The sequence below is a fragment of the Rhizobium sp. ERR 1071 genome, assembly GCF_007828675.1.
Lineage (GTDB): Bacteria > Pseudomonadota > Alphaproteobacteria > Rhizobiales > Rhizobiaceae > Rhizobium > Rhizobium dioscoreae.
In genome coordinates, this window is record NZ_VITM01000006.1 from 225,655 (window position 1) to 339,321 (window position 113,667).

Below are 113,667 nucleotides of genomic sequence, written 5' to 3' on the forward strand. Positions count from 1 at the left end.
CATCGTCCTGCGCGGGCTTTGCATCCGCAAGTACGATCGACCCGGCTGTGGTCGGCAGGCCGGCGATTGCAAACAAATCCTTCCATGCGACCGGAATACCATCCAGCAGCCCGCGCGAACGCCCCTGACGCAGCCGTCGGGACGAAGCCGCCGCCTCTTCCTTCGCGCGCGTTTCCAACAGCCGCGTGAAGATCGCCTGATCCTTGTAGGTCCGGATCGCATCGAGGGTCTCCTCGGCCAGCGCGATCGGATCGAGACTGCCGGACTGGATCAGGACCGAGAGTTGGGCGATCGATTTGCCGAGATGTGTCTGTGTCATAGTCCCTGCTCTCCTTCTCAGCCGACCAGCTGCATCCAGCGGCGCACGAGATAATTGTGCTCATCCATTGTCGTATTCCAGACGGCAATACAATTGGCGCGCTGCCAATAGGATCCGCCGCTGCGCACAGAACCCTTTCTGATCCGGATCTGCCCATCCGGGCCGGGCAAATCCTCGGCCGCAGCAGCGCCCTCGTACCAATAATCCCATTCCGCCTGGGTCATGAACTGCCGCGAGCGCTGCGGTGTCGAAATGTAATAGCCCTGCCGTGCAACCACGGCACCCGGCCATCCCGAGATCCACCAATTCAGATAGTCATAGGCGACATCGAGCAGGCGGCCGTTCAAGTGTTTCGAAAGGCAGAGGCCGCCATGCCAGGCGCGATAGCCTTCGGCGGGCACGGCCTGCTCGACCGGCACACCCTTCGAATTCAGGATGCCGATGCCAGGCGACCACATGCTCTGCACGCTGGTCTCACCAGCGATCATCAGCCGCGCCGCATCCTCGGCGGTCTTCCAGAAATCCCGGAAGAAGCCGGCTTTCTTGCGCTCCTCCAAGAGATCAATCAGCTGGTCGATCTCCTGAATGGACATATTACCGATATCGCCGAAGGACATGAGGCCGGCGGCCTGTGCTGCGAGCGCAGCGTCAAATATTCCGATGGCGGGCTCATCCACCAGCGCCACCCTGCCTGCCCAGCGCTCGTCAAAGAGCGCGCCCCAGGAATGCATGCCAACACCATTCGGCGCCAGATCCGTCCGATAGGCGAAGCTGTCGAAATTATGCGTCGTCGGCAGCATCGAGATGAAGCGCGACGGCGTATCGCCGAGAGCGAGGTTCGGCTGCACGAAGAGCTTTTTCGCCGGCACATCGCCAAGCCCCATTCGCGGGTTGGGGCCGATATGGCCGGTCTTCGTCAGATCGTTGACCTCATCCCAGAGCACGATGCGCTGCGTGTCCACAGGCTGGATCGCGCGCCAGTGCCAGACGATATCGAGATTGTGGAAGCACTGGTCGTAGATATCGTAGGTTTCCGGCTCGCGGGCCGCCTTGTACTGCGTTGTCAGGAAGTCGTTATTGTCGAATGTCACGTCGATGCCGAGATCCTCCTGCGCGCGCAGGCGCAGTTCCTCCAGCAGTGAAATCGCTGTGCCGAGTACGCGCAGGCGCGGCCGGCCCTTCAGATGCAGGGCGGGAGCAGACATGCTTTTGGCGACGGACTCATGCTTGTTCATGGAGATCCCAATTGTCTCATCGCGCCGCAGCGATCGGGTAAGACGCGGCGGGCACGCGCGCCAATGTGAAGGCTTCGAAGGAGCGTTTCAATAGCGCGCCGTCGAGCCCATCCAAGATGAAGACCAGCCGCGAGTTACGATCTTCCGAAGGCCAACCTTCCATGTGCATCGGTGTATGAACCAGATGCTGGACACCATGAACCGCAACCGGGCGCTCCTCACCGCTGAGATTGAGAATACCCTTCACACGCAGCACCCGTTCGCCATGCCGATTGAGCAGCATGGTCAGCCAGAGCCCGAAAGCGGTCCAATCGACAGGCCTGTCTATGACGAGCGAAATCGAAGAAATGGCGGCCTGATGCGGCGCGCCGCCCGATGAGACGAGCTGCATCGGCTCATCGCAGTAAAAGCCGCTTTGCGAAAGGCTGCTTGTTGAGGCGTTGCTCTGGACCGCGACAAGCGAGGAAAGATCGAGATGCGGATCAGCCGCGATGAGGATCGGGGCATCGGGATTGAGCGTTCGAAGGCGAGCTTGGAGGTCGTATTCGCTACGATCCGCCTCAAGATCCGTCTTGGTCACGATCAACCGGTCCGCGACCGCCGCCTGCCTGTTGGATTCGATATAGGTGTCGAGCTGACGCAGCCCGTTCACCGCATCGACCGTCGTAATCACGTTGCCGGCGCAGAAATGGTGCCTGAGCACCGGATCGGCCTTGATGGTCGAAAGCACGGGGAAAGGATCGGCAAGGCCGGTGCTTTCGATGATGACGCGCCGGAATGGTGGCACCAGCCCGCGCTCGCGGCGGGAGTAGAGTTCCTTGAGTGCTGTGGCAAGGTCGTCACGCACCGTGCAGCAGACGCAGCCGGAGCGCAGCAGCACCATCTCGCCCTCGACGCTTTCGACGAGATCATGGTCCAGCCCAATCTCGCCGAATTCGTTGATGAGCACGGCGGTATCGGCAAAGGCCGGATCCGCCAGGATGCGCTTGAGCAGTGTCGTCTTGCCGGAACCGAGAAAGCCTGTCAGCAGATTGATCGGCAGGAAGCCGCCCGCCTCAATCGACATGCCGAGCCTCCATCCTTGCGACGAAAGCAGGGTCGAGCGGGTCACAGGGCCGGCCGACGAGCCTTTCGGCCGCCGGCCAGAGATGACCGAGATCCTCGATGATCTCACTCCTGCCTGTTCGCGTCGACAGGACGAAGGAGGCGCCCTGCCAATCGGAGAGGACAAGACCGAAACCCGAAAGCATTTCGTTGGCGGCACGCACGCGCTCGACTCGCTCACGCCGCCGGTCGAAGCTTGCGTGATTGCGGGTGAAGACGCCTGGCCGTGCCGCGGCATCCGTCCAGTGCTCATTGCCGCCGAGCACGCCGCACAGTGAACACATGGCAATCGCCTCCAACCTGATGCTTCGATACTTCAGCCTAGCCGGCTATTTCTTGCGCGGAAAGCGGGCTGCGAAATCGTCGGCGATCTCGTTCATCGTGACAAATTTGACGCCGGGATGCTTGACCATATGCGCATAGAGCCGCTCCAGCATCATCAGCACCTGCGGCCGGCCGGCGACGTCGGGATGGATGGTGATCGGGAAGACGGCATAATCCATCTCGCGATAGACCCAGTCGAACTGATCGCGCCACATCTGCTCGATGTGATGCGGATTGACGAAGCCATGGCTGTTCGGCGATTTCTTGATGAACATCATCGGCGGCAGGTCATCGAGATACCAGGATGCCGGGATTTCGATCAGATCGGTCTCCTGGCCGCGTTTCAGCGGTACCATCCAGTCCGACGGCTTGCGGGAATAGTCGATCTTCGTCCAGCTATCACCGACGCGCACATAATAGGGCGTGAAGTCATTATGCATCAGCGAGTGATCATACTTGATGCCGCGCTCCAGAAGCAGCTCGTTCGTCACGTTGGAGAATTCCCACCAGGGGGCGACATAACCGGTCGGGCGCTTGCCGGAAAGTTTTGTCACCAGCTCGATGCACTTATCGAGGATTTCCGTCTCCTGCTCGCGTGTCATCGCAATCGGGTTTTCATGGCTGTAGCCATGGATGCCGATTTCATGGCCGGCATCGGCCACGGCCTGCATCTGCTCCGGGAAGGTCTCGATCGAGTGGCCGGGAATGAACCATGTGGTCTTGATGCCGAAGCGTTCGAAGAGCTTCACCAGACGCAGACTGCCGACTTCACCGGCAAAAAGGCCGCGCGAGATATCGTCAGGCGAATCCTCGCCGCCATAAGAGCCGAGCCAGCCGGCGACGGCATCGACGTCGACGCCAAAACTGCACAAGATTTCCTTTGCCATGGGATGACCTCCTTCAATTTAAGTTTCTGTAATCAGTGAGCCGGGATGACGGTCGCATCGGCCGGATCCCAGGTAAGCATGACCTCGGCGCCTGGGGGAAAGGCGCCGGGCCGGTATTTGTCGACATGCGCCTCCAGCGCCAGGCCTCGGCCATCAGGCAGGCTGATGCCGATCTGCGAGATATGGCCGACCACGTCGAAGCGCTCGACGCGTGCGCCAACCACATTGCCGCCGAAGGTCCGGGCGAGATTTTCGCGCGCCGAGCCGCCCGCTGCGTGAACCTCGATCGCTTCCGAGGGGATGACGATGTTGACCTTGCTAGAGAGGCCGCCATTGGCACAGCCCGACAGCGTGCCAAATGCGGTGGAGACAAAAGTGTTGTCGGCCTCGGTGCCGGCAACCTCACCTTCGAAGATGGTGTTGCGACCGATAAACTGTGCCACGAAAGGCGTGTTCGGGCGTGTGTAGAGCTGAGCGGGCGGACTGATCTGCTCCACCCTGCCCTGGTTCATGACGACGATGCGGTCGGACAGCGCCAGCGCCTCCGACTGGGCATGCGTGACAAAAACGAAGGTCACCCCGAGCTTCTTCTGCAGCAGCTTCAGCTCATTCTGGATGGCCTTGCGCAGATTGGCATCCAAAGCACCCAGCGGCTCGTCGAGAAGCAGCACATCCGGCTCGACGACAAGGCCGCGGGCAAGCGCGATGCGCTGGCGCTGGCCGCCGGAAAGCTTGTCCGGCTTGCGATCGGCAATATCCTCCAGCCCGAGAGTCGCGAGAATACGATCGACCCGGACATCTCGTTCGGCCTTCGCCATGCCCTTGACCTCAAGACCATATCCGACATTCCGCCGGACGGTCATATGCGGGAACAGCGCATAGTTCTGGAAGATCATCGATGTCGGCCGCCTCTGCGGTCTGACATCGTTCATACGCTCGCCCTTGATCATCATGTCGCCGGAGGAAATGCTTTCAAAGCCAGCGATCATACGGAGCGTCGTCGTCTTGCCGCAGCCCGACGGGCCGAGGAAGGCGATGAATTCGCCCTTTCTGATCGATAGATTGAAGTCGATGACGGCGGGCGTGCCATTGTCATAGACTTTGCCGACATCGATGAGTTCCAAGTCATATATCATGGGAGATCTCCGGGCGTGGAGGAGGAGGCGGACATCGCCTCCTCGCGCGGCATGGGATAGCTGGCAGCAGCCATCGGATCAGGCATTGAGGAATTCATCCCACTTCTGGACGAGATGGTCGTATTCATCCGGCCACTGGTGCCAGTAGGCAACGTTCTTGGCGCGTTCCGCCAGCGAGCCGCCGTCGCGCAGGTCGCCTTCCTTGATGCCGCGCTCGGCAGCACCGACCCAAGGCTTGCCCTCGTACCAGAAGGCATACTTATCCGGCGCCATGACCTTCTGGATATTGGTCGACGGCGAATAATAGCCCTGTTCCGAAACGGTGATGCCGGGCTCGCCCGAGAGCCAGTAATCGGCATAGGCGATCACGGCTTCCTTGTTCGGCGTGCCTGCGATCATCGACGGGCCGATCGCCCAGCCACGATAGCCTTCCTTCGGCACGGCATATTTGCATGCCTTGCCCTGGGCTTTGACCGCCATGACAGCCGGCTGCCAGGCGTCGCAGACGACCATCTCGCCCGATGCCATCAGATTGACCAGCTCGCCGAAGTCACCCCACAGAGCGCGGAACTGCCCGTCCTTCTTCTTCGAAACGAGGAACTTCGCCGCTTCGTCGATCTCGGCCGTGCTCGGATTGCCGGGATTCTTGACGTTCAGAAGGCCAAGCGTGTTCATGGCCATGATCGCCTGACCGAAGGCGATCAGCGGATCGGTATTGAGACCTGATTTGCCCTTCCACTTCGGATCGAAGATCGCCGACCATGTATTGGCTTCCTCGGCGGAGAGAACGTCCGGATTGTAGCCGATGGAATCGTAGTTGTAGACCGCAGGCACCATGTTCAGCGTGGTCTTGGCATCATCGGCCCAGATCTGGCCGACGATCTGTTGCTTCGGCTCCCACTTGTCGGAAGGCGTGGTGAAGGTATCGCGGATATTGGCCCAGTTCTTCAAGGAAGCGGCCGGAACCGGCTCGACATTGTTGGTCATGACGATCGAGGGCAAGCGCTCACCGATGATCTCCCAGCAATCGTAATCCTTGGAGCCGGACAGGATCTTGGTCTGCGCGTCCGGAAAGGTCGCCGCTGTACCCGAGGTCTGGCCGACGCCGCTCACCTTGCGGAATTCATCAAGGATACGCTCCTGGACCGTGACCGAGAGACCGATGGTGCGCAACTGTTCCTTGGCAAGGTTCGCAGCCTGGGCGTAGGCCGCTCGCGACGACAGGAAGGGCGTGCCGCCTCCAATCGCGAGCGCCATGACGCCGGCGGAGTGCTTCAACAGAGAGCGTCTGTTCATTTCCATCTTGGACATATCTGTTCTCCAGTGCTGATTGCTGTTCCCTTGTGCCCTTCGCGGGCCTGCTTCATTGCCGTATCGCCCTTGACCCAGTCGTTGCCGGGACGATGGCGATCAGTACCGCCCCACAAGGAGGCCGCCATCCACGACCAGAACCTGGCCGGTCATGTATCTCGCGCCCTTCGAGGCGAGGAATGCGATCACGTCGGCGATGTCTTCCGCTTCACCTAACCGGCCCATCGGAATGAACTCGGCTGCCTTCTCCGCGCCTGCTGGGCCGAGCGAATTTTCTTCCGAAAGAAGCTGGGCTGTGCGGATATAGCCCGGCGCAATGCCGTTGACCCTGATGCCGTCCTTCGCCAGCTCGACGGCGAGCCCGCGCACCAATCCCACGACCCCGGATTTCGCCGCCGAATAATGGACATGCTCGTCCCAGCCATAGGCGACGCCCATGATCGAGGAGAGCGCGACGATACTGCCCGATCCGCGGGCACGCATGCCGGGTACCGCGGCACGCACCAGCTTGAAGATGCCCTTCAGGTCGACATCCATGGTCAGGTCCCATTTGTCGTCGGTGAGCTTCTCAAGAGGTGTGCGATGGGCGATGCCGGCATTGGCGACGATGACATCGATCTTGCCGAAGCGTGCCTCGACATTGGCGACAAGCCGGTTGGCGGCCTCCGTCGAGCGGACGTCGTAGAGATGGAATTCGGCAGAGCCGCCGCTGGTGAGGATGTCGCGGACGGTCTCCTCACCTTCCTTTTCGAGGATATCGGTGACGACGACATGGTCACCGAGCGCTGCAAACGCCTTTGCTGTCGCTTGGCCGATACCGATGCCCGCGCCTGTGACGATGACGATCCGCTTTTCCAAACTATCCATCTGCTTGTCTCCTTCAGAGCATCACATCGCCGGAATTCGGCCCAAGGGTCTGGCCGACGAAAAGGCTCGCTGCCGGCGACGCCAGAAACGCCACGGTCGCCGCCACCTCTTCCGGTTCGCCGAAGCGGCCGAGCGGCAGTTCGCGCTTCTTACGTTCGCGCCATTCTTCGGAAAGACCCCGCACCAGCGGCGTGTTGATCGGCCCCGGCGCTACGGCGTTGACGCGCACTCCGCAGCTCGAAACCTCGCGGGCGAGTGCCTTGGTCATGCCGATGATCGCCGCCTTGGCGCCGGAATAGTGGACCAGCTCGACACCGCCGATCTGCCCGAGCTGGGAGGCGACGTTGACGATGACGCCCTCGCCTCGCGCCAGCATCGACGGCATGACGGCCTTGGTCATCAGGAAGGTGCCGCGCACATGCACCGCAAACATCCGGTCGAAATCCTCAAGCTCGAGGTTTTCGAATGCTGCCTGATGCGCAATACCGGCATTGTTGACGAGAAGGGCGACGTCGCCGTGCGAGGCCTTGGCAGCCGCATGGATAGTCGCCACATCCTCGGGCCGTGCTACGTCGCCGGCGATCGCGGTTGCCACACCGCCCGCCTTGGTGATTTCCGAGGCAGCAGTCTCGGCCCGGTCGCCCGAGAGGTCGTTGACCAGAACAGCATAGCCGTCGGTGGCCAGGCGAAGGGCGATAGCTCGACCAATACCCGAGCCGGCGCCGGTGACGATGGCAGAGATCGGAACGGAAACCTTCTCAGCCATCACGCGTCCTCCTGGATGCGGACGCGCTTGGCGCGCCTAACCGACAGACCCATCAGGATCGCGTAGGTGCCGAGAAGCGCGAAGGAAAACAGCGTGGTCAGCACCCCGAAAGCGAAAACGTTCGGATGCACCTCGACGGAGAAGGTGCCGTAGATGGCAAGCGGCAGCGTCAGCTCGCGGCCGGAAGCAAACAGGGTGCGCGAGAACTCATCATAGGAGAGCGTGAAGGCAAAGAGCATGGCCGAAAGCACGCCCGGGAAGATCAGCGGAAAAGTGACCTTGCGGAAGGTGCGTGCCGGCGTGACGCCGAGCGACCATGAGGCCTCCTCCATGCTCGGATCGAACCTGTTGAAGATGGCGAGCATGACGAGGAAAGCAAAGGGGAAGGTGTAGACGACGTGCAGGACGAAGGCCGTGCTCCACCAGTGACGATCGATGCCGAAGGCATTGGCGACAAGCGCCATGCCGAGGCCGACAAGCACGCCCGGCACCATCATGCCGAGAACGATCAGATAGAAGGCGACGCCCGAGCCGCGGAACTTGCGGCGAAAGGCCTGGGCGGACATGACGCCGAGCACGGTCGAGACGATCATGGTCATCAGCGCCAGAAAAAGCGAGCGGATCAGCGCCTGATCGATCGGCAACGGTGCGATGCGCGACGGCGGCGTGAGACCGAAGAGATGCCGATACCAGTAGGTCGACCATTCGATGATCGGAAATTGCGGACCGCCCTCTGGACCGGTCTGGAACGACAGGATCGCCAGGACCGCGAGCGGTCCGTAGAGGAAGATCAAAAAGAGGGTCGTATAGACACCCAGGCCAAGCTTGATGCCGCCGGCATTCATGATCAGAGCTCCTTTCTGAGGTCGACGACCTTGAGCAGCGCTGCGACGACAGCACCCATGATGATCGTCAGCACAACGCCGGCGACTGCGGCAAAGGCCCATTTCAGCGAGCCGACCTGGGTGACGATGATATTGCCGAGCAGATTGACCTTGCGGCCGGACAGGGCAGCGGACGTTGCGAATTCACCGAGAACCATGACGGAGACGAAGATCGCGCCGACCACCACGCCCGGCATGGACAACGGCAGGATGATGGTGCGGAAGATGCGCCAGAAGCCGGCACCGAGATCCTGCGCCGCCTCGATGACGGAGGCGTCGATGCGACCCATCATGAAGGCGATCGGCCCGACCATGAAGACGCAATAGATCTGTGTCATGCCGATGATCACGGACAGCTCCGAAAACAGCAGCACCTCTATCGGCTGCTGCACGATGCCGAGCTTCATCAGGATCATGTTGATGGCGCCCTCGGTGCCGAGCATCGGCCGCCAGGCAAGCACGCGGATCAGGAAGGACGTCCAGAACGGGATGACGCAGAGCACGAGCAACACCGTCTGCAGCGTCTTGTTCTTGATGAGAAGCCCGACGAAGAGCGCCGCCGGATAGCCGACGACAAGCGTCGATACCAGCACCAGCAACCAGATGCGGATCGTCGTCCAGAGCGCGCCGAGATAGGTGGGGCTCGTCAGGAAGGCGACCCAGCTCTGCAATGTTAGCGTCGGCTCGATCTTGAAGGTTGTCTGTGTCCAGAAGGAAACATAGACCATCATCAGCATCGGCAGGACGAGGAAGGCCACCATCCAGATCATGCCCGGCGCCAGAAGCAAGAGTGTCTTATTCGATTTCCGGCGCACGGTTGCGCCTTCCTGCACGGCTTCCTCTGATGTCGCGACCATGGTCATCTCTCGCTCTCCTTGGGGGGTCCGGCGGAAGGGTTGGAAAAAGTCACATCAGCCGAAGACAAGGGCATCCTCCTTCTTCCAGACGAGCGCATAGCGATCCTTTTCGACAAAGGCGGGCGGGCGGGCATGGCTCAGATGAGATTCGACCTCGAAGACGTGGCCGCCATCGAGCGCAAAGAAGGAGTTGACCGCCGCACCGGAATATTCGCTGGCGATGAAATCCGCCTCGATGCGCACTTCGCCATCCGAGAGCACCGCATCGCGGGAGCGGATCGAAACGCGGTCGTAGCGGATCGCATAAGCCGGCTGCGGCGCTTTTCGGCGCGATCCATTCAGAGGGAAGCGGCCGGCCGGTCCGACAAAAGCATCCTCGACGACATTGCCGGCAAAGAGATTGTAGCAATTGAGAAAGCGGGCGACCGAGGCCGTTGCCGGGCTGTTGTAGACCACATCCGAGGCGGCGGCCTGCGCGATGCGGCCGCGATCGAGCACGAGCACGAGATCTCCCATCGCCAAAGCTTCGCTCTCGCTGCCCGTAACATGCAGGAAGGTTACGCCGCAGCGCTCGCGGATGATCTTGAGCTCGCTGCGCATACGGCCGCGCAGATTGGCGTCAAGCGCACCGAGCGGTTCGTCCAGCAGCACCATCTTCGGCTCCGTCACCAGTGTACGTGCCAGGGCGACGCGCTGGCGCTGACCACCTGAAATCTGCGTCACGGCGCGGTCGTCAAATCCCTTGAGACCGACCAGCGACAGCATGTCCTGAACGCGCTTTGCCAGGATGCGCGCATCCGTCACCGGATCGACCCTGCGATTGCGCAGGCCGAAGGCAACGTTCTCGGCAACGGAAAGATGCGGAAACAGAGCGAAGTTCTGAAAGACGAAGCCGATGCCGCGATCATGCGGCTCGACGCCATCGAGCCGTTTGCCATGGAAGAGGATCGAGCCGGCATCCGGCTCCTCGAAGCCGGCAATGACGCGCAGCAGTGTCGTCTTGCCGGAGCCGCTGGGGCCTAGCAGCGAGATATACGCATTGTCGGGCAAAGAGAAATCTATCCTGTCCAGCGCGGGCGCCGCGCCATAGGACTTGGTGACTTGACTAAGCTGAAGAACGGTCGACACCGAATTCCCACCAGTTTCAAGGCAAGGACCATCCTTCGGGCAGAGCTCCGCCTTCGCCCGGATCACAAGTATCCGGACCTTCAGACGTCTGCCTGCGTTCGCGCATGATCACATGCGCGTCAAAGAGATGTTCCTTGGCGTTTCAAAGAGTTCCGCCTGCGGCGCTTCTGACGAGCACCTTGATGTTGAGAGCATTACATAAATGATTTTTGTATTCAATGGACTTTTTCGTGAAAATGCCGAACCCAGAAACACAAGTCAAACGAGGGCGACCGGCGGAAGGCCGCGACGCTGGCGAGCACCCTCGCCTCCGCGTAGAATTGGCATCAACGCAGCCGTTACGGGCGCCAAAGCGTGACGCGCCGCACCCGGATAACATTCGGAAAATAGCGCCAATCGCGGCGCTATGGGTCAGCAACCAGCGAAAAGAGATTCATCGCACTCGAGCGCAAAAACATATTTTGTATTCAATAGTCATTTATTTTTGCGCTATGTTAGAATTACAAAACGCGTAAGAGTGAGGTATCAGAACGACGTGAGTCCATTGCACCAGATGACCGAAAACCGTGCGCGCCCCAATGCGCAAAAGCGCTACGAGATCGCCGAGGATGTTCTGCGTGGCAATATCGAGGACAACACGCTGCCGCAGGGCGTGGTGCTGCTCGAAGGGCCGATCGCCGATATCCTGCAGATTTCGCGCGCGCCCGTGCAGAGGGCGCTGCAGACGCTGGAGAGCGAAGGTCTGGTGCATCGCTTCAACGGACGCGGCTATCTCGTCGGCCCCGCCGGACAAGGCATCGAGCCGAAGCGCACCGATATCAAGACCCTCGGCCTGACCATCCCGCGCCACGCAGACGAAGCCTTGCAGAGCCGCGCCTCCTGGGAACGCATCTACAATACCGTCGAGGCCGATGTCGCCGGCTGCGTCGTCTTCGGCCAGTACCGCATTATCGAGATCGAGCTCGCCGACCATTTCAACGTCAGCCGCACCGTCGTCCGCGATGTGCTGACGCGCCTGCGCGAGCGTGGCCTCGTGCGCAAGAACCAATCGTCCCACTGGATCGCCGGCCCGCTGACGGCGCAGATGATCAAGGATCATTACGGCCTGCGTGGTATGCTGGAACCGCAGGCGCTTGTCGCGGGAGCCAGCCGCGTCGACCGGGAGCGGTTGAACGATTTGTTTCTGCGCCTTTCCGATCTCGAACGGCACGAACCGGCGGATCATCTTGCGGCGCTGGAAGCTATCCATGCCGACTTCATCGACATCTGCATCCTTGCGACGCCGAACGAGCGGCTGAAGGAATCCATCCGCAATAACCTGCTGCCCGTCACGGCGACGGAGCGATTGCTGCGGCGCCTCGGGCTGCCCGGAGATCCTGCCATCATCACGGAGCTCCGCCTGATCGCGGAACTGCTTCTGCGGGGCGCCGTCAAGGCGGCGGCGGCGATGATGGAAAACCATCTCGAAGCCTCCGTCGACCGCACGATCGCACAGATGAAGATCGTCGCGATCGTCCCCGGTCCCGGCGTGACGGCTGCTTATCTCACCCGCGTTCTCGAGTGAGATGCAGGCACGCCCTAACCTATTCGATCTGTGTCGGAAACGCGGGATCGAAGGAGCAGCCATCCGCTTGATCCCTTACGCCAGAGCAGCACGAAGGCGCGCAAGCAATGCCTGCCGGTCCGCCCGGGCCGCCAGCGCCTGATCCATGGTGACCTCCACGAATTGCGTCGGCGTATGCGGCTGCAGTTGCGCGATCAGATCCATGTCGGCGGAGATCACCGTTCCCAGCATGAAATAGCCGCCGCCGGAGACGGCATCGCGATGCAGGATGATCGGCTCCGTTCCGCCCGGCACCTGGATCGAGCCATATGGATAGCAGCTGTCAACGATATTCGACGGATCCGAGCCTGCACCGAAAGGCTGCTTGCGCTCGACGAATTCGAGCTTGCGACCGCCGCGGAAGCGATACCCCATGCGATCGGCCTCCGGCGCAACCTTCCATTGGTCGGCAAAGAAGTTGCTCTTCGTTTGCTCTGTCAACCGATCCCAATAGAGCCCCGGCAGAACCCGGAGCTCCGCCGGGGTACCGGGCTTGCGGCGCAGCTCCTCGGCAATGGATAGCCCCTCGTTCTTCATGGAACCGGAGCCAACGGGAAGCTCATCTCCGGCAGCGATAGCCTTACCATTCAGGCCGCCGAGGGCGCCGATCACATAGGTCGACCGGCTGCCCAGCGCTTCGGGAACATCGATGCCGCCCGACACCGCAATGCAGATCCGCGCCCCGGACCTCAGAAAGTCGAAGCTTACGGTCTGCCCTGCCCTGACCTTGAGTGCCGTCCATCCCGGCTGCAGCTCGTCATCGATCCTGACGGGCATGTCGGCGCCGGTAACCGCAATCAGGGCATCGTCGAGAAATTCGAGCTTAGGCCCCATGAAGACGGCTTCGAGCCCGGCCGCACCCTCATCATTGCCGACGAGAAGATTTGCCGCCCGCATGGCGTAACGGTCCATGGCGCCGCCCACGGGAATGCCGAGATGGAAATAGCCGGGCCGTCCGAGATCCTGAATCGTGGTGGAAAGGCCGTGATGAAGAACCTTAATGGCCATGCAGCGCGCCCTCCAACCTGGCGTTGTAGCCGTCGATATCGGCCTGGTATTGCCTGAGATCGAATTTGACCTCGCGGATCGGCGGAGCGAAGCGGCCCTTGTCGACATCCTCGACCGCCTGGTCGTATCCGTCGCGCTCGATCGGCCGGAACTTCACGATGTCGCCCGGACGGAAGAACACCATGAAATCGCGGAGATAGCTCGTCGTTTGCTTGGGGTCGAAGATCGGCATCGGCGTGATGCCGAACATCTGATAGCCGCCGGCCCCGCGCACCGAATAGATGCAGCCGAAGCAGCCGCCGTGTCCCACCGTCAACCGTGGCGTGTCGGTTCGCGGGCGCAGATATTTCGGCACCTCGATCTGCCGCTGCCGCTCCACCATCTGATACATGAACGGCAGGCCGGCAACGAAGCCGACCATCGAAACGAACCAGGGCGAGCCGGCATGAGCCGAAATGAAGTCCTCGACCGCATCATAGCCATTGATCCTGGCAGCGTAGTCGAGATCGGTCCCCGTCGGCTCCTGATGCCGCTCGCGGAAGCGCATCAGCGTCTCATGCGTCCAGGGATCATTGTAGAAAACAGGGATTTCGACGATGCGGGTGGTAATGACGGGATCGGCCTTTTCGGCAGTACCCTCGATCGCCTTGACCTCGCGCAGGAGATCGTCCGGCTTGATTATGTCGGGATCGAACTTGATCTGAAAGGAGGCGTTGGCAGGGCAAATTTCGGTGACACCTTTGATGGCGCTCTCGCGCACCCCCTTGGCCATAGACAGGCTCTTGAAGAAGGCTTCGAGGGACATCTCGTCGCTGCATTCGACGAAGAGATGCTCGTCACCTCCGAACGTAAAGCGAGCTGGCATCAGGCAACCTCCGCCGATACGCCGTCAACCGCGGCAAAATCGGTCTCCAGCCAGGTTTCGAGAAAACGCGTGTGGAATGCCCCCTTGCGCACGGATGGATCGCGGGCGAGCGCGAGGTGCAGAGGGATCGTCGTCGGCAAGCCTTCGATCGTCAGACTGGAAAGGGCGGCGACCAACCTGTCGAGGCAGGCATCGCGATCCTCGGCCCAGACGATGAGCTTGCCAAGCAGGGAATCGTAGAAGGGCGGCACGGTATAGCCGGCGTAGAGCATTGTATCGAAGCGGATGCCTTCGCCTTCCGGAATCGAGAGCCGCGTCACAGTGCCGGGCGCCGGCAGAAAGCCTCTGGCCGAGTCTTCGGCATTGATCCGGCACTCTATGGCGTGACCGCGCGTCCGGATATCGGATTGCGTCAGTGACAAGGAAGCACCGCCGGCCACCTTGAACATCTCCTGCACCAGATCGATGCCGGTAATCATTTCGGTCACCGGATGTTCGACCTGGATGCGGGTATTCACTTCGATGAAATAGAACTGCCTGCTATCCTCGTCGTAGAGATATTCGACGGTGCCTGCGCCACGATAACCGACTTCCGCCGCAAGGGCGACGGCGCTGGCGCAAAGGCGCTGCCTGATGTCATCGGGCAGCGTGGAGGCCTGCGCTTCCTCCCACACCTTCTGACGGCGACGTTGCAGCGAGCACTCACGTTCGAAGCAATGGACGAAATTCCGTCCGTCGCCGAAAATCTGCACCTCGATATGGCGGGCGCGGGTGACGACCTTCTCCATGTAGAGGCCGCCATCGCCGAAAGCGGCCGCCGCCTCTGCAGAGGCAAGCGGAAACTGCTCCCTGAGCTCAGTGAGCGACTGCACGATACGTATGCCACGTCCACCGCCGCCGGCGGCCGCCTTGATCATGACGGGAAAGCCGATGCGTTCGGCAATCGCCTCTGCAGCCGCAATATCTGCCACGCGACCATCACTTCCCGGTACTGTCGGAACGCCGGCCCGTTTCGCAATCTCGCGGGCTGCCACCTTGTCGCCAAGCAATCGAATGGCTTCGCCGCTCGGCCCGATGAAGATCATGCCCGCAGCCTCGACGGCATCGGCGAAATCTCCGTTTTCGGACAGAAACCCATAGCCCGGATGAACGGCATCCACGCCCGCCGACCGCGCCGCCGAAAGGATGGCTTCGATGTTCAGGTAGGATCTCTTCGGGGCCGGCGAGCCGATATCGATTGCCTCGTCCGCAAGCTTGACCGCCAGCATGTCGGCATCAGCGGCACTATGCACCTGCACGGTGCGTATGCCGAGCGCTTTGGCGGCCTTTATGATCCTGACGGCGATCTCGCCGCGATTGGCAATGAGGACCGAGCGGATGGTCATGGATCCACCTCCGCTATGATCTGGCCGGCCATGACGGGCTCTTCATTATCGACGAGAAAGGTGATGTTCTTGCCATCGAGCCCAGCAGGGATCTGCTGGAAGGTTTTCATGACCTCGATGAGACCGATCGTATCGCTGGCCACAACGGCGTCGCCATCGACCTTGAAGGGAGGCGTGTCCGGAGAGGAAGCCCGATAGAAGGTTCCCGGAAGGGGTGATCTGATCTCAAGCTTGTTCATGGGACCTCCGCGCTGCGTCGCTGTTCAAAATCTGTGAAACGGGTGCAATCCTGATACCCTCGGCAATGAGCGCTTCGCGCATGTGGCGCACGATATCGAGCGCACCCAAAGTATCGGAATGAAAACAGATAGAATCGAAGACGATCGGAATATCCGCACCGTTGACGGTCCGCACGACGCCTTCGGTGCAGGCTCTCACGACCTTGCGGGCAATTGCCTTGGGGTCGGGGCGACCGACATCCCTGGTAAAGACGATCCAGCCCGTATCGCCATAATCGCGATCGGCGTAGAACTCGCGCACGACAGGCTGGCCCGCCTCTTCAGCAGCAAGGCAAGTGGCCGACCCGTCCATGCAGAAGACGAACATATTCGGCGCCACGGTGCGCATATATTGTATGAATATCTGCGAGAGATCGGCGTTCGCCGCCAATTCCATATAGAGAGCGCCATGCGGCTTCACATGCTGCACGGGCACGCCATAGCGTCTGGCGAACTCGCGCAGCGCACCGACCTGATAGATCAGATCGTTGACGATCTCGCGGCTAGTACCGTTGATCTTGCGCCGCCCGAAGCCCTGGAGGTCATTGTAGCCGGGATGAGCACCGACGCCGACGCCGTGGGCGGCTGCCAGCCGCACGGTCTCGTCCATGAGATTGGGATCGCCGGCGTGAAACCCGGTGGCAATATTGGCCGAACTGACGAGTGAGATAAGCTCCTCGTCATGCGCATCGCCGATCCGCCATCGGCCGAAGGCCTCCCCCATGTCGCAATTGATATCGACAACTTCCTTCAAATGCCTTCCCTCGCACCTGCGCCCCAACCGGGACCGATATGTGAACGCTAGAGGCAAAGGCCGCCTTTGAAAAATACAATTTTCAAAGGCATGATATCTGATAAACTGATATCTATGCTTAAAATTGCGTCAAGAAATATCTTGTAGTATCAATTACATATTAAAATTGCGCACGCTTTTGTCGAAAATCAGCTCGTTTTAGATCCATGAAATCTGAATCGCAGCTGGTGTTTTCAGATAAATAGATAGGAAGAACATCATGAGCTTGAGCCTGCGGCAGCTTCGCTACTTCGTCGCGACGGCGGAATATGGACAAATCTCGCACGCGGCCGTCAGCCTGTCGATCTCCCAATCCGCCGTCACTGCGGCGATCAAGGATCTCGAACTTACCGTCGGCGTCTCTCTGTTCAACCGCACGCCACAGGGTATGGATCTAACCACGGCAGGCCGGCAATTCCTGTCCCATGCCTATGAAATTCTGGCCAAAGTCGACGAGGCGACCCATCTCAACCTCGTCAGCAGCGACATCGAAGGCGAGCTTGTCGTTGCCGCGACCTATACCGTTATCGGCTATTTCCTGCCGATGCATATCGAGCGTATCCGCCGCCTCTATCCGAAGCTGAAAATCCAGCTCTACGAGGTCAATCGCGAGTCAATCGAGGAAGGCTTGCTGACCAACCGCTACGACATTTCGGTCTTGCTGACCTCGAACATCCTCAATCCGATGCTGATGACCGAGACGCTTCTGAGTTCGGTCAGACGTCTCTGGCTGCCGGCCGGCCACGAGCTGCAGCGTCGCGACGGCATCGGTCTGCGTGAAATCGCCGAGGAACCCTACATCATGCTGACGGTCGATGAGGCGGCACATTCTTCGCTGCGCTACTGGAGCCGAAGCCCCTATCAACCAAAGGTGCTCCTGCGGACCAGTTCGATCGAAGCCGTCAGATCGATGGTGGCGAACGGCCTCGGCGTCGCTATTTTGTCGGACATGGTGCATCGCCCCTGGTCGCTGGAGGGAAGACGCATCGAGACCGTGAACATACAAGACCCGGTTCCGCCCATGGATGTGGGACTCGCGTGGCGAGCCAATGTCGAGTTCAGCCAGCCCATGCTTGCCTTCAGGCGTTATTTCCAGCAGGCCTACAGCCTGCCGGGTACGAATTCCTGATCCGATCGGTTGGCAATCCAGCCCCTCGTTCGAGGCACAACTGGATTTAGAGCGTGCGGCTCGACCATACGCACCGCGAAGCCATTACTGTACCAGCACCGGCTGCGTGCATCTTGCGTCAGTAACGCTCACGTCGGCTTGACCAATACCAAGCCCGAGAAGGCCGAGTAGGCCGTACAGAACCTGATCGAGGGGCGCGGTCACGACCGACAGCGTATCGGCAACGGCTGAAAGCACTCCCGACGGCGTTCCAATGGTCAAGATGAGCAATTGGATAGTGATCGTCGCGTTTTTCAGAAGCGACGAGACCGTGGACGTGAGGACTGTACTGGTGGAAACCGTCTTGATTGTACCTGCCGAGATCTCCGACGGCTGAAAGTTCAATCGTGTCGGGCTCATATTGGCGATATCGACCTGCGCACTCGCAATCACTTTGAGAAGAAGGGAATCGATGATCGCAGCCGGCGTTACCCGCGGCTCAGAGCCGAAGTTTACGAAAGCAGACGTATTGACGTCACCAAGATCTACCTCGGCAACACCGGGCACGGCGTCTATCCCGACGACCGCGTTTGGCATGGAACCGCCGACACAGGTGATCGAGGCAAGCTTGGCTTCCGCGGGAGCAAGCTCGATATAGAGGGGAACCCTGAGCTTCAACCCGGCGATCAGCGACAGGCCGGTGACGGCGACTTCGAGCGCGGCACGGACTTGCGGCGTACGAACGATCGTGCCCGGAGCGCCCACGGCAAGGGCCGGCGTCTGCTGGGACATTTCCCCGATCGCCAGCGTCAGCTTCGCCGTCGCGACGCCTGGCAGAGCGGCCCCGAGATCGATCGCGATCTGCTTTTGCTGGTTGGCAGCCATTGCGGTCGCCGAGATCAGATCCAGCACGTTCATGGTGGCCGTCAGATTGGGGGAGGTGCCGACGACATTGCTCCCCAACGGACCGAGATTCACGATATCCTGCAGCTTGACGGTCAGCTTCGTTGTGGCAAGCGTCTTGCCGAGATTGTTGATGAGGGTGACGACTCCGGTCGAAAGATTGGTCGACTTGCCAAGAGCGCCGAGAATCTTGTCATAGGTGACGTCAGTTGCCAGAAGCTCGTTATAGCTCACGCCAGTAAGCTTGAGATCCGTAGCCAGCAGATTGAGAAAGCTCAGAAGATTGACATTCGCGCTGACAAGCGACTGATAATCGGCGACTTTCAGAGAGATTTGCGTCCCTAGCAACGTGCCAAGGAGCTGGTTCAGAATACCGCCATTGAGGCTCGCAAGCCGCGATCCCACCGAAAAGGCAGCCAGGCGCTCGCTGGACGCGGTGCCCGTCGCGCTCAAGGTCGGCGGCGTGGCAAAGGCGGAAGCGAAAGGCATCACCGCCTTTTGGGTCAATGTCACCTTAACGGAATCATACGGCGAGGTTCCCGTAGAGGAGAAGCGGTTTGCAAGCGGGATCGATGTATCTGCCGTGTAGGTGCCGAGGACCAGATTGGCCATGGTCTCATATTGACCGGAGTTGGCCGCAGCTGCGGTGACGAGCCCGTTGCTCGTCATATAGTTGCTGCCCGAGGCAACTGCCGCGGTCGTGCCATTGCTCTGGAGATTGTTCAGAAGCGCAGTCCGCGCATTTGCGATATCGGAAGCAGCCGATATCGCGCCGATGTCGCTCAATTGCTGCAGGCGCCGTTGCTGCAGCGTCATCATGCCGTAATCGATGCCGAGGCCAAGGCAATAGAGGATGAGGGGCGAGACGAGCGCAGTCGTGATGGCGACGTTTCCTCGCCTGTCCCGCAGAGAAGCGAGCCGACCGAGAAGCCGCTGCATCAGAGACCTCCGAGCCGGATGGTCGAATAGCGGCGGATGGTTTGATCCGGCATCGCAAAGGTATAGAGGTTCCAGATCGGAAGAGCCGACGCGTCATAGCTGGCGCTGACCGTGAATTGATTGACATTGGTCGGGTCGGTGGCGACGGTTATCGTCAACTTGCTCTTGTCGATGAAAGCGTCGTTGATCGTCGAATTGGTGACGAAGCTTTGAACCAGCTGGCTTCGCTCGTCCGCCGACAACCCGGCGATTGCCGTGCGGGCAGCGTCGGCCGTCAATTGCTGCAGCGAATGAGCGGCGGTAAGATAGATGGCAAAGGCAACCAGCGTGAGAAGCAGAAGGAAAAAAAGCGGCGCGATGAGAGCGAATTCAACTGCTGCAGCGCCCTCTTTCTCCCTGTTGAAATGAGAAACACGATACATGGTCCTGTCTCCTTCAATCGACCTTCATCTGCGCGATGACAGTCGAGGAGACCTTAGGCTTCGGATGTTAATTTTATATTTCTAAATAAGATATTTTCTAATATTATTTACATCTTAAAGATACCGAATACTTAACCAAATCATTATTTCACTGGGGAATAGCTGTCTTGGCAAAATTCCGAGCATGAAAAGCTTGCCAGAATATTGGCACCATGACCTTCCATTTGCAGTCGATGGAAATCTGTCCTTTCCAACCGCTGCGTCTCGCCCGCGCCGCACCTTCGACAGCGCTGGCCTGTTGGATGCCCCGATCAACAGCAGACATCTACTTCTTCTTCGGCACCAGATCCCAGCCGCCCTGAATGTTTCTCACGAAACGGCAGTTTCCTTTGTAATAGGTGACGGCGCCTGTCCGATCCACCTTGATAGACGTCGGCAGCAATTGCGTCGCCGCCTTCAGCCGCTCGACCATGTCAAGTGCCTCCTGCCTCTTTCCCGCGCGGATCAGCGCCATCAGTTTCGACTCTTGTTTCATCCTCTATACTCCCGTTGATGGAGGTCTAAGGGCGGGCGGAACTTGCGACTTGTCAGTCCTATTTGCATATCGATCACCCCACTCGGCGTTGCATGAGCAGCGAACGCAGTGCCACGGCCACCACGCAGACGCTGGAAACAAGGAAGATAGCGCCGGACATCGCATAGATTGTCGGCGACGCACCGGCATTCATCTTGCCGAACAGCACGACCGGCAAGGTGTTCTGGCGGCCTGCCAGATAGAAGGCGCGCGTGAATTCGTTAAGGGACAGCAGGAACGAAAAGATGAAGGCGCTGACGAGACCCGGCCGGATCAATGGCAGGGTAATATCCCAAAACTGCCGGAAGCGGCCGGCACCGAGATCGTCCGCCGCCATCAGATAGGTCCGCTTGACCGCGGCAAAGCTCGTCAGGATGACGATGAAGGCAAAGGGCATTGCCCATAAAAGATGGCCGGCAATGACAGTCAAAGCCGATGCCTTCACGCCGGCGCGGCTGATCACCGTCGATAACGCCAGCCCCTGGATGACGCCCGGTACGAACATCGGTAGCAGCACAGTCAAAAACCACAGGCTGCGTCCGCGATGAAGCTCGCGATGCGCCAGCGCCGCGCCGAGCGACAGCAGCGTCGCAATGAAAGCCGTCGCAAGCGCAATGACGATCGACTGGCCGAGCGCGGCGACGAGCGCGCTTTCGGAGCCGAGTGCAAGGTACCATTTCAGGGTGATGTCGGAGAAATGCGGCAGCCCCGGCTGCAGTGCAGGATTGAACGAGACACCGAGCAGGTAAAGCGGCGGCGCATAGATCACTATGAGGCCGAAGATGGTCAGCGCCCAAATGACGATGCGCGGGGTCGCTCCTTCTCTGACGATCATTGGCCTCGCTCCTCGAATAGTGAGGAGAGGCCGAACAGGGCATCCCCGATCAGCACCAGCCCAAAGACGATGGCGAGCATCAGCGTCGAAATCGCAAAGGCGAGCGGAAAATTGGCGACGCGCATGACGTCGTTGATCATCACCGAGACGATTGAAGCGCCAGCGCCGCCGAGCATCTGCACCTCCGTCGAGGAGCCGGCAACCATGACGAAGACGAACAGGAAGCCGGCGAAGACGCCGGAATAGGTCAGCGGCAGCAATACCGTGCGGACCATCGTCCAGAATCCGGCACCGAGATCGCGCGACGCCGCCAGCGCGATCGGATCGACACGGCGCATGGAAAGCAGGATGGGGAAGGTTGCGAACGGCAGGTAGGAGGCGATCAGTCCGACGATGACAGCAAAATCGCTGAACAGCAGCCAGTCGAGCGGCGCATCCGTGATGCCGGCCTGCTGAAGGAGCGTGTTGATGACACCGGTGCGGCCGAGCAGCAAGCGCCAGGAGAAGGAGCGAATGAGATAGGACGTGAAAAACGGGATCGTAAGCAGGGCCGCAAGCACCACAGACAGGGTGCGGCCCGCCAGGAAATACATCGCATAGGCGGTGGGATAAGCGATGACGAGGCAGATAGCCGATGTCAGAAACGCCTTGCCAAGGGTGGACAGGAACACGCTCCAGCGCCCGGCCTCCAGAATGGCGCCATAGGCAGCGAGGCTGAATTCCGGCTTGATCCAGTAGGTGGCGGAATCCCAGGCGCAGAAGCTCCAGACCACGACAAGAACGAGCGGCGCAAGGCCGAGCAGGATGATCGCCGCGAGCGGAGCAGCAAGCAATAGAACTGGTGTTTTCATCGTCTAGCCCTCCTTCTCTCGGCGTTGATCCCATCGGCTCGGGGCCGGCCTCTCCCTCGGCAGATGCGCCAGCCCCGATCCATCACTTCAAATCAGGCGTTGCGTAGCTTCTGCCACCACTCCTCGTAGAGTTGGAAATTGTCCGGGCGGCAATTCTGCCAGTAGACCTTTCCGGAGAACTTGGCCTTCACATGTTCGGCAAGCTTGGCAACGTCCTCGGCCTTATATTCATCCGGATGGGCCTTGGCGTAGGCGAGGTTGTTGTCGGTCGGCACGAGATAGCCGCGCGCCTTGCCGAGCTCGCAACCGTAGAGACCGGCAAGCAGGCCATCGACGAACTTGTGGGCGACGTCGGCCTTGCCGCGCTCCGTGGCGCCCTTCAGCAGTACCGTATTGTTGCCCCAGCCTTCGTAGCCTTCGACGGGAGCTGCATACTCCACTTGCAGCCCGCGCTTGCGGCCTTCATAGACGATCGGCTCCCAGCCGGTCATGGCGTCGACTTCCTCGTTCGCCACCAGCTGCACGCCCTGTTCCCATCCGTTCCAGAAAGTGCGGAACTGGCCATCCTTCTTGTGCTTGATCAGGAACTCCATGACGAGGCCGAGCTCGGATTCCGTCAGGTTGCCGGGCTCCTTGATCGGCTTGTTCTCGGCTTCCTTCAGATAGATGGCGGTGAAGATGGCACTGTTGATCCACGCATCTTCCATCGCGACCCGGCCCTTGAGCTTGGGGTCGAAGATGACGCCATAGCTGTCGACTTTGCCGAGCTTGTCGGGGCGATAAATGATAGAGTCGGCGTTGACGACGGTGGGAATACCGTACTGCTTGCCCTCATAGGTCAAGGTCGGGATATCTTTGGCCCATTGCCAGATGCCGGCGAAATTCGAGATCTTGGAGACGTCCCAGGGGGCAATCAGGCCCTGCTTGGCGAGCTCGCGCTCGGCGCCGCCCTGAAAGCCGCCGACATCGAAGAGATCGTTGGCATTGCCGGCGGCAAGGCGCGCAACCACCGGCCCGACATCGTTGCCGTTATCGGTAAACTCAGGCGAAACGCCACTTTGGCGAGTAAACTCCTGCCATTTGTCGCCGATATCGAGCGTGGCGGTACCCCAGAATGCAACCGTAGCATCATCGGCCATAGCACTCGTTGCAGAAAGCCCGCCGACGGTGAGTGCGGCCGCACCCGCACCCATCAGCTTGAGCATGTCACGGCGCTGCATATTACTCCTCAAGGCGGAGGAGACGAGATTATTGCTCTTGTTCATCGTGTCATTCCCTTCCCTCATTTTTCGCTTGTGTCAGCTATTCGGGTTCTACTCATCGCCTCCAGCCAGAGCCGGTATTCCGGAACGATCGATCAGGAGCGCAGCGCCTGGCTTCAGACACACGCGCACGCTTTCGCCCGGCAAGGGCGGAGTTGCGTCCGCGCTAGTCGTTAACACCACGCGCTGGCTGTCGGCGAAAGCGAGCGTAACGTCATGGCTGAGTCCGCGATAGATGCTTTCGACAACCTTAAGTTCAATTATTTCGGCAGCCTCTTCGGCAGCCGGGATCAGCTCAATTCGGTCTGGGCGGATTGCAACAAGCGCATCGGACGGAGGCGCCGCTCCGGAAAAGCTCGCACCAATGCGCTGTCCCGCAATCGTAACGAGAGCCCTGCCGCCTGAAACCGAAATGCTTTCGGGCCTGAGGAGCGTATCGATGCCGACAAAACGGGCAACAAAGGCATTGGCCGGTGCCTCGAAGAAGCGCGACGGCACGTCGGTCTGCTCGATCCGCCCCTTGTGCATGACAGCCATCCGATCGGAAAGGCTGAGTGCCTCGTCCTGATTGTGGGTGACCAGGATAAATGTCGCACCGGTACGCTTGTGAAGACGGCCGAATTCGTCGCGCATCTGCTGGCGCAGCCGTTCGTCAAGCCCGGTCAGAGGTTCGTCGAGCAGAAGAATGCCCGGTTCCATGACGAGCGCGCGCGCTAGCGCGACGCGCTGGCGCTGGCCACCTGAGAGAAGATTGACGTCGCGATCCGCAAAGCCGCTCAGCTCGACCAAGTCCAATGCGCCATCGACCTTCGTCTTCAACGCAGCACCGGACAGCCCGCGCAACTTCAGGCCGTAGCCGATATTCTGGGCGACATTCATATGCGGAAAGAGCCCGAGCGACTGGAAGACGGTATTCACCGGCCGGCGGTTGGCCGGAACGTCAGCCATGTCCCTTCCATCGAAAAGCACACGTCCCGAGGTCGGCTTGTCGAAGCCGCCGATCAGCTTCAGCAGAGAGCTCTTGCCGCAACCGGAAGAGCCGAGCAGCGTAAAGAACTCCCCTGCCCTGATGTCGAGCGTCACGTCGTCGACGGCGCGCGTCGGCCCGTAATTTCTGACGATATGGTCGAGACCGATCGCTATCGCCATACTAGACGCGTCCCCCATCACATTCGCGGATGAGCAGCAAGCCTTCCTCGCTCACTTCCAGTTCCTGTCCGGCAATAACCAGCGATGTCGCGGTTGCCTCCTCGATGATGAGCGGGCCGGCAATCCTCTCGGAAGACGGGAGCCGCGTGCGCTCGTAGACGGGGCAGGACACCCAACCGGTCGTTCCGCCGAAATAGACTTCGCGGCACCCCTTGAAGGCTGCATCCAGCGACCGGCCGGCGCCATCGAGTTTCGGAATGGCAATGACCGGGCCGTGGAGCACTGCCTCCAGATGGATCATGGTAATCTCGACCGGCGAACCTGGCAGGCAGAAGGTATAGGCGCGCTCATGCGCGGCATGGAAGCGTTCCGCAAAGCTTTCAGCATCGTCTTCCATTTCGAAGGGGGCGAAGACGCCGTGCTCCTGTCCGCGATACCGAGCTTCGACGCGGCAGGCGTAGCGTATCTCAGCCGCATCGCCTTTGGAGAAATATCTGACTGCCTCACGCTTCAGCTCGTCGAAACGACGCTTCAGATTGCTGACGGCTTCAGGACCAAGGGGCGAGAACCACGTGCTGCGGAAATCGGCCCGTGGCTCCGCCGCCAGCATTCCCCAGGCCGAAAAGATGCCGGGATGCGGCGGCACGACTGTCATCTTCACACCGAGATCACGCCCGAGGCGGGCGGCAAGCGCCGGCCCCGCGCCCCCGGAAATGACAAAAGCGGCATCGCGCGGATCGTGTCCGCGCTGGACGGTTACCAGCTTCAACGCATTGATCATCGACGCATGCGCAATCTCGACGATCGCGAGCGCCGCATCCTCGACCGATAGCTCCATCGGCTTGGCAACCGTCGCGATTGCCGCCGTAGCCTTGGACTTATCGAGCTGCATCTGGCCGCCCGCGAAGCTTGCCGGATCGAAGATGCCAAGCGTCAGCAAAGCATCGGATAGCGTCGGCTTGTCGCCGCCACGGCCATAGCAGGCAGGCCCGGGTGTCGAGCCAGCACTTTCCGGGCCGACGCAGAGCGCTCCGCGCTCATCGATGCGGGCAATCGAGCCGCCGCCGGCACCGATTTCGACGATATCGACCACCGGCACCTGCACCGGATAGCCGGGTGCGATGCGGGTGTGCTCGAGCTTGTATTCGCTGTCAAGCGTCGGGCGGCTATCGTGGATCAGCGAGCATTTCGCCGTCGTGCCACCGACGTCGAGCGACAGCACTTCGGATTCGCCAAGCACGGTGCCGATACGCGCGGCACCCGCCACACCGCCGGCCGGCCCGGATTCGACCAATGTCAGCGGGCTCGTCTGTGCTTGATCGAAGGTGGAGATGCCGCCGTTCGACTGCATGGCATAATAGGGGCAGGTGAGATCGCGCTCGGTCAGCGCGCTTTCGAGCCGCGCAAAATAGCGCTTGATGATCGGTTGCACATAAGCGTTAAGCACGGCCGTATTGGAACGCTCATATTCCCGCCATTGACGGGAAACCTCGTGGCTGGCGCAAACCGTGACATCCGGCAGCGCTTCGGCGATCGCCTTGGCACAGACGATCTCATGCTCGGGATTGGCATAGCTGTGGAGGAAGACGACGGCGACGGCCTCGACCTTGCGAGCGCGGCATTCACGGACGATCAGCTCGATATCGCCAAGCTCGATGGGCGTCAGCACCCGGCCTTTGGCATCCATGCGTTCGCGCACCTCGAAGCGCAGGCTGCGCGGCACAAAGGCTTCCGGGCTCTTGAACTGGAGATTGTAGAGATCGGGGCGATTGCCGCGGCCGATTTCCAAGACGTCGCGAAAGCCGGCGGTCGTCACGAGCGCCGTGCGGACGCCCTTTCGCTCCGTAATCGCGTTGATGACGGTTGTCCCGCCATGCGCAAAGAAAATCACGTCGCGCGCCGAAAGCCCGTCCTTCTTCTCGGCAAGCTCGATTGCCGCAAGTACACCTTCGGATTGGTCGTGAACGGTCGTCAGGCTCTTGGCGGTAAAGATCTCGCCCGTGCGCTCATCATAACCGACGAGGTCGGTAAAGGTACCGCCTACATCCGTCGCCAGTCTGATCATGACGCCATACCTTCTTCATATCCGTACAGGCTGCGCGCCACCTCGCTGGTGATATAGCCATCTTCGACATCGCGGCGGACCTGTTCCCGTTCGCGAGCACGCGGATCACCCCAGCCGCCACCGCCGCCGGTGATGATCCGCACGAGATCGCCGCGCTTCAGCTCGATATGCGGTTCGCGGCCGAAATTTCGGACCTTTCCGCCGCTCTCTTTCAGCTGCAGAAGATTGATGCTGCCGGATTTACCACCTTCTATTCCCCAGGGAGGCGTGTCGGTCCGCCCAAAGCTGCAATAGGCGGAAGCACCGTCTCCGAGGATTTCATAATCGCGAATGACACCGAAACCTCCGCGACGGCGGCCCGCACCCGATCCCCCTTCCACGTTCAGCCCATAACGGCGCACGAGCAAGGGAAAGCGCGCTTCGATGACCTCGACGGAGTAATTGTAGGTATCGCCATCGGTTAGCGCGATCAGCGCATTGGCGCCATCGCCGTCCCTGCTCGCGCCCCAGCCGCCGTGTTGCGGCTCGATATGGATGAATGGCTGCCCCGCCTCGTCCTTGCCGGAAACATAGAGGACGCAGAGGCTTGTATAGGAACCGGCGGAAAAGCGCTCGGGCATAAGCTTTGCAAGGGCCTTCCAGACGAGTTCGGAAGCATGCACCGAACCCTCATAATACCAGCCCGTCGGAGAAGGCTTCTCGGCGGTGAAAACCGAACCCTTCGGCGCAATGACGGAGAGCGGCCGGAACCAGCCCTCATTGGAGGGTGCCTGTGGTGCGACCAGCGCCTTGAAGATGGTGCGCACCGCCGACTGCAGCGCGCCCGCCGCACAATTGATCGGGCCTGCGACGGCTGGCGGGCAACCGGTGAAATCCGCCGTCAGGCGATCTCCGGAAATCGTGACGGCAACCTTGACCGAAATAGGATCGGTAGTGACGCCATCGCCGTCAATGATATCTTCCGCCTCATAGATCCCGTCCGGCAATGCGGTTATGGCGGCGCGCGCCTGCTTCTCGCTGACCGACAGGAGGTGATTAAACGCGGCTTTGACGACATCGGTGCCATATTTGTGCGCAAGCTCGCCCATCCGGCGCGCAGCAACACGGACGGTCGCCACCTGAGCCGTGAGGTCGCCGATCGCGACTTCGGGCAGACGGACATTCTCGCGGATGATGCGCAGGACTTCGTCCGAGAAGCGATCGCTGCGCACCACTTTGACGCCCGGCAGCCTCAGTCCCTCTTGGAAGACGGAGGTGGCGTTCGGCGCAAGAGAACCTGGAACCGAGCCACCGACATCGAGATAATGGGCGACATTGATGGCATAGGCCAATATCCGGCCACCGAAGAAGATCGGCTTGACGATGGCGAAATCGCAGGCATGCGTGCCGCCGGAATAGGGATCGTTCGTAAGCAGGATGTCGCCATCTTCCAGATCATCGCCGTAGAGCGCGATCAGCGATTTGACCTGCGTGCCGAAGGTGCCGGTGAACAGGGTGATGCCGTTCATCTGCGCCACGAGTTCACCGTCACGGGTGAGGAGACCGCAGGCGAAATCAAGCACTTCATAGATCACCGGGCTCATCGAGGTCCTGGCCATGACCACGCCCATCTCGTCGACGGTGGCTGCCAGCTTGCCCTCGATAATCTCCTGCGTCACCGGATCGACGACGATCACGAATCTTCCCCTCATTATTATATTCGCACGCGTGCAGATTAGGTGTTTTTTCGTCCGTCGATAGCCTTCCCGATGGGTGGGCGGGCGCCTCAAAACCTACCCGAACGGGTAGGTTAGCGATCGAGCATGCCCTTTTGACGCGCTGCGGTCACGGCCGCAGTCCGCGTCGAGACATTGAGCTTGGCAAAGATATTGCGCAGGTGAAACTTGATCGTATTGTCGGACAAGGCCAGATTCCGGCCGATTTCCTTATTGGAAAGCCCAGAACTCAACAGCTCCAACACCATGCGTTCCCGGCCGGTAAAGGCATAGCCGCCATCATCGGCGGCAGGTTCGTGCACCGTCTCACCACTCATGAGCAGAGACTGGAGACGCTTTCGAGGAACGTTTGCGACAGTTGGATGATTGGCGAGTGCGCGAAGCTCGCCCAGTCCCGCGGAGTGATCGAGATGAAGCAGCGCCCGGTAGTCGTCGAGGGGGGTCGTCAACACGAGATCGGAAAGGCTGGCGGCGGCGAGATCCGCGCGGCCTTCCGCAAGAAGGATCCCTATTTCGATGAGAGCAAGCTCGATCGCGCGCGGGACATGCGGACGTTGCGACTGACCCATCCTGAACTGATCAAAGACCTCGCGCGCCTTGGCCTTCTCGCCAAGAGCCAGGTAGGCGCGTGTCCAGAAGATCGCCGGCGTGGCTCCGCGCAGATGGATGGCCAGCGCATTGGCGCGATCTGAAACGATTGCCTGCATGCCGAAGCCGTTGGCCTCGGCATGCCGGATTGCCTGATCGAGATCGCCCGATGCCATGAGCAGCATGGCACGCTCGCCGTCAATCAGTCGCGTCAGCCGATCGAAGCCGCGTCGCCGTGCCACGGCGCGAATGCGATCCATCGCTGCATGGGCGGAAAGCAAATCCTCGCGCATGCGCAGGATCCGTTGCTCGGCCATGAAGCCCGCAGCCAGAAGGTCAAACCAGGTATCATGAAGCTCAAGGTGAGGCAGCGCCCATCCGAGCATCTCTGCCGCTGGCTCCGCCTCGCCGCGCATCGACAGAACCTCGGCCTTCAACACCTGGCCGACGGCATCGAGATCGCTGCCCGGACCGATATTGGTCTGCGCTTCGCAGATCAGCTCTTCGTAGGCCGACAGAGCACTCGCACAATCGCCGGAGAGAAAGAAGGCCTGGCCGATATGGGTATAAAGGTGCATGGCGCCGAAATCGGCGCCGCCGTCGCGAAAGGCTCGAATGGCCAGATGCCCGTAGTGCAAGGCCCGGTCGAGCTCGCTGCGGATCAGGAAATTGTAGGAAAGCATGTTAAGGGCCAGCGCCCGATGAATGAGCTCCATTCCATCCGGCTGCCGCAAATCATCTTCAAGTGCGGAAAGATCGGCCGCCGTCGCCCAGTGATCCGTATAAAGCGCCAGAAGGATGCGCACGACGCGCAGGTCCTTTGCCAAGGTCGGGTCTGCAGCAGCGGCCCGTTCGGCGATGACAAGATAATGATTGGCCGCAGCAAGCTGCGCCGCCTTGGCGTTGAAGATCGAGAGCCCAAGTGTTGCAAGCGGAAAGCGGACGAGATCGATTTCCGAGGCGCGTCCGCTCAAGGCCTGAAAGAGCGTCGCGCCGCCGCGGGTGGTGGCATAGACACGCCGCCAGCCGCCAGCTGTTTCGACGATGCGCGCGGCAAGATTGGCGTCGCCCGCCGCAAGCGCATGATGCACGGCCCGATCTATGTCGCCCTGCGCCTCAAACCAGTGGGCTGCACGATTGAGTGCAAGATTGGCATCGATACCCCTGCGGCTGGCGGTCTTCTTCAGGAACTCGTTGAAGACCGGATGAAATCGCATCCAGTTGCCGGGGCCCGCCAGCAATGTGACCGGGAGCGCGTAGTCAGCCAGCCTCTCGCTGAGATCCGCCTGCTCTCTGCTTTCCAGCACGGCTTCGAGCAACGAATGATTGAAGGCCGGAAGGGCGGCCGTGCCGATGAGAAACTCACGTATGTCTTCAGGCAGATGTTCGAACACCTGCTCCGACAGGTAAGAGCCCATATCAGCACCGCCGCCATCGAACGAAGCCAGAATGCTGTCGCTCTCCTCCGATTCCGATACGAGCAGGCTCACCATCTGCAGCGCGACCGCCCAGCCTTCGGTCCGGCGATTGAAGGAACCCACCTGTTCCTCTGTCAGATGAGTGCCCTTACCGGCGAAAAGCTCTCCCGCTTCGGCATCGGTAAAGCCAAGCTCGGCAACACCGAACTGTTTGAACTCACCACGCAACCGCAATGCGGAGAGCGGAAAGCGCGGCGGGCTGCGGCTGACCAGCACCAGCTTGACATGTTCGAGCGAGAGGTCGGCGAGGATCTTCGCCATCAGCGCTTCGGTCGCATCCGTCTGGGCGAAATGATAGTCGTCGAGAAAGGCGACGAGCGGCCCCTCGATCTTGCGCAGGCGCGTCGCCAGCACGGAAAGCAGTGCCGCCGCAGGCAGGTTGCCGGCATCCGCGCCATCCTCATGAAGCAGCGTCTGCAGGGCATCGATCAACGCGAGCAGAAAGGCTTCCTGATTGGTATGTTCGGCATCGAGCGACACCCAGCAGAGCTTGACACCATCCTCCTTCAACAGCTCGTACCATTGAACGGCAAGAGAGGTCTTGCCATACCCGGCAGGTGCGACAATGGTCGTCAAACGGCGCAGTCCGGCCCGCCGGAGCTGCCGCAACAGGTCGCTACGTCTGATTGTTTGCTGCCCGCTTGATGGGGGAGCAAATCGATTCTGTCCACTCATGGGGCGGGATGATGCTGTCTTGGCCGGCAGTTTGCAACCCACGCGAAAACGTTTGCAAAGCCGGGTTTTCCCCATCTTTCGAAAGACGGCGCCTTACAGGCACTGGTTGATGCCCTCACAAAATTGCAACGGTACAGCTGAAGCTTTCCGGAATAAGGGTCGCCAGGGCTGGAGGTGACTTCCGCCGCCCTATGAATGCGCTCGAACGGACAAAATTTTGCCGTTTCCACCTATAAACGATCCGTTAGGGATTTGTTGACCATAATTGGAGGGTATAGCGATGCCGCGGACGCGGCGCCTCTGATTTCTGTTTCTCTTAGCAAGGGCGAAAGTCGTATCCGTGCATCACGTGATCTTTTCCATTCCGGCGACGGTTTTCGCCACGACTTTCTCATTCGTCGCTTGCCGGGTGGCGCTGATCGCAATGCTGGCGCTCGGTGCTTTTGCCGGCACCGCGGCGGCCGAGGATCGGGCACTCAAGCTCTTCTTCACCCACACGGGGGAAAGAGCGACCATCGTCTTCAAACGCGGCGGCAAATATGACCCGCGGGGCCTTGCTCAAATCAATCGTTTCTTACGCGACTGGCGAAAGAACGAGCCGACCAGGATCGATCCGGAATTGCTCGATCTCGTCTGGGAGGTCTATCGCCGCAGCGGCGCCAACGAGGCCATTCACGTCGTCTCGGCCTACCGCTCTCCCTCGACCAACAGCATGCTGCGCAACCGCTCGCGCAGCTCCGGCGTTGCCAAACACAGCCAGCATACGCTCGGCAAGGCGATGGATTTTTACATTCCCGGCGTGAAGCTTGCGAGCCTGCGCGCGATTGCCATGCAGATGCAGATCGGCGGCGTGGGCTTCTATCCCAATTCGGGCTCGCCCTTCGTGCATCTCGATGTCGGCAGGGTGCGAGCCTGGCCGAGAATGTCGCGCCAGGAACTCGCGCGGCTTTTCCCGAATGGGCAGACGCTGCATGTGCCGGCAGATGGCAGACCGCTGCCGGGCTATGATGTGGCGGTCGCCCAATCCAAAAAGCGGCCATCTCAAATGAGCAGCAGGATCGCAGCCGTTATGGATGACGACGACGACACCGGGTCATCGATAGCGTCGCGCAATGACACGCCCGACCGTAGCCTTCTCACCAGCATGCTGCCGACGCCCAGAAGCCGGGCCCTGACCGGGCTGGAGCTTCAGCTCGGCAAGCGAGTGACCGAAGAGAACAAGAGCCAGCCCTTTGCCGATCTTGCGCAATATACCGTTCCGCTGCCGGCTTGGCGGCCGACCAGCAGCATCCTCGTTGTCCCGGCGGCCGCACCGGAGAGACCCGCCCCTCCCGCTGTGTTCGCCAGCCTGATCGTGGGACGCAGCGACGCCGGAAAGCTCGTAGTTTCGGACAATGCGAAGAATACAGCCGATAGCGCCATGGCTAAAATGCAGCCAATGGAGCGGCTGCCGAGCTCTGCCGTGCAGGAAGTATCCGGCGGCGTCGGAGCCATGTCGACCGGTGCCATCGTCGCCTGGGCCTTGCAACCGCCGGGCATGGCAGTCGACATGACGCTCCCGAGCCTCGTCAGCGCGCCCATTCCGATGCATGACGACATGGCGGAGGCCCAGGCCGAAGCGTACGATGGCGACGACTTCGATGTCGAACGTTTCGGTTTCGAAGGCTGAAGCATTCCCCGAGGCGCGATTTGCCAGGAGTCAGCTCGGCTGTTCCGGTGATCCCGCCGCCGCATGTACTGGCAGGGAGAGCTGGGTAAGGCCGCCAAGCGTGAAGCGAAAGAGCCGGTCTGCTAGCTCCTCATCCGTGGTCGCTTCCCGTCCAAGCGCCGGAATGATCTCGGACACGCGCTTTTCGGCTACCAGCAGCATGAAGCATGGCGCCATCGTCGAAAGCGCCGCCTGAGCAACGAGCGGATGGTCCGGCGCCACGCCGATGATCTGGGCGATGACGCCGAACAGCAGGCCTTTCTTGGGCTCGATTTCCTCGCGCCGCAGCTTGTCGATGTGCGGCGTCGGCGCGATCAGTTCGCGGACAATCACCTTGGCCGGCCATGAGTGCTCATTGCCGGTTCGCACCACTTTGACCAGCAACGCGATAAATCGGCGCAGCTTCTCCTTCGGCTCGATGTCCGCGCCCACCGTGCGGGCAAGCACATCGTAACTCATCAGGCGATGATGCGCCTCGGCAAGAACGTCTTCGTACAAGGCCTCGATGCCGCCGAAATGATAGTTGACCGCCGCCGCATTCGTTCCCGCACGCAAGGCGATTTCCTTTGCAGTCGCGCGATCGAAGCCGAATTCGGCGAAGACGGCGCCGCCCGCCTCAAGCAGGCTTATCCGCGTGGCAGCCCCGTCCTGCCGATCTCGAGATCGCGCCGTTCGTCTTATGCCTCTGGCCATTGCTTTCGCTTTCTATTAATTCAAATATTAATTTGAAATTTGAATTTGACAAGTGTTATAATCGTCCCGCGGATCGATCTCTGTCACCGTTCGTTTCATCAAAGCTGGCATCTCTTTGGAGTTCAAATACAGTATGCAGCGCGTCATCATCATCTTGCTCCTGTTGATCGCCGCCGCGGGCGGAGCCTGGTGGTATTTCCATCGGGACAACGGCTCGAACGAGCTTGTTCTTTATGGAAATATCGACTTCCGGCAACTTGCCCTCGCCTTCAACGGCAGCGAACGCGTCGCCGAAGTCCTTGTCGAAGAGGGCGCGCAAGTCAAGAAAGGCCAGGTCGTCGCCAGGCTGGATACGAGCCGTCTTCAGCCCCAGGTCGCCCAGGCCGAGGCGCAGGCAGCAAGCCAGCGGGCCAATCTTGAGCGCCTCAAGAACGGTAATCGTCCGGAAGAGATTGCGCAGTCCCGCGCCAATCTCGAATCCGCCAAGGCGGAGGCGGTCAATGCCCGCGCCCAGTTCGAGCGCCAGAACACGCTTGCTCCCAAGGCCGCCGTCAGCCAACAGGCTTTGGATGAGGCGCGCTCTGCCGCCGCCGTTGCCGACGCCAAGGTCGTCGCCAATCAGAAGGCGCTCGATCTGCTTGTCGTCGGTTCCCGAGTCGAGGACATTCAGGAGGCGGAAGCGCAGCTTCATGCATCGGAAGCCAATGTCGCGCTTCTGCACCAGCAGCTTGCCGATGCCGAACTGAAAGCGCCGGTCGACGCCATCGTGCAGTCCAGACTGATCGAGCCCGGCGAGATGGCCTCACCCACGCGAGCGGCATTCTCGCTTGCGACGATCAGCCCGAAATGGGTGCGCGCCTATGTCTCGGAAACACAGCTTGGAATGCTTCGTCCCGGTATGAAGGCTAACGTCAGCGTGGATTCGCTGCCCGGACGGGCGATCCCCGGGTGGATCGGCTTCATCTCCTCGGTTGCGGAGTTCACGCCGAAATCGGTGCAGACGGAAGAGCTGCGCACAAGTCTCGTCTATGAAGTCAGGGTCTTCGTGGACGATCCCGATAACGCGCTGCGGCTGGGCATGCCGGCAACCGTCCGGCCGCTTCCCGGCGAGCAGGCGAATGTCGCAACCGCACAGCAGCAATAGAGTGGGAATGCCATGAGCGCCGGCGATCTCTCGGTCACAGCAAGGAATGTCCGCAAGACCTTTCGCCGCGACACCGGCGAGATGGTGGAGGCGCTTGCCGATGTCTCGCTGGAGGTCCGCAAGGGAGCGCTGACCGCCCTCGTCGGCCCGGACGGTGCCGGCAAGACGACATTGCTGCGCCTGGCATGCGGCCTCATCGCGCCGAATGAAGGCAGTTTGCAGGTGATCGGCGTCGATATTGCTAGGGAACCGCAGCGCGTTCAGGACCGGATCGGCTATATGCCGCAGAAGTTCGGTCTCTACGAGGATCTGAGCGTTCAGGAGAACCTCGATCTTTACGCCGATCTGCATGGCATGACGCAATCCCAGCGTGACGAGACCTATCCGCGCCTCTTCGAAATGACGCAGCTCGGTCGCTTCAAGGAGCGGCCGGCGGGAAAATTATCCGGCGGCATGAAGCAGAAGCTCGGCCTTGCCTGCACGCTGGTGCGGGCGCCGGAACTGCTGCTTCTCGACGAACCCACGGTCGGCGTCGATCCGCTGTCGCGACGCGAGCTGTGGGAGATCGTCTTCAAGCTCGTCAAGGAGGACGGGCTTTCGGTGATCGTGGCAACCTCCTATCTCGATGAGGCCGAACGCTGCGAACATGCCGTGCTGATGCATGCGGGCAAAATCCTCGATCAGGGGCCGCCGGCGGAGATTACGGCAAAGGCCGATGGCTGTTGCTTCATGGTACAAGGTCCGGAGGACATGCCGGCTAGATCGCTGCAGGCGCGCTTGTTCGCGCTGCCCGGCATTGTGGATGCCGTGCCGGAAGCCGGCCGCGTCCGGATCGTGCGCAAGCCGGAGCAGACGCGCGAGCCGCTGCGGCTGAATGAGACTGAGCTCGATACCGAGAGCGTCGCGCCCCGGTTCGAAGACGCCTTCATGATGCTGTTTTCCGCCGTCGTCGGCGACGCCGAGCGCCAGACGCACACCGGCCAGCCGTCCGACCGTCGCAACGGCGATGAAACGGTCGTGCAGGTGCGCGACCTCCTCCGCAAATTCGGGGACTTCACGGCCGTCGACCATGTGAGCTTCAGCGTCCGCAAAGGTGAGGTCTACGGCCTCCTCGGTCCGAATGGCGCAGGAAAGAGCACGACGTTCCGGATGCTCTGCGGCTTGCTTCCGGCCACTGGCGGCACCTTGATGGTCGCCGGCTCCAATCTGCTGACGGCAGGTGCGAAGGCACGAGAAAAGCTGGGTTATGTCGCGCAGAAATTCTCGCTCTACGGCCAGCTCAGCGTCGACGAAAATCTGGAATTCTTCGCGAGCGCCTATGGCTTACGTGGCCGGCGCAGAAAGGACAGGATCGTCGCCCTGAAGAGCCAGTTCGAACTCGACCAGTTCTCAAAGCTGCCGAGCGGACAGTTGCCAGGCGGATTCAAGCAACGACTGGCGTTGGCCGCGGCGCTGCTGCACGAGCCGGACATCCTGTTCCTCGATGAGGCCACAAGCGGCGCCGATCCGCTGGCACGCCGGCAATTCTGGGGACGGATCACTGCCCTCTCCGAACAGGGCGTCACCATCATCGTGACGACCCATTTCATGGAAGAGGCCGAATATTGCGACCGGATCATCATTCTCGATGCCGGCAAAAACCTGGCTGAGGGAACACCGGTCGAAATCCGGGCTCATGCGGGAGCGCACGGCGAGGCGGCAGCGACGATGGAGGAGGCCTTTATTGCGATCGTCGAGAAGGAGCGCCATAGGAAAATGGAGCAGGCGGCATGAACCAGTCCAAAGACAGCTCCGGCCAAGGATTGCGCGCAACCTTGCGCCGCATTCGCGCCCTCATCCGCAAGGAAACCTGGCAGCTCCTGCGCGATCCGAGCAGCATTGCGATCGGTATCGTCATGCCCGTGGCCCTGCTGATCTTGTTCGGATACGGCATCAATCTCGACGTCAAGAACGTTCCCGTCGCGATCGTCATGGAAGAAAATTCAGCCGAGGCGCGCAGCCTCGCTTCGGCCTTCGAGCTCTCAAGCTACTTCTCCCCGAAGCCCGTCAAGACGATGGCGGAGGCAGAAAGGATGCTCTTATCCTCCGAAGTGCGGGCGATCCTGCGCATTCCCTCGGATTTCTCGCGGAAGGTTGCTCAAGGCGGTGGCGAAGTTCAGGCCGTCGTCAACGGCAGCGATGCCAATACGGCGCGCATCTCGCTGAGCTATGCCGAAGCGGCCGTTGGCGTCTGGGCCGCCAAGGAAACCTCGCGCAAAGGGACGGCCGGCGGCAGCGGCGTCACGATCGAATCCCGCCTGTGGTTCAACGAGGCCAATGACAGCAGCTATTTCCTCGTCCCTGGTCTCGTCGTCCTCGTTATGACGCTGATCGGCGCGCTGCTGACCGCCCTCGTCATGGCGCGGGAATGGGAGCGCGGCACCTTTGAAGCGCTGTTCGTAACGCCGGTGCGCTCGACGGAGATCCTGCTCGGCAAGACCGTCCCCTATTTTCTTCTGGGGCTTGCGGGCCTTGCGCTCTGCGTCGTCGGCAGCCGGCTTCTCTTTGGCGTGCCGCTTCGCGGATCCTTGCTGGTCCTGACCGTCGTATCCATGCTCTATCTTCTCGTCGCGCTGGGACTCGGCCTTGCCATATCCTCAATCACGAAGAGCCAGTTCATTGCCAGCCAGGTCACAGTTCTCGTGACCTTCCTGCCAGCCATGATGCTTTCCGGTTTCATGTTCGATCCGAGGAGCATGCCTTGGGCCGTGCAGATCATCACCTACATCTTCCCCGGCCGATATTTCGTTACCCTGCTGCAAACCCTGTTTCTCGCCGGCAATATCTGGAGCGTCATCCTGCCCAATGCCGCAGTGCTTGCCGGCATGGCGACAGCACTTTTGGCCCTTGCCGTGCGCATGACCCGCAAGAGGATCGCATAGCCATGTTGATCGCATCGCTTCTGCGCATCCTGACCCTGATCCGCAAGGAACTTCTCGTTATCCTGAAGGACCCGAGAAGCCGGGCAAGCCTTGTCGTGCCGCCGATCCTGCAATGCCTGATCTTCGGTTACGCCGCCACCTACGATCTCAATCATGTTCCCTATGCGCTCGTCGACCAGGACAGGACGACGACATCGAGAAACCTCGTAGCAAAGCTCGAGGGATCGGGCATTTTCGAAAGGGTGGCGACACTGACGCAGACCGGACAGGCCATCCGCTTGCTCGATACCAAGCAAGCCGTACTCATCATCGTCATCGAGCGCGATTTCGAACGACAATTGGAAGCCGGCACCACGGGCACGGTGCAGGTCGTCGCGGATGGCAGGAATTCCAACACCAGCGGCATTGCGCAAGGCTATGCCAACACGATCGTCAGCGACTTCACCTCCGACTGGCTGGCGCAAAAGGGGAGTTCCAACAGCAGCATGAGGGTCACGACGCGGGCATGGTATAACCCGCAACTGGAAACGCGATGGAGCATGGTCCCCTCGCTCATCGGGACCATCACCATGCTGATGACGATGATGCTGACGGCCATGTCCGTTGCGCGCGAACGCGAGGAAGGCACTTTCGATCAGTTGCTTGTGGCACCGTTCACGCCGACCGAAATCATGATCGGCAAGGCCGTTCCCTCGATGATCGTCGGCATTACCCAGGCATCGACGATCCTGCTGGTGGCCTTGTTCTGGTTTCGTATCCCGTTTGCCGGTTCGTTCCTGACGCTTTATCTCGGGCTCAGCCTCTTCCTTGCCGCGGCCATCGGCTTCGGGCTATTCCTATCGTCGATTGCCGCCAACATGCAGCAGGCGATGATCCTCTGCTTCGTCTTCCTGATGCCGTTCATGCTGCTCTCCGGTCTGATGTCGCCGACCGACAACATGCCGGAAGTCCTGCAATATGCGACGATGATCAATCCGCTGAAATACGCGATCAGCATCACGCGCGGCGTCTATCTCGAAGGTGCCGGCATCGACGCGCTGTTTCCGGATATGCTGGCACTCGTCGCCATCGCCGCCGCGACGATGCCGGTTGCCGCCTGGATGTTCCGCCACCGCTTGAACTGAACCACATCGCGTTTTTCCCGCGATCGCTCCGAGGGGATCGAGGGCGGCGAACTCATGCATTGTCTGCCGGGATGCTTCCTACCGCAGATCCTCGCGCATGCGAGTTGCCGGGAAGTGCGGGAAAGCATGCCGTGCTCATCGCCGAAGAATGACAGCCGGCCTATGCGGCCTCTGCCAGTTCAACCCGATTTCTTCCACTCGCCTTCGCTCGATAGAGTGCCTTATCGGCAGCCTCGAGCACATGCTTGAAATCCGTCGTCGGCTCAAGGGAGCAAGCAATACCGATGCTAACGGTGACATGGACGGCTTCCTGCTCAAACATCAGGCTTGTGCCCTCGATGTCCTTGCGAATTTTCTCCGCGACGGCAGCCGCAGCCCTCATATCCGTGTTCGGCAGCAACACGACGATCTCCTCGCCGCCATAGCGGGCCGCAATATCGGTCTTGCGCACGGTTTGCCTGATAACATCGGCCAGCCGAGCCAGAACGGTGTCGCCGAAGGAATGGCCCCAGCTGTCGTTGATCTTCTTGAAATGATCGATATCGAGCATGATAATCGAGAAAGGGATGCGCCGCGTACCCGCTTCTTTGCTGCATCGATCGCCTTCGCGCTGCAGCACGCGGCGGTTGGGCAGCCTTGTGAGTGGGTCGAGGCTCGCTTCATTCTCCAGCGCACGCTGTATGCCGATGCGATATTGCTCCCGCTGCAGCAGGTCTGACAGCAGCATGACGCCGAGGATATTGACGATCGTCACCGGAAGTGTCGCCGAGAGGAGCAGGGCGTGCGCAACCGCCCACGGCAAAAGGAAGACAACCACAATGGATGAGCAGGTCGCCAGACCGAACAGGGCCGATCGCCTCCATCCCGTGCCAGTCCATTGTCGCGGCAGCAGACTGAGCGCATAGCCCACGGCCGCAACAATCACGATGCCGGCAACGCCGACCACGGCGCCCATGCCGCCCACCATGAACCGAAACAGGGCCATCATCACCGCAGCGACAATGGTTCCTAGAAGGCCACCATAGATCGGCGTAAGAACAAGGAGGATCGACCGGCCATCCTGGATCACACCTGGCATCCATTGGATGGGATCGCCCATGGACAGGATGCCGACCAGCCCGAACAGCAGCCCGACGGCCACGGATTTCAAAGCGCCGCGCTCGACGATACGGATGACCCAGGAATAGGCATAGACAATGATCGCCACCTGGCCGAGGACACGTATTAGCGAGATCAAATGTGTTTCGATTTCCATGGCTATTCCCAGTCTTCGCTACGCGCCGCAATGGATGAGCTGTGGCGGCATGGTCGAAGTCCTTACGAGATACCATGCGATCTCTAAAAATAGTTTATATGCTTCTCATCGATCGGCAGTGCGGCAGGATCACGGCACGAATTGACGCATTGCGCTTGTGATAGGCCTGCCCTATGACTGGGACCTTATCCGCGAATGCGGTGGTGGGGACAAGCATGCGGAAGACAATTTCGCGTATAGGACAGTGGAGCACGCGCATTCTTTGCGCCGTTGCGCTGTTGCTCGTCGGCTTCGCCCATCAATCGATCGTCGCAACCGCGGACGAAATATCCCCGATCGAGCTTGCGCAATACAGGCTTCCAGACGGATCACTGCCCGTCCTCTGCATCACCTATAAGGATGCCGACGGCAAGGTACATGGGAAAGCCTATGCGCCTGGATGCGAGGCATGCCGGATCGCGTCCGCTGCGATGCTGCCCACACCTCCGACCGACATTTGCGAGCGCCTTGCCTCCGCGCGCGGAGAGACCGTCATCGCAAGATCGGAGGCTTTTCACCGCCAGCTTTATCCGCCGAATACAGGACCGAGAGCGCCTCCCCTCCTTGACACCGTTGGCTGAACCGGCGTTGCGGCCTCGCCGTGACGCCCGCCGTCAACGCTGCCGCATCGCGACCCTTTGGTCGTAAAATCTGAGGATTGGTGTTCCTGACTGTACTTTGCCGAGGAAGACGGGGCCGATTGGTCCGGCTGCCCAAGTGAAGCAAGCTCACCTCGAATGGCGAACCATCGCCACCCCTCCCCAGATTGATCGTGGCAGCCTGCCGATCTTCGGAGGATTTCATGTCTGCCTTTACCGCTGCAGAGCCTGCAGCCGCAGCAACCCATAATGTCTCGCTCTATCGCGCGATCTGGCGCTGGCATTTTTTCGCTGGCCTTCTCGTCATTCCCTTCATGCTCAATCTGGCGATCACCGGCTCGCTCTACCTGTTCAAGGACCAGATCGACGACACTTTCTATTCGCATCGCTACCTCGTTGCCGAGACCGGCACGATGCTGCAGCCACAGCAGATCGCCGATGCGGCACTCGCAGCCTTTCCCGGCACCCGCGCAACCTCCTATCACGAAGCGTCGGCACCGAACCGCTCGGCCTGGATAACCGTATCCAAGGGCGGCCAGTCAACCATCGTCTACGTCAACCCTTATGACGGCAGCATTCTGGGGTCGGTCGGCTCGAAGCAGGAATTCGGCTGGGTGGTCAAGCGTATCCACAGCCTCGAATATTTCGGGACATGGACCAATCGCCTCATCGAGATCGTCGCGGGCTTTGCCCTCGTTCTCGTGGTGACCGGCATCTATCTGTGGTGGCCGCGACAGCAGAGCGGCGGCGTGCTCACGGTTCGCGGCAATCCGTCCCGGCGCGTCTTCTGGCGCGACCTGCATGCCGTGACGGGGGCCCTTGCCGGCATCCTCATCTTCTTCCTGGCCTTCAGCGGCATGCCATGGTCCGGTTACTGGGGCGCCAATGTCAATGCCTGGCTGACGGCGAATAATCTCGGAACACCGGCTGCGGTGTGGGACGAGGTGCCGAAATCGACGAAGGTCACACAGGATATTGTCAGCCGCGCCGGCTGGGTGGTCGAGAATGCGCCTGTTCCGCTTTCCGATATCGCGGCGGTGCAATCGTCAAGGCCGATCGGCCTGAACAAGGCCGTCCACATCATGCACGGCCTGGGCATGGTCGCCGGTTCCGATCTTGCCATCCCAACGGATGAAACCGGCGTCTATACCGCAAGTCACTATTTCGGCGACCTCGGCAAGGAACGCACCATCCACATCGATCAATATTCCGGCAAGCCGCTCGTCGACATTTCCTATGACCAGTATCCGGCGCTCGGCAAGGCGATCGAATGGGGCATCAACGTCCATCAGGGACAGGAATGGGGCCTTTTCAACCAGCTTCTGATGCTGGCCGCCTGTCTTGCCATCGTTCTTTGCTGCGTGACGGCTGCGACCATGTGGTGGAAGCGAAGGCCATCGGGCCGTCTCGGCGTGCCGCCGATGCCGCCGCAGAAGTCCGTCTATGTCGGCCTCTGGCTCATCGCCATTGTCTTCGGGGTGGCCTTCCCGCTGACGGGAGCCGCCATCGTCGCGATGCTGCTCCTCGACCAGTTCGTGGTTCGTTTCGTGCCGCCGCTCCGGCGTTTCTTTTCCTGACGAGATCGGGCGGAGCCCAAAGGCTTCGCCTGCCCACTTCTTTTCCGGATCAAGGATATCGATCATGCTGAAACAGATTTTTGCCCTTGCCGCTTTCGGGCTGGCATTCCTGTCTTCCTCCCTCGTCTTTGCCGAGGATGTCAAAATCGGCAACCTCACCATTTCCGCGCCCTATGCTCGCGCCATGGTGCCGGGAGCTCCCGTCGGTGGCGGTTATATGACCATCACGAATACGGGCGGCACCGACGACCGGCTGGTGGCTGCGAGTTCACCGCGCGCCGCGACAGTCCAGATTCACGAGATGAAGATGGACAACGACGTCATGATCATGCGCGAGCTTGCCGGCGGCCTGCCGATACCGGCGGGCCAGACCGTCGAACTCAAACCCGGCGGCTATCACGTCATGTTCATGAAGGTTGCCGAGCCCTTCCTTCAGGGCCAGACGGTGAGGGCAACGCTCAAATTCGAAAAGGCCGGCTCGGTCGACGTCGATTTCCCTGTGGGATCGATAGTGGCGAACAAGGAGACGGCCCATGTCAAATAGACGACGTTTCGTTGCAACCGCCGTCGCCCTTACGCTTGCCGCCGGTGCGGGTGTGATCGGCTACGCGACGTTCCTCATGGTTCCTGAGGTGCAGGCCACGGGCAGTCACAGCACAGCCTTCACGCTCACGGACGATCGCGGTGAGCCCATCACCGAAAAGGCCCTGTCGGGCCATCCCTCGCTCGTCTATTTCGGCTATACGCATTGCCCCGACGTCTGCCCGACAACGCTCTACGACATGGCGGGCTGGTTCAAGACGCTCGGACCGCAGGCCGATGGGCTGAAAGCCTATTTCTTCACCGTCGACCCGGAGCGCGACACGCCGGAGATCATGCATAGCTACACGGGCAATTTTACCGACCGCATCACCGGGATCACGGGTGATCCCACCGAAATGCAGAAGGCCATCAAGGGCTGGCGCATCTATGCCAAGAAAGTGCCGAGCCCGGACGGTGGATACACCATGGATCATACCGCCTCCGTGCTGCTCGTCGATGCCGGCGGCAATCTCAGGGGCACCATCGCCTATCAGGAAAACAACGATGTCGCGCTGCAGAAGATCCGAAATCTGCTGCGGCAGGATTAATTCCGTGGCGCGTAAGCACCATCGGGAAAATCGAAATTCCGTCCGGCTCTGCCCGTAGCGGATATCGGCGATCGAGCGATCGCCATCACACGATCCGCAGACCTTCCGCGGATCATCAACAGGATGAGGAAACCAAATGCCCCCGATCAAGAAATTGCTCTTCGCTGCCGGCGTCATCAGCATCGCCTTTGCCAGCCAGGCCATGGCACACGCCCATCTGAAGTCGGCCGTTCCGGCAGCCGACGGCACAGTCAAAACCGCACCATCCGAACTCGACCTAACCTTCTCGGAAGGCCTCAATCTGAAATTCAGCGGCGTCAAGGTCACCGGCCCCAACAAGGCGAGCGTAAAGACCGGAGAAGGCATGCTGATGAACAGCGGCACCACGCTGATGGTGCCCGTGACCGACAAACTGCCAGCCGGCAAGTACACGGTCGAATGGCATGCGCTCTCCACGGACGGCCACAAGACCAACGGGAGCTACAGTTTCACCATTGCGCCTTGACCGGCCCGAAGGCTGCCCGCAATTGCGCGGACACCCTTCGCCCTTCCATTTCCGGCTCAAGCCGAGCCGGAAATGCAGCCCTGCAGGAAGATCGCCGCGCATTCGGTCGCGCGGGTTCTTATTTCCTCGTCGTCAGGAGCCTGGCGCTGGCCCAGCATGACAGCCCGCTGCGGCTCCATGGTCATCATACCCCTGAGGAAGCCGGCCGCGAGGGGGATATTGGCAATTCTAATCGCTCCCTTATCGTGCTGGCTGCGCAGCCAGACCTCGAAAACCACGCTCGATGCCTTGATCGCCCGCTCGTAAAAGGAGGCCGCGATTTCGGGAAAGCGATCGGCCTCGGCTACGGCCAGACGATTGATCGCGATGGTTTCCGGGTCCAGTGCCAGACGGCCGTAGGCAATCAGGATCTGTTCCAGCCCATGATGCAGATCCGTGTGCCTGAGCAAGCCCTGATCCACTTCGACGTTGAAGCGCGCGATGCGATCCGTAATCACGGCATTGAAGATCTCGCCCTTGCTTTCAAACAGCCGATAGACTGTTTTGGTCGATACTCCCGCATCCTGCGCGATGTCGTTGACGCATGCAGCGGCATAGCCTGCCTCCAGAAAACGCTTGCGCGCGGACGAAAGCACGATCGCCTTGGTGTCGTCATCACAGCGGATCTGCGGCCGTCCTCGTGGTCGTTTCGTGGCTTTTTGATTTAGGACCATATATATTTTCCAAAATCCGGTTGACTTGGATTTTATAGTGCTTATTTTGGAAAATATCAAGTTTCTAAAATGAACTTGGCCGCTACCCCTGCCCGGCAGCGACCGCTGTCAGGAGCAAGTACATGGCTAACAATCTGCATATCGTAACGTCCGAAGGCGCTTCCAGCGAGGCGCAGGGGACTGTTAAGGCGAAAGCCAAGGAAGGGATAACAGCCGAGCCCCGACCGGAGGCACCGCAGGGCCAGGTGGGCGGCAATGCTGCAGCAAGGCGCAGCAAGACACCGCGCCGGCTGATGTATGGCGTGGGCGCGATCGCCATTATCGCCGCCGTGGGCTATTACGGGCACGACTATTGGCAGAACGGCCGTTTCGAGGTGTCGACCGACGACGCCTATGTCCAGGCCGACAACAGCTCGATCGCCCCGAAGATCTCAGGCTATCTGGCGGAAGTGCTGGTCAAGGACAATGAGACAGTAAAGGCCGGCCAGCCGCTCGCCCGCATCGACGACCGTGACTTCCGGGCCGCACTCGACCAGGCAAGGGCCGATGTCGCCGCGGCTTTGGCGACCATAGAGGCCGAGCAGGCTTCATTGGATATTCAGCAGTCGACGATCGCCGCGGCCCGCGCAACGCTGGATGTGGACAAGGCCAACGAAACCTTCGCAGAGCAGAACAACAAGCGCTACGCCAGCCTCGCCTCCAACGGCTATGCGGCCGTGCAGACCGCGCAGCAGGCCGCATCGCAGATCGCCGCGGCGCAGGCCTCCATCGTCCGGGATACCGCAACGCTGGAAGGCGCCGTCAAACAGGTCGCACTTCTGAAAGCCCAGATCGCACAGGCAACCGCCGCCCTGCAGAAAAGCCAGGCCGTCCAGCATCAGGCCGAGCTGAACCTTTCCTATACGACCATCATGGCTCCCGTCGACGGCACCGTCGGCAACCGTACGCTGCGCATCGGCCAATATGTCCAGGCGGGAACGCAGCTGATGTCGCTCGTGCCCACCGACCAGGCCTATGTCGTCGCCAATTACAAGGAGACGCAGCTGACGAACGTGCATGCCGGCCAACCCGTCGATATCGAAGTCGACATGTTCCCCGGCAAGGTCTTCCATGGTCATGTCGACAGCCTTGCGCCGGCGAGCGGACAGGAATTCGCCCTACTGCCGCCGGACAATGCGACCGGCAACTTCACCAAGGTCGTCCAGCGCATTCCAGTCAGGATCGCGCTTGACCCGCAGACCATGAATAGCGGTGAACTTCGCCCGGGAATGTCCGTCGAGCCGAGCATAAACACCAAAGCAGACGCCGCACAGCGGAACTGACGGCGGGAGTCCCCACAATGTCCACGATTGAAATGAATGGCCGTCCGATGCCGGCCACAGCGGCAGAGCCGCGCGCATCGACAAGAGAGTGGATCGCAGTGCTGGCCGGCATGATCGGCGCGTTCATGGCGATCCTGAACATCCAGATCACCAATGCCTCCCTCCTCGATATCGAGGGGGGCATCGGCACAGGAGTTGATAATGGCGCCTGGATCTCGACCTCCTATCTGATCGGCGAGATCGTCGTCATTCCGCTCACCGCCTATCTCAGCAGCGTCTTTTCGTTTCGCCGTTATATCCTGGTGAACTCGGTACTGTTTCCGCTGTTGTCTCTCTCCTGCGCCTTTGCCCACGATCTCGGAACGATGATCGTGCTTCGCGGCCTGCAGGGGTTTGCCGGCGGCGTGCTGATCCCGATGGCCTTCACCATGGTGCTGACGAAGCTTCCGAAGCCGCAGCAGCCCTTGGGGCTGGCGATCTTCGCACTGTCGGTCACCTTCGCTCCGGCCATCGGCCCGACGATCGGCGGCTACCTGACCGAGAATTATGGCTGGCAGACCATCTTCTTCATCAATGCCGGCCCGAGCGCCATCATGGTGGTGGCGCTTGCCCTGACGCTGGACAAGCAGCCGATGCAGCTGAAATTGCTGCGCGAAGGCGACTGGGCCGGCATCGTGACGATGGCGATCGGCCTGTCGGCCCTGCAAACCGTGCTTGAGGAAGGCAACAAGGACGACTGGTTCTCCTCGCCCTTCATCGTCAAGCTCAGCATCGTCGCAGCGGTGTTCCTGACGCTCTTCATTATCATCGAGCTGAAGGTTTCGAAGCCGCTGGTGAAATTGCGGCTGCTGAAGCAGAGGAATTTCGGGCTTGGCGTGCTTGCGAATATCCTCGTCGGCGTCGCACTGTTCGGCACGGTCTATGTCCTGCCGCAATACCTGGGCCAGGTGCAGAAGTACAATGCCGAGCAGATCGGCAACGTCCTTGCCTGGACGGGGTTGCCGCAGCTGCTGCTGATCCCTCTGGTTCCATTGATGATGAAGCGCGTCGATGTGCGCTGGCTTGCCTTCTTCGGCATCGCAGTCTTTGCGCTCAGCTGCTTCATGAACGTCACGCTTTCGGCCGACAATGCCGGAGACCAGTTCTTCATTCCGAACATCGTTCGCGCCATCGGCCAGGCCTTCGTCATCACGCCCGTCACCGCGATCACGACAGCAGGAATTGCTCCGGCGGACGCTGCCGCGGCCTCGGGCCTGACGAACATGCTGCGCAACCTCGGCGGCGCCGTGGGCACTGCCTCGCTTGGGACTATCCTGACCAAACGCGAGCAGTTCCACTCCAACATCATCGGCCAATCCGTAACCCTTGCCCGTGACGAGGTTCGCGAGCGGATCGACCAGATGACCGGCTACTTCCTGTCGCATGGAGTTTCGGACCATCAGGCAGCCCAGCAGAAGGCGATCATCGCCCTCGGCCAGATCATCAAGAGACAGGCGCTGATCATGGGCTTCAGCGACACCTTCGCCGTCATCGGCGTGGTGCTTGCCATCGCAGCGATCACCATGCTGTTCACCAAGCGTCCCCAAGCCGGCGGCGGCGCAGGTGCCCACTGAACCATGCGGGTTTATGCACGCGATACCGTATGGCCTGAAGCTGGTAAGAGCGATCTGCGTCTGTACCATGACAATCATACGATGCGCCTCAATGGCGTCCGGAAACCCCAGGCGCTATTGTTCAGTCCCCGTCAGTTTGCCGAATAGAGACGCAAGCGGTCTTGCCGGGACGACAGGGAAACGGTGAACTGAAGAAGCAAATCGCGCGGCGCTGGTTCTTCAGGCACCGAAAGCGGCTACCTGTTCATGTCCTCGACGACCCAGCGGAAAAATAACAATATAACGGCTGCAAATAGTAATAGCTGCATCAATTTAGGCAAATCAAGCATATCATAGCTCTCTAATTTAACTGCTGCATCATGCAGGCGAGCCACAATATCTCAACATGCATTAATTATTCTCTATTTTACGCAGAATAATTATGATTAATTCATCGTTAATCTATTTTATACATCGCACATCTATACAGATATGGAGAAAATTACACTCAATACGCATCACGCCATCAAGTTGAGGCAGTAAACTATACTCGCCCTCTCACTCTCGACTTGCGACTGATCTCACTTACGGTAGGCCGATGGATTGATGCCGTGGCGTTGCAGACGGGCATAGAGACTTCGGCGCGGCAGTTTGAGCGCCTGCGCAACCTCGGAAATATCCCCCTCATATCTCTCCAGCGTGGCCCGCAGAATGTTTGCCTCGAAGTGATCCATCTGATCGGAGAGGCCGAGCTCCACGGAAGGTTGGCTGCGAGCGGAGGCAAGGCCAAGCGCCACTTGGATCGCATAATTGCGCAGCTCCCGGACATTGCCCAGCCAGTCGTCGGTTAGAAATCGCGCCTCCATCGCGGCATCGATGGGCGGACGCGGCACGCCGTGCAGGCGGGCGGCCTCGTCGAGGAAGGCGCTGAACAACAGTCCGATATCAGCCCGGCGCTCCCGCAGGGGCGGAATACGGATCCGCACGGTTTCCAACCGATAGAGCAGATCGGCGCGAACGCGGTTTTCAGCCACCGAGCCATGCGGAGCGTTCTTCGTCGCAGCGACAATGCGAAGATCGACAGGGGTCGATTCGCCGCTCACCGAAGGCAGCTCGCGTTCCTCGGCAACGCGCAGAAGCCGTCCCTGCAGCATGGGGGACATGCTATCAATCTCGTCGAGAAACAGCGTGCCGCGATCTGCCTCGGCAATACGTCCGCGCCGGGCGCGGTTTCCGAACAGGACCTCGTCGGCGATCGCGTCCGGCAGGGAGGCACAATCGACCGAGACGAAGCTGCGGGCGCGCCGCCTGCTCCAGCGGTGGATGAGCCGAGCCACGAGTTCCTTGCCGGTCCCCGTTTCGCCTTCGATCAGGACATCCACGTCGGCATTTGCGACCTGGCGGATCGTCTCGCGCAACCGTGCCATGACCGCCGTCTGGCCGAGAAGCGGCGCTGCGTCCTCCGCCTCTGCGGCTGCTTGTCGCAAACGCCGGTTTTCCAGCACCAGGCGGCGCGTTTCCAGCGCCCGGCGCACGGATGCGATCAGGTGATCGGTGGCAAAGGGCTTGGCAATGAAATCGTAGGCGCCCTGTTTCAGCGCGCCGACCGCCATGGCGATATCGCCGTGGCCGGTCATCAGGATAACGGGCAAATCCGGATCGCGCGCCAGCACGGCTTCCAGCAAATCGTGCCCATCGATGCGCGGCAGGCGGATATCGCTGACGATCACACCGGGCAATGCGGTTGCAAGACTTGCCAACGCAGATTGCCCATCACCATGCGTCTCCACGTCGAAGCCCGCTATGACGAAGGAATCGGTAAGCGCTGCATTGAAGGGACCATCGTCCTCGACCAGAAGGATTTTCTGCGACGCTTCCAGGGTCATGCCCGCCTCATAGTCATTACGAATGCCGCGCCGCCGAGCGGCGACGAACCGATAGTCAACGATCCGCCGAGATCGTTCATAATGTCCTGCGCGATCCCGAGCCCAAGACCGAGCCCATCGGGCTTGCCGGTAATGAATGGGCGGAATATCTCCTTGGCCAATGCCGGATCGATGCCGGGGCCATTATCGGCGACGGTCAGTTTCACCATATCCTTTCCGGCGGCGTCCACGAGCAGCGCAACATGCGGATCCTCGATACCGGCAACCGCATCGATAGCGTTCTGCAGCAGATTGACGATGACCTGCTCCAGCCGCACCCGCTCGGCAAGCACATGCGGCAGCCCTTTCGCCGGCAGATCCAGCCGCACGCCGGCTTTGCGAAATCGATTCCCCACCAGCAGCAAGGCGCCCGCAATGATGGCATCGAGCGGTTCCGCTGCTGCTGCGCGTCGCCCCCTGCGCGAAAACCGTCGCATCTCCTGCGTAATCGTCCCGATACGCGCCGTCACCTCGACCGCGGCATCGAGATTGGCGCCAACGCGATCGAGACGATTGGCCGCGAGATGGTGGCGCGCATTCTCGGCAAGGGTGCGGATGGTCGCGACAGGCTGGTTTATTTCATGCATCAACCCCGCCGTGATCGAACCGACAGAAGCAAGCCGGTTCGCCTGGGCAAGTTCCTCCCGAGCATCGCGATATCGGTCCTCGGCGCGCGCACGTTCAGCCATCTCCTCGTGCAGCTCGGCCGTGCGTGCGGCGACGGCCTCCTCAAGCGCTCGCCGATCAGCCGCTGCCCTGGCCGCCCGGGTCATCCGCCACCAGATCGCAGCAACAACGACGGCCAAACCGACGATGACGGGTAACGCCAGCAGCCAGGCGCGCGCCTGTGCCTCCTGCAGCGCCGCACGGGTATCGAGAAGATGCAGGAGACGCAAATGTGTCCCGCCCACCGGCTGCTCGGCAGCGATCATGATCCGACCTCGTGGACCGCGTATGCGACCGGCATCCTCGGCAAGATAATTTCCCTGCCCAAGGGCGGCGTCGCGATATTGGCCGCTTGCGGCGATGCCAACCCGGACTTCGGACGATAGAGGTGCAAGCGTCGTCAGCACCTGTGACGGCTCGGACGCGGCGAGGATGATCTGATGTTCGTCAACGACAAACGTTTTTCCGGGATCGTTCGCCCAGATTCGGGATACCGCATCGAACTCGAATTTGACTACGACGACTCCGACCGGAGCGGCAGCATCGCCGACCCTGCGGGCCAAAAACAGACCCGGCCGGCCGCTTATGGCTCCAGCGCCGTAATATTCCGCCGTGCCGTCTTTCAGCGCCTCGGAAAAATAGGGGCGGAAGCTGAAGTTCTTGCCAACGAAACTATCTTCGGTCCCCGCATTCGACGCGGAAATGACAAGTCCCTTCTGATCGACGAGATAGATGATATAGGCGCCGGTTTCCCGCGCCAGGAAACCAAGCTTTTCATCAAGCCGCCGGGCAGCGTCCGTCGTGGGGCTCGCGAGCGCCTCGCCAAGATCACGATATTCGCCAAGCACGATTGGAAGAAGCCGAAATCGCGCGAGCTCACTGTCAAGCAGGCGAATGTGCTGGACCGCGAGCCCGTTCGCCTCCGCATCCAGCCGCCTAAGCGCATCCTGACGCGCAAGCAAAAGGGCCGAACACCAAATGGCCGCAGCAGCGGCCAAACTGGCCACCACCAACAGCACAATTCGCTTCAGACTTGATCCCCTCATATGTGCAGAATATTGCACAAACTCCGAATTAGTCATGCAAAATCTTGCGCATCATATCCCTGCAATCGGCAGTACGTCCGAGGAAAAGTGAGTTATATCAATAGAATATCCTGACCTCTCCTAAAATCTCGCACCTCGCGTTTTCCCCACTTATCAATAGGATCACTGGGAGAGTGGACCTTCAATACGCAGAACAGTCGGCTACGGGGTCGGGCTACGGTATTGCCGACGGCGCCTTAAATGGCCGACCGCCAGCCGCCCAAATGCATAGGGCTCTCCTGACAAACCTGTCGTTTGCTGCGCCATCGCCGCGTAACGACGATCCGAAGTGAGAACGGGAGGAGAGGAACAATGCTGAATACATTAGAAGATACCATCACGACGACGGCGGCGACCGAAGGAGCCGCGCGGCGTCAACGCCTGAAATCGATCATCGGCGGTTCCACCGGCAATCTGGTCGAATGGTTCGACTGGTATGTCTATGCTGCATTCGCGCTCTATTTCGCACCGCATTTCTTCCCCGCCGGCGACCAGACGGCGCAGCTGTTGAATTCGGCAGCTGTCTTTGCCGTCGGCTTCGTCATGCGGCCGATCGGCGCCTGGATCATGGGGCTCTATGCCGACCGCAAGGGCCGCAAAGCCGGCCTCGCCCTTTCGGTGACGCTGATGTGTGCGGGGTCGCTAATTATCGCGCTGACGCCGGGATATGAGACCATCGGCGTGCTGGCACCGGCACTTCTGGTTCTCGCCCGCCTAATGCAAGGCCTGTCGGTCGGCGGCGAATATGGCGCCTCCGCGACGTACCTCTCCGAGATGGCCGGTCGCCAGCGTCGCGGTTTCTTCTCGTCCTTTCAGTATGTCACGCTGATCTCAGGTCAGCTTCTTGCCATTGCACTGTTGATCCTGTTGCAGGCCGCGATGACGACGGAAGCGCTGAATGCCTGGGGATGGCGCATTCCCTTTTTCATGGGAGCAGCGCTTGCAGTCGTGGTCTTCTGGCTGCGCCGCGGCCTGGCAGAAACCGAAAGCTTCAAGAATGCACGCGCAAGCGATACACAGAAATCCGGCTTCTGGATGCTCATCACCCGGCACCCCAAGGAAACCGCGCTCGTCATGCTGCTCACGGCTGGCGGCACGCTCGCCTTCTACGCCTATTCGATCTACATGCAGAAATTCCTGGTCAACACCTCGGGGTTCAGCCGGGAAACGTCGAGCGAGATAAACGCAATCACGCTGTTCATTTTCATGCTGCTGCAGCCGATTGCAGGTGGCCTCTCCGACAAGATCGGCCGCAAGCCGCTGATGATCGGTTTCGGTCTCTGCGGTATGCTGTTTACCTATCCGATCTTCTCGGCGCTCGAAACCACGAGGGATCCATTCCTCGCCGGGTTGCTCGTCATGGGCGCACTGGTCATCGTCACCGGCTACACATCGATCAATGCCGTCGTGAAGGCGGAACTGTTTCCTGCTCATATCCGGGCTCTCGGCGTCGCATTGCCCTATGCGCTGGCCAACACACTCTTCGGCGGCACAGCCGAATTCGTGGCGTTGAAATTCAAGAGCAGCGGCTGGGAACAGGGTTTCTATTGGTACGTGACCGCGATGATCGGCATTTCGCTCATCGTCTATCTCTTCATGCGGGATACGGCCAAAGACAGCGCCATTCAGGAAGATTGAGGCGATCGCGCCAACCGTCGTCATGTCGGCCGGAGAAGGCCGGCCCGATGGTACGGGAAAGCAAACCGCGCAAAGCATCCATCCGTACGTCCTGAATCGGATGGATGCGGCCGGGCCGGCCATTTATTGCGTCAATGCAGCAGCCCACGACCTTTCTTACGCCCATTCAGCAGATGGATGAAGGTGATCCCCTGCTCCAATAGCAGTTCCGCGGCTTTGAGATCATTCAGCCCGAGATCGGACGAACAGCCGCGCAGATTACATGCCAGGAACAGCGAATTGGTAACGGCGAGCGCATCGCCATCCTCCTCGGCCTCTTCGGCGGTGGCTTGCAGTACATCCGCGACAGCCGCCATAAGATCGGCGCGCTCCTGCAAGTTCATTTCGCCAAGACTTTTCGTGATCTCACTCATGACTTCTCCTTGGCGCGCCTGACCATTCACGACATCCGTCAGGATCGGCGCGGCTCGCAACTTGGAATGATTGAAATGCGGTTGGTAAGTGAAATATGGCAATGAAAGCGGAAACCGGCAAGGCATGGCTTCCATGTTGGAAACGCATGGCATTGCGGTTGGTTCAAAATGCGTGAGATGGCGATCGCAGGATCTAGCCCGAGCTCCGTTTATGGCTCGTCGAACTTCAAAGTCGCGCTATCCGGTCGTGATCGGGATACGATCTTTCAAGCCGGAGACGTAAGTCAACTCTTTCCAAAACCGAGCGCCTGGGATCGATCGACCGATTCCAGGCGCAAGACGTCTTCGTTGCCGCCACTCAGCGCGGACGGCGGATTGCTCGCACTTTGCCGCTGCCGCCGCCACCGGCATAGAAACGGTCCTTGCCATCGGATTCCAGCCCCGAAACGCCGGTACCCTCCGGCATTTCGAGCCGCTCCAAAACTTCGCCAGTCACCGGATCGACGCGGCGGACATCGCTTTCGTCACCCTCCCAGGTGCCGTGCCATAGCTCGCCATCCACCCATGTCACGCCGGTGACGATACGGTTGGATTCGATGGTTCGGCGGATGGCGCCGGTCTCCGGGTCTATCTCGTAGATCTTGCGGCCGCGATGCTGCCCCACCCACAGACTGCCGTCGCTCCAGGCGAGACCTGAATCGCCGCCATTGCCCGGTGCGGGAATGGTGGAGAGAATATTGCCCGTTCCAGGGTCGACCTTATGAATCTTGTCCTCGGCGATCTGATAGAGATTGTGGCCGTCGAAAGCGGTGCCAGCGTGCGAGGCGACGTCGATCGTGCGCACCTGCTCCCCGCTTTCCGGGTTCAGGGCATGCAGCTTGTCGCCGGAGGCGAACCAGACGTGCTGCCCGTCGAAAGTGACGCCGTTTACACGCGGCGCATTGTCGAAAGGGCCATATTCGCGAATGATTTCCGCTTGGGATTTTTTCATGGATGCATCCTCCAGTCGGGATTGGTTGAGTGTCGATGATGCAAAAGCTTAGTCGCTCGGCAGTGGTCCCGGGAGTAACAATGTTGACGGGAAGTCAAGAACCGGCGGCATCATCCAGCGGCGAGCCCGGCCTTTGCCGACGCCCTGCACCATCCCATCCGCGGCAAGTGCGTCGAGCGCGCGCTGCACCGTGCGCGGACTTATCGCGAGCGCGATAGATAGCGCCGAACTCGACCAGGATTCTCCATCCGACAGCAGGGCAAGCAGCGAGGCATTCTCGACTTCGACAGGCGGCACCAGCACCACGACATCTCGCTTTCCTCGCGGCGTCAGCGCGAAACCGTGCTGTGTCGCATTGATATCGGCAAGCGGCTCTAGGGCGGCGCGAAGCCTGCCAATCTCAACCCTCAGTCTGGCCCGATGGGATTCGTCGGCGTGACGGGCGCGAAATGCCCGGGAAAGCAGCAGCTCCCGCGGCGCATCGTCGGGTGCCGCCTCGGCCAGCGCGCGTGCCAGGGCAAAGAGCACCGGCCGGCTCGCAAGCGAGATAATGTCTCCATCGCTGCGCACGACATTGCGGCAGGCATCGACAACCAAGGTATCGGACGCCAGAAGCGTCTCGACTTCGTCAAGCGACAACAGCTTTTCCCGCCCCTGCACAAACAGGCGTGCCGCCGGCTCATCGAGCGCGCGCGCCGCATCGCGGACCTCGACCATAAGCGCGGGGATTCCCGCTTTGCCGGCCGCTTCCTCGGCGCGCGCCAGAGCGGCGCGTGCCGGCTGAATGCGCAGGCGGCGGATGGCGATGCCGGCAACCGCCAGTTCATGGCTCGCCTTTGCAGCGGGCGGCAGCGGCGACGCATCGAGTTTTGCCAGCAGCCGTTCGGCCTCGTCCAGATGACCGACCAGCAGCAGACGCCGTATCTGCAGATTGCGGGCATGGGCAGCGTTGATTTGATCGCCATGTTTTTCGAGAACGGCCCGTGCCGTCTCCAGCGCTTTCTCGGGCCAGCCAAGGTCGCGCGAGACAAGGGCGATCTCGGCTTCGGCCACCACGCAGCGGGCGCGGGCCACGGCCTCGCGCGGACCGAAGGCGCGCGCGGCACTCTTCAGAAGGGTCTTGGCGCGGGCGAGATCGCCGAGCTGGGCCATGGCAATGCCGCGAAGGGCCAGCGCCGGAGCATCGTCGCGCAGTGCGACGCGCTTCAAGGCCCCCAGCACATCTCCGGCAGCAAGCGCCTGGGCGGCCGCGACGATCAGCGAGTCCATCGAAATCCCGTCACACTTGTAACTCCCACCCCTTCGCACTCCAGCCGTAAGGTATCGCACATCGGCAGGCAAGACGCAGCGCCGACAAGGACAGATGTCGCTGACAAGAGGAGATCAACCATGACGATGCATGCGACTGGAACACGCAAAGAGTGGCTTTCGGCACGACTTTCCCTGCTGGAGCAGGAAAAGGAGCTGACGCGGCGCAGTGACGAGATCGCCGCCCGCCGTCAGGAATTGCCTTGGGTGAAGGTGGAAAAGGACTATCGGCTCGAGACGGACCAAGGTGCCGTTCCGCTCTCGGTTCTCTTCAAGGGGCGCTCGCAGCTTCTCGTCTATCATTTCATGTTTGGGCCGGACTATACAGCCGGCTGCCCATCCTGCTCGTCGATCGCTGACGGCTTCAACGGCATCGCAGTTCACCTCGAAAATCACGATGTCGCCTTCTCGGCCATTTCCCGCGCACCGCTTGCGAAACTGCAGGAGTTCAAGCGACGCATGGGCTGGACCTTCGATTGGGCTTCTTCCGCCAACAGCGATTTTAACCATGATTTCAATGTCTGGTTCACGCCGGAGGAACAGAGCGGCGGCAGCATCGAATATAATTATCGCCGCGAGCCGCCAATGCTCGATGCCCAGGCAGGCAAGACGATACAGCAATGGGAGCTGCGCGGCAGCGAAGGCCCAGTCGAACTGATGGCGTCAATGACGGGGACGGATATCGCGACTTACACGCGTGACCGGCCTGGCGTCAGCGCCTTCGCCATGCAAGATGGCGCGATCTATCACACCTATTCGTCCTATGCCCGCGGCCTTGATGGTCTCTGGGGCATGTATCAGTGGCTCGACCGCGCGCCACTCGGGCGCAACGAGACCGGCGTGTGGTGGCGGCACCATGACCGCTATGGAGCAAACTGATGTCCGTCTCGTCCGAAATCGGTGAGAGGGGCGGCCGCACCGCCCCTACCCTACCCCTCATCGCCGGCCGGCTGCTGGCTTTGGCCGCCGCGCCGAGCTTCGCCCTGATGACCGTACTATCCGCTTATGGTTCAGCCGGTGACATGATCTGTTCCACACAGGGCAGTTCGATGCTCGGCGGGATGGTGCCGATGTATCTGCTCATGACCCTCTTCCATTGCGGTCCCTGGCTGAAGCTGCTTGCGAGAGATGGAAATGGTGCGCGTCTGTTGGGCTAGAGCCTCGACTGAACTAGGCGAGATTCTTGAGGTAGAGGGAAAGCAGCTGGGTCTGAGAGGAAATGCCGAGCTTGCGGTAGACGTTGCGGCGATGAACCTTCACTGTACCCGTCGAAATATTGAGCTTCAGGCCGATCGATTCCGATGAGTGCCCCTGCAAGACGAGCTCGACGATGGCAGTCTCACGGCTTGTCAGATTGAGATCCCGCCAGACGGCTTCCGCTGGCGGGACGGTCTCGTTCTCACCCTTCCTGCGCCGGCCCCTGCTGCCGGCCGCCAATTGCGCATCGAAGCGCGAGGCGAGGCCGGACCAATAGTATCGCACCATGTTTGCGACCAGCGGCTCGACCTTCTTCAGCGTCGCAAATTCCGCAGGCGGAAAAACCCCGGTCCTCTCGCGTCGCATCAATGAGAGGACGATCGTAATGTCGTCGTCGGCATTGACAAAGAAGCCGATTTCCTCGGCCAAGCCGGTTTGAACGTAATAGGTTCGGTAGTATTCGCTGGAAAAGAAGCGATCCGGTGCCAGCTCCCGCATCCTGAGCACGCCTTCGCGGCGGCTGCGCGCCGTGTGGTAGAAGGGGTCCAGCAGATAGGGACCGGCCTGGTAGAGCGTGACGAAGACGACATGTTCCCCGGGATCGAAAGTGCTGTAGAGATCGATCGGCCGCTCCTTGCCGCGATAGGCGAAGACGACGACGTAATCGAACCGCACCAGCGCCGCCATCATCTGACGGAACGTCTCTCCGAATTCGGCATCCGTCATCGACGATCGGCCGATCGTGGCGTTGAAGGCGGCAAACAGCCCTTCAAGGTCGGTGCTCATGCGACGGATCCCCCTCTGCCGCCCTGCGCATTTGAGCGCAATCCCTATATACACCTCCCACGAAGCATTTGGCACGAAAATACCTCTTTCGGGGTATATACCTCGCGAGAAGCTCGGGCTTACTCTTTCCTTAACGACGGTGGCAATAAGGCAGATCAAGACTGCCGACCAACCGCAGGGAACAGACGTGGCATCCGCTTCAACGAACGATATCGAATTCCGTTCGGTCACAAAGAGCTATGGCGCCGTGACCGCCGTAACGGACATCAATCTCAATGTGCCCAAAGGCGCATTCCTGGCGCTTCTCGGCCCTTCCGGCTGCGGCAAGACGACGTGCCTGCGCATGATCGGCGGCTTTGAACAGCCGAGCGAAGGCACGGTGCTGATCGACGGACGCGAGATGAACGGCGTGCCCGCCTACCGGCGCCCGGTCAACATGGTGTTCCAGCACTACGCGCTGTTTCCGCATTTCAACGTCGCCCAGAATGTCGCCTATGGGCTGAAGCAGATGCGCCCGAAGATCGGCGGTGCCGAAATCGACCGGCGCGTCGCCGAAGCGCTCGAGATGGTTCGCCTCGGCGGTTTCGCCAAGCGGCGCATCCATGAAATGTCCGGCGGCCAGCAGCAGCGCGTGGCGCTCGCGCGCGCCATCGTCAACCGTCCCTCCGTGCTCCTGCTCGACGAGCCGCTGGCGGCCCTCGACAAGAAACTGCGCTCGGCCATGCAGATCGAGCTTCAGACGCTGCAGCGCGAGCTCGGCATTACCTTCGTTCTCGTCACTCACGATCAGGAGGAAGCGCTGTCGATGGCCGATATCGTCTGCGTCATGAGCGCAGGGCGCATTCGCCAGCTTGGCACGCCGCAGGAAGTCTATGATCGCCCGGCCGATCTTTTCGTCGCCGATTTCGTCGGCAAGACCAATCGCATCGAGGCGACGATGGAAGCCGATGGCGAAACGCTTCGCCTCGCGGATGGTTCGGCGCTTTCGTCCGGCAAGCGCCTCGCACCGGGCGCGGCAATTGCGGCTCTGCGCCCGGAGGCAATCCATCTCAGCCGCGACATGGCTACATCCGGCACGTCCTTTAAGGGCACGGTGACGCATCGCATCTTCCTGGGCTCGTCAGCCGAATACGCAGTCACCGTCCCCGGTCTCGGCGATTTCCTGATCACGTCGGATCGCCGCAGCATGAACGACAGCGATCTCGTGGGGCCGGGCGAAGAGGTCTTCCTCGGCTTCGACCCCACGGCCCTCCATGTCTTTCCAGCATCGAATGCATAAGCCAAAACAAGGGAACAGCATCATGAGCAAGGATTACAAAGACAACCTTCCGATTTCAGCCGAAGGCTTCATGGACAAATTCATGCGCCTGAAGCGCGGCTCTATCAGCCGTCGTCACTTTCTGAATATCACCGGCCTCAGCCTTGCAACGGCGGTCCTGTCGCGCGTCCCTGGCGCGCTGTCGACACCCGCCTATGCCGCCGGCGAACTCGGCACGCAGATGTCGATCGCGACCTGGCCGAACTATCACGATCCTGCGACCTTCGAGAATTTCAAGGCCGCAACCGGCGTCGCCGTCGAGGTCAACGTATTCGGCTCGAACGAGGAAATGCTCGCAAAGCTGCAGGCAGGCGCCTCCGGCTGGTCTCTTTACGTACCGACGAACTACACGATTTCGACCTATCACAAACTCGGCCTCATCGAGGAACTCGATCTGTCAAAGATCCCTAACTTCAGCCAGGCAACGGAAAGCCCGCGCTTTACCAAGGAAGGACAGATCGACGGCAAGACCTATGCCGTGCCGAAGAACTGGGGCACGACAGGCTTCTCGGTCAACACCAAGAAGATAAAGACCAAGCTTTCGAGCTGGAAGGACTTCTTCGAGATCGCCCAGACCGAGGCCGACGGCCGCGCTATGGTCCACGACTATCAGCTGACCACCATCGGCAGCGCGCTCGTTTCCCTCGGCTACGATTTCAACTCGATCAAGCCGGAAGAGCTTGCCAAGGCCGAGGAGCTGCTGATCAAGGTCAAGCCGCATCTCTTTGCCATCAACTCCGACTATCAGCCGTCGATGCGTTCGACCGATGCGTGGCTGACCATGTGCTGGACCAATGACGGCGCGCAGCTTAACCGCGACATGCCCGAGCTTGAATATGTGCTCGGCAAGGATGGCGGCGAGATCTGGACCGACTATTACGCGATCCCGAAAGATGCGCCCAACAAGGCGGCAGGCTATGCCCTGCTCAACTATCTGATGGACCCGAAGAATGCGGTGAAGGAGCACATCGCCAATGGCGCGCCGACCACCGACAGCCGTGTGATCGAGCTCCTGCCGAAGGAAATCACCTCGAACAAGATCGTCTATCCGGATGAAGCCTCGCTGACGCCGCTTGAATTCGGTGCCGCCGTGACGCTCACCGATCCGAGCCGTGCCGAACTGATGGCACGCTTCAAGTCGGCCTGATCGTTTTTCTTCGACCCGATCCCTGCGCCATGACGGCGGTAAGGGATCGGCTTCCTTCCCAGCACCGGCGGACAAAGAACCTCTCGATGCCCCTTAACCCAGCCACCAAACGGCGCCTCGTCACCGCTGCCCTCGTCGGGCCGGCAAGCATCTGGCTGTTCGTCTTCCTGGTGCTGCCCTTCATCGCCATCATCGTCTTTGCCTTTGGTGAGCGTGCACCTGAAGGTGGCTATCAGGCAGCTTTCACCTTCGCGCAATTCGCCAGTCTTGGCTCGCGGTCTGCTGCTTTCATCAATACGTTGATCCTTGCGCCGATTGGTGCGGCTGCCTGCCTGCTCGTTGCCTATCCGGTCGCCTATTATCTGGCCGTCAAGGCGAGCCCGCAACGCCGCCTGCTGCTCGTTTCACTGGTCGTCGTTCCCTTTTGGACGAGCTTGCTCGTGCGCACATACGCCTGGATGTATCTGCTCGGCGCACGCGGCATACCGCATCTGCTGGAATTCCTGGGCATAGAGAATGTCCGGCTCATCAACACACCCGGAGCCGTGCTGCTCGGCATCGTCTATGGCTATCTGCCGCTGATGATCATGCCGATCTATGTCAGCCTGGAAAAGCTCGACCGCCGATTGCTCGAGGCATCCGCCGATCTCGGCGCCAAGCCTATATCGACCTTCTTCGGCATCACGCTGCCGCTATCCTTGCCTGGCGTCATGACGGGCGTCGCCCTGGTGACGATCCTGTTGCTCGGCGAATATCTGATCCCGCAGCTGCTTGGCGGCGGCAAGGTGTTCTTCATCGGCAATGCGCTTGTCGACCTCTTCCTGCAATCGCGCAACTGGCCGTTCGGATCGGCGATCGCCGTGACGCTCGTCGCCGTCGTCGTCATCGTACTACTTGTCGCGATGCGCATTGCCTGGCGCGTTGCCGGCACCCGTCAGGTGGATCTCGTCTGATGCGCGCGCTCGTTACTTTCGTCTATCTGTTCCTCTATACGCCGATCGCGCTCGTCGTCCTGTTCTCTTTCAATGCCGGCCGCAATGCCAGCGAATTCACCGGCTTTTCGACGCAATGGTACGGACGGGCGCTGTCCAATACCTTCCTGATGGAAGCGCTGCGCAATAGCCTCATCATCGCCTTCACCAGCGCAGCACTTGCGGCGGTCTTCGGCACGATGGCAGCAATCGGCCTAGAGCGGCTCGGTCCTCGCGCCCGCGCCGTCTTCGACGGGCTCTTTGCCGCCGCGATCGTCGTGCCTGGTGTCGTCATCGGCATTGCGACGCTGGTGGCACTCGTCGAGGTCTTCGGTATCATCAACCCATTGATCGCGGCCATCTGGCCTGGCGATCAGCCGCCGAGATTCGCGCTCGGCTATGGCTCGATTATCGCGGCACACGGCCTCTTCACCATGGCGCTGGTGACGATGATCGTGAAGGCGCGCATTGCAAGCCTTGGCCGTGACATCGTTGAAGCCTCCAGCGACCTCTACGCCACGCCGCTGACCACGTTCCGGCAGATCGTGCTGCCGCAGATCATGCCGTCGATCCTCGCCGGCTTCCTCCTCGCCTTCACCTTCTCCTTCGACGATTTCATCATCGCCTTCTTCGTCGCAGGATCGAACACGACGCTGCCGATCTATGTCTTCGCCTCGATCCGCCGCGGCGTCACGCCGGAGATCAACGCGATCGCGACCATGGTGCTGATCGCATCGCTCTTCCTCATTCTCATCGCGCGTTTCCTGATGCGCGAAAAGACAACGACAAACTGACCAGGGAAACATCATGATACTCAAGGATCGGGTCGCAATCGTCACCGGAGCCGGCTCCGGCATCGGCCGCGCCGGCGCGCTGATCATGGCGCGCGAAGGCGCCCATGTGATCGTCGCCGATATCGACTTGGCAAATGGCGAGGAGACCGTGCGCCAGATTACCGGGGCGGGTGGCAGCGCCGAAAGCCTGGTCGTCGACGTCATGGACGATCAGGCGCTTGAGGCCGGCGTCGCAAAGATCGCCGCGAGGCATGGCCGCATCGACATCCTGCACAATCACGCAGGCGCTCAGGTTGCAGGCAATCTGGAAGAGGTCGCTGTTTCCGGTTTCGACGCGTCCTGGAACCTGAATGTGCGGGCGCACTTCATGGCTTCACGCTTTGTCATGCCGGTCATGAAGAAGGCCGGAAAGGGTGTCATTCTCAACACCTCGTCATCATCAGGCGTACTTTATGACCGCGAGATGATCGCCTACACCACCTCCAAGCATGCGGTCATCGCCATGACCCGGCAGATGGCTGGCGACTATGCCCGCTTCGGCATCCGCGTCAACGCGCTCTGCCCCGGCTGGGTCGACACGCCGTTCAACGCGCCATTCATCACGCAGATGGGTGGACGCAGCGCCATTGAAGATTACATCGCCGAGAAAGTGCCGCTTGGACGATGGGCCGATGTGTCGGAAATCGCCGAACCGATTCTGTTCCTCGTTTCCGACCGCTCCTCCTACATGACAGGACAAATCCTCGTCGTCGATGGCGGCGAAACGGTCGTCTAGGCTTACGGACGAAAACGTCGCACCGATGCGTGGAAACAGTGCACCGTCATTCCTCCCAAAGCCAGTCCGGCAACCCCGCTGCAACGCGCCCGACGACAGCCGCCTCAACACAATCGGCAAGGCTGCCAAAGCGCACGGCGCGTCCGCTGAGCCCCGGCCCGTAATGCGCATACTTGCCCGAATTGGTCATGACCGCACGCGTGCCGGGCGGAAAGACCGGCTCGGAGATCGAGCACCAGCAAAGGTCGGGCAAAACCTGCACGCCGCTGCCGCGCAACCGCGCCAGTGTCCCGTCCACCTCCGCAGCCGCGATGACATCGCGTCCTGCCGTGACGATGACCATTACCTCAGGCAAGCGGCGTCGGCCGGCAAAGGCATCGGCGAGCATATGACATTCGGCAAGCGAGGCATGCGGGCTGCCGATGGCGACAAGCTCGACGGCTTCCGGCCCCTCGTTCAGTATTTTCCAGGCGGCTGCCATGTCGGCGCGTGTGATAGTCAGGCGATCGGCATTCGGATCGTGAGCATCGACAGCCTCCGGCGTCACGCCATCGACATGCAGCATGGGAGCAGCAGACGTCGTGCCAAAGGCAGCGCAGAGCGCCTTCAGGTCGTCGCGTGACGGATGTCCGGCGGCAAGACCACGCAGCAACGGAATGCGATCGGGAGACGCCTTTCCGGCGAGATAGCCGATGATCGGCCAGAAAGCATCGTCGCGACCTTCTGGAAGTTCAACGTCGAGGATACGCGTCGCCTTGCGATTTTCATCCAGATATACGCCCGAAAGCGGCGCGCGACCTGTCAACGCAATACAAAGATCGAGGAAATCGGGATGCTTGGCGGTGCGCGCACCAAGCACGCTGTTGGCGAAGATGACGGCATTGGACTCCGCCCAGCCAATGGCCTCGCCGGCGCCCGGTGCGCCGTCGAGCAGATAGGGAGAGCAGGTGAAAGTCGGGCGGCAACCCATGCGCACATAGGCATCCGCCAGCCGCGCGGCGGGATCGCCAAAACCCTCCGGCACGCCCTGCGATCTCCAATTGGCGCGATCGACCGAAATGGCGTTCATGGTGGTAGGTATCCGCACACGCCCGCCGAGCTCAGCCATTTTTTCGGCGAAGGTCAGGTTGGCCGGGCTTGCATAGATACATCCATCGATATGGCCCTGCGTCACGTCGATAAGGGAAGTGGCACCCTGCTGAGCCGCCATGGCGGTCAATATGCGCATGGCCTGAGCGGCCGCAACGCCTTCGTCGCCCTCCAGCATGGACCGGTCGGCTTCCGTCAAGGAAAGCCCGGAGATAGCAGGTGGCAAAAGGGGCATGGTCTCGCCATCTGCGACGACGGCAGCGGTTTCGACCTTGACCGTTTTTGCCTGCGCCAGGCGCGCAAAGACATCCGGATGGAGCCGCACGACAGGCAGCCGCCGGCCGAACATTTCGGCGGCGACAAGCGCGCCGAGCGTCAGCACATCCTCGGCTTCGCAAAAGATCAGGGCAGCCGGCGCGCGGCCTGTCAGCGCGAGATCGAGCAGCACGCCGGAGCCGCTGCAGGAGCCGCGGCTCGAGGGCATCATCAAGATTGCGCCGGTGAGACATTCGCCGTGCAGCGGATGATGGATATCGATGACCTTGCCGGTGGCGGGATCCACCCCACCCCAGAAACTGAGTGCTTCCTGCGTGGCGACGACGCGGCCCTCCGCCGTGCCACCCATGATGCTGCGAGCCGATGCCGTGTCGTTCATATCACCCTGGGTCCATATGCGAGAGGATCGTAAGCGCCGATGTGGAAATCCACATCGGCATGCCTGTTTGCATTAGAAGCGTTGCGGCGAGAATGGCGTCAGATCGATCGCCGGCGCCTGCCGTGTCAAAAGGTCGGCGACAATGCGCGCCGTGCCGGCCGATTGGGTCAAACCGAGATGACCATGGCCGAAGGCATAGATCACGTCCGGCGTCGCCTTGGCACTGCCGATCGCAGGCAGACTGTCGGGCAGCGATGGCCGGAAGCCCATCCATTGCACGCCACCTTCCGGCTTGAGACCGGTCAGGAAAGTGCGCGCCTTCTGCAGCATGGCTTCGGAACGGCGAAAATTCGGCGGCAAGGCCAATCCGCCCAGCTCCACCGCACCGCCGACACGAATGCCGGTCGAAAGCCTGCTGACGACGAAGCCATGGCCGCCGAAGGTGATCTGCGTACGCAGGTCGAAGGCATCGGTCGGAAGCGTCGTGTTGTAGCCGCGCTCGGTTTCGAGCGGCATGTGCTCGCCCAGCGTTTTGGCGATCCGATGCGAGAAGGCGCCGGCGGCTAGGACGACCTTGCCGGCCTGGCGCAGCTTTCCATCCGCAGCCATCACCTCGACCCCAACCGGAAGCGCCCGAAGCGACGAAATCTCCGATGTCTCGATGACGCCGCCGCGGCTGCGGAAATGCGCGGCCAGCGCCAACGTGTAAAGCTTGGGATCGGCAATGGAATACCAGCCCGGCGTGAAGGTGCCGAGGATGAAGCGCGACGCCAACCCGGGCTGGATCGCCGCCATCTCGTCGGCTTTCAGATGCTGGAATTCGATGCCGTGATTGCGGCGAACCTCCCAGCCTTGCAGCGAAGCGCGAAATTCCGCCTCGCTTTCATAGACCTGGAGATTACCCTCCTTGCGCAGCATGGAGAGCGTCTCCGTCGCGGCGAGAAAAGGCTCAAGTTCGGCCTTGGAAAGATCCATCAGGCTTGTCTGCGCCGCCGTGGAGTGGGCTACGCGTGAGGGCTGGCAGGCACGCCAGAACCGAAACATCCAGGGCGCGATCCTGAGTGCATAGGCAGGCGGCACCGAGAGTGGCCCCAGCGGATCGAGGAGCCATTTCGGCGCCTTTTTCAAGATGCCGGGGGACGCCAGCGGCAGGATATCCGTGAAGGCGAAGGCACCGGCATTGCCGGCCGAAGCGCCGGCGGCCGGCCCCTCGCGGTCGACGACCGTGACGCTCAAGCCGCGCGCCTGCGCCGCCAGCGCGGTGGAAAGACCAATGACACCGGCCCCGATGACGATAACGTCCGGTTTTGCCATCAACGCACGCTCGCGAGAGATTTCTGCATTTCCGGATGCTCCGGTTTGCCGAAAATCTGATTAGGCCGGCCGATCCCGATCACCCCGCCCTGACGGATATAGGTGGCGCAATCCGAAGCATCGCGGACGGGCGCTGTCATGCAAATCATGGTCATCCCTCCTCCTCACATGCCCAACGGCACGAGGGCTCATGTCGATTTTTTGTATTCTTTTTGTATTTATAATTTTCAAGTCTATGATGCAAGCAAGCATAATATGGGAGAACCGAAATTGACTGACGTGATCACCCTGACACCGGATGCGCTGCAAGGCCGTGTCGAAGCGATCCTTTCAAAAGCCGGCATCAATGCGCAGCAGGCCGGTGCAATCGCGCGGGTGATTGTCGCCGGCGAACGCGACGCCTGCAAGTCGCACGGCATCTACCGCATCGAAGGCGTGTTGCGTGCGGTCAAGGCTGGCAAGGCGCGGCCGGATGCGGTGCCGGTTCTCGAACAAAATGATGGCTCCGCCATCGTTCGCGTCGATGCCAAGAGCGGCTTTTCCAATGCAGCCTTCGAGCTCGGCATGCCTGTGCTTGCCGAACGGGCCCGCCGCTTCGGCATTGCCGCACTCGCCATCAACGACTGCACGCATTTCGCAGCGCTCTGGCCGGAGGTGGAAGCCCTGACGGATCGAGGCCTTGCCGCCTTTGCCATGTGTCCGAGCTATTCCACGGTGGCACCCGCCGGAGGTACAGCGCCGCTCCTCGGAACCAATCCCTTCGCCTTCGGCTGGCCGCGCCTCGATAATCCGCCTTACGTCTTCGACTTCGCGACGTCGGTTGCCGCCCGCGGCGAGATCGAACTGCATCGGCGCGCCGGCAAACCCCTCCCCGAGGGCTGGGCGATCGATGCCGAGGGCCAACCGACCACGGATCCGGAAGCGGCACTGGCCGGCGCAATGCTGCCGTTCGGGGGGCATAAGGGGTCGGCGATCGGCACGATGATCGAGCTTCTGGCCGGCATCATGATCGGCGACTTCACCAGCCGCGAGGCGCTCGATTATCTCGGCTCCACGGCCTTCGCACCGCGGCATGGTGAACTCATCGTCGCCTTCTCGCCGGAGGCCTTCGCTGCTGGTCGACCTGGAAATCCGCTCGCCCGTGCGGAAGTGCTGTTCGAAGCGATTGTCGGCCAAGGCGCGCGCCTGCCGTCTCAACGCCGCTTTGCCGCCCGCGCTCGCGCGGAAAAGGACGGTATCCCGCTGACAGCAGAGGAAATCCGGCAACTCGATCGCCTTGAGAAACTCGGCCTAGACGCCGTAGCTTGAGCAATATCGAAATGTAAGTGAAAGCCAACGTAAGGTAACAAAAAGAGGCCCATTCGGGCCTCTCATGTTTGGGTTTAAGCTTGCGACCGCCTCAGGCCTTGTACTTTTCCACGGCACCCGGAAGCTTGCTCCATTCCGCATACCAGCTGTTGAACAGCTTGAACTGCGCTTCGACATAGCCGCGCTGGCTATCGTTCAAGACGTCGCTTTCGTTGAAGTGCAGCTCATATTCCTTATCTCCCTTCAGTACCATCATATGCTTGAAGAAGAGAACCAAATCCGGACCTTCATCGAAAGAGGAAAGGACGGCGAGCGCCTGCTCCAGCTCGAGCGCGCGCTGGCGTGCATCGACGTCGCCCTTGGCTGCGGCCTGGACGAGGTTGCAGAGATGAATGACTTCCCTCGGCAGCACGTTGCCGATGCCGGTAATGGCGCCGGTTGCACCGCAATTGACGAAGCCGTGGAAGACCGCCGTGTCAACACCGATCATCAGCGATACGTCATCGTCGCGGCTGGTGATGTTTTCGGCGGCATAGCGCATATCGGCCGGGCCGCCGAACTCCTTGAAGCCGACGAGATTGGCATGTTCAGCGCGTAGCGCGAAGAAGAGATCGGCGCGCGTTGCAAAACCATAGTAGGGGCTGTTGTAGATGACGGCCGGAAGATCGGGGGCGGCCGACAGGATCGCTTTGAAATGCGCCTTCTGGGCGGCGATCACCGAGCCGCGCGACAGCACGCGGGGGATGACCATCAGCCCCTTGGCACCAACCTTCTGGGCGTGGGCAGCGTGGGCTACGGCCGATGCCGTATTGACGGCGCCGGTGCCGACGATGACGGGCACGCCCGCTTTGGCCAGACGATCGACGCCCTCCATGCGTTGCGCATCGGTCAAAAGCGGCCAATCGCCCATCGAGCCGCAATAGACCACAGCCGACATGCCCTCGGCGATCAACTGCTTGCCCTTGCGCACCAGCGCATCGAAATCGGGACTGCGATCGGCTTTGCACGGAGTCATCAAGGCCGGGATCACCCCGGAGAAAATGCTGGACTTCATCTTTCTATCCTCTTGGGCCGGGGGTGGATCGGCTATCAGCCCAGCAGCATCCGCCACCGCGCCTCACCGTTTTCGCAGCATTGATATACCTTTGTATTTATTTTGTCGACAAGAAATATGCAAATCAAAGACTGACGTCGAGACGATCCCCGCGCATCAGCAATTTCTGGATTTGGGCGACGATCTGCTCAGCATGTTCGCGCGCAAGGCGCTCGGCAAGTTCCGTATCCCGCGCCTCGACAGCGGCAATGATTTCATCGTGCTCCTCGACGAAACGACGCGGCAGACGATCGTCGTAGGATTGGTAATAGAGGCGCAGGAGGCGCCGGCCCTCATCTAGCAATCGCGAAAAGAGGCTGGTGAAATAGGGGTTGCGGCCAGCCTCGGCGATCGCGAGATGAAGCGCGGCATTGGTGGAGATCATGGCGAGCGCATCCTGCGCTTCGACGGCATCGGCGAATTCAGCCTGAAGCGCGCGCACACCTTCGAGATCTTCCGGACGGTGATATTTGGCGGCAAGCTGCGTTGTCACCCGATACATCAGCACCAGCGCATCGAAATAGCTATGCATGTTGAGAAAATCGATCTGCGAGACCATGGTCGAGCGGTTGGGCAGCGTATCGATCAACCCCTCGCCTGCCAGCCGCACGAGCGCCTCGCGGATCGGCGTGCGCGACATGCCGAAGCGTTCGGAAAGCTGCACCTCGTCAATGGGACTGCCCGGCGGCAGCTCCAGATCCAGAATCTCGTCCCGCAGGATATCATAGACCACCTTCACGCCGGAGCCGCGCTTGCGCTCGTTTCGGAGGCTTGTTTCATTATCCATGGCTAACTGACCTCTTCTTTCAGCGTGAGAAATAAAGGGGCATGCCAGCTAAATCAACGCCGCTTCCCGGCATTCGGGACCTTTACCAAAAATCGAGGATTACGCCGAGCGAACGTAAACTTCAGCGACAAAGTTGCTGCTCGCATCACAGACCCGGTTTCGTCCGCCTGCCTTCGCCAGATAGAGGGCACGATCCGCTTCGCGACAAAGCTCGGCAAGCGACCTGCATTCCCGGCTCACCTTCGAAATGCCAATGCTCGTCGTCACCACCACATCGGCACCGAGATCCGGAAATCGGGTTCGCTGAACAGCTTCTCGAATGCGCTCGGCCTGGATAAGCGGCTCTCCTGCTTTCAAGGGAAGAAAGATTATGAACTCCTCTCCTCCCTGCCGCGCGAAAATGGCGGACGACGGCAGAATCGCCTCTATTGTTCGCGATACTGCAACGAGAACTTCATCTCCCGCCGCATGACCCCAACGATCATTGAAATGCTTGAAGTGATCGATATCGAGATAAAGAATGGCATCTCCATCCCGAAGCCGTGCGGAAGCGTTCTCGTTGAAGAAGCGGCGATTATAAAGACCGGTCAGGCCATCTCGCTCGGCTGTTTGTCTGAGTTTTATCTGTTGGCGCTCGCTTATGAAAATGACGATCGACAGCGCCAGCACGAACTTGGAAAGGATCATCAGCAGGAAGCCGCTCGCCACATCGAGAAGGACGAAGGAATGGAACGAGAACTCGAAGGCCATTATCAGCGATAGCAGGCTACAGGCCAATAATATTGCGGCAACGAATTTTCTGATCGGCAGCGGTTCGCGAAAGGAATCCCTGAATATGACGATCGCCGCGCCGGCAAGCATCACGCAACCGAGGAAATTGAATGTCACCGCCCGATATGTATTGTTCAAATGAAATGCCGTGAAAGCTCCGACAAGCAAAGTCAGCAGCGCAGGCAGCAATGCAAGAGCCGGTATCACCTTTCTATCGGGATCGCTGATCACCACGAAAGATGAGCCGAGCAGCGAATATCCAAGCACGGCGCAAACGAGATTGATAAGGCTGAGAGGCGCATAGAATGCCGGATAGGTTTCGGCATATCCGGCCAATGTTGATGCCGTAGCGAGAATTACGAAACTTGAGGCAAGCAGACCAACGCCGCGGCTTTCATTCGAGCTATATTTCAAATAACCCAAAGTCGCCGCACCAGCGATATAGGATGTCTTTTGGAGAAAGAGCACCGTCGGCATATCTAATTCATTGATCATCGAAAACTACCAAAGCAGCCGGAAAGCATTGCCGCCTCAATACTCCGAACGATCTAAAGATTTTGCCAATGGGGCTGCTAAAGATCTTGAAAAAGCAGCATCTGCGATAAGTCTTCGCCGAAAGCAGATCACCACTATGGGCGGGACTGGCATCAAGGCAGCACCGGTCGGCTGACGCTTCTCCGCCATTGCGCCGGATCGAAAACTGCCTAGGGTAAACGCCTCGCCTCCGTTGCAGAAAGCTGCCGAATTCAACCTTGGACACGCTATGAGTTTTATGTCGAACAGAGATTTTCTCGAATTTCACTCGTTGCCCCCGAGCGTTATCCTAGGGATTATTGACCGGGCGGACCAACTTGCGAAGCATTGGCATGAACGCACGATGCCACAAGCCCTATTCGGCAAGCGTGTAGGCATCATTGTCGACGACACGGGATGGAGAAACACGACCGCTTTCGATCTCGGCGTGAAGGCGATGGGCGGCATATCTGCTCAACCTCCCATCAGCTTCAGTACTCGCGAACCCACAGCCGATCTAGCGGGCTACCTCGATAATTGGTTTGATCTTCTTGTCGTCAGGACAAAGGAGCTTGCTACTCTGCATGAGCTTGCAGCCGCCGCAGAAGCACCCGTTATCAATGCCCGAACAAGAACCAACCACCCTTGCGAAACGCTTGGCGATCTTGCCTATATCAAGAGGGTAAGAGGAACGCTTGATGGCCTCAAGGTTGTCGGAATTGCGCCAGACGCCAATATATTGAGATCATGGGTCGAGGCATCACGATCGATGCCGATGCACGTCGTCCAGGTCTATCCGGAGCGCTGGCACGTCACCGACCCGGACCTTCTGAACTCGAATTTTGAAAGCAGCAGGGACATTCGCCATCTGCTCGATGCGGACGTCATCATTACCGATTCATGGCCAACGGACGCAGAAGAAGATGCGTTGGCTGAGTATCGGGTGTCGGCTTCGCTTCTCAACGAAGGAAAGCAAGGCGCTATCTTTTTGCCATGCCCGCCAGTCACGAGAGGTCAGGAACTGACGGCGGATGCAATGCTGCATACAGCCTGCCAAAGCCGATTGGCCAAGGCATTTTTGCTTCATGCCCAGAATGCCTTGATTGAGTGGATGATGACGTCGTAATCGTCGATGACGACATGTCTTGCGATGCGACGCAAATAGCGACCACGACTCTGATTGGTTTTCGAACTTTGAAGCGACGGAAGAGCTTTGGCTATAAAGGCGCCTGCGTGACACAATCCTGAAAATCGGAACCGCGGACAATGATCTGGTTTGATGCCGCTCTTGAAAAGCATGCTGACGATGATCTTCTGCGGCGTTCCATCGCGGCTGTACTCAGTGTCGATACCGACAGCGTGGACGTAATCCACGACATAGCGCAAATCGCGGATATGCCGGCAACATGCCTCGTGACGTCGGAAGCTTTCGATGACTATTCGCAGACCATCAGCATCTATCACTCCAGTGATCTGCACCCGCCGCTTCTTCTGGACGCTGCCAGCCAACTGGCACGACTGCTCCAGAGATCGCTCCTGGTTGCCAACGACGAGACAACGAATCCCTATTCTTTCATTCTGATATCCGGCGCCGGAGAGCCTTCCGTCGTTCTGGTGGATCCGGACGCACTCGACGAGAAACATCGCTATGTCATCACGAGCCATACTTCAGGCATGAGCGGACAATCACGGGAGTCCGGCAAATAATTTTCATCCTCCCTGTCGGAATCACCTTCGGTTGGCCGTCCTTGGAATATCAACCGCGTCAACCTGGAGGGATATCGTGGAAAACGCTCAATCAATTTGGCAGACAGCCGCCATTCTCATCGCGCGCCTCATCTTCACCGCCGTCTTTGTGATGGCCGTCTCGTTCAAGTTTATGGATATGGGCGCGACTGCGAGCTACATCGCTGCCGCCGGCTTTCCATTTCCATTATTCTTGGCTTGGTGTGCCGCAATCCTTGAAGTGCTGCTTGCCGTCGCTTTCTTGACCGGTGCTTTATTCGTCCCGGCAACGCTCGTTGCAGCCGTGTATGTCATCTTCCTTGGATTCTCATTCCATGGTCCGGGCCGTTGGGCCGGCAACCAAGCTGAATTCGGCTTCTTCGTAGATCACTTTGTTTTCGTAGCCGGACTGCTCTTCGCCGCCGTGCATGGGCCGGGAAGCGTATTTGCCCTCAGGTGGACGCCTTGGTCGGAAAGGATATGACGCCGCTTCAGCATGATCTGAAGCTGACCGCACCATTCCGTGTTGAGGGGAGATGGGTAATCCGCTGGCGCAAACTTGCAGCACATCGGTCATATCATGAGCGCTAGCGGCTTGGAATTCTCCTCGACGAACCGATACTGCGATAGGTGAAGCAGATTTGGAGACATAAATGCGCTTTCCAGATTATCCCACATAATTTATGAGATGGCGCCACCCCGCGCACTTAGGCACCCCGTCCCCGTTTAGCAAGCCTACCTCCTAGGCGAAGCGAACTATCCACACGATGAGGAGCATGTCGATTAGCAATGCAATCACCAAAAGGAGGCCTACGAGCTTTCGTCGCTCTACCGTCTCCCTGGATTCAATTTTGAAAGCAGCTTTGTAAGCGTTTTCGGTGTCTCGGTCACTCACTGGTCTAATAGAATTTCGAGGGCGCGTCATATTGACGAGGCCGCATGTGACGAAGATGAAAAATAATAGTAGATAGGGGGCCATCTCAAACGCAGCCTTTTGCTGTCCAGCCACTTGCAATTTCTCATTAGATAAACAGGTTTCACCATCCATCGCAATTGAAAGCCGCCTGCGCAAAGCGAGGCGGTTTTGCATTGCCAGAAATTTGCCCCACGTACGTTGCTGCTGCCTGGAAGCGTCAAGCCGCAGGTTTCACAATAGCTTGAGATTATGGTTAATACTTCGCTTAGCCGAAGCTATTTAAGATTTTGCTTCCGCCACACGCCAGCATCTCTGCAATCGGGTTTGGCAATCCGAGAGACCCGATACCGAACTCTCGAACCAAGAGCCGCTTCGGAGAAACAGATTGCAGCTCTAGGGCTCTCCTCCGCGGAGGACCATTGCCGTTGCCTTCCAACCGCAGGAAAAAGCAGCGGCCCCATACCCTGGCGCGCACTACTTCGGCGGTGATTGCATGCTCTTCATGGCTTCGAGGTCTTCATGCGAGACGAACTCGCAAGCCAGCAGGGTCTTGCCCGGGAAGGCCGCGGATTCGCGGGCGACCACGGAGACTACTCCCATCTCGGCCGCGGGCTGCTCAGCCTTGCGCAAAGCGCGCCCATATGACTTCGTTGCGGTGCCGAGGAGATTGCCAAGCCCATCCGGTGTCAGGTGATAGGTCTTAGCCAGATCGTCCGCCCGCAAGCCCTCGACCAGAATGCCGAAGCTTGTTCCGGCGAAGACGATTTCACTCGTCTTGAAGCCTTGGCGGCCAAAGTCCGTAGACATTTTGTATACGGCAGCCGTCATGAGCGACGTATCCGCCTTCGCGAGCTTTTCAGCCTCATCATACATCTTTGTCGCGCTGGTAGTCGAATAAGGCGGCTTGCAAAGGGCGGCTTCGAAGAAGGAAGCTTTGTCGAAAGCAAACGCACTCGAACCGAGCGTGAGTGAAACAACGACGCCCAATGAAAGGGATGCTGCTATGCTCAAGAAGACTTCCCCCAGTGACTGACGAGCCGTTCGAACTTGGATCGTGTCGACCGTGCTGTATCTATCGCTACGATCGCCGCCAGCCAAGTCGCCCATAGCAACTATCTCCAGATTTTTTACCGGGCTCACAGATTAGATGACGACGGTCGCGGAATGTGCTTCAACCTGCGAGAAAACGCACCCTGATATAGAGCAGCCCTCTTCAATGGACCGAAGGGCGCCGGTTTGGCTTTACGACGCAAGACGCGATTTGCGCGTTCCCGCGCGATACCCGCCCCCTGCCCTCGACGGCTTCATTCTCGCAACCGCTTCTCCGTCTGCAGCATCCCTCAAATACGAATGCTCCCTCGCTGCCTTGCCGATGAAGGATGCTACTCGGCGCCGGAGAATTGCAATGGAGAGCCTCGGACATTTGAAGCCAACAGCTGGCGTGGAGCAGCGAAGCCAAACCCATGCAATACTCTGTTACACCACGCTGCGCGCGGACTATTCGAAGGACGCAGCTTCACCAGGCAACCTGAACAACCGCAAATATAAGGAGTACCGTCGACCCATCGCCTATTGACCGTGACTTGCTCCGCTAGCATTTGGTTTGCAGCCGCCCGAATAAAAGGCCCCTCCCCTTTTGAACACACCAACCCGCGCAAACCAGAGCCCTGCGACATTTTCGCAGGCAGCTTGTTACAAATTCGGGATTGAGGGAAGATGCGCCGCGTACGCGCTACCTATCGCGGCTTCGCGAAAGCTAGCCGTCCAACTATAAAAATCTCGTTAACCAAAAACTTGCTGCAGGCTGCACCATCTCATATATGAACGTCGGCTTGGCGTGAGGGCGAACAAGCGGGACAGATTTCTTTGCCATCCCGTCAAAATCACTTCACAATCAGTCCGTAATGGAATTGCACGCAGAGGAACGATTTGATGGAAGAACCTTGGACAACCAATCGCGAGCCGATCGTGGCGACCGAACTCGATGTCAAGAAGGCAGCCGCGATCAACACGCTCTTGCTTCGCCCCATCGCTATCCTACCCGCCAAAGCCGGCGACCCTATCCGTCCTTTTGCGCTTGGCCTCTGGAATGAAATCCGTCCACTTTTGAAACCTGACGTGCCAGTCATGTCTCTGCGTCGCTCCACCAGCGCGTTTCTGCATTCCAAACGATATTATCATGCCTGCGCCCAGCCGGATTCCATGCGGCACGATCTCGCCGGCAATCCCGTCGAGCCGCTTTCGGCCGAAGACAGGCTTGCCGCACAGCAGCGCCTGATCACGCTGCGCCAAACGCAGGCTAAGGCTGCGGCCCAACGCGAAGAGCCGCCACCACCGCCAGCTTTGAGCAAAGCAGAACTCATTCGAGCCTCCCTCCTCGGCCGACGCTCCGATCGCGCCGCCCGCTGATGCGCCTGGGCGCATCGCCTCATATCCTCCTCGCCTTCATTGTGACGACCGTAATGGAAACGCTGCGCCCTTGGCGTGGTGGTGCGGCGATGCAATTGACAGCAGCTCCGGCTGCGTCCCGGTAGTCCGTGGACTACCGGCCCATCAAGCTCATTCATGAAGTGACACGCTTGGACGCGATCAATCCAGAATCCTGTTGGCCTTCAGCGAAAGTGGTCCGCGGACCACTCGCCGTTCGTCCATGAAAATCGGGATGCGAATCGCTATCCAGATCGGCCGTACCTAAATCGCCGAAATAGTAAAGCGGCATCGGATCGAACGTCGCTGCACGCTGTTGATGCGTAAAAACGCATCAAAAACTGCCTTTTATCTAAGCATTTGTAAAACGGACACGAATCGGAGCATATTGTAACTGCGTAGTTCAGTAGCATTCTGTCACAATTGCGCAGTTAATTGGGAAAACAACCATGCAGCCGAGTCTCGTGCTACAAGAAGATCAAGAGCACCTTCCAACGCTTCTGGCGACAGATGCGCAGGAATTGTCTTATCAGCTCCAGCAACATCAGGCAAAGATCTTCCCGCCTCAGTCACAGAAAACTATGCGGATGTTTTCGCCGGCCGAAGCTGCAGCCTTCATCGGCATCGGTGAGGGCTATCTTCGCCAGATCGCAGCCGAAGGCCATGGACCCGACCCGCTTTCCAATGGGCGCCGGCTTTATGCCGCCGAGGATATGGACCGCATCCGCAAGGTACTGGATGAGCGCAACGGGACACCCAAATATGTTCCCTGGCGCAGAGGGTCGGAAAAGCTCCAGATCATCTCGGTCATGAATTTCAAGGGCGGTTCGGGCAAGACCACCACCGCCGCTCACCTCGCCCAATATCTGGCGCTGAGGGGCTATCGCGTGCTGGCCATCGATCTCGATCCGCAGGCCTCCTTGTCTGCCCTCTTCGGTCATCAGCCGGAACTCGATGTCGGTGAAAATGAAACTCTCTATGGCGCCATCCGCTATGAAGAGCCGCGTCCAATCGCCGATATCGTCCGCTCGACCTATACGCCGAACCTGCATCTGATCCCCGGCAATCTCGAGCTCATGGAGTTCGAGCACGAAACGCCGCGCGCAATGGCGGCAGGTCGTGCGGAGACCATGTTCTTTGCTCGCATTGGTGAGGTTCTGACCGAGATCGAAAGTTTCTACGATGTCGTTGTCATCGATTGCCCGCCGCAGCTGGGTTTCCTGACGATGTCTGCGCTCTGCGCCGCGACGTCGATCCTCATCACCGTTCATCCGCAGATGCTCGACGTCATGTCGATGTCGCAGTTCCTGACAATGACGAGCGAGCTTATGTTCGTGGTCGAGAATGCCGGCGGGCGCACCAGCTACGACTGGATGCGCTATCTCGTCACTCGTTTCGAACCGAACGACGGGCCGCAAAGCCAGATGACAGGCTTTATGCGAGCCATCTTCGGCAATCGCATGCTGCAGAATGCCATGGTCAAATCGACGGCCGTTGCCGATGCCGGTGTCACCAAACAAACGCTTTATGAGGTCGATCGTGCCCAATTCACCAGGGGTACCTACGACCGGGCTCTGGATTCGCTCAATCTCGTCAACAGCGAGATCGAGATGCATCTCCGCCTGACCTGGGGAAGGAAATAAATAGATGGCGCGCAAAAACCTTCTTGAAATTTCGGCGCCGAACACGGCGCGCACGGATGCGCCAGCAGCAAAGGACAATCGCCCGATTGCAGGCTTCCTGCCGCAGGCGAGGGGTGGTGGTCCGGTGGGCGGCATTACGAGGACACTCGGAAACATCACGGAGAAGATGGAACGCGCCAGCGACCTCGAACGGCAGCTGGCGGAAGGGCAGACGGTCGTCGACATCGATCCCGATGTCATCGACGGATCCTTCGTTACCGATCGCCTCGAAATAGATCCCATTGAGCTCGGCCAACTGGTTGAGCAAATACGCGAGCACGGCCAGCAGGTTCCGATCCTTGTGCGACCGCATCCGGAGTCCAAGGGGCGCTTTCAGGTTGCCTACGGTCATCGTCGTCTGGCAGCCGCGAAGGAACTCGGCATCAAAGTGCGCGCTGTCGTCCGTCAGCTCACGGATGACCAGCTAGTGGTTAGTCAGGGCCAGGAAAATAGCGCACGCACCAATCTTTCCTATGTCGAGCGAGCGTTGTTTGCGTTGCGCCTCGAGCAGCGTGGTTTCGGCCGCGATATCATCATGGCCGCACTCGGTGTGGACAAGGCAGCGCTTTCCAAGATGCTGATCGTCACGAGGCAGGTGCCTCTGCCGCTTATCAGCGCGATCGGGCCTGCTCCTGAAATCGGCCGCAGACGTTGGCTGGAACTGGGAGAACGTCTTGAGAGCATCGCTTCCGAGCCGATCATTGCCGAGTTGTCCGCGGACAACTATCGGAAAATGTCTAGCGATGAGCGCTTCCAGCAGGCACTCGCTCTGGCAACAGGTAAGCCCGCTTCTGGCAAGAGCACTGCAGCTCCCTCATCCATAGCCGGAGTTCCGGTAACCTTTAAGCGAACGCCGGCGCGCGCCACTTTTGTTTTCGACAGCAAGGCTGCGCCCGGTTTTGACGAGTTCGTGCAGGAGAGACTGCAATCTCTCTTCAACGAGTTTCAGCAAGGAAAGGAAACGTAACCCGCAAAAGAAAAAGGCCCCCAAACGACGTCGTCGTGGAAGCCCTTCTCTGATCTTAAGCAAATCGAGAATCGCATTTCCCCGAATCACAGTCAAGAGTCTTTGACGCCGTTTTGGTGAGCTGTCTTCTTTTGCCACAACGTAGGTGAAAGAAAATGGAAGCCGAATATGTGACGACGCCTTTTGGGCGGCGGCCGATGACGCTTGCCATGTTGATGGCTCAAAGACGAGCCGAGCATGGGAAGCGCATCAAGTCCGTCGACAAATGGAAGATTTATCGCGCGCTCTGTGAAGCTAAGCCTCTTCTCGGGGTGACGGATCGTGCGCTTGCAGTTCTCAATGCGCTCTTAAGCTTCTATCCGAAAAACGAGCTATCGGATGACGCCAACCTGATCGTGTTTCCCTCGAACGCGCAGCTCTCGTTGCGCGCCCATGGGATGGCCGAGCAGACCATTCGCCGCCACTTGGCTGCGTTGATCGCTGCCGGGCTTCTGGTACGCAGGGATAGCCCCAACGGCAAGCGTTATGCTCGTCGGAGCAGGGCAGGGGACCTCAATGAGGCCTATGGCTTCTCATTGGCGCCTCTTCTCGCACGCGCCGAAGAGATCGAGCATCTCGCCACTCGGGTTGCGGCCGAACGGCTCCATATGCAGAGCTTGCGCGAGCGTATAAGCCTCCACAGACGCGATATCGCCAAACTGATCGAAACTGCCATTGCCGAAGCCGTGGAAGGCCCTTGGGAAGCCGTCTACGTGGCTTTCCGTGCGTTGATTGACGGTGTTTCGCGATCTCCCACCGCAATGGAGCTGGACGTTCTCCTGGATAAACTCTGCCGCCTGCACGACCAAATCATCAACCAATTGGAAACACATGTAAAAGCCACGAAACTAAGCGGCAATCCCTATCAAAATGAGCGGCACATACAGAATTCAGACTCCGAATCCCTAATTGAATCTGAAACCGAGGCCGGACAGCAAGAAATGCCACTGGACGAGACCGTATTTCCGCGGACAACACCACAGACGCCCGAAGCGGCAACATCTCCGGGCGTTATCGGACCAACATCCTCAACAATGCGCAGCTTTCGCGTTGAAGCTCGTAACGAGACTGCGATGGAGCTAAAGTCCTTCCCACTGGATCTCATTCTCCGCGCTTGTCCAGACATCATGTCCTATGGACCAGCAGGGACTATCAACAACTGGCGTGATCTGCTTGCAGCCTCGATCATCGTCAAATCAACACTCGATATCAGCCCTGGAGCCTATCAGGAGGCCTGCAGGATCATGGGGACAGAAAATGCTGCCACCGTCATCGCCTGCATCCTCCAACGCGCCCCATACATCAATTCAGCCGGCGGCTATCTTCGCGATCTGACCCGGCGAACGGAGAAAGGAGAGTTTGCGATCGGTCCCATGCTTATGAGCCTTCTGCGGGCAAATACGACCGCGCCAAAGGTGGCCTAGCCGGTTCTAATTTCAATGTGGAAAGATTGATATCCGGTTCCGCCTAGGCCTCGATACGGAGCGCTGGTTTAACGCAGACCTGATCAAGTCTGCTGAGACGCATCGACCACGGTTTTGGTTGATGCGAAAGACGGCGCAGCCCTCCTATAGGGCTAACGGCAGGAAAGAGAGGGATAGCTTCTGATTGAGGCTTTATCTCAATGAAATCAATCGGCTAGAGGCTGTGTAAAATTCAGCCAGGTCAGCCGAAATAAGTCATAGGAGGCGTTCTTATCGTCCGCCGATCTCAAGTTTTTATGCCGTTTTTACCGGCAAATGTCCATATATTTTCGCGTCGATCCGGCGCTATGGTATCCACAGGCAAGCTTACCGCGCAGGCATTTGGACGCGACAGGAGAAATTGCATCCCGGCTCCCTTAAACAGGCGCGGCAATGATCAATGATCCCGGCCGTCACCTGTCAAATTTCCTGATTTGGCTCTCGGCCACCGTCACGGCTGGTCGCAGATCGGGATCGGCTTGGCAGGCGGTGCCGGATGGTCCTTCTTGTATTGCACGATGATCGGTTCGAGGGTTTCCTTCGGCCAGAACTTAGGCGTGCCGATCTCCTTCAAGCAGGAGTCGTTCCAATATAATCCGGATTGGGCCGGAGAGCGCCCCGCCGCAACGGCTTTGGCGATCGCCTTGATGTCCGAGGACTCCGGATAGATGTAGAGCGTCGTCGGATTGTCCTTCACCATGGAAATGATCTGATTGGCATCCGATGCCGCCCAACTGGTGCAGCCGTCGCTACGGCCGCCAGCATATTCCACCAGCTTTCCGAGCGGAACATATCCGTCCCGGTTGGCGTAGGGGCTCTGCGGATCCTTCTTCATGCAGATGCCCGCAACCTTGGCGGCCGCATGTCCGCCGATCGCCCTTTCGCGAGCATTCGCGGTCTCGCCTTCGCCATCGAACTGGAGGAACGTGCGAAGATAGGCAGCTTCCTTGGTTTGTGAGAGCTTGTAGTAGCCCTTGAAGGTCGTCTTCGTCTCCTCCGTCACATAGGAACCGCCCGTCGTCAGGTTCGAGTCCATCGCATTGCCGAAGTTCTTGGCGCACATGCGGCCGTTGCCGAAATCAGCTACGCCCTTGAGATCGCGGCCGCTGCCGTGGCCGGATGAAACGACACGGAACGTCTGTGTCGCCTCGCAAACGATGTAGAAGCGGCCCGCGGACTTGCCGTCATTTGGAGTGTTCGGACGAGTTGCGTCCATGGCGAAATAGCAGGGATTTTTGACCGTGCCTTCGCTCACCTTTCGCATGTAGAGCGCGCGGGCTCTTTGCAGGACTGGTTGAGCGATCTGCCCGTCGCCGGTACCGACATAGGCTCCGAGCCAGGCCGGAATGTCCGGCTGCCGGGTGGCTGCCAGGGATTGCGATGTTGCGGGAATGACGAGGGCGAGGGAGCAGAGGCTGAGCATCTGGGGGACGCTTCGAAGGGCATATCTCAACCGCACGGAATTAGTTCTCCTATCAAATATTCTGGGTCGGCATTCGCTGCTGCCGTCAAAAGCAATGTTGACAGCCTGCCTGCCCCACAAGCTCGCCTGCCAAACGCTTAGATCCAGAACTCATACTTGTGCGCTGCTTTGCTGAACTAGATCCTAACAGATGCCGGAAATCCTGGCTGACGAGGAAAATTGCTCGCCTGTCATTGATCGACTCCATCCGTTTTGCGCCAGCATTCTTCAGCGATCGCGGCGCAAATATGGCGGACTTGAGGCGGTGAGGGCGCCAACAAAGCCTTGATGGGCTTATGCCGCGTCACGAGGTGGGGTGTGCTGCTTCTGCAAACGCGGCAAGCCGTCTTCCAGATTGAAGGACAGAATTTGCTCGCTCACCTATCCATGGACGGCGGGCGCGTAAAATTCCGGATAATGCAACGGCATCATCCCTTACGATGTCGGGGTGTTGCCGATGTCGCTCTTCGGTGTCTGGATCAGGTCGACAAAGTGGTCGGCCACTTACTGCGATGGCAGATGGGGAGCGGGAAAGTCCAGCACCCGGCTGGTATAGCTTTCGATCAGTGCGCTGAATGGTGTTCCATCCGGCAGCTTCAGCACGGCATGGTGTTCGAGAAGAAAGGAAGGCAAGGCGAGAGACCCGCTCCCGGATGGCGGCAGATCGGCGCCGGTTTCCCATCCTTGCGGGAGCGGCGACCAAAGGAGCTTTGCCGACAGGTTCGTGCGGGTGAAATTGAGAGCCTGAACGGCACGGCCGAACGCGATGTCGCTCGTATCGAGCGACTTGTTCATTTCGGCTGTGAGCTTTGCCGGCACGTACCAATTGTCCGCCTCGGACAGAATACGATCCCCGCAAGCCAGACGAACGCGACGATAGGCGACAGGTTCGTCAGGTCCGACCGCCAGCAGCTTCCGGATTGAATCGTCGGCCGGCTTGTCCTGACCGCGCACGCGCTGCGCAACGATTTTCGAGCCATCCGGTGCAAGCTTATGCGCAGCACACCAGCGATCGAGCGTCAGCGTGGCACTGGCATTGCTGAGGAGATCGGCATTCAGGGTCTGCAGGATTGCCAGTGCTTCCAGACGCGAGGTCGGCGTGTCGGGCCACTGAGAGGCAGCCGGCATTTCCTGCGCCGTCGCCGTGTGCGCGCCAAGCGCGATGGCGACGGAGCTGCCGAGGGCAATCATGCGGACGAAAGACGGGGGCTTTGATGGCATGCGATGAAATCCTCTGCACTGATGATTTTACAGGCCGGAACCTAATGGCTGAGAAATGCGCCGCTGGCATAGATGGCAGGCTTGCCGCTATTGGCAAGACGCGAAAAGGCTGTTGCGGACAAGCGCGGCAACTGGCCGCAAAATCATCCGCTGTCTTCCTTACTGAATAGGATGCTTACGATCCGATCGCATTCAGGCTGGTGAAAGCCAACTGAATGAGACCGGCCGTGGCGATGAAGGCCAGTGCTGAGACGAACAGCGCCGCCAGGATCAGCAAACCGTCCCGTGCCATCAGGGCGACTGAGATCGCCATGAGGGCAACGACCGGCATATAGTTGCCGAGCGGGATCGGAAGGACAATGGCGACGGCCAGCAGGAAGATCGGAAAAGACAGCAGCCATTGCATGGTGCCGCCCGTGAAAGCGGCCAGACGGCCCGGACGAACGACAGTTTCGACCTTGGCGAGGATCGGCGCGCTGTAGCGTACGATGAGTTCCACGATTACTGGCGAAAGCCGGCGTCGGTTGATAAAGGCCGGTAGCCATATCCTCCGGCGGCCCAGTGCGATCTGCACCGCCACCAGAGCGAGAGCGCTTCCGAAGACGACGCCGAACGGTCCTGGGATCGGGATCAGTGCCGGCAGCGAGAGAAAGAGGATGGTAAAGGCCATGCTCGTGTGCCCGAGGCCGCTGAGCACCTCGCCGATGGAGATGCCGCCCTGCTCATGGGTGAGCCTGGCGAGATGGTGCAGGCGAGTGGATGCCCTGTCATCATGCCCAGTCGTATCGGCAGCCTGTTCTGTCATCGGACATCACCAGATAAGGTCACCGGAATTTCTTGTTTGCACAAAGCGTCAGGCTTCATCGACACCTTCGCCCTTTCCCTGGATAAGCCTGATGACGGGCGCGCAGTCCGGATTGCTTTTATCGAGCAGATCGGCAGGGCTGCTCCAGCCGGTCGACAGGCCGATGACGGTTGAAATCGTCCAGAAAGTGTCTTCGGAGGCGCGTTGCGCCAGTGCCGGGACCTCGGACGAGAGACATGCCTGCGATTGCCTGATGATCCCGACAGGCTGGCCGGCGGCAGCGGCATGCCGCTCGATTTCGGCTTGAAGCGGGCCAAGGGCGAAAGTTGCAAAAAGGGCTGCGAGGAGATTGGAGATCATGTCTGTACCTTGTCGGAAATCTGTTTGAAGCGGGGAGGGAAGTGCCCCAAGCGGGGCACCTCATGGCGTCAGGCGCTTTCAGCCTTGTCGCGCGTCTTCAGCAGGCTCCAGCCGACGCCGCTTGCAATGATCGCGAAGGTGATGCCGAGCGAGAGGACGGCCGGGAATTTTTCGAGACCCAGCATATCGGCGACGAAGATCTTCGAGCCGATGAAGACGAGCACGACGGCGAGCGCGGGCTTCAGGTACCGGAAGCGGTGGATCATGGCGGCAAGCGCGAAATAGAGGGCACGCAGGCCAAGGATCGCGAAAATATTCGACGTATAGACGATGAACGGATCGGTGGTGATCGCGAAGATCGCAGGAACCGAATCCACGGCAAAGATGACGTCGGCGACTTCGATCAGCACGAGCGCCATGAAAAGCGGCGTGATGAACCAGACCATTTTTCCGTTCTGCGGATGCGGCTGCTTGACGAAGAAGCGCTCGCCATGATGGTGGTCGGTGACGTTGAAGCGGCTGCGCATGAAGCGTACCAGCGGGTTCTTTGACACATCCGGTTCGGTATCCTTCACGACCAGCATCTTGATGCCGGTGATGATGAGGAAGGCGGCGAAAACATAGAGCAGCCAGGAGAACTCGGCCACCAGTGTCGTGCCGACGCCGATCATGATCGCGCGCAGCACGATGACGCCGAGAATACCCCAGAAGAGCACGCGGTGCTGATAGAGGCGAGGCACGGCGAAGAAAGCGAAGATGAGGGCAATGACGAAGACGTTGTCGAGAGCCAGCGTCTTTTCCACGACGAAGCCCGTCATGTAGGCCAGGCCGGAATCGGCACCGAGATACCACCATACCCAGCCGCCGAAGGCGAGGCCGAGCGTGATGTAGAGAACGGAGAGTTTGATGCTCTCGCCGACACCGATCTCCTTGTTTTCCTTATGCAGCACACCGAGATCGAAGGAGAGAATGGCGATGACGAGCGCAAGGAAGCTTACCCACATCCAGAGCGGCTTTCCCAGCCACTCCACGAAGAGCAAAGACGTTTCCATGTCGGAAAACCCCTGTCGGCGCGGTGTCGGAAAGGTCCGACATCGCGAGAGCGCCGACGGCTCTCACCAGAGGGGCCCGGACCAGCGGGTTGGCCAATAGCTGGGAAGCCGACGTCGGCGTTTCAAGGGTTTGCGTGCATTTTGCAAAGACGACAATGTCACGTAGCGTCTAAGGGTTGGTTCGACCGATATGGATGCCGTAAACGCTTGCCCTTTCCTGCGCGACGAAATCAGCCAGGGCGGGAGGAATTTCGACCTGGGCGGTATGCCGCGCGAGAATATGGAATCCCTTCGGAAGACAGGTCGCGATGCGGCCGATGATCGTTTCATAATCGACGATCAATATCTCCTGTCCGGCCACAAGGTCGAACAGCAGCGGATCGTCGATCACATGCTCATTTTCACAAAACCAGTAAGAGGAGATTGTCAGGTCGGGAAGATACCCGATCTGCGCCGGCAGGCTTCGTTGCTCGAACTGGAAACGTCCCGGCAGGCCAGCCGCTGACATCAGCTCCCTGGCGAGAGCGAGCTGATGTTCGGATATGTCCAGCCCGTAAACCTCGAGCTCGGGATTTCCGGCAAGATAGGCAAAGGCAAGGCTGAAGGCGCCCGAGCCGCAGCCGAGATCGCATACCCTTCTATATTTGTGGACCGTTGCTTCGAGGCTGGTAAGTACCTGCAGGCACTTCAGTGAATTTCGCATTCCGAACGCACGCGTGAAGGCATCGGCGGAACGACTATAGTCGAATATCTCGATCTGGCGCCTGCTTTCGACAGCATTGCGCAAGGCAATGGAATCGTTGCTGGGATGGTATAGATGATTACATCTGAGCAGAACTTCGGCAAATTCTTCGAAATGCCGCGTCTGTACGTCCGTGCCGGTCATGCAAGCCTGTCCTCGCCAAGGATATTGTCTTTGGCGTGATTGGAAAGGCTGCATGCGCCGAAAGCAAGCCCTCAAAACTTGCCCATGATGCCCGGTAGGGCAAGGGCGCGCAACAACGATCATCGAACGTCGGCGCCGCCATGTCAGCCTTGCGGCAGGGCGATCGGAAATCCTTCGAAGGTCTTGAGAGTATCGAGGACGATTGCCGTCTTCACATGCTGGACCGATTCATGCGGAAGCAGCACGTCGTTGACGAAACGGGAGAGATCGGTAAGCCCGCGGGTGGCGACCTTCAGGTGATAGTCCATTTCTCCTGTCAGCGCATAGGCTTCCAGCACCTCCGGCAGACCGTTGATGAGCTGCGAAAACCGGCGGGCATTATCCCTGTTGTGGGTGGCAAGCGTCACCGAGATGACGACGAGCATGTCCAGCCCCAGCTTCTGCCGGTCGAGATTGGCCTGGTAGCTGCGAATATAGCCTTCTGCCTCCAGCCTCGTGCGTCGCCTCGAGCATTGCGACGGCGAAAGCGCAATGCGCTCGCCGAGCTCGTTGTTCGTCAGTCTGCTGTCTTTCTGAAGCTCCTCCAGCAGACGCAGATCCAATTTGTCGAGCTGTTCATCCATTGCACAAAACTCTGAGAATCCTCACGAAGCGTGTGTAGTATTCGCTTATCTTATGAGGATGGCAAGTTTGACATCATGAATGTCGGCTTAGCTTGCATGACGAAGGTTGCGCGGATTGTGTCGAATTGGAAAGAAGGTCCGTAGGTTCGGCTGGCATTTTAGATGCGGCACACACAATCAATCTTACTTACCGATCGTCGTTTTGGAATTAGCGGTTGAGAAAGTTGACTCCATTTTACGTGATTGTCATCTGGCTTTTATAAGTGGGGAGCGGGAAGCAACCAAACGCAGGGGGTATAAATGCGTAAACTTCTTCTCGCCATGATGTCTGCGGCCTTGATGTCCGGCGCAGCCCATGCAGCGACAGTCTATCCGTTGGACCGGGCAACGGTACTTGCCGGCTCTCCGTTCGATTTCAAGGTGGAATTCAACAAGGTCGTCAAGCCGGAAGACGTGAAGGTCACGGTCAACGGCGAAAGCTACGACGCGGTTTTCGGCAAGGCGGCTGATTTCGTCGCAGAAGAGAAGGGCGCTGAAGACAAGGTACTCGGATCGGCCCTGATCCTGCGCGGCATCAAGCTCGCAAAGCCCGGCCAGTACAAGGTCGAGGTTTCGGCCGGCGACGAGAAGAAGTCCGTCAACTGGGATGTCTATGGCACGTCGGCCACGCCGAAGGCCAAGAACATCATCTTCCTGCTCGGCGACGGCCTCTCTGTTGCACACCGAACCGGCGCCCGCATCATGTCCAAGGGCATGACCGAAGGAAAGGCCAATGGCCGTCTTGCCATGGACGATATCCCGCCGGTCGCCTTCATCGGCACCTCCTCGACCTCTGCGATTGCCACCGACAGCGCCAATACCATGTCGGCCTACATGACCGGCCACAAGTCGGCCGTCAACGCCCTCGGCGTCTACGCCGACCGTACGCCGGCAAGCCTGGACGACCCGAAGGTCGAAACGATCGGCGAGGCGTTGCGCCGCACCGGCAAGAAGTCGCTCGGCATCGTCACCACGGCCGAAGTCGAAGATGCGACGCCGGCAGCGCTCGTTTCCCATACCCGCAAGCGCGGCGACAAGGCGGAGATCGTCGGCATGATGTACGACGTCAAGCCGGATGTCCTGCTCGGCGGCGGCTCGGCCTATTTCCTGGCGAAGAGCGTTCCTGGCTCCAAACGCAAGGACGACAAGGACTATATCGCGCTCTTCAAGGATGCCGGCTATGCCGTTGCGACCGACAAGAACGAACTGGCGGCGGCTGCCGGCTCCAACCAGGACAAGCTGCTTGGTCTCTTCCACACCGGCAACCTTGACGTCACGCTCGATCGTGAATTCCTGAAGAAGGGCACCGTCGACAAGTTTCCGAACCAGCCGGGCTTGGTCGACATGACCAAGGTCGCGCTCGATAAGCTTGCCAAGAACCCGGACGGCTTCTTCCTGGTGGTGGAAGGTGCCTCCATCGACAAGATGAGCCATCCGCTCGACTGGGATCGCGCTCTGGTCGAAACCATCGAGTTCGACAAGGCCGTTGCCGTCGCCCGCGAGTTTCAGGCCAAGAATCCGGATACGCTTGTTGTCGTCACCGGCGACCACACGCATGGCGTTTCGATCATCGGCACCGTCGATGACGAAAAGAAGGGCACCGAGATGCGCGAGAAGGTCGGCACCTATGCGGCTGCCGGCTTCCCGAACTATGAGGACAAGGATGGCGACGGCTATCCGGATCGCGTCGACGTTTCGCGTCGCCTGTTCATGGCCGCCAACAATGGTCCGGACCACTACGAGACCTTCCGCCCGAAGCTCGATGGTCCTTTCGTGCCGGCTGTTCAGAACGAGAAGAAGGAATACGTCGCCAATGAAGCCTATAAGGACGTGCCCGGTGCCGTCTTCGTGCAGGGCAACATTCCGCGGGACGAGGACAGCGGTGTCCACGCCGTCGATGATGTCGTGCTGCAGGCGGCTGGTCCCGGCGCCGAAGGCTTCCGTGGCTACATGGAACAGAGCGATGTCTACCGTGTGCTGGCCGATACTTTCGCGTTCGGCTCCGAAAAGATGTAAGTTGTTACAGATCGTATGACCATGACAGGCGGCTTCGAGGCTGCCTGTCTGTTCACCTTTCATGAGGATATGCGATGTCCGGGGACAGGATCGCCACCATCAATCGTCGGGGCTTCTTGGCCGCTGCCGCGATTTTGCCGGTCATGGGCATTGCGGCACGTGCGAATGCCGCCGAGACATTGGGCTTCGGCGAACTCTATAAGAGCTTCGGCCCACTCGGGCTCGAATTTTCCGACAAGGTGAAGCAGCTGAGCGGCAGGGAAGTCGCCATCAATGGCTTCATGGCGCCGCCATTGAAGGCCGAGGCCGCTTTCTTCGTGCTCACGGAAATCCCGATGTCGCTCTGCCCGTTCTGCTCTTCCGATGCCGATTGGCCCGACAACATCATGGTCGTCTATCTCTCTTCCAAGCAGACATTCGTGCAGTACAACGCGCCAATCACGGCGCGGGGCGTGCTGGAATTTGGCTCGTGGACCGATCCGGAAACCGGATTCATCAGCCAGCTGCGTCTCCGCGACGCATCGTTCAGGACCGTCTGAACACATGCTTGCGCTCGATATCTCCGGTCTTGAAATGCAGTTTCCCGGCCTGGCCGCGCCGGTTCTCGCCATCGACCGCTTCCATCTGCCGGCGGGCGGCAGGCTTGCGATCACCGGTGCTTCAGGCTCCGGCAAAAGCACGTTCGTCAACGCCATTACCGGCTTGGAAGATGTCGGTAATGGCAGCATATCCTGGAGCGGCACGGAGATCACACGCCTGTCGTCCGGCCGGCGCGATGCGTTCCGCGCCCGCAATATCGGCCTTATCATGCAGGATTTTCATCTCTTTCCCGGCCTGTCCGCCTTCGAGAATGTCGTGCTGCCGATCAAGCTGACGCGGCGCCTTACGGCCAAGGAGCGGGAACGCGCACTTTATCTGCTGTCTGTCACCGGTATCGCCCGACCGCAGCAGAAGATCGAAACCTTGTCACGCGGCGAGATGCAGCGTGTTGCCGTTGCCCGCGCACTGCTGTCGCGTCCCGGCGTCATCGTTGCCGACGAGCCGACCGCCAGCCTCGATCGTCAGGCGGGTAGTGATGTCGCGGAGCTTTTGCTGCAGCTTTCGGCCGAGGAGGGGACGACGCTTGTCGTCGTCACGCATGACGCTGCACTTGCCGAGCGCCTTGGCCGCCGCATCAATCTGGCAAACGGGCGCATCGAGGAAGACAGCCAGGAGGTGGCCGCGCGATGATCACCTTCATTCTTGCCGACCTCAGGCGCTTCTGGAGCGGGGCGTTAGCGGTTGTCGTGCTGATTGCCCTGTCAGTCGCGCTGAGCGTGACGGTGACTCTGCAGGAGCGGGCAGTTCGCCTCGGCAGCGCACGCGCCGCGGAAAAGTTCGATCTGCTTGTCGGTGCTGCCGGCAGTGAAACGCAGCTGGCGCTTTCCGCCGTTTTCCTGCAGCCGGCGCCATTGCCGCTGATGGAGGGTGCCGTTCTGTCTCGCCTTGCCAGTGATTCGCGTGTCGAACTGGCGGCACCGGTCGGCTTCGGCGATTCCGCCTACGGACATCCGATTGTCGGCACGACCACGGGCCTCATTTCGTCCCTCTCGCCGTCGCTCTCGCAGGGGGTGATGTTCGCGCGTCTCGGCGAAGCGGTTGTTGGCTCGGATGTCGCCTTGCCGACCGGCGCGGAAGTCAAACCAATGCATGGCACGGCCGAGACCGGCGGCGAAACCCATACGGCCATCGCCTATAAGATCACCGGCCGCATGGCGCCGACGGGAACAGCCTGGGATCGCGCCATCCTGGTGCCGATCCGTGCCGTCTGGCAGTTGCACGGAATGCATGGCGCGGACCATCACGACGATGATGGCGACGAAGCCAATGTGCATGGCGCAGCCGAGCCGCATCAGCATGACGACGGGCGCGAAGAAGGCCACGACCATGAGCACGGTCATGTTGATGCCAATGCGCCGCTCGACGAGCATTTCGACGTGCAGACGCCCGGCGTTCCGGCCGTTCTGGTCAAGCCGAAGACGATTGCCGATGCTTATCGCCTGCGGCAGGAATACCGCACGGGTACGACACTCGGCATTTTCCCGGCTGAGGTGCTGACCAGGCTCTATGCAACGCTCGGCGATGCCCGCAGCCTGCTGCTGGCGATCGCATTTGGGACCCAGGCGATCGTGATTGCCGCGATCGTGCTGGTCACCATCATGCATGTCGGCTCGCGGCGCCGGCAGATCGGCGCCTTGCGGGCGCTTGGAACACCGGTCCGCTCGATCATCACGCTCGTCTGGGGCGAGCTCTTCGTCCTGTTCGCCGCCGGCATCCTGCTCGGTATCGCCCTCGGCTACGCGGCAGCGCTGGTTATCTCCGTCAGGCTGGCGGCAGCGACCGCCGTGCGCCTGCCCGTCGGTTTCTCTTTCGATGATCTCTGGCTTGTCGGAGGCTTTGCAGCCGTTGCCGCGATCATCTCCATCGTGCCGGCGTTCAGCGCGCTACGCTCCAGCCCGGCTGCCGCACTGCGCGCCTAAGAAAGTCTAGTCGTCCTTAAAACGGCGATGCGTCGCTGCGCTTCTGGCCACGTGCTCATAAATCCCGGTCATCAAGTCCAATGTGCTGGACGCTTCCTCCAAACGGCGGCCCATGTTCGGAACGCCTTGCACAGCTTTTACCAGAAGGGCCGAGCGCACTGCGGCGTATTCATCTGTGACGTCTCGACCTTTTTCTGTCACCGAATATGTCACCCCCGAACGGCCGCTGCCCCTTCGTTCTACCAGTCCTGCACCGACCAGCTTTCTCAAGCTGTACTGCATGTTCGGGATATCTTCTCGATTGGACAGGCGCGCGAGATCCTTGATGGATTTAGGCCTATCATGCATGCGAATTATATGGAGCATGGCATTCTCAGGGCCGCTTGCTGCCAGTCCAATGACCGAAGCCAGACACTCGGTTTGCCAGCGTCCGAACGCTTCGAACGCGCGCATGAGGGCAAATTCCAATTCGGTCAGGTCCACTTGCAGCGGTGTTTGCGCCAGATGCCAGCTTCGATCCAAGCCGCGTGGATGGCCCTTCTGGTCTTCGGTTTCGGTGCTCATATGCTTCCTTTGCGGGATATTGCGGTGACGCCAAGACGGCGAGAGTTGACAAGTTTCAAGTTTCAAATAAAATTTCTATCGTAAATTATATCAAAAAATAAAGGGAACGAAATGTCGGAGAACTCGATGTTCGCCGCAGGGCAATTTTTGCTCGGCACCTTCGCCAGCAATTGCTCCAGTGGCATGAGCGTTACCAAAGTGCCGGAACGCTGGGTCAATTCCTGGGACAACAATCTGAAATTGGCCCAGCAGCTGGATGAAGCAGGTATCGATTTCATGTTGCCGATCGCCCGATGGATCGGATATGGCGGCGACACCAATTTTCATGGCAATGTGCTGGAAACGATGACGTGGGCGGCGAGCTTGCTCGCTAGCACGAACAACATTAACGTCTTTGCCACCATTCACACGGCCGCGAACCATCCAGTCGTCGTCGCCAAGCAAATCGCGACGATCGATCAAATCAGCAGAGGACGGATCGGCCTCAACATAGTTGCCGGTTGGAACCAGCCGGAATACGAAGCGTTGGGGCTTGACCTGCCCGCCGATCATGAAAGCCGCTATGCCTATGCGGAGGAATGGTTTGATATCGTCAAAAGCCTATGGGAGCGAGATCGGGCCTTTGACTATGATGGGCAATTCTTTCATCTCAGAAATGTACTTGGCGATCCTCGCCCCGGGCATCGCGCACCTATCCTCAACGCTGCAGGTTCCGGCCAAGGCCGCTCCTTTGCCGTGCGGAATGCAGATTTTCTGTTTACTCCGGCCATAGATCTGAGCCGTTCGACGACTGAAATCGCGGAGTTGAAACAGCAGGGCAAAGCCGCCGGTCGCAATTTGGGTGTCCTCACCTTTGCCCATGTGGTCTGCCGGCCGACGGAGGGAGAAGCGCGAGACTATCTGCAGCATTTCGGAAAGGACAATGCGGATTGGGAGGCAGTCGACAATCTGGTGCGCCTGCAATTCGCGCATGCGCAATCCTTTCCGCATGACCTTCTGGCATTGATCCGGGACCGGATGGCTGCCGGACATGGCGGTTTCCCGCTCATCGGGACGCCCGAGCAGGTGGCGGAGGGTATTCTTGCCCTTCACAAGGCGGGCTTCAGCGGAACGACCATTTCATTTGTCGATTACAATGCCGAATTCCCATATTTCCGTGATCGGGTTCTTCCGCTGCTCGAACAGGCCGGTATTCGCAAGCCGGTTTCAGTGCCCCATGTGACGGTCTAAATCCATCGTGGATATCAGGAGGGAAGGTTGCTGCGGGGGCTTCCGCCACAAGCTGAGAAGCATTCTCAATGCAAGCGCTGGCCATTCGACGGATCGAACAGATGTGTCTTTGCCGGGTCGATCTTCAGTTGGATTGGCTGGCCGGGTGACACGGTGGGACGGTCCCTGATGGCTGCGACGATCGATTGCGCGCCGGCCTGCAATTGCAGATGCGTGTCCGAGCCTGTCGGTTCGATGATGATGACTTTGGCCTGCACGCCATCCGTATCGACGGCAATATGTTCCGGGCGAATGCCGAGCTGGACGGATCGGCCGAGATGGCGGCGGGCGCTTTCCGGCAGCGGCCAATGCAGATCTTGCGCGTCCTGCAGCCCCAACGTCCCGTTTAAGTCGGTGACGAGGCCGTCGATAAAATTCATCGACGGCGATCCGATAAAGCCGGCGACGAAGCTGTTGGCAGGCGCGTCGTAGATGTCAAGCGGTGAGCCGATCTGCTCGATATGGCCGCCGCGCATGACGACGATACGGTCGGCCATGGTCATGGCCTCCATCTGGTCGTGCGTCACGTAGACCATGGTGGTGCCAAGCCGCTGGTGCAGCGTCTTGATCTCGGTGCGCATCTGCACGCGCAGCTTAGCATCGAGATTGGACAGCGGTTCGTCGAAGAGGAAGACGGCGGGGTTGCGGACGATGGCGCGCCCCATCGCCACGCGCTGGCGCTGGCCACCGGACAATTGCCGGGGATAGCGATCGAGCAGGGCGGCGAGATCGAGGATCGCTGCGGCATCGTTCACCTTTTGCTCAATTTCCTGGCGGCTGCGGCGCGCGAGCTTCAGAGAAAAGGCCATGTTGTCGCGCACGGTCATGTGCGGATAGAGCGCATAGGACTGGAACACCATGGCGATATCGCGCTCATTGGGTTCGAGATCATTGACGATACGATCGCCGATTTCGATCTCGCCGTCGCTGATGCCTTCCAGCCCGGCGATCATCCGCAGCAGGGTGGATTTGCCGCAGCCCGAGGGTCCGACAAGCACCACGAATTCTCCATCCTGTGCGGCGACGGAGACGCCGTGCAGCACTTCAAGCGCGCCGTAGCGTTTGATGGCATTGCGAATGGTCAGTTTCGCCATGGATATCTCTCCCAAAATTCGGCGGGCGCTTCAGCGACCGCCCATGCCCGCATTGAGGGCGATGCTGTTGTAGATGAGCTTCTGCAGGATGATCGCGAGGAAGATGCCCGGAAGCATGGAAAGCGTCGCACCCGCCATCAGATAGTTCCACTGCGTACCTTGCTGCGTCTGGAACAGGGTGAGGCCGACCGGCAGGGTAGCATTGTCGGCACCCGTCATGACGATCAGCGGCCAGAGGAAGTTGTTCCATTGTCCAATGAAGGTGAAGAGTGACAGAAGCCCGATCGCTGGCATGGATAGCGGCACGATAATGCTGACGAGGATGCGTAGGCGGGACGCGCCGTCGATCCTGGCGGCTTCCTCGAGTTCCATGGGAATGGAGAGGAAGAACTGCCGCATCAGGAATGCGCCGAAGGTGCCGAAGGAGATCGGCAGGATCACGCCGGGGAAGGTGTTGACCAGACCGAGCTTGTTGACGATCAGAAACAGCGGAATGATGAGCATCAGCGGCGGCACCATCAGCGTGCCGATATAACCGAGCAGCAGCGTTTCGCGCGCCCTGAATTTCAGCCGCGCGAAGGCATAGCCGGAAAGGCAGGAGACGACGACAGTGATCGCTGTCACGCAGATCGCGATGATGGCGCTGTTGAGGAAGAAGCGGCCAAAGGGCAGCTGAGTCCAGGCAGCTGCAAAATTACCCCATTCGAAGATATCGGGCAGGATACGTGGGGGTATCGCCGTCACCTCGGCATTTGAGCGCACTGCATTCGATACCATCCAGAAGAAGGGAAAGAGAAAGGCGATGGCGACAAGCGTGATTGCCAGGTGATTGACGACATCGAGCACCAGCTTCCGGCGTGTTCTGGCTTCGGATTTAAGCGTCATAATGCACCCATTTGCGCTGGAACCAGAATTGCAGGGCCGTCAGCGCCATGATCAGCGCGAACATCACCCAGGCGATGGCAGAGGCGTAGCCCATTTGGAAGTTCTGAAAGCCGCGTTGGTAGATGGCATAGCCGAGCGTCGCGGTCGACGATCCCGGCCCGCCCTTGGTCATGACGAAAATCTGGTCGAAGACCTGCAGCGAGGTGATCGCCGTCATGACGGTGCCGAAGAACAGCGTCGGCGAAATCAGCGGCAGCCGGATTTTCCAGAAGCGGTCCCAGGCCGTCGCGCCATCGATGCGGGCTGCTTCGAGGTAACTTGCCGGCACCATGTCGAGCGCGGCGTTGAAGAGAACGGTATTGTAGCCAACGCCGGCCCAGATCGAGGTGAGGACGACCGCCTGCATGGCAAGTGTGCGATCGTTCAGCACGCCCGACAATGGCAGCGATAGTGAGGCCATCAGACTGTCGAAAAGCCCGCCGCTGGTGAAGATCAACATCCAGACCATGGCGACCGCAATCAGTGGGGTGAAGGTCGGGAGAAAGAAGATCACCCGGAACCAACGCTGCCCGATCTTCAGGCTCGAAATCCACGTCGCCAGCCCGAGCGAGATGATGATGTTCAGTACAAGATATTCGACGGTGAAGAAGAGGGTGTTGCGCAAGACCGTCCAGAATTGCGGGTCGGTCGTAAACAGGCGCACATAGTTGGAAATGCCGACGAAACGCGGCGTACCGAGCAGCTGCCAATTGGTGAAGCTGAGCGCGATCGAGGCAAGGATCGGCAGGACGAGAAACAGGACGATGCCGATCAGGCCCGGCAGCAGGAAGAACAGTGCCGTCCATCCCTCGCCTCTGAACCATTTGCGCGAGCGTGGCCTTGGTCTTGCGATCATGTCGGTATGCTTGCCCAGCATCATGGGCCTCTCCTTTCCGGCGATGGCGCTGCGGTCGAGCCGATGAGCCCGGCCGCAGGCCGACGAGACGTCCGGTCTATGGCAGCTGGCTCTGAATGTCGCTCAATACGCCTTCGGGTTTCGAGTCTCCCGTCAGCGCGAGCGGCACATATTGCATCACCAGATTCTCGAACTGGTTCCATTTCTCGTTGATGCGGAACGGCGTGGTGTGGGCAAATATATATTGAAGCGTATCGCGTGTGCCGCTGACATTCTTGGCAGCGCCATCATACCAGGCGGTCTGCTGTGCAAGCCGGGCCGGCAGTGCGCGTCCGGCCGCGCCAAGGATTTCAGCGGCCTTGGGGCCTGTCAGCACCTGCAGCGCCTTGAATGCGGCATCCTTGTGCTGACTGGTGGCGGAGATACCCCAGCCCGAGCCGGCCGTAATGAAGCGCGAAGAGCCGCTGCCGCGCGGCAGCGGTGCGATGCCGATCTTGAAATCGACATTGGCCTGCCCGGTAATCAATGACCAGGGACCGTCGATATACATGGCGACATTGCCCGAAGCGAAGCGGCCGCTTGCGGCCGAAGCATCGGCCGCGGAGGCAAAGACCGGCGAGAGTTTGTCCTTGGCGGTGAGATCGGCGTATTTGCTGAACGCATCGACAAAGCCGGCATTGGTAAGGTCGAATTCATTGTCGGCGTTGAAATAATCAGCACCGAGCGCGACGGGGCCGGCGATGAAATCAAAAGCCTGGGTGCCATAGCCGTAGACTCCATCCTTGGTTAGTGCCTTGGCGTCGGCCTTGAAGTCGTCGAACGTCCAGTCTTTGGCCGGCTCCTTCAAGCCGGCGGCTGCGAACTTGTCGCGATTGTAGAAGACCATCCACGGGCCGACATCGTAGGGCAGCGCATAGAGTTTGCCGTCCTGCGAAAGACCGGACATGATCGATGTCTCGAAATCAGCCACCTTCACGTCGCTGCCTTTCACGTAATCATCGAGCGGTGTCAGGATCGAAGAGAAATTCGGCAGGCGCATCGATTGCATCGAGACGATATCGGCGACCTGACCCGATGCTGCCAGAACCGGCAGGCGTGTCCAGTAGTCCGTCCAGCCCGAAAGCTGCAGCTTGACCTTGATATCGGGATATTGCTTGTTGACGAGATCGGCCAGCTGCTGCCAGAGCTCCGCATCGTTCGGCGCGCCCCACATCTGCCAGGTAAGGGTCACGGCGGTATCCTGCGCTTGCGCGCAGATGCCGGGTAGTGAACCCGCCGCAAGGGCGGCGGCAAAGATCAATGAATGCTTCATGATTGTTCCTCCTCCTCAATGACTTTCGTTGCAGTGACGTTCATCACTATCCGGACGCTCCCCTCCGGCTTGGTCTTGCGGCTCGTTCACGCCGCGATCATCGCCTCCAGGTCGGCGATCAGGCCGATCAGTTCGCTTCGCTGACGCTGCCACGTGTCCGGACCTTGCTCCGGCTCCAGAATGGCCGTCATCCGCTGGAGAAAGTCGGGCGGCAGCCGTTCGAGTTCGGCTGCCATGGGCAGATTCCAGCCGTCGCCCGGAAAATAGACCCGGTTGAAGGCAAAGACGGTCTGTAGAATGGCATTGGCAAGCTTGCCTGTGAGACCGACGAGAAAGACGAGGTCGCGGCGAACGACCTTGCTCTCATAGTGATAATCTCGGGCCCAATAGCGCAGGACATCCATATATTGGCTGAGCACGGAAGCCCTGAGCGCTTCCGGATATTGCGCCAGCTGCTGCCTCCAGCCGGCCAGCAAACCCCTGGGATCGGCGATGATCTGCTGGTTGGCAAGATCGGTCGGCAGATGATAGCCCCAGATCGTCCATTCGAAGCTCTTGGGCACGACCACTCCGGCAAGCCAGGAATCCAGGTCGCGCTGGACGCCGGCATACCGCCGCATCCAGACGCCATCCATGCGGATGCCTTCGGCCTGCCAGTCTCGCAGCGCGGCATCGAAACGCCGCCACGCCGCGGTTTGCCGGACCTCCGGTCCGCGATAGGCGTCGGCATAGACCCTGAAGTCGAAATCTGATTGCGCATCCGACCTCCCCTTGCCGCGCGATCCGGCGAGTGCAACGGCACCATTGCCGTCTTCTGCCAGATCGGCGATCAAGGGGGTCATCGCGGCTATGAGTTCGGTTTCGCGGCTCACGGCGGCACAGGACGGCTGGGTTTCGCTATCCCCCTCAATCCTTGAGGATCAGTTCGATGACTGGCGTCACGACGTCAGGCTTGAGCACCGGCAATTCCAAGGTCAGAATGCCCTCTCCGACGGCGACGCCCACATTGGAGTCGACTTCCGCATCCGGGTCGAGCCAATGAAGCTCGCTGGCATCGTGCAGGAACTGTGCATATTTGACCTTGCGCCCCAGCTCTTCGATATGGATGTGGCGGAAGGGCCAGGTCTGTATATGCAGGTAGAGCCGATTACCTTTCTGCGTGAAGCGGCATCCGTTGGGCGCCTTATAGGTCGAAGGTCCTGCGCCATAGATCGCGCGGCCGTTCAGGCGCAGCCATTCGCCATAGGTGTCGAGCGCCTTGATGGCGCGGGCGTCGAAGGTGCCACGGCCGGTCGGGCCGACATTCATCAGCAGATTGCCGCCGAGCGAGACCGTGTCGACCAGGATGTTGATGAGCTGGCCAGCATCCTTCCAGCTGGTCTCGTCGCGATAATAGCCCCAGGAGCCGCTGAAGGTGTGGCAAGCTTCCCATCGTACCGGCAGGCCGGCAACGGTCGGTGCGACGCGCGGCGTATATTGCTCCGGCGTGACGAGTTCGGGCATGTGATCCGCATCGCGCGGCAAGTCGAGGCGGTCGCCGACGATGATATCGGGCTGTAGCTGGCGCACCAGTTTCATCAGGTCGTCGCTCTCCCAATCGGCACGTCCCTTGCCGGGCAGGCCCTTGTAGACGCGCTGGGGATAGCTGAAATCGAACCAGATCACGTCGATCTTGCCGAAGTTCGTCAGAAGCTCGGTCACCTGATCGCGCATGTATTTCGCATAACGCTTGACGTCGCGGCCCTCGTTGAGCTTGGCGGCGTCGGGATGGTTTCGCTGGGGGTGATGTCCGTCGATCGGGAAATCGGGGTGGTGCCAGTCGAGCAGCGAATAATAGAAGCCGACCTTGAGCCCTTCGGCACGAAGTGCTTCGACATAGGGGCCGATCAGGTCCTTGCCATAGGGTGTGTTGGTGACCTTGTAGTCGGTGACCTTGCTGTCCCACAGGCAGAAGCCTTCATGGTGCTTGGCGGTCAGAACAACATATTTCATGCCGGCTTCGCGAGCGCGGCGTGCCCATTCGCGGGCGTCGTAGAGGTCGGGGTCGAAATTGTCGAAATATTTCTGATAGGCCTCGGTGGTGAACTCCTCCCGGTTCTTCAGCCATTCGTGACGTGCGCCGAGGGCGTAAAGTCCGAAGTGGATGAACATGCCGAAGCGGTCGTGTCCAAACCATGCCTTGCCGTCGGCCACATCCTGGCCGCCACTGATCGCTGCGTCGCTCACACTATCCTCCCAAGTGTTAAGGCTTCATCGAACCGGTTCGATTTGATAATTGATCCTCATGCCCGGTATGTCAAGCGCACTGTTGAAATCTCTTTCCGCATATTGCTTCACGGCCGGCAAATGGTAGATTTATGGCAGAGATTCACGGAAGGGAGCCTTTGATCGGAAGGCTCGAGGCGATAGAAACGGTTCGAAAAATTCATGGCCACCATTCGTGACGTCGCCAAACTCGCTGACGTATCCGTCTCGACGGTGTCGCTGGCCTTGAGCAATCCGGCGCGCGTCAGCCAGAAAACACTGGAGAAAATTCATCAGGCGATCGCTGCGGTCGGCTTCGTTGCCGATCCGCTTGCCCAGAGCCTGGCGCGTGGGCGCAGCCGCATGATTGGCTTCATCGTCGGCAATGTCGGCAACCCGTTTTTCGGGGATATCCGGCGCGAGCTGGAAAATTATGCGCTTGACCATCAGCACTTCGTCGTCGTCACCGATTCCTCAGGCAAAACGGATCGCGAGAGGGCGATGGTCGAGCACCTGATCGGCCTGAAGACCGCAGGCCTTGCGCTTGCGCCGTCAGGCCATGATCGGGATTATATCGACTTCATTGCCGGCCTGAACCTGCCGATCGTCTGTTTCGACCAGAAGGTTGCCGGCATCGAGCGCGATTTCGTCGGCTCCGACAACTATCTGGCCGGGGCGATGCTGACGGAACATCTCCTGCAGCTCGGCCACAGGCGCATCGCCGTCATCACCGGCCCGAGCCATATGCATACCGCGACGGAGAGATATCGCGGCTTTGCCGATACGATGGCCAATGCCGGCGTAGACATCAATCCGAATTTCGTCGTCGACGGCCAGTTCACGCGCACAGCCGGCTACGAGGCGGCCATGCGTTTGCTGATCCAGCCCGAACGCCCCACTGCGATCCTCGGCACCAATAACGCAGTTGCGCTCTCGGCGCTGCAAGCCATGCAGGAGCTGGGCTTCCGCTGTCCCGAAGACATCTCGCTCGCCATGATCGACAATGTGCAGTGGAGTTCGGTCATCACGCCGCGCATTACCATGGTGGTCCAGGATACGCTGGCGCTCGGCGGCATCATTGCAAGACGCCTGATGCACCGCATCACCAATCCGCAAGGTGCGGTCGAGCCGCCGCAGGATTTCGTGCTGACGCCGAAATTCGTTCCGGGCAATTCCTGTCGGAGAATTTAGAACTCTTTGCACCTTGCATTGGGGCGCCGAAGACATCTTGTGCTTTGGCGGCGAACGTTCTCAGGATTGCCTCAGAACTGGTTGCCGAAGCCGAGCCGGAAGTTTCCCCTTGTCGTAGTCTTGCTTCAGGAACGCCATGGCGGAGCTGAGATTGATCACACCGAATGGTAAAGCACAGATTGCCGATCTAGTCTCGCACAAGGTCTGATTGCGATAGTTCAGGCGGGGCGAATATCGATGAACTGCGCTGTGGGGGCGATCTATGATTTCGACGTATCTCGGCTACGTGTCCGCGACAAAGGACATGGCATCGACGCTTGCGCGCATCGCCAAGCAGGCGACGGTCAAAAGCGACCAGCAATATTACGATGCGCATATCGGCAAGATTAAGAATGTCGATGAGTTTCTGAGCGACTACAAGCTGTATAGCTATGCGATGAAGGCCTATGGCCTCGAGGACATGACCTACGCCAAGGCCTTCATGAAAAAGGTCCTGACCAGCGACCTTAGCGACACGAGCAGCTTTGCAAACAAACTGACGGACAGCCGTTACCGGCAATTCGCTGCCGCTTTCAATTTCGGCGGCACGTCAAAAAATCAATCGGCTCAGAGCGATTCACAGAAGAGCGATACGATCGGGCTCTATGAGCAATCTTTCGCCAATGAAACGGCTTTGGCCAAGAAGGAAAGCAAGTTCTACGATAGCTGGATCGATAAGGTGTCGAACGTCGACGACATCGTCAACAGCAGCAGAATGACGGACTATATCCTGCGGGCGCACGGTTTAAACCCGGACAATATCTCGAAGGCGTTCCTCAAGTCGGTTCTGACCAGCGATGTCAACGACCCGAACAGCTTCGTCAACACCGCAAGCAATTTCTCGACGGCATCGCTGCAGCCGACATACAAGCTGATCGCGTCGCAGTTCAGTTTCAATGCCGACGGAACGCTTTCCGGTGCGACCGCGCAGACGGCGGAGCAGAAGGAGGCCATGATCTCGCGGTATGACAGCATGGTCCCGAGCCTGTTGAGCCCGGCTGCGGCCGCCAGCAACGACGATTACTATCGTCAGACGATCACGAAAGTTCAGTCGCTCAGCGACATAACCGGCGATAACAGGCTGTTTTCCTACATAAAGACCGCATTCAACCTGAATCCCAAGCTCACTCCGGTCCAATTCAACCTCGCTTTTACGAACTCCGATTATGCCGCCGTGACTGGAATGGCGGATATGGTTTCGCACTTTCAGTTTGCATCCGATGGTACGCTGCCCGCCGGTCAGCCGGCGCAGACGCCGCAAGCCATCGACGACATCTCGACCAAATATTTGAACCAGGCGAAAGATGCGAAACAGAACCTGTTCGGCGATGCGGAGAAACACTACAAGAGCGCGGTCGGCGAGATAAAGACGATTGCGGACTTCTTTGCCGCCAACGATACCAAGAACAAGAATCTTCCAACCGTGGAGGACATGGCGCTTCGTGCCTTTGGGATCGGCAAGAACGAGGTCTCCAGGGACCAGCTGCGCAAGATACTGGAGAGCGATCCCTATGACAGCAAGAGCTATGTCAATTCGCTGAAAGACGACAGATTCGTCGGGCTTGCCAAGGCTTTCAATTTCGACAGTGAGGGCAATCTGCGGGCGCCGGTCGCGCCCTTGTCCCAGACTTCGATCAACAGCCTGATCTCAGCCTATTCAAAGTCGAAGACCTTCGGATTGACCGGCGAGATGCGAGATAAGGCGGTCAAGGATGCGAAGGACGCAGCGACCGAATTCAGCAAGTCGATCTCCAAGATCAAGACGGTCGACGAACTCCTCGCAGACAAGAAGCTGACGGAGTTTATTCTCGTTGCGAACAATATCGATCCCAAGTCGGTCGACAAGAATAGCTTGAAGAAGGCCTTCACCGCGGACCCCGAGGATGCCAAGGGCTTTCTGAACACGCAGGCAGGCCAGCAGTTCAAGGCGATGGTGAACGCCTTCAATTTCGACGCCAAGGGAAATCTGACCACGGCCAAGATCGAGCCGGGACAGAACAAGGGCGCGCGTCTCGCCACCAACGATCTCTATCTTCATCAGACCCTGGAGACGCAGCAGGGAAGCTCCAACGAAGGTGTTCGTCTCGCTCTCTATTTTCAGCGCAAGGCACCCCAGGTCAATTCGGTCTACGATATCATGTCGGATCCGGCGCTCTACAATGTGATCAAAACGACTTATTCGCTACCCGCATCCATGTCGAACATGGATGTGACCCGTCAGGCGGCGATGCTTGAAAAGCTATTCCCGATCAAGGATTTGCATGATGCCGGCAAGGTGAACAATCTGCTCAAGCGCTTCTCGGCCGTCTATGATGCGGCAAATGGCGGGAATACGACCTCTGCCGCATCCGCCATCCTGACGCGCGGATCGGGGATTGGCATGAGCGCCGATCTGATGCTCTCGATTGCCCAGCTCAGATCGCGATAGCGCCTTCGTTTGCGATACTATTGATGCTGCAACACGCTCAGGCCCCCGTCCACGGTCAGGCAGGCGGCATTCATGAAGGGACACTCGTCCGAGACCATGAAGACCGCTGCCATGGCGATCTCGTGAGGGGTAGCGATGCGGCCGCCCGGATGCAGTTTCATCGTTTCGGCCTTCGCCTTTTCCGGGTCGGGGAAACTGTTCCAGTAATCGATGGCCTTCTGCGTTGCGACATAGCCGGGCGCGAGTGCGTTCACGCGTACGTTCTTCGAGGCATATTCGATCCCCAGAGATTTGGTCATGCCGAGAAGAGCATGCTTGGCAAGCGGGTAGGGGAAGGTATGCGGGATGATCGTGAAGGCGTGGGTTGAAGCGATGTTGAGTATGACGCCGCCGCCACGGGCGATCATCTCGGGCAGCACGGACCGGCAGCAATTCCAAGCGCCCTTGAGATTGATGTCAAAGCAGCGCTCCCAGTCCTCGTCCGTCGTCTTCAACGGTTCGGCGAAGACGTTGACCCCAGCATTGTTGACGAGCGCATTGATGCCGCCGATTTCGCCGGATGCTCTGGCCACGGCTACGCGCACGGCTTCGGCATCGGTGATGTCGGCCGCCTGATAGCCAAGATTGGCACCGTCTTCCTTCAGACTATCCGCAGCTTGTTCCAGCAGAGCTTCGTCGCGATCGATCAGGAAGATGCTTGCATCTTCAGCCATGCATGCCTCGGCTATGGCCAGCCCGATCCCCTGCGCGGCTCCGGTAATGAAGATCCGTTTTCCCGAAAGGCGATTTGACATTCAGTGTTCCTCTTTGTGCTGGGGCGGAAATCTCGCGGTCAGCCGACCCCTCAGGCTACCGCGAATATTCCTGTGGCCGCAGGCGGATCGATCCTGCAAATGTCTCTCCCGGCTGCAGGATTTTCAAATCTCCGAAGTCGGGGAGATTGTGACCGTTGGCGATGTGGGACATAGGCTCGAAGCAGAAATAATCATGGCGAAAGGTCGGATTGAAGTTCGTATCTGGAATGAAGATGAATGCGTGTCTGACTGAAGCGTCGGCGGTCAGCCGCAGGCCTGCATGTCTCTCCGGCCAGACGATCTCCGCTTCGCCGCTCCATCCCTCGAAGCCGTTGTTGACCCAGCGGCGAGGCAGGGGTGAGGGCGCGGAAAAGTCGAGATCGTCCGGAATCTCGGTACGTTCTCCCGGAAGCCAGCCTTCCGTTTCCGTCCAAAATCGCTGCGCCGGCGCAAAGAGTGTCGTCTCAGGGGTCATCGGGAAGTATGGATGCCAGCCTAGCCCGAAGGGCAGCGCCTCCTTGCCAGTGTTCTCAACGCTCATGTGAAGCATCAGCTCTTCGGATGACAGCGCGATGATCTGCCTCGCTGCGTAACTGTAGGGCGTATCGCCCTCCCGATGATGAAAGCCGATCTGCAATTCGTTGCCGATGCGGGAGAGGACGGACCATTCGGCTTGCCAACCGTCGCCATGAAGGTAGTGAGGATCCGAAGCCGTGTTCGGCCTCAGCCGATAGTCGCGCCCCGCGAACGCGAAACGATTGTTCCGCACGCGGTTGCCGAAGGGAACGAGGGGATAGCAGGCGGAGGCGGACGGATGCGCATCGTCCGGTGCGGATCTCAATAACGCAATCCTGCGCCCCTCCACCGTCCAGGTATAATCGAGCAATGTGCCGCCGAAGGTTGAAGCGCGAGCAGAAAGCGAACCGTCCCGCAAATCGATGATGGTCATTAAGCGGTTGCCTTCTCCCTACAACCAAGGCCGGTGCCGAACGCACAACACCCTATATCTGCCTCGGCCCATGTCAACGGATATATATGATTTATTTTCGGATCCTCTCTGAGGTTCTTGCCGGTATATCCCGCAATATATCCCTGTTCGGCATCTTAAGCGAGCCTTTGGCGATCAGCTAATGCCGCAACGGCATAAATAATCATACATAAATATTGACTGGTATGATGTTTTTTCATATTCAAGGTCTCGGGTCCGTTGGGCTGCAAATGCAGTTTAATTGTTATACAAATAATTGACTCATATTACAATATAACTTACGGAAATCGAGCGGTTCCCGGGAGATGGATGGGGACGCGCAAACAAAGGGAGAGAGATCATGCGCTTTTTCAAAGCGGCTATCCTTGCCGGCACCTTTGCCGTTCTGGCGGCCGGCTCTGCTTTCGCGGAGGACGTCAAGATCGGCTTCATCGTGAAGCAGCCCGAAGAACCATGGTTCCAGGACGAATGGAAATTCGCCGACCAGGCGGCCAAGGAGAAGGGCTTCACGCTCGTCAAGATCGGCGCTGAGGATGGCGAGAAGGTTCAGTCGGCGGTCGACAATCTCGGCGCGCAAGGAGCACAGGGCTTCATTATCTGCACCCCGGACGTGAAGCTCGGCCCTGGAATCGTTGCCAAGGCTGCCGCCAATCAGCTGAAGCTGATGACGGTCGACGACCGCCTGGTGAATGCCGAGGGCAAGCCGCTCGAAGATGTGCCGCATATGGGCATTTCCGCAACAAAGATCGGCGAGACCGTGGGCCAAGCGATCGTCGACGAAATCAAGAAGCGCGGCTGGGACATGAAGAATGTCGGCGCGATCCGCGTGTCCTACGATCAGCTGCCGACCGCCGTCGACCGCGTCGAAGGCGCGATCTCGGTTCTGAAGGCCGCAGGCTTTCCGGCTGCGAATATCTACGACGCGCCGCAGGCCAAGACCGATACGGAAGCAGCGCTCAACGCTGCGACCACCGTTCTCAACAAGCATGCCGATATCAAATACTGGGTTGCCTTCGGCCTTAACGACGAAGCTGTGCTTGGCGCTGTCCGCGCCTCGGAATCGGTCGGCATTCCCGCAACGAACATGATCGGCGTTGGTATCGGCGGCGCGGATTCGGCGATCAACGAATTCAAGAAGCCCGCCGCGACCGGCTTCTTCGGCACGGTCATCATCTCACCGAAGCGCCATGGTTATGAGACGGCGCTCAACATGTATGACTGGATCGCCAACAGCAAGGAGCCGCCGAAGCTCACGCTCACTTCCGGTTCCCTCGCACTGCGCGGCGACTATGAGAAGGTTCGCAAGGATCTCGGCATCGAATGATCATCCAGGCAGGATGATGTCCGTTCGGCGGCCTCACAAATGCCGCCGGACCTTCTCTCGATGGGGCAAGTATGGCTTTCCTTGAATTCAAGGGCATTTCCAAGGGCTATCCCGGTGTCCAGGCGCTGTCGAACGTCTCTTTCGATGTCGAAAGGGGTGCCGTGCACGGGCTGATGGGCGAAAACGGCGCCGGCAAGTCGACACTGATCCGGGTTCTCTCCGGCGATCAGGCTGCCGATAGCGGCAGCATCGTCATCGATGGCGTGGAGCAACACTATAGCTCCGTCCGCGATGCCTTTCATGCCGGCGTCATTGTCATCCATCAGGAACTGCAGCTGGTGCCGGAACTGACGGTTGCCGAAAACCTCTGGCTCGGCCGTTTTCCCGGCAAGGCCGGCGTGATCGACGGCAAGATGCTGATCGAGACCGTTCGCACGAAGCTCAAGGAAATCGGCATCGATGTTGATCCTGCGGCAAAGGTATCCTCGCTGTCGATCGGCGCGCGCCAGATGGTGGAGATCGCCAAGGCCGTCATGGTCGATGCGCGGGTGATCGCGCTCGATGAGCCGACCTCCTCGCTCTCGTCACGTGAAAGCGAAATCCTGTTTTCCCTGATCGACCGGTTGAGAGCCAACGGCACCGTCATTCTTTATGTCTCGCATCGCCTGGATGAGATCTTCCGGCTCTGCGACAGCCTCACCGTGCTGCGCGACGGCAAGCTTGCGGCCCATCATCCTGACATTGCCGATACGACGCGCGAACAGATCATCTCGCAAATGGTCGGCCGCGAGATCAGCAATATTTGGGGCTGGCGCGAACGCCCGCTCGGCGAGGTGCGTCTGGAAGTCAAGGGCCTCTCCGGTTCTAAGTTGCGCAATCCCGTCAGCTTCTCGGTTCGCAAGGGCGAAATCCTTGGCTTTTTCGGCCTCATCGGTGCCGGCCGAAGCGAAATGGCCCGGCTTCTCTATGGTGCCGATCATCGTCATCAGGGCAGCGTCTCGATAGACGGCGTTGCCGTCGCGCCGAACAATCCGAAGGCGGCCATCAGTGCCGGCATGGTTCTCTGCCCTGAGGATCGAAAGTTCGACGGCATCATTCAGGGGCGATCGATCGAGGAAAATATTGCGATTTCTTCGCGGCGGCATTTCTCGCCCTTCGGCATCCTTAATCCGAAGCAGGAAGCCTCGGTCGCCGATCAGTTCATCGCCAAGCTCAGGGTCCGTACGCCCTCCCGCAAGCAGGATATCGTCAATCTCTCGGGCGGCAACCAGCAGAAGGTCATCCTTGGCCGCTGGCTTTCGGAACAGGGCGTCAAGGTCCTCGTCATCGACGAGCCGACGCGCGGCATCGATGTCGGCGCCAAATCGGAAATCTATGAAATTCTCTACGAGCTGGCGGCTGGCGGCATGGCGATCGTCGTCATCTCCAGCGAGCTTCCCGAGGTCATGGGCATTTCCGATCGCATCATGGTCATGTGCCAGGGGCGCGTCGCAGCCAATGTCGCTCGCGCCGATTTCGACGAACGGGCCATTCTGACCGCAGCCTTGCCCGATAAGAATGCCGCCGGCACGATCTAATTCAGGAATGGTAGTGATGAATTCGTTGAAAAAAATTCTCCTCGGCGAACAGGGCCTCGTGGTGATCTTCGCGATCGCCTTCGTGATCGTCTCGCTCTTTGTGCCGAGCTTCCTGACGGAGCGCAACATGCTCGGTCTGCTGCAGTCGGTGGTGACGATCGGCATCGTCGCCTGCACGATGATGTTCTGCCTGGCCTCGCGCGACTTCGATCTTTCGGTTGGTTCGACGGTCGCCTTCTCGGGCATGATCGCCGTCATGGTGTCGAACTCCACCGGCTCCATTCCGCTCGGCCTGCTCGCCGCGCTGATATGCGGCAGCGTCGTCGGCGTCGTCAATGGAGTCGTCATCGCCAAGTTCCGCATCAACGCGCTGATCACCACGCTCGCGACGATGCAGATCGTGCGCGGCCTCGCCTTGATCGCGTCTGATGGCCGTGCCGTCGGCATCAACGATCCGGCCTTCTATCAGCTCGCGCTGTCGCGCTTTCTGACGGTGCCGACGCCGATCTGGATCATGGTGCTGCTCTTCATCATCTTCGGCTTTACGCTCAACCGCACTGTTTTCGGCAAGAACACGCTTGCGATCGGCGGCAATCCCGAGGCGTCGCGTCTGGCCGGCGTCAATGTCGTCAACATGCGGATCTGGATCTTTGCCTTGCAGGGTCTCGTCTGCGCCATTGCCGGCATTCTGCTTGCCTCGCGCATCACCTCGGGCCAGCCGAACGCGGCAACCGGGCTCGAGCTTTCCGTCATCTCGGCCTGCGTGCTTGGCGGCGTGTCTCTCGCGGGCGGGCGTGCAGCGATGACTGGCGTGATCGTCGGCGTCCTCATCATGGGCATTGCCGAGAACGTCATGAACCTGCTCAATATCCAGGCCTTCTATCAATATCTCGTGCGCGGCTGCATTCTGCTGCTTGCCGTTCTGTTGGACAATCTGCGCTCGTCCGCGGTAGGGCGTGGCAGTCGTTTGTAACGGTCGGATTTCCTTGGAGAAGTTTGGGGAGAAGTTTATCGAGCTTGCAGTTGCGCATTGATGCCGGGGCGTGGTGCCGCTCATGATCGCTGATGGGTCAGCGGAAGGGAGTGCTAGGGATGAGTACGCGTTTGGGGTCTTTACGGACGACGCCGGCCGGGGCCGCGCCTGAGCAGGGAAGGCGTACCGTGCGCGAGGAGCTGTTGAAGAAGCTCATCGGCCAGATCGTCTCGGGCTCTCTCGCCGAGGGCTCGGTTCTTCCCAATGAGGCTGAACTCTCGGAAGTTTACGGCGTTAGCCGCACCAGCCTGCGCGAAGCCATGCAATATTTGTCGGCGCTGGGGATGGTCCGTTCGCGCACCCGCGCCGGTACCACTGTTCTGCCACGAGAGAACTGGAACTATCTGGACCCGCTGGTTCTCGATGCGACCCTGGCACTCAGCAATGACCGCAGCTTCTACGATTCCCTGCTCGATGCGCGGCAAGTGCTGGAACCCGCCGCCGCCGCACAGGCGGCTGCTAATGCCACGGCCAAGCAGCTCGCACAGATTGCCGAGGCCTTCGAGGATATGGTCGCTGCCAATGCCCGCGACAACGAGGCATGGAGCCAAGCAGATCTGGAGTTTCATACCGCGATCATCAATGCTAGCGGCAACTGGGTTTTCCGGCAGTTCGCCACTGCGATCCGCGCCGCTTTGCTCGCGAGTTTTCGCCTGACCAACCGGGCCAGCCAGTCGCATGATTACGCGATCGCGCGCCATCAGGATGTCCTGGATGCGATCCGCATGCGCCGGCCCGATGCTGCACGTTTTGCCATGGAGCAGCTCATCGGAACGGCCAGAATGGAGCTTAGCGACGCCCTGCGTGCCGCTAAGCTGAAGGACGGATCGGAATAGGCTGCTTTTTGGACAGGCCGGAAGCAGATACGACCCGTTTACTTTGTCGTATAGCCACCGTTGACGAGAATGGTCTGTCCGGTCATCCACCAACCGTCGGAGACCAGGAACCGGATATAGGGCACGATATCCTCGATATCGGTAAGGCCGGTCTTCGAAAACTTCGAGAGAGCGGCGGCGCCCTTGTGATAGGCCTGGGCATCGGCGCTTTCCGCTGGGTAGAAGAAAGGCGTGTCCATCGGACCGGGGCCGATCGCGGTCACCGAGATGCCGCGATCGCCGAATTCCTTGGCCGCAGCGCGGGTAAAATGCTCGACTGGCGCCTTGGTCCCGGCATAGCTTGAATAGAACGGCGTGAAGGCACCGAGCAGCGACGTGACGAGCGTGCAGATCTTGCCGTTGTCGTTGAGCGATTTGCCGGCCTCCTTGAGGAAGAAGAAGGCCGATTTCGAATTGACGGCACTCATCTCGTCATATTCTGCCTCGGAGATATCGACGATCGGCTTCTTCAGCACCTTACCGACCGTATTGATCGCAATATCGGGGCGGCCGAAGGCGGCAATGGCCTCGGCAAAGAGTTTCTCCACCGCGCCTGCTGTCGTGAGATTGGCCTGGAATGCGGCAGCTTCGGCACCGGCTGCCTTGATGGCCGCAACCGTCGCATCGGCATCAGCCTTGGTAGCGGCGCTGTTGTAGTGGACGGCGATCGCTTTTGCGCCGTGCGCTGCGAAGTCGCGGGCGATCAGGCCGCCTAGATTCTTGGCGCCGCCGGCAATGATGACGGTTTTCCCTTTGATCGAATGATCGGTCATGAAAGAGCCCTCCTTGGGAAGTGGGACGGCACCGTGCCGCCCTTCCTGAAGCAAATCTATCGTCTGGAATTTGCCGATAAAGCGGTCTAATTTAACATCATCTGTCAGAATTAACGGACAATAGCGGTATAGCTTTTGGATCGCATCGACCTCTTCAGGATTTTCACGCGTGTCGTGGAATGCAGCAGCTTCACCCGCGCAGCGGATACGTTGGGCTTGCCGCGCTCCTCGGTCTCCGCTGCCGTCATGGAGCTGGAGGGCCGCGTCGGCGCGCGTCTGCTTCACCGCAGTACGCGCAAGGTGTCGCCCACCCAGGATGGCACGGCCTTCTACGACCGCTGCCTGAGGGTAATTGCCGATGTCGAGGAGACGGAAAGCCTGTTTCGACAGAGTGACGCCAAACCATCCGGTAAATTGCGGACGGATGTGCCGGGCCGCATCGGTCGCCTGATCATAGCGCCGGCGCTACCGTCATTTCTCGATCAGTTTCCCGATATCGAAGTGGATCTCGGCGTTACCGACCGTGCCGTCAATCTGGTGGAGGACAGCGTCGATTGCGTGTTGCGCGTCGGCCCGCTTGTTGATTCAGGGCTGATTGCCCGGCCGATCGGAAAATTGCCGCTCATCAATGTCGCAAGTCCTGCCTATCTGTCGAGGCATGGTACGCCGCAAACGCCCGAAGATCTCGGCCGCCATTGGGCCGTGAATTATGCCTCGCCCTCGACCGGGCGAACCGAGCCCTGGGAATGGTTGGAAGACGGGGTATTGCGCAGCCTGCCGATGCGAGGCCGCGTGACCGTCAATAGCGCCGAGGCCTATATCGCCTGCTGTGTCGCTGGCCTGGGGCTGATCCAGAATCCGGCCTATGACCTACGCCAGCATCTGGAGGCGGGCGAACTTGTCGAGGTCATGCCAGATCATCGGGCGGAACCGCTGCAGATGACGTTGCTCTATCCGCATCGCAGGCATCTCTCCCGCCGCGTTCATGTTTTCGCCGACTGGCTACAGGCGCTCCTGGAGGAGACCGTGATCCCTCGCTCGAGCTCGTTCGAATGAAAAGCCGGATGGACGTGAGAAACGCCCACGATGCGGACGGCTTGTTTGTTCAGTTTACGGTCACTTGCCGTTATGATGTCGATCTGGAAGCCAAGATCTGGGCAGGCGATTGATCACACGGGATAGGTCGCAATGGTGAACCTGTTCAACCGACAGGCTGCCGCTGACAGGGGGCAGATCGCAGCCGCCCGGTAGCGCGGCGCCTATCGAGGAGAATTCGGAATGACCGACGATGAAAAGGCAATCCGGAAAGTCGTGGAAACCTGGATTGCCGCGAGCAAGGCGGGCGATACGGCAACCGTCCTAGGACTGATGACGGACGATGTCATCTTCATGGTTCCCGGCCAGGAACCCTTCGGCAAGGCGGCATTTGCCGCGGTTTCCAAAGGCATGGAGGGCATGAAGATGGAGGGTGCGAGCGAGATCGTCGAACTGCAGGTGCTCGGCGACTGGGCCTATATCCGCAATCACATCGACATGACGGTGACACCGCCGGGTGGCGACGCCGTTCATCGATCGGGTTATACGCTCACGCTTCTGCGCAAGGAGGCTGACGGGGAGTGGCGCCTCGCACGCGATGCCAACCTTCTGGCCGTGCGGCCCTGATCCATCTCACTCCCAGTCTTTCGGCCGCATAGGCTTTATCAGGCGGCGTCGAGGGAAGCAGCAAGATCGGCAATCAGGTCATCGGGGTGTTCAATCCCGATCGACAGGCGGATCGTCGATTCCAGCACGCCGATGCGACGGCGTACATCCACAGGCACACCGGAATGCGTCGTCGTTGCCGGATGGGAGGCTAGCGATTCCGTGCCGCCGAGGCTGACGGCCAGCTTGAAGATCTGCAGGGCGTTCAGGAATTTGAACGATGCCGGCTGGCCACCCTTGATGTCGAAGGAGAAGGTGGAGCCCGCACCGCTGCACTGGGCGGCGAAGGTACGGCCCGTTGCCGAGGATGGATCCGTGTAGGGGAGATAGTGGATTTGCTCGACCTTCGGATGATCCCGCAGGAAATCGGCGACCGCCCGTGCGTTGCTGTTTGCCCGTTCCATGCGGATCTGCAGCGTTTCCAGCGACCTGCCGAGCATCCAGCAGGAATGCGGATCGAGCTGAGTGCCGATCGCTCCGCGCAGTGCTTTCACCTGTTTGATGACGGCTTTTGAGCCGAGGGCGGCGCCGGCGATCAGATCGGAATGGCCGCCAACATATTTGGTCAGCGAATAGAGGGAGATATCGGCCCCGTGCTCGATCGGCCGCTGAAAGACCGGGCCGAGCAGCGTATTGTCGCAGGCGATGATCGGCGTGTGTCCTTGCCTCTTGCCGATCGCATCGGCAATGCGGCGGATCATGGCGATATCGACGAGACTGTTCGTGGGGTTGGCCGGTGTTTCCACCAGAATGACCGAGACACGGCCTTTGGTCATCGCTTCCTCGGCAGCTGCCGTCACCGAGCCTTCGTTGACGCCATCGGCGAAGCCGACGGCGGCTACTCCGAGATTGAGGAATGTCTTGGCGACTAGCGTTTCCGTACCGCCATAAAGCGGCTGCGAATGCAGGATCGCATCGCCCGGTCGCGCGAAGGTGAGAAGGGTTGTTGCGATGGCCGACATGCCGGAGGAAAACAGCGCGCCGCTTTCTGCCTTTTCATAGACGGCGAGGCGATCCTCGACGATTTCGCTGTTCGGGTGGTTGAAGCGTGAGTAGACGAGCCCGACGCCAGTGCCCGCCGGCGGTTCGGTGCGGCCGGAGATATAATTGAAGAAATCGCGTCCGTCCTCGGCCGATTTGAAGACGAAGGTGGAGGTCAGGAAAACAGGCGGTTTGACCGCGCCCTCGGACAATTCCGGGTCATAGCCGTAATTCAGCATCTGAGTTTCGGGATGCAGCGCATGGTTGCCGATATGCGTTTTGGACGGATGCGGCGCAGTCATGACGGTCTCCTCGGCCGATGATATGAATTTTAGACTCACATTATACATCACTTAGGATGCCGGCTCGCTATTCGTCATCATCTGCGATGTGGTTTCGGCATTGATCCTAATATGGGCCGGACTATCCAACTCGCGCATGGCTATCCGGAATACGACAGAAAGGCCGCAATATTCGTGAGCGGTGCTCGCCTTGAGGCCGTGCCGTCCCAATTTTCGAGAGCTTCCGGCTTCGCTGCCGCAGTCGTGGCAGAAACGGGGCGTTTCTTGATCGACCGGTTCCAATCGATGAGCAAGCTCGGAGGCGAAATGCATGAAGAAAACCAGTGAGGTTTACATTTGAAATCGGGCGTTCGAAAATTTGTGTTTAGCGATCTTCAGAAAATCGATGGTTACATCGATCCGCCGGATGCGCTTGTCTTCCTGTCTTTGATCGAAAAGCAAAGGCAGGAGAAACTTTATGGCGGCCTCGCCGAAATCGGGGTTTACTACGGGCGGTCCTATTTTTTGCTGCGCAAGATCAGCGCACCCGATGACAATGTGCTTGCGATCGATCTTTTCGACATAGAAGCGGATGGTGCGCAATATCAACGCTTCCTCGACAATGGAAGATCACTGGGCATTCCCGTTGATGAGGATCTCGTCATAACGGGTGATAGCACCGGGCTCGATCCGCAGGCCATCATCGACAAGGTTGGGCAGGTTCGTTTTTTCAGTATCGATGGAGGGCATTTGCTTCGCCACATCGTTGCCGATAGCCGGTTGGCGAAGAGCGTACTGGCCGATCATGGCATCATCGCCTTTGACGATACGTTCAATCCGGCCTGGCCGGAGGTGACGATCGGTGTCTCGGATTTTCCGCGCAGAAACAGCGATAGCTTTGTCGCCTTTTGTGTGACGAAGTACAAGACCTATGTCTGCCGCCGGGATTTTCATGGGCTCTATCGAGCCGCACTTGGCAGAGCACGACATCTCCTGCCGTTTGAACATGTGGAGATGGATTTTCTTGGCTCGAAAGT

The 113,667-nt window shown here is 59.6% G+C and carries 108 protein-coding genes (2 of these 108 cut by a window edge); 46 read left to right on the top strand and 62 right to left on the bottom strand.

What is annotated here, in order from left to right:
• The 12 genes from FBZ99_RS21980 to FBZ99_RS22035 form a co-directional block, all read right to left on the bottom strand.
• Positions 1-319, bottom strand: partial view of an amidase gene (locus FBZ99_RS21980; RefSeq protein WP_113350776.1) — the start only. Its footprint begins 1,046 nt before the window's first position; 319 of the gene's 1,365 nt are visible here — the first part of the coding sequence; it begins with the start codon at positions 317-319; its stop codon lies off the left edge, out of view.
• A gap of 17 nt (positions 320-336) precedes the next feature.
• Complete coding sequence (locus FBZ99_RS21985) at positions 337-1,554, bottom strand: ABC transporter substrate-binding protein (protein ID WP_113350775.1); 1,218 nt, start codon at positions 1,552-1,554, stop codon at positions 337-339.
• Between the two features lie 16 nt (positions 1,555-1,570).
• Entirely contained in the window at positions 1,571-2,620 is a 1,050-nt protein-coding gene (locus FBZ99_RS21990; protein ID WP_113350774.1) for a CobW family GTP-binding protein, read from the bottom strand.
• Positions 2,610-2,942 (bottom strand): hypothetical protein, encoded by a 333-nt coding sequence (locus FBZ99_RS21995; protein WP_113350773.1) that lies wholly within the window; start codon positions 2,940-2,942, stop codon positions 2,610-2,612. Before FBZ99_RS21995 ends, FBZ99_RS21990 begins: the two co-directional genes overlap by 11 nt.
• 45 nt (positions 2,943-2,987) lie before the next feature.
• A complete protein-coding gene (locus FBZ99_RS22000; protein ID WP_113350772.1) occupies positions 2,988-3,869 on the bottom strand; it encodes a polysaccharide deacetylase family protein in 882 nt (293 codons plus the stop codon).
• A gap of 32 nt (positions 3,870-3,901) precedes the next feature.
• The gene (locus FBZ99_RS22005; RefSeq protein ID WP_113350771.1) at positions 3,902-5,005 is read right to left on the bottom strand and encodes an ABC transporter ATP-binding protein; all 1,104 of its coding nucleotides are present in this window, start codon (positions 5,003-5,005) and stop codon (positions 3,902-3,904) included.
• A 78-nt stretch (positions 5,006-5,083) separates the two neighbouring features.
• A complete protein-coding gene (locus FBZ99_RS22010; protein ID WP_113329440.1) occupies positions 5,084-6,316 on the bottom strand; it encodes an ABC transporter substrate-binding protein in 1,233 nt (410 codons plus the stop codon).
• Positions 6,317-6,415: 99 nt separating this feature from the next.
• A complete protein-coding gene (locus FBZ99_RS22015) occupies positions 6,416-7,183 on the bottom strand; it encodes an SDR family NAD(P)-dependent oxidoreductase (RefSeq protein WP_113350770.1) in 768 nt (255 codons plus the stop codon).
• Positions 7,184-7,196: 13 nt separating this feature from the next.
• Positions 7,197-7,949: an SDR family NAD(P)-dependent oxidoreductase gene (locus FBZ99_RS22020; protein WP_145634802.1), complete on the bottom strand. Its 753-nt coding sequence runs from the start codon at positions 7,947-7,949 to the stop codon at positions 7,197-7,199.
• A complete protein-coding gene (locus tag FBZ99_RS22025; RefSeq protein WP_113350768.1) occupies positions 7,949-8,794 on the bottom strand; it encodes an ABC transporter permease in 846 nt (281 codons plus the stop codon). The genes FBZ99_RS22020 and FBZ99_RS22025 overlap by 1 nt, the downstream gene beginning before the upstream one ends.
• 2 nt (positions 8,795-8,796) lie before the next feature.
• A complete protein-coding gene (locus tag FBZ99_RS22030; RefSeq protein WP_145634806.1) occupies positions 8,797-9,696 on the bottom strand; it encodes an ABC transporter permease in 900 nt (299 codons plus the stop codon).
• A 48-nt stretch (positions 9,697-9,744) separates the two neighbouring features.
• On the bottom strand, positions 9,745-10,818 hold the full coding sequence (locus tag FBZ99_RS22035; protein WP_145634809.1) for an ABC transporter ATP-binding protein: 1,074 nt from the start codon (positions 10,816-10,818) through the stop codon (positions 9,745-9,747).
• A gap of 553 nt (positions 10,819-11,371) precedes the next feature.
• Between FBZ99_RS22035 and FBZ99_RS22040 the strand changes: the two genes are divergently transcribed.
• Positions 11,372-12,382, top strand: coding sequence for a GntR family transcriptional regulator (locus tag FBZ99_RS22040; RefSeq protein WP_145634812.1), 1,011 nt, complete (start codon positions 11,372-11,374; stop codon positions 12,380-12,382).
• Between the two features lie 75 nt (positions 12,383-12,457).
• Here the strand turns inward: FBZ99_RS22040 and FBZ99_RS22045 are convergent, their stop codons facing one another.
• Genes FBZ99_RS22045 through FBZ99_RS22065 form a run of 5 tightly spaced genes read right to left on the bottom strand, consistent with a single transcriptional unit; the run spans position 12,458 to position 16,711 of the window.
• The gene (locus FBZ99_RS22045; RefSeq protein WP_145634815.1) at positions 12,458-13,429 is read right to left on the bottom strand and encodes a biotin-dependent carboxyltransferase family protein; all 972 of its coding nucleotides are present in this window, start codon (positions 13,427-13,429) and stop codon (positions 12,458-12,460) included.
• Positions 13,419-14,294, bottom strand: a complete 876-nt coding sequence (locus FBZ99_RS22050; RefSeq protein WP_145634818.1) for a 5-oxoprolinase subunit B family protein — start codon at positions 14,292-14,294, stop codon at positions 13,419-13,421. Before FBZ99_RS22050 ends, FBZ99_RS22045 begins: the two co-directional genes overlap by 11 nt.
• Positions 14,294-15,679: an acetyl-CoA carboxylase biotin carboxylase subunit gene (locus FBZ99_RS22055; RefSeq protein ID WP_145634821.1), complete on the bottom strand. Its 1,386-nt coding sequence runs from the start codon at positions 15,677-15,679 to the stop codon at positions 14,294-14,296. Before FBZ99_RS22055 ends, FBZ99_RS22050 begins: the two co-directional genes overlap by 1 nt.
• Positions 15,676-15,918, bottom strand: coding sequence for an acetyl-CoA carboxylase (locus tag FBZ99_RS22060; protein WP_145634824.1), 243 nt, complete (start codon positions 15,916-15,918; stop codon positions 15,676-15,678). The genes FBZ99_RS22055 and FBZ99_RS22060 overlap by 4 nt, the downstream gene beginning before the upstream one ends.
• Positions 15,905-16,711 (bottom strand): 5-oxoprolinase subunit PxpA, encoded by an 807-nt coding sequence (locus FBZ99_RS22065; RefSeq protein ID WP_145634827.1) that lies wholly within the window; start codon positions 16,709-16,711, stop codon positions 15,905-15,907. Before FBZ99_RS22065 ends, FBZ99_RS22060 begins: the two co-directional genes overlap by 14 nt.
• Positions 16,712-16,970: 259 nt before the next feature.
• Here FBZ99_RS22065 and FBZ99_RS22070 point away from each other — a divergent pair, with 259 nt between their 5' ends.
• Positions 16,971-17,879 carry a LysR family transcriptional regulator gene (locus FBZ99_RS22070; RefSeq protein WP_113329450.1) on the top strand — a complete coding sequence of 303 codons (909 nt, stop codon included), beginning with the start codon at positions 16,971-16,973 and terminating at the stop codon, positions 17,877-17,879.
• Positions 17,880-17,963: 84 nt separating this feature from the next.
• On the opposite strand, the gene FBZ99_RS22075 is transcribed toward FBZ99_RS22070, so the two are convergent.
• The 11 genes from FBZ99_RS22075 to FBZ99_RS22120 all read right to left on the bottom strand — a co-directional run bounded on the left by FBZ99_RS22075 (position 17,964) and on the right by FBZ99_RS22120 (position 31,215).
• Entirely contained in the window at positions 17,964-19,700 is a 1,737-nt protein-coding gene (locus FBZ99_RS22075) for a pilus assembly protein TadG-related protein (protein WP_145634830.1), read from the bottom strand.
• Positions 19,700-20,122, bottom strand: coding sequence for a TadE/TadG family type IV pilus assembly protein (locus FBZ99_RS22080; protein WP_113329452.1), 423 nt, complete (start codon positions 20,120-20,122; stop codon positions 19,700-19,702). Before FBZ99_RS22080 ends, FBZ99_RS22075 begins: the two co-directional genes overlap by 1 nt.
• Positions 20,123-20,270: 148 nt before the next feature.
• Complete coding sequence (locus FBZ99_RS33210; RefSeq protein WP_162748758.1) at positions 20,271-20,447, bottom strand: hypothetical protein; 177 nt, start codon at positions 20,445-20,447, stop codon at positions 20,271-20,273.
• Entirely contained in the window at positions 20,448-20,657 is a 210-nt protein-coding gene (locus tag FBZ99_RS22085; RefSeq protein ID WP_069610151.1) for a hypothetical protein, read from the bottom strand.
• Between the two features lie 73 nt (positions 20,658-20,730).
• The gene (locus FBZ99_RS22090; RefSeq protein WP_113350759.1) at positions 20,731-21,531 is read right to left on the bottom strand and encodes an ABC transporter permease; all 801 of its coding nucleotides are present in this window, start codon (positions 21,529-21,531) and stop codon (positions 20,731-20,733) included.
• Positions 21,528-22,382, bottom strand: a complete 855-nt coding sequence (locus FBZ99_RS22095; protein ID WP_113350758.1) for an ABC transporter permease — start codon at positions 22,380-22,382, stop codon at positions 21,528-21,530. Before FBZ99_RS22095 ends, FBZ99_RS22090 begins: the two co-directional genes overlap by 4 nt.
• A 92-nt stretch (positions 22,383-22,474) precedes the next feature.
• Positions 22,475-23,647 carry an ABC transporter substrate-binding protein gene (locus FBZ99_RS22100; RefSeq protein ID WP_113329455.1) on the bottom strand — a complete coding sequence of 391 codons (1,173 nt, stop codon included), beginning with the start codon at positions 23,645-23,647 and terminating at the stop codon, positions 22,475-22,477.
• A gap of 48 nt (positions 23,648-23,695) precedes the next feature.
• Entirely contained in the window at positions 23,696-24,793 is a 1,098-nt protein-coding gene (locus FBZ99_RS22105) for an ABC transporter ATP-binding protein (RefSeq protein WP_113350757.1), read from the bottom strand.
• A gap of 1 nt (position 24,794) precedes the next feature.
• Positions 24,795-26,858, bottom strand: a complete 2,064-nt coding sequence (locus FBZ99_RS22110) for a hydantoinase/oxoprolinase family protein (protein WP_113350756.1) — start codon at positions 26,856-26,858, stop codon at positions 24,795-24,797.
• Positions 26,855-28,549: a hydantoinase B/oxoprolinase family protein gene (locus FBZ99_RS22115; RefSeq protein WP_113350755.1), complete on the bottom strand. Its 1,695-nt coding sequence runs from the start codon at positions 28,547-28,549 to the stop codon at positions 26,855-26,857. The genes FBZ99_RS22110 and FBZ99_RS22115 overlap by 4 nt, the downstream gene beginning before the upstream one ends.
• A 98-nt stretch (positions 28,550-28,647) precedes the next feature.
• On the bottom strand, positions 28,648-31,215 hold the full coding sequence (locus tag FBZ99_RS22120; RefSeq protein WP_246661168.1) for a LuxR C-terminal-related transcriptional regulator: 2,568 nt from the start codon (positions 31,213-31,215) through the stop codon (positions 28,648-28,650).
• Positions 31,216-31,654: 439 nt separating this feature from the next.
• Between FBZ99_RS22120 and FBZ99_RS22125 the strand changes: the two genes are divergently transcribed.
• Positions 31,655-32,983: a DUF882 domain-containing protein gene (locus FBZ99_RS22125; protein ID WP_246661169.1), complete on the top strand. Its 1,329-nt coding sequence runs from the start codon at positions 31,655-31,657 to the stop codon at positions 32,981-32,983.
• 30 nt (positions 32,984-33,013) lie between these two features.
• On the opposite strand, the gene FBZ99_RS22130 is transcribed toward FBZ99_RS22125, so the two are convergent.
• Complete coding sequence (locus tag FBZ99_RS22130) at positions 33,014-33,715, bottom strand: TetR/AcrR family transcriptional regulator (RefSeq protein WP_113350753.1); 702 nt, start codon at positions 33,713-33,715, stop codon at positions 33,014-33,016.
• Between the two features lie 133 nt (positions 33,716-33,848).
• Between FBZ99_RS22130 and FBZ99_RS22135 the strand changes: the two genes are divergently transcribed.
• The 4 genes from FBZ99_RS22135 to FBZ99_RS22150 are packed head-to-tail and all read left to right on the top strand — an operon-like array spanning position 33,849 to position 38,904.
• A complete protein-coding gene (locus FBZ99_RS22135) occupies positions 33,849-34,859 on the top strand; it encodes an efflux RND transporter periplasmic adaptor subunit (protein ID WP_113350752.1) in 1,011 nt (336 codons plus the stop codon).
• Positions 34,860-34,871: 12 nt separating this feature from the next.
• A complete protein-coding gene (locus FBZ99_RS22140) occupies positions 34,872-36,632 on the top strand; it encodes an ATP-binding cassette domain-containing protein (RefSeq protein WP_113350751.1) in 1,761 nt (586 codons plus the stop codon).
• Positions 36,629-37,780 carry an ABC transporter permease gene (locus tag FBZ99_RS22145; RefSeq protein ID WP_113350750.1) on the top strand — a complete coding sequence of 384 codons (1,152 nt, stop codon included), beginning with the start codon at positions 36,629-36,631 and terminating at the stop codon, positions 37,778-37,780. The genes FBZ99_RS22140 and FBZ99_RS22145 overlap by 4 nt, the downstream gene beginning before the upstream one ends.
• A 2-nt stretch (positions 37,781-37,782) precedes the next feature.
• Positions 37,783-38,904, top strand: a complete 1,122-nt coding sequence (locus FBZ99_RS22150; RefSeq protein WP_113350749.1) for an ABC transporter permease — start codon at positions 37,783-37,785, stop codon at positions 38,902-38,904.
• A 160-nt stretch (positions 38,905-39,064) separates the two neighbouring features.
• On the opposite strand, the gene FBZ99_RS22155 is transcribed toward FBZ99_RS22150, so the two are convergent.
• Positions 39,065-40,159, bottom strand: coding sequence for a GGDEF domain-containing protein (locus FBZ99_RS22155; RefSeq protein WP_113329465.1), 1,095 nt, complete (start codon positions 40,157-40,159; stop codon positions 39,065-39,067).
• A gap of 215 nt (positions 40,160-40,374) precedes the next feature.
• Here FBZ99_RS22155 and FBZ99_RS22160 point away from each other — a divergent pair, with 215 nt between their 5' ends.
• The 5 genes from FBZ99_RS22160 (at position 40,375) to copC (ending at position 44,009) form a co-directional block, all read left to right on the top strand.
• On the top strand, positions 40,375-40,779 hold the full coding sequence (locus tag FBZ99_RS22160) for a hypothetical protein (protein ID WP_173004571.1): 405 nt from the start codon (positions 40,375-40,377) through the stop codon (positions 40,777-40,779).
• Positions 40,780-41,000: 221 nt separating this feature from the next.
• Positions 41,001-42,374, top strand: a complete 1,374-nt coding sequence (locus FBZ99_RS22165) for a PepSY-associated TM helix domain-containing protein (protein ID WP_145634832.1) — start codon at positions 41,001-41,003, stop codon at positions 42,372-42,374.
• Positions 42,375-42,438: 64 nt separating this feature from the next.
• Complete coding sequence (locus FBZ99_RS22170; RefSeq protein WP_145634835.1) at positions 42,439-42,918, top strand: copper chaperone PCu(A)C; 480 nt, start codon at positions 42,439-42,441, stop codon at positions 42,916-42,918.
• Entirely contained in the window at positions 42,908-43,504 is a 597-nt protein-coding gene (locus tag FBZ99_RS22175) for an SCO family protein (RefSeq protein ID WP_145634839.1), read from the top strand. Before FBZ99_RS22170 ends, FBZ99_RS22175 begins: the two co-directional genes overlap by 11 nt.
• Before the next feature lie 136 nt (positions 43,505-43,640).
• On the top strand, positions 43,641-44,009 hold the full coding sequence (gene copC, locus FBZ99_RS22180; RefSeq protein WP_145634842.1) for a copper homeostasis periplasmic binding protein CopC: 369 nt from the start codon (positions 43,641-43,643) through the stop codon (positions 44,007-44,009).
• A gap of 56 nt (positions 44,010-44,065) precedes the next feature.
• On the opposite strand, the gene FBZ99_RS22185 is transcribed toward copC, so the two are convergent.
• On the bottom strand, positions 44,066-44,722 hold the full coding sequence (locus tag FBZ99_RS22185) for a TetR/AcrR family transcriptional regulator (RefSeq protein ID WP_145634845.1): 657 nt from the start codon (positions 44,720-44,722) through the stop codon (positions 44,066-44,068).
• 122 nt (positions 44,723-44,844) lie between these two features.
• Here FBZ99_RS22185 and FBZ99_RS22190 point away from each other — a divergent pair, with 122 nt between their 5' ends.
• On the top strand, positions 44,845-46,044 hold the full coding sequence (locus FBZ99_RS22190) for an HlyD family secretion protein (RefSeq protein ID WP_145634848.1): 1,200 nt from the start codon (positions 44,845-44,847) through the stop codon (positions 46,042-46,044).
• Between the two features lie 32 nt (positions 46,045-46,076).
• A complete protein-coding gene (locus tag FBZ99_RS22195; protein ID WP_145634871.1) occupies positions 46,077-47,657 on the top strand; it encodes a DHA2 family efflux MFS transporter permease subunit in 1,581 nt (526 codons plus the stop codon).
• Positions 47,658-48,217: 560 nt separating this feature from the next.
• Here FBZ99_RS22195 and FBZ99_RS22200 read toward each other — a convergent pair.
• Positions 48,218-49,522 (bottom strand): sigma-54-dependent transcriptional regulator, encoded by a 1,305-nt coding sequence (locus FBZ99_RS22200; protein ID WP_145634852.1) that lies wholly within the window; start codon positions 49,520-49,522, stop codon positions 48,218-48,220.
• Complete coding sequence (locus tag FBZ99_RS33525) at positions 49,519-50,634, bottom strand: sensor histidine kinase (RefSeq protein WP_246661171.1); 1,116 nt, start codon at positions 50,632-50,634, stop codon at positions 49,519-49,521. Before FBZ99_RS33525 ends, FBZ99_RS22200 begins: the two co-directional genes overlap by 4 nt.
• A gap of 33 nt (positions 50,635-50,667) precedes the next feature.
• Here FBZ99_RS33525 and FBZ99_RS33920 point away from each other — a divergent pair, with 33 nt between their 5' ends.
• On the top strand, positions 50,668-51,264 hold the full coding sequence (locus FBZ99_RS33920) for a hypothetical protein (RefSeq protein WP_442966500.1): 597 nt from the start codon (positions 50,668-50,670) through the stop codon (positions 51,262-51,264).
• Between the two features lie 360 nt (positions 51,265-51,624).
• Complete coding sequence (locus FBZ99_RS22210) at positions 51,625-52,950, top strand: MFS transporter (RefSeq protein WP_113350739.1); 1,326 nt, start codon at positions 51,625-51,627, stop codon at positions 52,948-52,950.
• A gap of 131 nt (positions 52,951-53,081) precedes the next feature.
• Here FBZ99_RS22210 and FBZ99_RS22215 read toward each other — a convergent pair whose 3' ends face one another.
• The 3 genes from FBZ99_RS22215 to FBZ99_RS22225 all read right to left on the bottom strand — a co-directional run bounded on the left by FBZ99_RS22215 (position 53,082) and on the right by FBZ99_RS22225 (position 55,623).
• Positions 53,082-53,363, bottom strand: a complete 282-nt coding sequence (locus FBZ99_RS22215; protein WP_113351051.1) for a hypothetical protein — start codon at positions 53,361-53,363, stop codon at positions 53,082-53,084.
• 358 nt (positions 53,364-53,721) lie between these two features.
• On the bottom strand, positions 53,722-54,354 hold the full coding sequence (locus tag FBZ99_RS22220; RefSeq protein ID WP_113350738.1) for a Vgb family protein: 633 nt from the start codon (positions 54,352-54,354) through the stop codon (positions 53,722-53,724).
• A 48-nt stretch (positions 54,355-54,402) separates the two neighbouring features.
• A complete protein-coding gene (locus FBZ99_RS22225) occupies positions 54,403-55,623 on the bottom strand; it encodes a helix-turn-helix domain-containing protein (protein WP_113350737.1) in 1,221 nt (406 codons plus the stop codon).
• 120 nt (positions 55,624-55,743) lie between these two features.
• On the opposite strand from FBZ99_RS22225, the gene FBZ99_RS22230 reads away from it, so the two are divergent.
• Positions 55,744-56,541, top strand: coding sequence for a DUF899 domain-containing protein (locus FBZ99_RS22230; protein ID WP_113350736.1), 798 nt, complete (start codon positions 55,744-55,746; stop codon positions 56,539-56,541).
• Positions 56,541-56,819 (top strand): hypothetical protein, encoded by a 279-nt coding sequence (locus FBZ99_RS22235; RefSeq protein ID WP_113350735.1) that lies wholly within the window; start codon positions 56,541-56,543, stop codon positions 56,817-56,819. The genes FBZ99_RS22230 and FBZ99_RS22235 overlap by 1 nt, the downstream gene beginning before the upstream one ends.
• A 13-nt stretch (positions 56,820-56,832) precedes the next feature.
• On the opposite strand, the gene FBZ99_RS22240 is transcribed toward FBZ99_RS22235, so the two are convergent.
• Positions 56,833-57,645 carry a helix-turn-helix transcriptional regulator gene (locus tag FBZ99_RS22240; protein WP_113350734.1) on the bottom strand — a complete coding sequence of 271 codons (813 nt, stop codon included), beginning with the start codon at positions 57,643-57,645 and terminating at the stop codon, positions 56,833-56,835.
• 187 nt (positions 57,646-57,832) lie between these two features.
• Here FBZ99_RS22240 and FBZ99_RS22245 point away from each other — a divergent pair, with 187 nt between their 5' ends.
• The 5 genes from FBZ99_RS22245 to FBZ99_RS22265 all read left to right on the top strand — a co-directional run bounded on the left by FBZ99_RS22245 (position 57,833) and on the right by FBZ99_RS22265 (position 62,650).
• Positions 57,833-58,924 carry an ABC transporter ATP-binding protein gene (locus FBZ99_RS22245; RefSeq protein ID WP_113350733.1) on the top strand — a complete coding sequence of 364 codons (1,092 nt, stop codon included), beginning with the start codon at positions 57,833-57,835 and terminating at the stop codon, positions 58,922-58,924.
• Positions 58,925-58,946: 22 nt separating this feature from the next.
• Positions 58,947-60,110 (top strand): polyamine ABC transporter substrate-binding protein, encoded by a 1,164-nt coding sequence (locus FBZ99_RS22250; RefSeq protein ID WP_113350732.1) that lies wholly within the window; start codon positions 58,947-58,949, stop codon positions 60,108-60,110.
• Positions 60,111-60,196: 86 nt separating this feature from the next.
• A complete protein-coding gene (locus tag FBZ99_RS22255) occupies positions 60,197-61,063 on the top strand; it encodes an ABC transporter permease (protein WP_113350731.1) in 867 nt (288 codons plus the stop codon).
• Positions 61,063-61,875 carry an ABC transporter permease gene (locus FBZ99_RS22260; RefSeq protein ID WP_113329485.1) on the top strand — a complete coding sequence of 271 codons (813 nt, stop codon included), beginning with the start codon at positions 61,063-61,065 and terminating at the stop codon, positions 61,873-61,875. The genes FBZ99_RS22255 and FBZ99_RS22260 overlap by 1 nt, the downstream gene beginning before the upstream one ends.
• Positions 61,876-61,888: 13 nt before the next feature.
• Positions 61,889-62,650 carry an SDR family NAD(P)-dependent oxidoreductase gene (locus tag FBZ99_RS22265; protein ID WP_113350730.1) on the top strand — a complete coding sequence of 254 codons (762 nt, stop codon included), beginning with the start codon at positions 61,889-61,891 and terminating at the stop codon, positions 62,648-62,650.
• Positions 62,651-62,696: 46 nt separating this feature from the next.
• Here the strand turns inward: FBZ99_RS22265 and lhpI are convergent, their stop codons facing one another.
• The 3 genes from lhpI to FBZ99_RS33215 all read right to left on the bottom strand — a co-directional run bounded on the left by lhpI (position 62,697) and on the right by FBZ99_RS33215 (position 65,863).
• Entirely contained in the window at positions 62,697-64,394 is a 1,698-nt protein-coding gene (lhpI, locus tag FBZ99_RS22270; protein WP_113350729.1) for a cis-3-hydroxy-L-proline dehydratase, read from the bottom strand.
• Positions 64,395-64,466: 72 nt separating this feature from the next.
• The gene (locus tag FBZ99_RS22275; RefSeq protein ID WP_113350728.1) at positions 64,467-65,708 is read right to left on the bottom strand and encodes an NAD(P)/FAD-dependent oxidoreductase; all 1,242 of its coding nucleotides are present in this window, start codon (positions 65,706-65,708) and stop codon (positions 64,467-64,469) included.
• Positions 65,708-65,863 carry a hypothetical protein gene (locus FBZ99_RS33215; protein WP_162748757.1) on the bottom strand — a complete coding sequence of 52 codons (156 nt, stop codon included), beginning with the start codon at positions 65,861-65,863 and terminating at the stop codon, positions 65,708-65,710. The genes FBZ99_RS22275 and FBZ99_RS33215 overlap by 1 nt, the downstream gene beginning before the upstream one ends.
• 100 nt (positions 65,864-65,963) lie before the next feature.
• Between FBZ99_RS33215 and FBZ99_RS22280 the strand changes: the two genes are divergently transcribed.
• Positions 65,964-67,016, top strand: coding sequence for an Ldh family oxidoreductase (locus FBZ99_RS22280; RefSeq protein ID WP_371864849.1), 1,053 nt, complete (start codon positions 65,964-65,966; stop codon positions 67,014-67,016).
• 91 nt (positions 67,017-67,107) lie between these two features.
• Here FBZ99_RS22280 and FBZ99_RS22285 read toward each other — a convergent pair whose 3' ends face one another.
• The 3 genes from FBZ99_RS22285 to FBZ99_RS33845 form a co-directional block, all read right to left on the bottom strand.
• Entirely contained in the window at positions 67,108-68,070 is a 963-nt protein-coding gene (locus FBZ99_RS22285) for a dihydrodipicolinate synthase family protein (protein ID WP_113350727.1), read from the bottom strand.
• A gap of 124 nt (positions 68,071-68,194) precedes the next feature.
• Positions 68,195-68,896, bottom strand: coding sequence for a GntR family transcriptional regulator (locus tag FBZ99_RS22290; protein ID WP_113350726.1), 702 nt, complete (start codon positions 68,894-68,896; stop codon positions 68,195-68,197).
• A 99-nt stretch (positions 68,897-68,995) separates the two neighbouring features.
• Positions 68,996-70,162, bottom strand: a complete 1,167-nt coding sequence (locus FBZ99_RS33845) for a GGDEF domain-containing protein (protein WP_113350725.1) — start codon at positions 70,160-70,162, stop codon at positions 68,996-68,998.
• Here FBZ99_RS33845 and FBZ99_RS22300 point away from each other — a divergent pair.
• The 4 genes from FBZ99_RS22300 to FBZ99_RS22315 all read left to right on the top strand — a co-directional run bounded on the left by FBZ99_RS22300 (position 70,155) and on the right by FBZ99_RS22315 (position 72,389).
• Positions 70,155-70,337 carry a hypothetical protein gene (locus FBZ99_RS22300; protein WP_145634858.1) on the top strand — a complete coding sequence of 61 codons (183 nt, stop codon included), beginning with the start codon at positions 70,155-70,157 and terminating at the stop codon, positions 70,335-70,337. The genes FBZ99_RS33845 and FBZ99_RS22300 overlap by 8 nt on opposite strands.
• Before the next feature lie 93 nt (positions 70,338-70,430).
• The gene (locus FBZ99_RS22305; RefSeq protein ID WP_113351049.1) at positions 70,431-71,306 is read left to right on the top strand and encodes an ornithine carbamoyltransferase; all 876 of its coding nucleotides are present in this window, start codon (positions 70,431-70,433) and stop codon (positions 71,304-71,306) included.
• Positions 71,307-71,446: 140 nt separating this feature from the next.
• On the top strand, positions 71,447-71,887 hold the full coding sequence (locus FBZ99_RS22310) for a hypothetical protein (protein WP_113350724.1): 441 nt from the start codon (positions 71,447-71,449) through the stop codon (positions 71,885-71,887).
• A gap of 76 nt (positions 71,888-71,963) precedes the next feature.
• Entirely contained in the window at positions 71,964-72,389 is a 426-nt protein-coding gene (locus FBZ99_RS22315) for a DoxX family protein (protein WP_173004572.1), read from the top strand.
• Between the two features lie 906 nt (positions 72,390-73,295).
• Here FBZ99_RS22315 and FBZ99_RS22320 read toward each other — a convergent pair.
• Entirely contained in the window at positions 73,296-73,832 is a 537-nt protein-coding gene (locus tag FBZ99_RS22320) for a hypothetical protein (RefSeq protein ID WP_145634861.1), read from the bottom strand.
• 921 nt (positions 73,833-74,753) lie between these two features.
• On the opposite strand from FBZ99_RS22320, the gene FBZ99_RS22325 reads away from it, so the two are divergent.
• From FBZ99_RS22325 to repC, 4 genes are all read left to right on the top strand, one after another.
• Positions 74,754-75,230 carry a ProQ/FINO family protein gene (locus FBZ99_RS22325; RefSeq protein WP_113329495.1) on the top strand — a complete coding sequence of 159 codons (477 nt, stop codon included), beginning with the start codon at positions 74,754-74,756 and terminating at the stop codon, positions 75,228-75,230.
• A gap of 467 nt (positions 75,231-75,697) precedes the next feature.
• Positions 75,698-76,891 carry a plasmid partitioning protein RepA gene (gene repA / locus FBZ99_RS22330; RefSeq protein WP_145634865.1) on the top strand — a complete coding sequence of 398 codons (1,194 nt, stop codon included), beginning with the start codon at positions 75,698-75,700 and terminating at the stop codon, positions 76,889-76,891.
• A gap of 4 nt (positions 76,892-76,895) precedes the next feature.
• Positions 76,896-77,897, top strand: a complete 1,002-nt coding sequence (repB, locus tag FBZ99_RS22335) for a plasmid partitioning protein RepB (protein ID WP_113350721.1) — start codon at positions 76,896-76,898, stop codon at positions 77,895-77,897.
• Between the two features lie 155 nt (positions 77,898-78,052).
• On the top strand, positions 78,053-79,360 hold the full coding sequence (gene repC / locus FBZ99_RS22340) for a plasmid replication protein RepC (RefSeq protein WP_113350720.1): 1,308 nt from the start codon (positions 78,053-78,055) through the stop codon (positions 79,358-79,360).
• A 490-nt stretch (positions 79,361-79,850) separates the two neighbouring features.
• On the opposite strand, the gene FBZ99_RS22345 is transcribed toward repC, so the two are convergent.
• The 7 genes from FBZ99_RS22345 to FBZ99_RS22375 all read right to left on the bottom strand — a co-directional run bounded on the left by FBZ99_RS22345 (position 79,851) and on the right by FBZ99_RS22375 (position 85,808).
• The gene (locus FBZ99_RS22345) at positions 79,851-80,858 is read right to left on the bottom strand and encodes a hypothetical protein (protein WP_113350719.1); all 1,008 of its coding nucleotides are present in this window, start codon (positions 80,856-80,858) and stop codon (positions 79,851-79,853) included.
• Between the two features lie 507 nt (positions 80,859-81,365).
• Complete coding sequence (locus FBZ99_RS22350; protein WP_113350718.1) at positions 81,366-82,082, bottom strand: hypothetical protein; 717 nt, start codon at positions 82,080-82,082, stop codon at positions 81,366-81,368.
• Between the two features lie 175 nt (positions 82,083-82,257).
• Positions 82,258-82,887 carry an exopolysaccharide biosynthesis protein gene (locus FBZ99_RS22355; protein WP_113350717.1) on the bottom strand — a complete coding sequence of 210 codons (630 nt, stop codon included), beginning with the start codon at positions 82,885-82,887 and terminating at the stop codon, positions 82,258-82,260.
• A gap of 48 nt (positions 82,888-82,935) precedes the next feature.
• Positions 82,936-83,247, bottom strand: coding sequence for a hypothetical protein (locus tag FBZ99_RS22360; protein WP_113350716.1), 312 nt, complete (start codon positions 83,245-83,247; stop codon positions 82,936-82,938).
• A 68-nt stretch (positions 83,248-83,315) separates the two neighbouring features.
• Positions 83,316-84,299: a TerC family protein gene (locus FBZ99_RS22365; RefSeq protein WP_113350715.1), complete on the bottom strand. Its 984-nt coding sequence runs from the start codon at positions 84,297-84,299 to the stop codon at positions 83,316-83,318.
• 169 nt (positions 84,300-84,468) lie between these two features.
• On the bottom strand, positions 84,469-85,185 hold the full coding sequence (locus tag FBZ99_RS22370; RefSeq protein ID WP_113350714.1) for an SAM-dependent methyltransferase: 717 nt from the start codon (positions 85,183-85,185) through the stop codon (positions 84,469-84,471).
• A 143-nt stretch (positions 85,186-85,328) separates the two neighbouring features.
• Positions 85,329-85,808 carry an Lrp/AsnC family transcriptional regulator gene (locus FBZ99_RS22375; protein ID WP_113350713.1) on the bottom strand — a complete coding sequence of 160 codons (480 nt, stop codon included), beginning with the start codon at positions 85,806-85,808 and terminating at the stop codon, positions 85,329-85,331.
• A gap of 300 nt (positions 85,809-86,108) precedes the next feature.
• Between FBZ99_RS22375 and FBZ99_RS22380 the strand changes: the two genes are divergently transcribed.
• The 4 genes from FBZ99_RS22380 (at position 86,109) to FBZ99_RS22395 (ending at position 90,382) form a co-directional block, all read left to right on the top strand.
• Entirely contained in the window at positions 86,109-87,863 is a 1,755-nt protein-coding gene (locus tag FBZ99_RS22380; protein ID WP_113329506.1) for an alkaline phosphatase, read from the top strand.
• 74 nt (positions 87,864-87,937) lie between these two features.
• On the top strand, positions 87,938-88,402 hold the full coding sequence (locus FBZ99_RS22385; protein WP_113350711.1) for a hypothetical protein: 465 nt from the start codon (positions 87,938-87,940) through the stop codon (positions 88,400-88,402).
• 4 nt (positions 88,403-88,406) lie between these two features.
• Positions 88,407-89,093, top strand: a complete 687-nt coding sequence (locus FBZ99_RS22390; RefSeq protein ID WP_113350710.1) for an ABC transporter ATP-binding protein — start codon at positions 88,407-88,409, stop codon at positions 89,091-89,093.
• Positions 89,090-90,382, top strand: coding sequence for an ABC transporter permease (locus FBZ99_RS22395; RefSeq protein WP_113350709.1), 1,293 nt, complete (start codon positions 89,090-89,092; stop codon positions 90,380-90,382). The genes FBZ99_RS22390 and FBZ99_RS22395 overlap by 4 nt, the downstream gene beginning before the upstream one ends.
• A 6-nt stretch (positions 90,383-90,388) precedes the next feature.
• Here the strand turns inward: FBZ99_RS22395 and FBZ99_RS22400 are convergent, their stop codons facing one another.
• The gene (locus FBZ99_RS22400) at positions 90,389-90,946 is read right to left on the bottom strand and encodes a winged helix DNA-binding protein (protein WP_113350708.1); all 558 of its coding nucleotides are present in this window, start codon (positions 90,944-90,946) and stop codon (positions 90,389-90,391) included.
• A gap of 126 nt (positions 90,947-91,072) precedes the next feature.
• Here FBZ99_RS22400 and FBZ99_RS22405 point away from each other — a divergent pair, with 126 nt between their 5' ends.
• Positions 91,073-92,176, top strand: a complete 1,104-nt coding sequence (locus FBZ99_RS22405; protein ID WP_246661170.1) for an LLM class flavin-dependent oxidoreductase — start codon at positions 91,073-91,075, stop codon at positions 92,174-92,176.
• Positions 92,177-92,241: 65 nt separating this feature from the next.
• Here the strand turns inward: FBZ99_RS22405 and FBZ99_RS22410 are convergent, their stop codons facing one another.
• The 6 genes from FBZ99_RS22410 to FBZ99_RS22435 all read right to left on the bottom strand — a co-directional run bounded on the left by FBZ99_RS22410 (position 92,242) and on the right by FBZ99_RS22435 (position 98,627).
• The gene (locus tag FBZ99_RS22410) at positions 92,242-93,309 is read right to left on the bottom strand and encodes an ABC transporter ATP-binding protein (protein WP_113350706.1); all 1,068 of its coding nucleotides are present in this window, start codon (positions 93,307-93,309) and stop codon (positions 92,242-92,244) included.
• A 30-nt stretch (positions 93,310-93,339) separates the two neighbouring features.
• Positions 93,340-94,194 carry a carbohydrate ABC transporter permease gene (locus FBZ99_RS22415; RefSeq protein ID WP_113350705.1) on the bottom strand — a complete coding sequence of 285 codons (855 nt, stop codon included), beginning with the start codon at positions 94,192-94,194 and terminating at the stop codon, positions 93,340-93,342.
• Positions 94,184-95,089 (bottom strand): carbohydrate ABC transporter permease, encoded by a 906-nt coding sequence (locus tag FBZ99_RS22420; RefSeq protein ID WP_371864856.1) that lies wholly within the window; start codon positions 95,087-95,089, stop codon positions 94,184-94,186. Before FBZ99_RS22420 ends, FBZ99_RS22415 begins: the two co-directional genes overlap by 11 nt.
• A gap of 97 nt (positions 95,090-95,186) precedes the next feature.
• The gene (locus FBZ99_RS22425) at positions 95,187-96,401 is read right to left on the bottom strand and encodes an ABC transporter substrate-binding protein (RefSeq protein WP_113329514.1); all 1,215 of its coding nucleotides are present in this window, start codon (positions 96,399-96,401) and stop codon (positions 95,187-95,189) included.
• A gap of 86 nt (positions 96,402-96,487) precedes the next feature.
• Positions 96,488-97,273 (bottom strand): DUF4037 domain-containing protein, encoded by a 786-nt coding sequence (locus tag FBZ99_RS22430; protein ID WP_113329515.1) that lies wholly within the window; start codon positions 97,271-97,273, stop codon positions 96,488-96,490.
• Between the two features lie 34 nt (positions 97,274-97,307).
• Positions 97,308-98,627 (bottom strand): alpha-L-fucosidase, encoded by a 1,320-nt coding sequence (locus tag FBZ99_RS22435; protein WP_113350704.1) that lies wholly within the window; start codon positions 98,625-98,627, stop codon positions 97,308-97,310.
• Positions 98,628-98,828: 201 nt separating this feature from the next.
• On the opposite strand from FBZ99_RS22435, the gene FBZ99_RS22440 reads away from it, so the two are divergent.
• Together FBZ99_RS22440 and FBZ99_RS22445 are read left to right on the top strand one after the other, a co-directional pair.
• Complete coding sequence (locus tag FBZ99_RS22440; protein ID WP_113350703.1) at positions 98,829-99,836, top strand: LacI family DNA-binding transcriptional regulator; 1,008 nt, start codon at positions 98,829-98,831, stop codon at positions 99,834-99,836.
• A 262-nt stretch (positions 99,837-100,098) separates the two neighbouring features.
• On the top strand, positions 100,099-102,303 hold the full coding sequence (locus FBZ99_RS22445) for a DUF1217 domain-containing protein (protein WP_113350702.1): 2,205 nt from the start codon (positions 100,099-100,101) through the stop codon (positions 102,301-102,303).
• Positions 102,304-102,320: 17 nt separating this feature from the next.
• Here the strand turns inward: FBZ99_RS22445 and FBZ99_RS22450 are convergent, their stop codons facing one another.
• Together FBZ99_RS22450 and FBZ99_RS22455 are read right to left on the bottom strand one after the other, a co-directional pair.
• A complete protein-coding gene (locus FBZ99_RS22450; protein ID WP_113350701.1) occupies positions 102,321-103,097 on the bottom strand; it encodes an SDR family oxidoreductase in 777 nt (258 codons plus the stop codon).
• A 55-nt stretch (positions 103,098-103,152) separates the two neighbouring features.
• Positions 103,153-104,046, bottom strand: a complete 894-nt coding sequence (locus FBZ99_RS22455) for an aldose 1-epimerase (protein ID WP_113350700.1) — start codon at positions 104,044-104,046, stop codon at positions 103,153-103,155.
• 379 nt (positions 104,047-104,425) lie between these two features.
• Between FBZ99_RS22455 and FBZ99_RS22460 the strand changes: the two genes are divergently transcribed.
• The 4 genes from FBZ99_RS22460 to FBZ99_RS22475 all read left to right on the top strand — a co-directional run bounded on the left by FBZ99_RS22460 (position 104,426) and on the right by FBZ99_RS22475 (position 108,855).
• The gene (locus FBZ99_RS22460; RefSeq protein WP_113350699.1) at positions 104,426-105,409 is read left to right on the top strand and encodes an arabinose ABC transporter substrate-binding protein; all 984 of its coding nucleotides are present in this window, start codon (positions 104,426-104,428) and stop codon (positions 105,407-105,409) included.
• A gap of 71 nt (positions 105,410-105,480) precedes the next feature.
• Positions 105,481-106,986: an L-arabinose ABC transporter ATP-binding protein AraG gene (araG, locus tag FBZ99_RS22465; RefSeq protein WP_113350698.1), complete on the top strand. Its 1,506-nt coding sequence runs from the start codon at positions 105,481-105,483 to the stop codon at positions 106,984-106,986.
• Between the two features lie 16 nt (positions 106,987-107,002).
• Positions 107,003-107,959 (top strand): L-arabinose ABC transporter permease AraH, encoded by a 957-nt coding sequence (gene araH, locus FBZ99_RS22470; protein ID WP_162748756.1) that lies wholly within the window; start codon positions 107,003-107,005, stop codon positions 107,957-107,959.
• A gap of 119 nt (positions 107,960-108,078) precedes the next feature.
• The gene (locus FBZ99_RS22475) at positions 108,079-108,855 is read left to right on the top strand and encodes a FadR/GntR family transcriptional regulator (RefSeq protein WP_113329523.1); all 777 of its coding nucleotides are present in this window, start codon (positions 108,079-108,081) and stop codon (positions 108,853-108,855) included.
• Between the two features lie 38 nt (positions 108,856-108,893).
• Here FBZ99_RS22475 and FBZ99_RS22480 read toward each other — a convergent pair whose 3' ends face one another.
• Positions 108,894-109,667 (bottom strand): SDR family oxidoreductase, encoded by a 774-nt coding sequence (locus FBZ99_RS22480; RefSeq protein ID WP_113329524.1) that lies wholly within the window; start codon positions 109,665-109,667, stop codon positions 108,894-108,896.
• Positions 109,668-109,802: 135 nt separating this feature from the next.
• On the opposite strand from FBZ99_RS22480, the gene FBZ99_RS22485 reads away from it, so the two are divergent.
• Both FBZ99_RS22485 and FBZ99_RS22490 read left to right on the top strand, forming a co-directional pair.
• On the top strand, positions 109,803-110,723 hold the full coding sequence (locus FBZ99_RS22485; RefSeq protein ID WP_113329525.1) for a LysR family transcriptional regulator: 921 nt from the start codon (positions 109,803-109,805) through the stop codon (positions 110,721-110,723).
• Positions 110,724-110,945: 222 nt separating this feature from the next.
• The gene (locus FBZ99_RS22490) at positions 110,946-111,329 is read left to right on the top strand and encodes a YybH family protein (RefSeq protein ID WP_113350696.1); all 384 of its coding nucleotides are present in this window, start codon (positions 110,946-110,948) and stop codon (positions 111,327-111,329) included.
• A gap of 38 nt (positions 111,330-111,367) precedes the next feature.
• Here the strand turns inward: FBZ99_RS22490 and FBZ99_RS22495 are convergent, their stop codons facing one another.
• A complete protein-coding gene (locus tag FBZ99_RS22495) occupies positions 111,368-112,651 on the bottom strand; it encodes a cystathionine gamma-synthase family protein (RefSeq protein ID WP_145634868.1) in 1,284 nt (427 codons plus the stop codon).
• 336 nt (positions 112,652-112,987) lie between these two features.
• Here FBZ99_RS22495 and FBZ99_RS22500 point away from each other — a divergent pair, with 336 nt between their 5' ends.
• On the top strand, positions 112,988-113,667 hold the 5' portion of the coding sequence (locus FBZ99_RS22500; protein ID WP_113350694.1) for a class I SAM-dependent methyltransferase. Its footprint extends 100 nt past the window's final position; the window shows 680 of its 780 coding nt (coding positions 1-680); its start codon is at positions 112,988-112,990; its stop codon lies off the right edge, out of view.

What these genes read in the sequence shown, in the direction of transcription:
- FBZ99_RS22380 (WP_113329506.1), top strand. Translation starts at nt 86,109, where the DNA reads ATGCGTAAACTTCTTCTCGCCATGATGTCTGCGGCCTTGATGTCCGGC.
- FBZ99_RS21990 (WP_113350774.1), bottom strand. Translation starts at nt 2,620, where the DNA reads ATGTCGATTGAGGCGGGCGGCTTCCTGCCGATCAATCTGCTGACAGGC.
- FBZ99_RS22190 (WP_145634848.1), top strand. Translation starts at nt 44,845, where the DNA reads ATGGCTAACAATCTGCATATCGTAACGTCCGAAGGCGCTTCCAGCGAG.
- FBZ99_RS22155 (WP_113329465.1), bottom strand. Translation starts at nt 40,159, where the DNA reads ATGGAAATCGAAACACATTTGATCTCGCTAATACGTGTCCTCGGCCAG.
- lhpI (WP_113350729.1), bottom strand. Translation starts at nt 64,394, where the DNA reads ATGAACGACACGGCATCGGCTCGCAGCATCATGGGTGGCACGGCGGAG.
- FBZ99_RS22495 (WP_145634868.1), bottom strand. Translation starts at nt 112,651, where the DNA reads ATGACTGCGCCGCATCCGTCCAAAACGCATATCGGCAACCATGCGCTG.
- araG (WP_113350698.1), top strand. Translation starts at nt 105,481, where the DNA reads ATGGCTTTCCTTGAATTCAAGGGCATTTCCAAGGGCTATCCCGGTGTC.
- FBZ99_RS22365 (WP_113350715.1), bottom strand. Translation starts at nt 84,299, where the DNA reads ATGGAAACGTCTTTGCTCTTCGTGGAGTGGCTGGGAAAGCCGCTCTGG.
- FBZ99_RS22350 (WP_113350718.1), bottom strand. Translation starts at nt 82,082, where the DNA reads ATGCCATCAAAGCCCCCGTCTTTCGTCCGCATGATTGCCCTCGGCAGC.
- copC (WP_145634842.1), top strand. Translation starts at nt 43,641, where the DNA reads ATGCCCCCGATCAAGAAATTGCTCTTCGCTGCCGGCGTCATCAGCATC.
- FBZ99_RS22085 (WP_069610151.1), bottom strand. Translation starts at nt 20,657, where the DNA reads ATGAAACAAGAGTCGAAACTGATGGCGCTGATCCGCGCGGGAAAGAGG.
- FBZ99_RS22400 (WP_113350708.1), bottom strand. Translation starts at nt 90,946, where the DNA reads ATGAGCACCGAAACCGAAGACCAGAAGGGCCATCCACGCGGCTTGGAT.
- FBZ99_RS22390 (WP_113350710.1), top strand. Translation starts at nt 88,407, where the DNA reads ATGCTTGCGCTCGATATCTCCGGTCTTGAAATGCAGTTTCCCGGCCTG.
- FBZ99_RS22195 (WP_145634871.1), top strand. Translation starts at nt 46,077, where the DNA reads ATGAATGGCCGTCCGATGCCGGCCACAGCGGCAGAGCCGCGCGCATCG.
- FBZ99_RS22080 (WP_113329452.1), bottom strand. Translation starts at nt 20,122, where the DNA reads ATGTATCGTGTTTCTCATTTCAACAGGGAGAAAGAGGGCGCTGCAGCA.
- FBZ99_RS22410 (WP_113350706.1), bottom strand. Translation starts at nt 93,309, where the DNA reads ATGGCGAAACTGACCATTCGCAATGCCATCAAACGCTACGGCGCGCTT.
- FBZ99_RS22175 (WP_145634839.1), top strand. Translation starts at nt 42,908, where the DNA reads ATGTCAAATAGACGACGTTTCGTTGCAACCGCCGTCGCCCTTACGCTT.
- FBZ99_RS22045 (WP_145634815.1), bottom strand. Translation starts at nt 13,429, where the DNA reads ATGGCCATTAAGGTTCTTCATCACGGCCTTTCCACCACGATTCAGGAT.
- FBZ99_RS22020 (WP_145634802.1), bottom strand. Translation starts at nt 7,949, where the DNA reads ATGGCTGAGAAGGTTTCCGTTCCGATCTCTGCCATCGTCACCGGCGCC.
- FBZ99_RS22000 (WP_113350772.1), bottom strand. Translation starts at nt 3,869, where the DNA reads ATGGCAAAGGAAATCTTGTGCAGTTTTGGCGTCGACGTCGATGCCGTC.
- FBZ99_RS22420 (WP_371864856.1), bottom strand. Translation starts at nt 95,089, where the DNA reads ATGATCGCAAGACCAAGGCCACGCTCGCGCAAATGGTTCAGAGGCGAG.
- FBZ99_RS21995 (WP_113350773.1), bottom strand. Translation starts at nt 2,942, where the DNA reads ATGTGTTCACTGTGCGGCGTGCTCGGCGGCAATGAGCACTGGACGGAT.
- FBZ99_RS22145 (WP_113350750.1), top strand. Translation starts at nt 36,629, where the DNA reads ATGAACCAGTCCAAAGACAGCTCCGGCCAAGGATTGCGCGCAACCTTG.
- FBZ99_RS22325 (WP_113329495.1), top strand. Translation starts at nt 74,754, where the DNA reads ATGGAAGAACCTTGGACAACCAATCGCGAGCCGATCGTGGCGACCGAA.
- FBZ99_RS22160 (WP_173004571.1), top strand. Translation starts at nt 40,375, where the DNA reads ATGCGGAAGACAATTTCGCGTATAGGACAGTGGAGCACGCGCATTCTT.
- repA (WP_145634865.1), top strand. Translation starts at nt 75,698, where the DNA reads ATGCAGCCGAGTCTCGTGCTACAAGAAGATCAAGAGCACCTTCCAACG.
- FBZ99_RS22110 (WP_113350756.1), bottom strand. Translation starts at nt 26,858, where the DNA reads ATGATCAGACTGGCGACGGATGTAGGCGGTACCTTTACCGACCTCGTC.
- FBZ99_RS22290 (WP_113350726.1), bottom strand. Translation starts at nt 68,896, where the DNA reads ATGGATAATGAAACAAGCCTCCGAAACGAGCGCAAGCGCGGCTCCGGC.
- FBZ99_RS33845 (WP_113350725.1), bottom strand. Translation starts at nt 70,162, where the DNA reads ATGATCAATGAATTAGATATGCCGACGGTGCTCTTTCTCCAAAAGACA.
- FBZ99_RS22275 (WP_113350728.1), bottom strand. Translation starts at nt 65,708, where the DNA reads ATGGCAAAACCGGACGTTATCGTCATCGGGGCCGGTGTCATTGGTCTT.
- FBZ99_RS22425 (WP_113329514.1), bottom strand. Translation starts at nt 96,401, where the DNA reads ATGAAGCATTCATTGATCTTTGCCGCCGCCCTTGCGGCGGGTTCACTA.
- FBZ99_RS22455 (WP_113350700.1), bottom strand. Translation starts at nt 104,046, where the DNA reads ATGACCATCATCGATTTGCGGGACGGTTCGCTTTCTGCTCGCGCTTCA.
- FBZ99_RS22450 (WP_113350701.1), bottom strand. Translation starts at nt 103,097, where the DNA reads ATGTCAAATCGCCTTTCGGGAAAACGGATCTTCATTACCGGAGCCGCG.
- FBZ99_RS22235 (WP_113350735.1), top strand. Translation starts at nt 56,541, where the DNA reads ATGTCCGTCTCGTCCGAAATCGGTGAGAGGGGCGGCCGCACCGCCCCT.
- repB (WP_113350721.1), top strand. Translation starts at nt 76,896, where the DNA reads ATGGCGCGCAAAAACCTTCTTGAAATTTCGGCGCCGAACACGGCGCGC.
- FBZ99_RS33210 (WP_162748758.1), bottom strand. Translation starts at nt 20,447, where the DNA reads ATGTCTGCTGTTGATCGGGGCATCCAACAGGCCAGCGCTGTCGAAGGT.
- FBZ99_RS22360 (WP_113350716.1), bottom strand. Translation starts at nt 83,247, where the DNA reads ATGATCTCCAATCTCCTCGCAGCCCTTTTTGCAACTTTCGCCCTTGGC.
- FBZ99_RS22105 (WP_113350757.1), bottom strand. Translation starts at nt 24,793, where the DNA reads ATGGCGATAGCGATCGGTCTCGACCATATCGTCAGAAATTACGGGCCG.
- FBZ99_RS22005 (WP_113350771.1), bottom strand. Translation starts at nt 5,005, where the DNA reads ATGATATATGACTTGGAACTCATCGATGTCGGCAAAGTCTATGACAAT.
- FBZ99_RS22165 (WP_145634832.1), top strand. Translation starts at nt 41,001, where the DNA reads ATGTCTGCCTTTACCGCTGCAGAGCCTGCAGCCGCAGCAACCCATAAT.
- FBZ99_RS22305 (WP_113351049.1), top strand. Translation starts at nt 70,431, where the DNA reads ATGAGTTTTATGTCGAACAGAGATTTTCTCGAATTTCACTCGTTGCCC.
- FBZ99_RS22480 (WP_113329524.1), bottom strand. Translation starts at nt 109,667, where the DNA reads ATGACCGATCATTCGATCAAAGGGAAAACCGTCATCATTGCCGGCGGC.
- FBZ99_RS22055 (WP_145634821.1), bottom strand. Translation starts at nt 15,679, where the DNA reads ATGACCATCCGCTCGGTCCTCATTGCCAATCGCGGCGAGATCGCCGTC.
- FBZ99_RS22250 (WP_113350732.1), top strand. Translation starts at nt 58,947, where the DNA reads ATGAGCAAGGATTACAAAGACAACCTTCCGATTTCAGCCGAAGGCTTC.
- FBZ99_RS22255 (WP_113350731.1), top strand. Translation starts at nt 60,197, where the DNA reads ATGCCCCTTAACCCAGCCACCAAACGGCGCCTCGTCACCGCTGCCCTC.
- FBZ99_RS22050 (WP_145634818.1), bottom strand. Translation starts at nt 14,294, where the DNA reads ATGCCAGCTCGCTTTACGTTCGGAGGTGACGAGCATCTCTTCGTCGAA.
- FBZ99_RS22440 (WP_113350703.1), top strand. Translation starts at nt 98,829, where the DNA reads ATGGCCACCATTCGTGACGTCGCCAAACTCGCTGACGTATCCGTCTCG.
- FBZ99_RS22395 (WP_113350709.1), top strand. Translation starts at nt 89,090, where the DNA reads ATGATCACCTTCATTCTTGCCGACCTCAGGCGCTTCTGGAGCGGGGCG.
- araH (WP_162748756.1), top strand. Translation starts at nt 107,003, where the DNA reads ATGAATTCGTTGAAAAAAATTCTCCTCGGCGAACAGGGCCTCGTGGTG.
- FBZ99_RS22015 (WP_113350770.1), bottom strand. Translation starts at nt 7,183, where the DNA reads ATGGATAGTTTGGAAAAGCGGATCGTCATCGTCACAGGCGCGGGCATC.
- FBZ99_RS22135 (WP_113350752.1), top strand. Translation starts at nt 33,849, where the DNA reads ATGCAGCGCGTCATCATCATCTTGCTCCTGTTGATCGCCGCCGCGGGC.
- FBZ99_RS22100 (WP_113329455.1), bottom strand. Translation starts at nt 23,647, where the DNA reads ATGAACAAGAGCAATAATCTCGTCTCCTCCGCCTTGAGGAGTAATATG.
- FBZ99_RS22070 (WP_113329450.1), top strand. Translation starts at nt 16,971, where the DNA reads ATGAGCTTGAGCCTGCGGCAGCTTCGCTACTTCGTCGCGACGGCGGAA.
- FBZ99_RS22475 (WP_113329523.1), top strand. Translation starts at nt 108,079, where the DNA reads ATGAGTACGCGTTTGGGGTCTTTACGGACGACGCCGGCCGGGGCCGCG.
- FBZ99_RS22260 (WP_113329485.1), top strand. Translation starts at nt 61,063, where the DNA reads ATGCGCGCGCTCGTTACTTTCGTCTATCTGTTCCTCTATACGCCGATC.
- FBZ99_RS21985 (WP_113350775.1), bottom strand. Translation starts at nt 1,554, where the DNA reads ATGAACAAGCATGAGTCCGTCGCCAAAAGCATGTCTGCTCCCGCCCTG.
- FBZ99_RS22460 (WP_113350699.1), top strand. Translation starts at nt 104,426, where the DNA reads ATGCGCTTTTTCAAAGCGGCTATCCTTGCCGGCACCTTTGCCGTTCTG.
- FBZ99_RS22225 (WP_113350737.1), bottom strand. Translation starts at nt 55,623, where the DNA reads ATGGACTCGCTGATCGTCGCGGCCGCCCAGGCGCTTGCTGCCGGAGAT.
- FBZ99_RS22445 (WP_113350702.1), top strand. Translation starts at nt 100,099, where the DNA reads ATGATTTCGACGTATCTCGGCTACGTGTCCGCGACAAAGGACATGGCA.
- FBZ99_RS22220 (WP_113350738.1), bottom strand. Translation starts at nt 54,354, where the DNA reads ATGAAAAAATCCCAAGCGGAAATCATTCGCGAATATGGCCCTTTCGAC.
- FBZ99_RS22075 (WP_145634830.1), bottom strand. Translation starts at nt 19,700, where the DNA reads ATGCAGCGGCTTCTCGGTCGGCTCGCTTCTCTGCGGGACAGGCGAGGA.
- FBZ99_RS22115 (WP_113350755.1), bottom strand. Translation starts at nt 28,549, where the DNA reads ATGAGGGGAAGATTCGTGATCGTCGTCGATCCGGTGACGCAGGAGATT.
- FBZ99_RS22385 (WP_113350711.1), top strand. Translation starts at nt 87,938, where the DNA reads ATGTCCGGGGACAGGATCGCCACCATCAATCGTCGGGGCTTCTTGGCC.
- FBZ99_RS22285 (WP_113350727.1), bottom strand. Translation starts at nt 68,070, where the DNA reads ATGAAGTCCAGCATTTTCTCCGGGGTGATCCCGGCCTTGATGACTCCG.
- FBZ99_RS22415 (WP_113350705.1), bottom strand. Translation starts at nt 94,194, where the DNA reads ATGACGCTTAAATCCGAAGCCAGAACACGCCGGAAGCTGGTGCTCGAT.
- FBZ99_RS22170 (WP_145634835.1), top strand. Translation starts at nt 42,439, where the DNA reads ATGCTGAAACAGATTTTTGCCCTTGCCGCTTTCGGGCTGGCATTCCTG.
- FBZ99_RS22310 (WP_113350724.1), top strand. Translation starts at nt 71,447, where the DNA reads ATGATCTGGTTTGATGCCGCTCTTGAAAAGCATGCTGACGATGATCTT.
- FBZ99_RS22240 (WP_113350734.1), bottom strand. Translation starts at nt 57,645, where the DNA reads ATGAGCACCGACCTTGAAGGGCTGTTTGCCGCCTTCAACGCCACGATC.
- FBZ99_RS22030 (WP_145634806.1), bottom strand. Translation starts at nt 9,696, where the DNA reads ATGACCATGGTCGCGACATCAGAGGAAGCCGTGCAGGAAGGCGCAACC.
- FBZ99_RS22010 (WP_113329440.1), bottom strand. Translation starts at nt 6,316, where the DNA reads ATGTCCAAGATGGAAATGAACAGACGCTCTCTGTTGAAGCACTCCGCC.
- FBZ99_RS22355 (WP_113350717.1), bottom strand. Translation starts at nt 82,887, where the DNA reads ATGACAGAACAGGCTGCCGATACGACTGGGCATGATGACAGGGCATCC.
- FBZ99_RS22150 (WP_113350749.1), top strand. Translation starts at nt 37,783, where the DNA reads ATGTTGATCGCATCGCTTCTGCGCATCCTGACCCTGATCCGCAAGGAA.
- FBZ99_RS22130 (WP_113350753.1), bottom strand. Translation starts at nt 33,715, where the DNA reads ATGGCCAGAGGCATAAGACGAACGGCGCGATCTCGAGATCGGCAGGAC.
- FBZ99_RS22230 (WP_113350736.1), top strand. Translation starts at nt 55,744, where the DNA reads ATGACGATGCATGCGACTGGAACACGCAAAGAGTGGCTTTCGGCACGA.
- FBZ99_RS22025 (WP_113350768.1), bottom strand. Translation starts at nt 8,794, where the DNA reads ATGAATGCCGGCGGCATCAAGCTTGGCCTGGGTGTCTATACGACCCTC.
- FBZ99_RS22200 (WP_145634852.1), bottom strand. Translation starts at nt 49,522, where the DNA reads ATGACCCTGGAAGCGTCGCAGAAAATCCTTCTGGTCGAGGACGATGGT.
- FBZ99_RS22140 (WP_113350751.1), top strand. Translation starts at nt 34,872, where the DNA reads ATGAGCGCCGGCGATCTCTCGGTCACAGCAAGGAATGTCCGCAAGACC.
- FBZ99_RS22215 (WP_113351051.1), bottom strand. Translation starts at nt 53,363, where the DNA reads ATGAGTGAGATCACGAAAAGTCTTGGCGAAATGAACTTGCAGGAGCGC.
- FBZ99_RS22265 (WP_113350730.1), top strand. Translation starts at nt 61,889, where the DNA reads ATGATACTCAAGGATCGGGTCGCAATCGTCACCGGAGCCGGCTCCGGC.
- FBZ99_RS22040 (WP_145634812.1), top strand. Translation starts at nt 11,372, where the DNA reads ATGACCGAAAACCGTGCGCGCCCCAATGCGCAAAAGCGCTACGAGATC.
- FBZ99_RS22095 (WP_113350758.1), bottom strand. Translation starts at nt 22,382, where the DNA reads ATGAAAACACCAGTTCTATTGCTTGCTGCTCCGCTCGCGGCGATCATC.
- FBZ99_RS22090 (WP_113350759.1), bottom strand. Translation starts at nt 21,531, where the DNA reads ATGATCGTCAGAGAAGGAGCGACCCCGCGCATCGTCATTTGGGCGCTG.
- FBZ99_RS22370 (WP_113350714.1), bottom strand. Translation starts at nt 85,185, where the DNA reads ATGACCGGCACGGACGTACAGACGCGGCATTTCGAAGAATTTGCCGAA.
- FBZ99_RS22490 (WP_113350696.1), top strand. Translation starts at nt 110,946, where the DNA reads ATGACCGACGATGAAAAGGCAATCCGGAAAGTCGTGGAAACCTGGATT.
- FBZ99_RS22185 (WP_145634845.1), bottom strand. Translation starts at nt 44,722, where the DNA reads ATGGTCCTAAATCAAAAAGCCACGAAACGACCACGAGGACGGCCGCAG.
- FBZ99_RS22060 (WP_145634824.1), bottom strand. Translation starts at nt 15,918, where the DNA reads ATGAACAAGCTTGAGATCAGATCACCCCTTCCGGGAACCTTCTATCGG.
- FBZ99_RS22210 (WP_113350739.1), top strand. Translation starts at nt 51,625, where the DNA reads ATGCTGAATACATTAGAAGATACCATCACGACGACGGCGGCGACCGAA.
- FBZ99_RS22375 (WP_113350713.1), bottom strand. Translation starts at nt 85,808, where the DNA reads ATGGATGAACAGCTCGACAAATTGGATCTGCGTCTGCTGGAGGAGCTT.
- FBZ99_RS22405 (WP_246661170.1), top strand. Translation starts at nt 91,073, where the DNA reads ATGTTCGCCGCAGGGCAATTTTTGCTCGGCACCTTCGCCAGCAATTGC.
- FBZ99_RS22280 (WP_371864849.1), top strand. Translation starts at nt 65,964, where the DNA reads ATGGGAGAACCGAAATTGACTGACGTGATCACCCTGACACCGGATGCG.
- FBZ99_RS33920 (WP_442966500.1), top strand. Translation starts at nt 50,668, where the DNA reads ATGTTCGTCAACGACAAACGTTTTTCCGGGATCGTTCGCCCAGATTCG.
- repC (WP_113350720.1), top strand. Translation starts at nt 78,053, where the DNA reads ATGGAAGCCGAATATGTGACGACGCCTTTTGGGCGGCGGCCGATGACG.
- FBZ99_RS33215 (WP_162748757.1), bottom strand. Translation starts at nt 65,863, where the DNA reads ATGACCATGATTTGCATGACAGCGCCCGTCCGCGATGCTTCGGATTGC.